Source organism: Devosia sp. (assembly GCF_017307495.1).
GTDB lineage: Bacteria > Pseudomonadota > Alphaproteobacteria > Rhizobiales > Devosiaceae > Devosia_A.
On record NZ_JAFKHE010000013.1, the window covers coordinates 110,440 to 223,537 of the forward strand.

Annotated in this window: 107 protein-coding genes, 1 tRNA gene and 1 other RNA gene (2 of these 109 running past the window's edge); 62 read left to right on the forward strand and 47 right to left on the reverse strand. The window is 67.5% G+C overall.

The window, feature by feature from the left end; translation table 11 throughout:
• Positions 1-136, forward strand: partial view of a precorrin-3B C(17)-methyltransferase gene (gene cobJ / locus J0I99_RS03885; protein WP_291395981.1) — the 3' portion only. 1,631 nt of this gene lie to the left of the window's left edge; the window shows 136 of its 1,767 coding nt (coding positions 1,632-1,767); its start codon lies beyond the left edge, outside the window; the stop codon is at positions 134-136.
• A 145-nt stretch (positions 137-281) separates the two neighbouring features.
• On the forward strand, positions 282-1,067 hold the full coding sequence (cobM, locus tag J0I99_RS03890) for a precorrin-4 C(11)-methyltransferase (RefSeq protein WP_291395983.1): 786 nt from the start codon (positions 282-284) through the stop codon (positions 1,065-1,067).
• A 146-nt stretch (positions 1,068-1,213) separates the two neighbouring features.
• On the opposite strand, the gene J0I99_RS03895 is transcribed toward cobM, so the two are convergent.
• On the reverse strand, positions 1,214-1,936 hold the full coding sequence (locus tag J0I99_RS03895) for a cobalt-precorrin-6A reductase (RefSeq protein ID WP_291390845.1): 723 nt from the start codon (positions 1,934-1,936) through the stop codon (positions 1,214-1,216).
• Between the two features lie 161 nt (positions 1,937-2,097).
• Between J0I99_RS03895 and J0I99_RS03900 the strand changes: the two genes are divergently transcribed.
• A complete protein-coding gene (locus J0I99_RS03900) occupies positions 2,098-3,402 on the forward strand; it encodes a cobyrinate a,c-diamide synthase (RefSeq protein WP_291395985.1) in 1,305 nt (434 codons plus the stop codon).
• Here J0I99_RS03900 and cobF read toward each other — a convergent pair.
• On the reverse strand, positions 3,399-4,160 hold the full coding sequence (gene cobF / locus J0I99_RS03905) for a precorrin-6A synthase (deacetylating) (RefSeq protein ID WP_291395988.1): 762 nt from the start codon (positions 4,158-4,160) through the stop codon (positions 3,399-3,401). The genes J0I99_RS03900 and cobF overlap by 4 nt on opposite strands.
• 46 nt (positions 4,161-4,206) lie before the next feature.
• Between cobF and J0I99_RS03910 the strand changes: the two genes are divergently transcribed.
• Positions 4,207-5,655, forward strand: coding sequence for a cobyric acid synthase (locus J0I99_RS03910; protein ID WP_291396225.1), 1,449 nt, complete (start codon positions 4,207-4,209; stop codon positions 5,653-5,655).
• Between the two features lie 112 nt (positions 5,656-5,767).
• Entirely contained in the window at positions 5,768-6,718 is a 951-nt protein-coding gene (gene cbiB / locus J0I99_RS03915; protein ID WP_367115347.1) for an adenosylcobinamide-phosphate synthase CbiB, read from the forward strand.
• A gap of 154 nt (positions 6,719-6,872) precedes the next feature.
• Here cbiB and cobU read toward each other — a convergent pair whose 3' ends face one another.
• A complete protein-coding gene (gene cobU, locus J0I99_RS03920; protein WP_291395990.1) occupies positions 6,873-7,427 on the reverse strand; it encodes a bifunctional adenosylcobinamide kinase/adenosylcobinamide-phosphate guanylyltransferase in 555 nt (184 codons plus the stop codon).
• A gap of 272 nt (positions 7,428-7,699) precedes the next feature.
• Between cobU and J0I99_RS03925 the strand changes: the two genes are divergently transcribed.
• The 5 genes from J0I99_RS03925 to J0I99_RS03945 all read left to right on the forward strand — a co-directional run bounded on the left by J0I99_RS03925 (position 7,700) and on the right by J0I99_RS03945 (position 13,580).
• The gene (locus J0I99_RS03925) at positions 7,700-8,626 is read left to right on the forward strand and encodes a BadF/BadG/BcrA/BcrD ATPase family protein (RefSeq protein ID WP_291395992.1); all 927 of its coding nucleotides are present in this window, start codon (positions 7,700-7,702) and stop codon (positions 8,624-8,626) included.
• Positions 8,627-8,666: 40 nt separating this feature from the next.
• Positions 8,667-10,148 carry a glucose-6-phosphate dehydrogenase gene (gene zwf / locus J0I99_RS03930; RefSeq protein WP_291395993.1) on the forward strand — a complete coding sequence of 494 codons (1,482 nt, stop codon included), beginning with the start codon at positions 8,667-8,669 and terminating at the stop codon, positions 10,146-10,148.
• A complete protein-coding gene (gene pgl, locus J0I99_RS03935) occupies positions 10,145-10,843 on the forward strand; it encodes a 6-phosphogluconolactonase (RefSeq protein WP_291395994.1) in 699 nt (232 codons plus the stop codon). The genes zwf and pgl overlap by 4 nt, the downstream gene beginning before the upstream one ends.
• A gap of 187 nt (positions 10,844-11,030) precedes the next feature.
• The gene (gene edd / locus J0I99_RS03940) at positions 11,031-12,845 is read left to right on the forward strand and encodes a phosphogluconate dehydratase (protein ID WP_291394002.1); all 1,815 of its coding nucleotides are present in this window, start codon (positions 11,031-11,033) and stop codon (positions 12,843-12,845) included.
• Between the two features lie 153 nt (positions 12,846-12,998).
• Positions 12,999-13,580, forward strand: a complete 582-nt coding sequence (locus J0I99_RS03945) for a hypothetical protein (RefSeq protein ID WP_291394000.1) — start codon at positions 12,999-13,001, stop codon at positions 13,578-13,580.
• 6 nt (positions 13,581-13,586) lie between these two features.
• Here J0I99_RS03945 and J0I99_RS03950 read toward each other — a convergent pair whose 3' ends face one another.
• The 4 genes from J0I99_RS03950 to J0I99_RS03965 all read right to left on the reverse strand — a co-directional run bounded on the left by J0I99_RS03950 (position 13,587) and on the right by J0I99_RS03965 (position 18,099).
• The gene (locus J0I99_RS03950; RefSeq protein ID WP_291393998.1) at positions 13,587-14,165 is read right to left on the reverse strand and encodes a hypothetical protein; all 579 of its coding nucleotides are present in this window, start codon (positions 14,163-14,165) and stop codon (positions 13,587-13,589) included.
• 212 nt (positions 14,166-14,377) lie between these two features.
• Positions 14,378-15,937 (reverse strand): hypothetical protein, encoded by a 1,560-nt coding sequence (locus J0I99_RS03955; protein WP_291395995.1) that lies wholly within the window; start codon positions 15,935-15,937, stop codon positions 14,378-14,380.
• Between the two features lie 4 nt (positions 15,938-15,941).
• Entirely contained in the window at positions 15,942-16,883 is a 942-nt protein-coding gene (locus J0I99_RS03960; protein ID WP_291395996.1) for a DUF6384 family protein, read from the reverse strand.
• Between the two features lie 31 nt (positions 16,884-16,914).
• Entirely contained in the window at positions 16,915-18,099 is a 1,185-nt protein-coding gene (locus J0I99_RS03965) for a cell surface protein (RefSeq protein ID WP_291395997.1), read from the reverse strand.
• A gap of 233 nt (positions 18,100-18,332) precedes the next feature.
• On the opposite strand from J0I99_RS03965, the gene J0I99_RS03970 reads away from it, so the two are divergent.
• From J0I99_RS03970 to upp, 13 genes are all read left to right on the forward strand, one after another.
• Entirely contained in the window at positions 18,333-18,791 is a 459-nt protein-coding gene (locus J0I99_RS03970; RefSeq protein ID WP_291394073.1) for an SRPBCC domain-containing protein, read from the forward strand.
• Between the two features lie 76 nt (positions 18,792-18,867).
• Positions 18,868-19,149 carry a type II toxin-antitoxin system RelE/ParE family toxin gene (locus J0I99_RS03975; RefSeq protein ID WP_291394072.1) on the forward strand — a complete coding sequence of 94 codons (282 nt, stop codon included), beginning with the start codon at positions 18,868-18,870 and terminating at the stop codon, positions 19,147-19,149.
• Between the two features lie 13 nt (positions 19,150-19,162).
• Positions 19,163-19,498, forward strand: coding sequence for a HigA family addiction module antitoxin (locus J0I99_RS03980; RefSeq protein ID WP_291394071.1), 336 nt, complete (start codon positions 19,163-19,165; stop codon positions 19,496-19,498).
• 149 nt (positions 19,499-19,647) lie between these two features.
• A complete protein-coding gene (locus J0I99_RS03985; protein ID WP_291394070.1) occupies positions 19,648-20,643 on the forward strand; it encodes a BMP family ABC transporter substrate-binding protein in 996 nt (331 codons plus the stop codon).
• Positions 20,644-20,669: 26 nt separating this feature from the next.
• A complete protein-coding gene (locus tag J0I99_RS03990; RefSeq protein ID WP_291396230.1) occupies positions 20,670-22,265 on the forward strand; it encodes an ABC transporter ATP-binding protein in 1,596 nt (531 codons plus the stop codon).
• Positions 22,262-23,398 (forward strand): ABC transporter permease, encoded by a 1,137-nt coding sequence (locus tag J0I99_RS03995; RefSeq protein WP_291394069.1) that lies wholly within the window; start codon positions 22,262-22,264, stop codon positions 23,396-23,398. The genes J0I99_RS03990 and J0I99_RS03995 overlap by 4 nt, the downstream gene beginning before the upstream one ends.
• Before the next feature lies 1 nt (position 23,399).
• Positions 23,400-24,365, forward strand: coding sequence for an ABC transporter permease (locus J0I99_RS04000; RefSeq protein WP_291395999.1), 966 nt, complete (start codon positions 23,400-23,402; stop codon positions 24,363-24,365).
• A gap of 138 nt (positions 24,366-24,503) precedes the next feature.
• Positions 24,504-24,911, forward strand: a complete 408-nt coding sequence (locus J0I99_RS04005; protein ID WP_291396001.1) for a cytidine deaminase — start codon at positions 24,504-24,506, stop codon at positions 24,909-24,911.
• Positions 24,912-24,968: 57 nt separating this feature from the next.
• Positions 24,969-25,988 (forward strand): deoxyribose-phosphate aldolase, encoded by a 1,020-nt coding sequence (deoC, locus tag J0I99_RS04010; RefSeq protein ID WP_291396003.1) that lies wholly within the window; start codon positions 24,969-24,971, stop codon positions 25,986-25,988.
• Positions 25,989-26,151: 163 nt separating this feature from the next.
• Positions 26,152-28,536, forward strand: a complete 2,385-nt coding sequence (locus J0I99_RS04015; protein ID WP_291396005.1) for an aldehyde dehydrogenase family protein — start codon at positions 26,152-26,154, stop codon at positions 28,534-28,536.
• Positions 28,537-28,540: 4 nt separating this feature from the next.
• The gene (gene deoA / locus J0I99_RS04020) at positions 28,541-29,854 is read left to right on the forward strand and encodes a thymidine phosphorylase (protein ID WP_291396006.1); all 1,314 of its coding nucleotides are present in this window, start codon (positions 28,541-28,543) and stop codon (positions 29,852-29,854) included.
• 1 nt (position 29,855) lies between these two features.
• On the forward strand, positions 29,856-31,034 hold the full coding sequence (locus tag J0I99_RS04025) for a phosphopentomutase (protein WP_291396008.1): 1,179 nt from the start codon (positions 29,856-29,858) through the stop codon (positions 31,032-31,034).
• Positions 31,035-31,048: 14 nt separating this feature from the next.
• Entirely contained in the window at positions 31,049-31,678 is a 630-nt protein-coding gene (gene upp / locus J0I99_RS04030; RefSeq protein WP_291390733.1) for a uracil phosphoribosyltransferase, read from the forward strand.
• 50 nt (positions 31,679-31,728) lie between these two features.
• Here upp and J0I99_RS04035 read toward each other — a convergent pair whose 3' ends face one another.
• The 4 genes from J0I99_RS04035 to J0I99_RS04050 all read right to left on the reverse strand — a co-directional run bounded on the left by J0I99_RS04035 (position 31,729) and on the right by J0I99_RS04050 (position 34,120).
• Positions 31,729-32,352 carry an HAD family phosphatase gene (locus tag J0I99_RS04035; protein ID WP_291390734.1) on the reverse strand — a complete coding sequence of 208 codons (624 nt, stop codon included), beginning with the start codon at positions 32,350-32,352 and terminating at the stop codon, positions 31,729-31,731.
• Between the two features lie 57 nt (positions 32,353-32,409).
• On the reverse strand, positions 32,410-32,988 hold the full coding sequence (locus J0I99_RS04040) for a TadE/TadG family type IV pilus assembly protein (protein WP_291396010.1): 579 nt from the start codon (positions 32,986-32,988) through the stop codon (positions 32,410-32,412).
• Positions 32,970-33,536, reverse strand: a complete 567-nt coding sequence (locus tag J0I99_RS04045) for a TadE/TadG family type IV pilus assembly protein (RefSeq protein WP_291390737.1) — start codon at positions 33,534-33,536, stop codon at positions 32,970-32,972. Before J0I99_RS04045 ends, J0I99_RS04040 begins: the two co-directional genes overlap by 19 nt.
• Before the next feature lie 137 nt (positions 33,537-33,673).
• Complete coding sequence (locus tag J0I99_RS04050) at positions 33,674-34,120, reverse strand: pilus assembly protein N-terminal domain-containing protein (RefSeq protein ID WP_291396012.1); 447 nt, start codon at positions 34,118-34,120, stop codon at positions 33,674-33,676.
• Between the two features lie 323 nt (positions 34,121-34,443).
• Between J0I99_RS04050 and J0I99_RS04055 the strand changes: the two genes are divergently transcribed.
• From J0I99_RS04055 to J0I99_RS04090, 8 genes are all read left to right on the forward strand, one after another.
• Positions 34,444-34,626, forward strand: a complete 183-nt coding sequence (locus J0I99_RS04055; RefSeq protein ID WP_291396013.1) for a Flp family type IVb pilin — start codon at positions 34,444-34,446, stop codon at positions 34,624-34,626.
• A 132-nt stretch (positions 34,627-34,758) separates the two neighbouring features.
• On the forward strand, positions 34,759-35,271 hold the full coding sequence (locus J0I99_RS04060; protein WP_291396015.1) for a prepilin peptidase: 513 nt from the start codon (positions 34,759-34,761) through the stop codon (positions 35,269-35,271).
• 131 nt (positions 35,272-35,402) lie between these two features.
• Entirely contained in the window at positions 35,403-36,380 is a 978-nt protein-coding gene (cpaB, locus tag J0I99_RS04065) for a Flp pilus assembly protein CpaB (protein ID WP_291396017.1), read from the forward strand.
• Between the two features lie 17 nt (positions 36,381-36,397).
• Positions 36,398-37,885 (forward strand): type II and III secretion system protein family protein, encoded by a 1,488-nt coding sequence (locus J0I99_RS04070; protein ID WP_291396019.1) that lies wholly within the window; start codon positions 36,398-36,400, stop codon positions 37,883-37,885.
• A 15-nt stretch (positions 37,886-37,900) separates the two neighbouring features.
• Positions 37,901-39,175, forward strand: a complete 1,275-nt coding sequence (locus J0I99_RS04075; protein WP_291396021.1) for an AAA family ATPase — start codon at positions 37,901-37,903, stop codon at positions 39,173-39,175.
• Between the two features lie 12 nt (positions 39,176-39,187).
• On the forward strand, positions 39,188-40,663 hold the full coding sequence (locus tag J0I99_RS04080; protein ID WP_291396022.1) for a CpaF family protein: 1,476 nt from the start codon (positions 39,188-39,190) through the stop codon (positions 40,661-40,663).
• A gap of 9 nt (positions 40,664-40,672) precedes the next feature.
• Positions 40,673-41,650 (forward strand): type II secretion system F family protein, encoded by a 978-nt coding sequence (locus J0I99_RS04085; protein ID WP_291391011.1) that lies wholly within the window; start codon positions 40,673-40,675, stop codon positions 41,648-41,650.
• 10 nt (positions 41,651-41,660) lie between these two features.
• On the forward strand, positions 41,661-42,671 hold the full coding sequence (locus J0I99_RS04090; protein ID WP_291391012.1) for a type II secretion system F family protein: 1,011 nt from the start codon (positions 41,661-41,663) through the stop codon (positions 42,669-42,671).
• Positions 42,672-42,856: 185 nt separating this feature from the next.
• On the opposite strand, the gene J0I99_RS04095 is transcribed toward J0I99_RS04090, so the two are convergent.
• Positions 42,857-43,354, reverse strand: coding sequence for a cupin domain-containing protein (locus J0I99_RS04095; RefSeq protein WP_291391013.1), 498 nt, complete (start codon positions 43,352-43,354; stop codon positions 42,857-42,859).
• Between the two features lie 106 nt (positions 43,355-43,460).
• Between J0I99_RS04095 and J0I99_RS04100 the strand changes: the two genes are divergently transcribed.
• Positions 43,461-44,366: a LysR family transcriptional regulator gene (locus J0I99_RS04100; RefSeq protein ID WP_291391014.1), complete on the forward strand. Its 906-nt coding sequence runs from the start codon at positions 43,461-43,463 to the stop codon at positions 44,364-44,366.
• Positions 44,367-44,568: 202 nt separating this feature from the next.
• On the opposite strand, the gene J0I99_RS04105 is transcribed toward J0I99_RS04100, so the two are convergent.
• Positions 44,569-46,092, reverse strand: coding sequence for a winged helix-turn-helix domain-containing protein (locus J0I99_RS04105; protein WP_291391015.1), 1,524 nt, complete (start codon positions 46,090-46,092; stop codon positions 44,569-44,571).
• Positions 46,093-46,211: 119 nt separating this feature from the next.
• On the opposite strand from J0I99_RS04105, the gene J0I99_RS04110 reads away from it, so the two are divergent.
• A complete protein-coding gene (locus J0I99_RS04110) occupies positions 46,212-46,397 on the forward strand; it encodes a hypothetical protein (RefSeq protein WP_291391016.1) in 186 nt (61 codons plus the stop codon).
• Positions 46,398-46,432: 35 nt separating this feature from the next.
• The gene (locus J0I99_RS04115) at positions 46,433-47,122 is read left to right on the forward strand and encodes a gamma-glutamylcyclotransferase (RefSeq protein WP_291396024.1); all 690 of its coding nucleotides are present in this window, start codon (positions 46,433-46,435) and stop codon (positions 47,120-47,122) included.
• Positions 47,123-47,174: 52 nt separating this feature from the next.
• Here the strand turns inward: J0I99_RS04115 and J0I99_RS04120 are convergent, their stop codons facing one another.
• Positions 47,175-47,960 (reverse strand): tetratricopeptide repeat protein, encoded by a 786-nt coding sequence (locus J0I99_RS04120; protein WP_291396026.1) that lies wholly within the window; start codon positions 47,958-47,960, stop codon positions 47,175-47,177.
• 153 nt (positions 47,961-48,113) lie between these two features.
• Here J0I99_RS04120 and J0I99_RS04125 point away from each other — a divergent pair, with 153 nt between their 5' ends.
• Both J0I99_RS04125 and J0I99_RS04130 read left to right on the forward strand, forming a co-directional pair.
• Positions 48,114-49,457 (forward strand): M17 family metallopeptidase, encoded by a 1,344-nt coding sequence (locus tag J0I99_RS04125; protein WP_291396028.1) that lies wholly within the window; start codon positions 48,114-48,116, stop codon positions 49,455-49,457.
• A complete protein-coding gene (locus tag J0I99_RS04130; protein WP_291396030.1) occupies positions 49,450-50,403 on the forward strand; it encodes a bifunctional helix-turn-helix transcriptional regulator/GNAT family N-acetyltransferase in 954 nt (317 codons plus the stop codon). Before J0I99_RS04125 ends, J0I99_RS04130 begins: the two co-directional genes overlap by 8 nt.
• Positions 50,404-50,684: 281 nt before the next feature.
• Here the strand turns inward: J0I99_RS04130 and J0I99_RS04135 are convergent, their stop codons facing one another.
• Both J0I99_RS04135 and J0I99_RS04140 read right to left on the reverse strand, forming a co-directional pair.
• The gene (locus J0I99_RS04135; RefSeq protein WP_291396031.1) at positions 50,685-51,632 is read right to left on the reverse strand and encodes a glyoxylate/hydroxypyruvate reductase A; all 948 of its coding nucleotides are present in this window, start codon (positions 51,630-51,632) and stop codon (positions 50,685-50,687) included.
• A gap of 72 nt (positions 51,633-51,704) precedes the next feature.
• Positions 51,705-52,358: a cytochrome c family protein gene (locus J0I99_RS04140; protein ID WP_291390788.1), complete on the reverse strand. Its 654-nt coding sequence runs from the start codon at positions 52,356-52,358 to the stop codon at positions 51,705-51,707.
• Positions 52,359-52,599: 241 nt separating this feature from the next.
• On the opposite strand from J0I99_RS04140, the gene J0I99_RS04145 reads away from it, so the two are divergent.
• Complete coding sequence (locus tag J0I99_RS04145) at positions 52,600-53,430, forward strand: prephenate dehydratase (protein WP_291396033.1); 831 nt, start codon at positions 52,600-52,602, stop codon at positions 53,428-53,430.
• Positions 53,431-53,613: 183 nt separating this feature from the next.
• On the opposite strand, the gene J0I99_RS04150 is transcribed toward J0I99_RS04145, so the two are convergent.
• Together J0I99_RS04150 and J0I99_RS04155 are read right to left on the reverse strand one after the other, a co-directional pair.
• On the reverse strand, positions 53,614-53,832 hold the full coding sequence (locus J0I99_RS04150) for a hypothetical protein (RefSeq protein WP_291396034.1): 219 nt from the start codon (positions 53,830-53,832) through the stop codon (positions 53,614-53,616).
• Between the two features lie 291 nt (positions 53,833-54,123).
• Complete coding sequence (locus J0I99_RS04155) at positions 54,124-54,570, reverse strand: hypothetical protein (RefSeq protein ID WP_291396036.1); 447 nt, start codon at positions 54,568-54,570, stop codon at positions 54,124-54,126.
• Between the two features lie 95 nt (positions 54,571-54,665).
• On the opposite strand from J0I99_RS04155, the gene ffs reads away from it, so the two are divergent.
• The 4 genes from ffs (at position 54,666) to recR (ending at position 57,697) form a co-directional block, all read left to right on the forward strand.
• An RNA gene (gene ffs, locus J0I99_RS04160) (signal recognition particle sRNA small type) lies at positions 54,666-54,761 on the forward strand.
• A gap of 82 nt (positions 54,762-54,843) precedes the next feature.
• Complete coding sequence (locus J0I99_RS04165) at positions 54,844-56,628, forward strand: DNA polymerase III subunit gamma/tau (protein WP_291396038.1); 1,785 nt, start codon at positions 54,844-54,846, stop codon at positions 56,626-56,628.
• Positions 56,625-56,945, forward strand: coding sequence for a YbaB/EbfC family nucleoid-associated protein (locus J0I99_RS04170; RefSeq protein ID WP_291396040.1), 321 nt, complete (start codon positions 56,625-56,627; stop codon positions 56,943-56,945). The genes J0I99_RS04165 and J0I99_RS04170 overlap by 4 nt, the downstream gene beginning before the upstream one ends.
• A gap of 158 nt (positions 56,946-57,103) precedes the next feature.
• Complete coding sequence (gene recR, locus J0I99_RS04175; RefSeq protein WP_291396043.1) at positions 57,104-57,697, forward strand: recombination mediator RecR; 594 nt, start codon at positions 57,104-57,106, stop codon at positions 57,695-57,697.
• A 27-nt stretch (positions 57,698-57,724) separates the two neighbouring features.
• On the opposite strand, the gene J0I99_RS04180 is transcribed toward recR, so the two are convergent.
• Together J0I99_RS04180 and J0I99_RS04185 are read right to left on the reverse strand one after the other, a co-directional pair.
• Complete coding sequence (locus J0I99_RS04180) at positions 57,725-58,192, reverse strand: hypothetical protein (RefSeq protein WP_291390799.1); 468 nt, start codon at positions 58,190-58,192, stop codon at positions 57,725-57,727.
• A gap of 81 nt (positions 58,193-58,273) precedes the next feature.
• A complete protein-coding gene (locus J0I99_RS04185) occupies positions 58,274-59,449 on the reverse strand; it encodes a DNA recombination protein RmuC (protein WP_291390801.1) in 1,176 nt (391 codons plus the stop codon).
• Between the two features lie 153 nt (positions 59,450-59,602).
• Here J0I99_RS04185 and def point away from each other — a divergent pair, with 153 nt between their 5' ends.
• The 3 genes from def (at position 59,603) to truA (ending at position 62,118) form a co-directional block, all read left to right on the forward strand.
• Entirely contained in the window at positions 59,603-60,124 is a 522-nt protein-coding gene (def, locus tag J0I99_RS04190) for a peptide deformylase (protein WP_291390803.1), read from the forward strand.
• A gap of 170 nt (positions 60,125-60,294) precedes the next feature.
• Positions 60,295-61,215: a methionyl-tRNA formyltransferase gene (gene fmt / locus J0I99_RS04195; RefSeq protein WP_291396046.1), complete on the forward strand. Its 921-nt coding sequence runs from the start codon at positions 60,295-60,297 to the stop codon at positions 61,213-61,215.
• 165 nt (positions 61,216-61,380) lie between these two features.
• Positions 61,381-62,118 carry a tRNA pseudouridine(38-40) synthase TruA gene (gene truA, locus J0I99_RS04200; protein WP_291396047.1) on the forward strand — a complete coding sequence of 246 codons (738 nt, stop codon included), beginning with the start codon at positions 61,381-61,383 and terminating at the stop codon, positions 62,116-62,118.
• 1 nt (position 62,119) lies between these two features.
• Here truA and J0I99_RS04205 read toward each other — a convergent pair whose 3' ends face one another.
• From J0I99_RS04205 to dapD, 4 genes are read right to left on the reverse strand one after another with little or no spacing between them, the layout of a single operon-like run.
• Positions 62,120-62,686 (reverse strand): hypothetical protein, encoded by a 567-nt coding sequence (locus J0I99_RS04205; protein ID WP_291396049.1) that lies wholly within the window; start codon positions 62,684-62,686, stop codon positions 62,120-62,122.
• 8 nt (positions 62,687-62,694) lie between these two features.
• Positions 62,695-63,237 (reverse strand): hypothetical protein, encoded by a 543-nt coding sequence (locus tag J0I99_RS04210; protein WP_291396051.1) that lies wholly within the window; start codon positions 63,235-63,237, stop codon positions 62,695-62,697.
• Positions 63,234-64,376, reverse strand: coding sequence for a succinyl-diaminopimelate desuccinylase (gene dapE, locus J0I99_RS04215; protein ID WP_291396053.1), 1,143 nt, complete (start codon positions 64,374-64,376; stop codon positions 63,234-63,236). The genes J0I99_RS04210 and dapE overlap by 4 nt, the downstream gene beginning before the upstream one ends.
• Positions 64,369-65,214 (reverse strand): 2,3,4,5-tetrahydropyridine-2,6-dicarboxylate N-succinyltransferase, encoded by an 846-nt coding sequence (dapD, locus tag J0I99_RS04220; RefSeq protein ID WP_291396055.1) that lies wholly within the window; start codon positions 65,212-65,214, stop codon positions 64,369-64,371. Before dapD ends, dapE begins: the two co-directional genes overlap by 8 nt.
• Before the next feature lie 116 nt (positions 65,215-65,330).
• Here dapD and J0I99_RS04225 point away from each other — a divergent pair, with 116 nt between their 5' ends.
• On the forward strand, positions 65,331-66,185 hold the full coding sequence (locus J0I99_RS04225) for an LOG family protein (RefSeq protein ID WP_291389617.1): 855 nt from the start codon (positions 65,331-65,333) through the stop codon (positions 66,183-66,185).
• Positions 66,186-66,202: 17 nt separating this feature from the next.
• On the opposite strand, the gene J0I99_RS04230 is transcribed toward J0I99_RS04225, so the two are convergent.
• Positions 66,203-66,904 (reverse strand): pyrimidine 5'-nucleotidase, encoded by a 702-nt coding sequence (locus J0I99_RS04230; protein WP_291396057.1) that lies wholly within the window; start codon positions 66,902-66,904, stop codon positions 66,203-66,205.
• 283 nt (positions 66,905-67,187) lie between these two features.
• On the opposite strand from J0I99_RS04230, the gene J0I99_RS04235 reads away from it, so the two are divergent.
• The gene (locus tag J0I99_RS04235; protein WP_291396059.1) at positions 67,188-68,696 is read left to right on the forward strand and encodes a DHA2 family efflux MFS transporter permease subunit; all 1,509 of its coding nucleotides are present in this window, start codon (positions 67,188-67,190) and stop codon (positions 68,694-68,696) included.
• Positions 68,697-68,764: 68 nt separating this feature from the next.
• On the opposite strand, the gene argB is transcribed toward J0I99_RS04235, so the two are convergent.
• Entirely contained in the window at positions 68,765-69,673 is a 909-nt protein-coding gene (gene argB / locus J0I99_RS04240; RefSeq protein ID WP_291396061.1) for an acetylglutamate kinase, read from the reverse strand.
• A gap of 142 nt (positions 69,674-69,815) precedes the next feature.
• Between argB and J0I99_RS04245 the strand changes: the two genes are divergently transcribed.
• From J0I99_RS04245 to J0I99_RS04270, 6 genes are all read left to right on the forward strand, one after another.
• Positions 69,816-70,364, forward strand: coding sequence for a sigma-70 family RNA polymerase sigma factor (locus J0I99_RS04245; protein ID WP_291392477.1), 549 nt, complete (start codon positions 69,816-69,818; stop codon positions 70,362-70,364).
• On the forward strand, positions 70,361-71,071 hold the full coding sequence (locus J0I99_RS04250) for an anti-sigma factor (protein ID WP_291396063.1): 711 nt from the start codon (positions 70,361-70,363) through the stop codon (positions 71,069-71,071). The genes J0I99_RS04245 and J0I99_RS04250 overlap by 4 nt, the downstream gene beginning before the upstream one ends.
• 286 nt (positions 71,072-71,357) lie before the next feature.
• Positions 71,358-71,921: a fasciclin domain-containing protein gene (locus tag J0I99_RS04255; protein ID WP_291394346.1), complete on the forward strand. Its 564-nt coding sequence runs from the start codon at positions 71,358-71,360 to the stop codon at positions 71,919-71,921.
• Between the two features lie 141 nt (positions 71,922-72,062).
• Positions 72,063-72,560, forward strand: coding sequence for a peptide-methionine (R)-S-oxide reductase MsrB (gene msrB / locus J0I99_RS04260; protein WP_291394348.1), 498 nt, complete (start codon positions 72,063-72,065; stop codon positions 72,558-72,560).
• A gap of 347 nt (positions 72,561-72,907) precedes the next feature.
• Positions 72,908-73,663 (forward strand): type 1 glutamine amidotransferase, encoded by a 756-nt coding sequence (locus tag J0I99_RS04265; RefSeq protein ID WP_291396065.1) that lies wholly within the window; start codon positions 72,908-72,910, stop codon positions 73,661-73,663.
• Positions 73,664-73,759: 96 nt separating this feature from the next.
• Positions 73,760-74,923 carry a hypothetical protein gene (locus tag J0I99_RS04270; RefSeq protein ID WP_291396067.1) on the forward strand — a complete coding sequence of 388 codons (1,164 nt, stop codon included), beginning with the start codon at positions 73,760-73,762 and terminating at the stop codon, positions 74,921-74,923.
• A 3-nt stretch (positions 74,924-74,926) separates the two neighbouring features.
• On the opposite strand, the gene yihA is transcribed toward J0I99_RS04270, so the two are convergent.
• From yihA to rpmH, 4 genes are all read right to left on the reverse strand, one after another.
• Positions 74,927-75,577 (reverse strand): ribosome biogenesis GTP-binding protein YihA/YsxC, encoded by a 651-nt coding sequence (gene yihA, locus J0I99_RS04275; RefSeq protein ID WP_291396068.1) that lies wholly within the window; start codon positions 75,575-75,577, stop codon positions 74,927-74,929.
• A gap of 228 nt (positions 75,578-75,805) precedes the next feature.
• Positions 75,806-77,689, reverse strand: a complete 1,884-nt coding sequence (gene yidC / locus J0I99_RS04280; protein ID WP_291396070.1) for a membrane protein insertase YidC — start codon at positions 77,687-77,689, stop codon at positions 75,806-75,808.
• Complete coding sequence (rnpA, locus tag J0I99_RS04285) at positions 77,689-78,048, reverse strand: ribonuclease P protein component (RefSeq protein ID WP_291396071.1); 360 nt, start codon at positions 78,046-78,048, stop codon at positions 77,689-77,691. The genes yidC and rnpA overlap by 1 nt, the downstream gene beginning before the upstream one ends.
• A gap of 10 nt (positions 78,049-78,058) precedes the next feature.
• Complete coding sequence (gene rpmH, locus J0I99_RS04290) at positions 78,059-78,196, reverse strand: 50S ribosomal protein L34 (protein ID WP_291396073.1); 138 nt, start codon at positions 78,194-78,196, stop codon at positions 78,059-78,061.
• A gap of 267 nt (positions 78,197-78,463) precedes the next feature.
• On the opposite strand from rpmH, the gene J0I99_RS04295 reads away from it, so the two are divergent.
• From J0I99_RS04295 to J0I99_RS04305, 3 genes are all read left to right on the forward strand, one after another.
• A complete protein-coding gene (locus J0I99_RS04295) occupies positions 78,464-79,894 on the forward strand; it encodes an NAD(P)/FAD-dependent oxidoreductase (protein WP_291396075.1) in 1,431 nt (476 codons plus the stop codon).
• A 52-nt stretch (positions 79,895-79,946) separates the two neighbouring features.
• Positions 79,947-81,377 carry a HAMP domain-containing sensor histidine kinase gene (locus J0I99_RS04300; RefSeq protein WP_291396077.1) on the forward strand — a complete coding sequence of 477 codons (1,431 nt, stop codon included), beginning with the start codon at positions 79,947-79,949 and terminating at the stop codon, positions 81,375-81,377.
• Positions 81,378-81,478: 101 nt separating this feature from the next.
• Positions 81,479-81,555 (forward strand) — tRNA-Arg (locus J0I99_RS04305).
• A gap of 127 nt (positions 81,556-81,682) precedes the next feature.
• Here the strand turns inward: J0I99_RS04305 and J0I99_RS04310 are convergent.
• The 5 genes from J0I99_RS04310 to J0I99_RS04330 form a co-directional block, all read right to left on the reverse strand.
• The gene (locus tag J0I99_RS04310) at positions 81,683-82,351 is read right to left on the reverse strand and encodes a trimeric intracellular cation channel family protein (RefSeq protein WP_291396079.1); all 669 of its coding nucleotides are present in this window, start codon (positions 82,349-82,351) and stop codon (positions 81,683-81,685) included.
• Between the two features lie 135 nt (positions 82,352-82,486).
• Complete coding sequence (locus J0I99_RS04315; RefSeq protein ID WP_291396081.1) at positions 82,487-83,677, reverse strand: M20 family metallopeptidase; 1,191 nt, start codon at positions 83,675-83,677, stop codon at positions 82,487-82,489.
• Positions 83,678-83,817: 140 nt separating this feature from the next.
• A complete protein-coding gene (locus J0I99_RS04320; protein ID WP_291396083.1) occupies positions 83,818-85,218 on the reverse strand; it encodes a cytochrome c in 1,401 nt (466 codons plus the stop codon).
• Positions 85,215-86,207, reverse strand: a complete 993-nt coding sequence (locus tag J0I99_RS04325; protein ID WP_291396085.1) for a GMC oxidoreductase — start codon at positions 86,205-86,207, stop codon at positions 85,215-85,217. Before J0I99_RS04325 ends, J0I99_RS04320 begins: the two co-directional genes overlap by 4 nt.
• Before the next feature lie 91 nt (positions 86,208-86,298).
• A complete protein-coding gene (locus J0I99_RS04330; protein ID WP_291396087.1) occupies positions 86,299-86,721 on the reverse strand; it encodes a DoxX family membrane protein in 423 nt (140 codons plus the stop codon).
• A gap of 30 nt (positions 86,722-86,751) precedes the next feature.
• Between J0I99_RS04330 and J0I99_RS04335 the strand changes: the two genes are divergently transcribed.
• Positions 86,752-88,371: an MFS transporter gene (locus tag J0I99_RS04335; protein WP_291396089.1), complete on the forward strand. Its 1,620-nt coding sequence runs from the start codon at positions 86,752-86,754 to the stop codon at positions 88,369-88,371.
• 43 nt (positions 88,372-88,414) lie between these two features.
• Here the strand turns inward: J0I99_RS04335 and J0I99_RS04340 are convergent, their stop codons facing one another.
• The 3 genes from J0I99_RS04340 to J0I99_RS04350 form a co-directional block, all read right to left on the reverse strand.
• On the reverse strand, positions 88,415-89,830 hold the full coding sequence (locus J0I99_RS04340; RefSeq protein WP_291396090.1) for a glucose/sorbosone family PQQ-dependent dehydrogenase: 1,416 nt from the start codon (positions 89,828-89,830) through the stop codon (positions 88,415-88,417).
• 591 nt (positions 89,831-90,421) lie between these two features.
• Positions 90,422-92,137: a methyl-accepting chemotaxis protein gene (locus tag J0I99_RS04345; RefSeq protein WP_291396092.1), complete on the reverse strand. Its 1,716-nt coding sequence runs from the start codon at positions 92,135-92,137 to the stop codon at positions 90,422-90,424.
• Positions 92,138-92,312: 175 nt separating this feature from the next.
• A complete protein-coding gene (locus J0I99_RS04350) occupies positions 92,313-94,547 on the reverse strand; it encodes an EAL domain-containing protein (protein WP_291396094.1) in 2,235 nt (744 codons plus the stop codon).
• Between the two features lie 161 nt (positions 94,548-94,708).
• On the opposite strand from J0I99_RS04350, the gene J0I99_RS04355 reads away from it, so the two are divergent.
• Positions 94,709-95,419, forward strand: coding sequence for a Crp/Fnr family transcriptional regulator (locus J0I99_RS04355; RefSeq protein ID WP_291396096.1), 711 nt, complete (start codon positions 94,709-94,711; stop codon positions 95,417-95,419).
• Between the two features lie 36 nt (positions 95,420-95,455).
• Here the strand turns inward: J0I99_RS04355 and J0I99_RS04360 are convergent, their stop codons facing one another.
• From J0I99_RS04360 to J0I99_RS04390, 7 genes are all read right to left on the reverse strand, one after another.
• Positions 95,456-96,325: a universal stress protein gene (locus J0I99_RS04360; RefSeq protein ID WP_291396098.1), complete on the reverse strand. Its 870-nt coding sequence runs from the start codon at positions 96,323-96,325 to the stop codon at positions 95,456-95,458.
• A gap of 79 nt (positions 96,326-96,404) precedes the next feature.
• A complete protein-coding gene (mnhG, locus tag J0I99_RS04365; RefSeq protein ID WP_291391358.1) occupies positions 96,405-96,776 on the reverse strand; it encodes a monovalent cation/H(+) antiporter subunit G in 372 nt (123 codons plus the stop codon).
• Positions 96,773-97,054, reverse strand: coding sequence for a K+/H+ antiporter subunit F (locus J0I99_RS04370; RefSeq protein WP_291396100.1), 282 nt, complete (start codon positions 97,052-97,054; stop codon positions 96,773-96,775). Before J0I99_RS04370 ends, mnhG begins: the two co-directional genes overlap by 4 nt.
• Entirely contained in the window at positions 97,051-97,530 is a 480-nt protein-coding gene (locus J0I99_RS04375) for a Na+/H+ antiporter subunit E (RefSeq protein ID WP_291391356.1), read from the reverse strand. Before J0I99_RS04375 ends, J0I99_RS04370 begins: the two co-directional genes overlap by 4 nt.
• Positions 97,527-99,122, reverse strand: coding sequence for a monovalent cation/H+ antiporter subunit D (locus J0I99_RS04380; protein WP_291396103.1), 1,596 nt, complete (start codon positions 99,120-99,122; stop codon positions 97,527-97,529). Before J0I99_RS04380 ends, J0I99_RS04375 begins: the two co-directional genes overlap by 4 nt.
• On the reverse strand, positions 99,122-99,454 hold the full coding sequence (locus J0I99_RS04385) for a Na+/H+ antiporter subunit C (protein WP_291396105.1): 333 nt from the start codon (positions 99,452-99,454) through the stop codon (positions 99,122-99,124). Before J0I99_RS04385 ends, J0I99_RS04380 begins: the two co-directional genes overlap by 1 nt.
• Positions 99,454-102,375 (reverse strand): monovalent cation/H+ antiporter subunit A, encoded by a 2,922-nt coding sequence (locus J0I99_RS04390; protein ID WP_291396107.1) that lies wholly within the window; start codon positions 102,373-102,375, stop codon positions 99,454-99,456. Before J0I99_RS04390 ends, J0I99_RS04385 begins: the two co-directional genes overlap by 1 nt.
• A gap of 228 nt (positions 102,376-102,603) precedes the next feature.
• Between J0I99_RS04390 and J0I99_RS04395 the strand changes: the two genes are divergently transcribed.
• From J0I99_RS04395 to J0I99_RS04415, 5 genes are all read left to right on the forward strand, one after another.
• Entirely contained in the window at positions 102,604-104,037 is a 1,434-nt protein-coding gene (locus J0I99_RS04395; protein ID WP_291396109.1) for a sigma 54-interacting transcriptional regulator, read from the forward strand.
• Between the two features lie 144 nt (positions 104,038-104,181).
• Positions 104,182-104,958: a 3-hydroxybutyrate dehydrogenase gene (locus J0I99_RS04400; protein ID WP_291391351.1), complete on the forward strand. Its 777-nt coding sequence runs from the start codon at positions 104,182-104,184 to the stop codon at positions 104,956-104,958.
• 117 nt (positions 104,959-105,075) lie between these two features.
• On the forward strand, positions 105,076-106,254 hold the full coding sequence (locus tag J0I99_RS04405; RefSeq protein ID WP_291391350.1) for an acetyl-CoA C-acetyltransferase: 1,179 nt from the start codon (positions 105,076-105,078) through the stop codon (positions 106,252-106,254).
• Entirely contained in the window at positions 106,247-108,184 is a 1,938-nt protein-coding gene (locus tag J0I99_RS04410) for an acetoacetate--CoA ligase (protein ID WP_291396111.1), read from the forward strand. Before J0I99_RS04405 ends, J0I99_RS04410 begins: the two co-directional genes overlap by 8 nt.
• 79 nt (positions 108,185-108,263) lie before the next feature.
• A complete protein-coding gene (locus J0I99_RS04415) occupies positions 108,264-109,286 on the forward strand; it encodes a hypothetical protein (protein WP_291396112.1) in 1,023 nt (340 codons plus the stop codon).
• Between the two features lie 119 nt (positions 109,287-109,405).
• Here J0I99_RS04415 and J0I99_RS04420 read toward each other — a convergent pair whose 3' ends face one another.
• The gene (locus J0I99_RS04420) at positions 109,406-112,033 is read right to left on the reverse strand and encodes a glycoside hydrolase family 38 C-terminal domain-containing protein (RefSeq protein WP_291396114.1); all 2,628 of its coding nucleotides are present in this window, start codon (positions 112,031-112,033) and stop codon (positions 109,406-109,408) included.
• A 22-nt stretch (positions 112,034-112,055) separates the two neighbouring features.
• On the reverse strand, positions 112,056-113,098 hold the 3' end of the coding sequence (locus J0I99_RS04425) for a hypothetical protein (protein WP_291396116.1). It continues 1,573 nt past the right edge of the window; the window shows 1,043 of its 2,616 coding nt (coding positions 1,574-2,616); its start codon lies beyond the right edge, outside the window — the gene reads right to left on this strand; the stop codon is at positions 112,056-112,058.

Below are 113,098 nucleotides of genomic sequence, written 5' to 3' on the forward strand. Positions count from 1 at the left end.
GGGGGCCTTCGACCCGACCGAGATCGACATGCTCACCATCGTCATCATCGGCGCCAGCACGTCCCGCACCTTCCAGCGCGGCAGCGGCGCCGTCGCCTACACCCCGCGCGGCTACGAGAAGAAGGGAGAGGTGTGATGCCAGAACCTCGCACGTTTGCTCCCCTCCCCCCTGAGGGGAGGGGCTGGGGGTGGGGGTCCGTCGGTGATCTGGGGAGGTACCCCCTCCCTCGTTCCCTCCCCTCAAGGGGGAGGGATGCAGGGGCAGGGCCATCGAGTCAGCCATGACCGTCTATTTCATCGGCGCCGGTCCTGGCGCGCCCGACCTCATCACCGTGCGTGGCCTGCGCCTCATCGAGAGCTGCGAAGTCTGCCTCTACGCCGGCTCGCTCGTCCCCGCCGAAATCGTCGCCTCCGCCCCTGAGGGTGCGCTTGTCCGCGACACCGCGCCGATGCATCTCGACGAGATCATTGACGAGATCAAGAAAGCCGATGTCGCCGGCAAGGATGTCGCGCGGGTCCACTCCGGCGACCCATCGATCTACGGCGCCACTGCCGAGCAGATGCGTCGCCTCGATGCACTCGGCATTGCCTACGAAGTCGTCCCCGGCGTGCCCGCCTTCGCCGGCGCCGCCGCCCGCCTTGCCGCCGAGCTGACGCTGCCCGAAATCAGCCAGACCATCATCCTCACCCGCACTTCCGGCAAGGCCTCGGCCATGCCGGAGTCCGAGAGCCTCGAGATCCTCGGGCAGTCGAAGGCGACGCTCTGCATCCACCTCTCGATCCGCAACCTCGGCTATGTCGAGACCGCGCTGACGCCGAACTACGGCGCCGATTGCCCGGTGGTCATCATCTACCGCGCCACCTGGCCCGACGAGGAAGTGATCTTCACCACTCTCGGCGAGATGAAGGCGCGCGTGCGCGAGGAAAAGATCACCCGCACCGCCCTGATCCTCGTCGGCCGCGTCTTGGGCGAAACCCGCTTCCGCGAATCTCGCCTCTACGACCAGGACTTCGCGCACGTCCTCCGCAACGCCGGAAAGAAGAAGGCGAGGGCTGGGCTGCCATGAAGGAGGCCCCCTCACCCGGCGCTGCGCGCCGACCTCTCCCCCAAGGGAGAGGTGGCGGGGGGGCGCGATTGTGCCGCACCACCTCTCCCTCTGGGGGAGAGGTCGGCCGAAGGCCGGGTGAGGGGGCCTTCTCGAGCTGTCTCGACCTACAGCTTCAGCGCCGCGATTGCCCGACCTACCGTCGGCACTTCGTAGGCTGGAGGCAGTTCCGGCCGGGCGATCATGAATACCGGCAGCCGCAGCCTGAGCGCGGCCTGCAGCTTTGCCTCGGTCTGCGCCCCGCCCGAATTCTTGCAGATCAGGTGGCTGATCCCCTGTTCCTGCAGCAGCGCCAGTTCGCCGTTGAAGAAGAAGGGCGGCCGCGCCAGGATCGACGTGGCGTTGACCGGCAGCTCCCGCTCCGGCGGCTCGATCGAACGGACGACGAAGCTGCAGTCGGTCCGCTTGAGGTAGGGCTCGAGCCGGGTGTGTCCCACGGTCAGGAAGGCCCGCGCGCCCTTGGGCAGCGCCGCCGCTGCGTCCTCAGCCGAGGCGAAGTGCTTCCAGAATGCATATTGCGGCTCGTTCCAGCCCGGTCGCATCAGCCGGACCAGCCTCAGGCCGGCCAGTTCCGCCGCTTTCACCGCGCTGCGCTTGATCTCCTCGGCATAGGGGTGGGTCGCATCGACGATCCGGTCGAACTGTTCGGTCAGGATGTAGTTACCCAGCCCGTCGCCACCGCCAAATCCGCCCACCCGCACGTTACCGGCCGGCAGCAGCGGCTCGCTCGTCTTGCCGGCGAGCGAGGTGGTCACGTCATGGCCAAGCTTGACCAGTTGCGCCGCCAGCAGGCGCGCTTCCTCGGTGCCTCCCAGGATCAGGATCTTCATCGTGCAGTCGCTTTCCCCTACGACCCTCGCGTCACGGCGATCTGCCAATCGCCGAAGACACAGAGCAGCCTTCGTCCATGCCGCTCACGTCCCACTATAGTGGCTAGCCCCAAGATTTTGCAGCACAATTCTAAGCAGTGTGCGAACCGGGACGGATCCCGATGAACGGCCTCGTCATCGCGGCCCCACGCTCCGCCTCCGGCAAGACCACCGTGACGCTGGGCCTTGTCGCCGCGCTGCGCCGCCGCGGCCTTGCCGTCGCCCCGGCCAAGTCCGGCCCGGACTATATCGATACCGCCATCCTCGCCCGCACCGCAGGGCGCGCGGCCCTCAACCTCGACGCCTGGGCCATGTCGCTCCCGCGCCTGCGCCGGCTGGCCTCGGCCCACGCCGCCGATGCCGACCTGCTCCTTGTCGAAGGCGCGATGGGCCTGTTCGATGGCGCTGCCGACAATCGCGGCTCCACCGCCGACCTTGCCGCGGCCCTTGGCCTGCCGGTCATCCTCGTCCTCGACGCCGAGCGCCAGAGCCAGTCGATCGCCGCGCTCGCCCACGGCTTTGCCACCTGGCGGCCGGATGTCACGGTCGCCGGCCTCATCATCAACCGCGCCGCCTCCACCCGCCACGAGGCCATGCTGCGCAGCGCCCTGAGCGCGCTGCCGATTCCTCTGCTCGGCGTGATCCCGAAACGGGAAGTGCTCGTCCTGCCCGAGCGTCAGCTGGGCCTCGTCCTTCCCGACGAAGTGGCCCGCTTTGACGGAGTGGTCGGTGCCGCCGCCGAGGCGATGGAGGACTATGTCGACCTGAACCGGCTCGTTGCGTTGAGCACAGACCTGGCCGCCTCGTCTCCCTCCCCCTCCTCCCCGCAGGGGGGAGGCGGGCTGCCGCCCCTCGGCCAGCACATCGCCATTGCCCGCGATGCCGCCTTCGCCTTCCTCTACCCCCACTGGCTCCGTGACTGGCACGCCGCCGGCGCCACCCTCTCCTTCTTCTCCCCGCTCGCCAACGAGGCCCCCGATCCCGCCGCCGATGCCGTCTTCCTGCCGGGCGGCTATCCCGAACTCCACGGTCAAGTGCTTGCCCGGGCAAGGAGTTTCCACGCGGGTCTCTATGCTGCCCGCGATCGTGGCGCGCTGGTGTACGGTGAGTGCGGAGGCTTCATGGTGCTGGGCCGCTCGATCACCGACAAGTCCGGCATCACCCATGCCATGACCGGCCTGCTGCCGCACGAAACACGCATCGACCGCCCCCGGCGCGTGCTCGGCTATCGCCGGCTGAGCCACGCGAGCCCGCTGCCCTTTCCAACTCGGCTCGCCGGGCACGAATTCCACTATTCCAGCGCCCGCCGCACCCATGGCACGCCCCTGTTCGCAGCCACCGATGCGCTCGGCGAAGCCCTGCCGCCGATGGGGTTGGTCGAAGGACGTGTCATGGGCTCCTACGCCCATGTCATTGATATCGCCTAGCTCTTTTCAGGCTTGCGGATCAGGTACGTGTCCATGATCCAGCCGTTGCGGGCCTGCGCTGCGGTGCGCACCGTGTCGATCTCGTCCATCACTTCGCTCACCTGGCCGGCGACGAGGATCTCGTCAGCCGTCCCCAGGTAGGCGCCCCAGAAGATCTCCGCCTCGTCTCCGGCGAACCGTCGGAACGCCTGATGGTTGTCCAGCATCACCACCGCGCTCGTGAGCCCGTCCGCCTCGCCGGCGCCGACCCGCCGCCCGGTAGTGATCGTCACCGCCTCGCCCACCCGGTTCAGCGTCACCTGGTGCTGCGCCGCCAGCGCCTGTGGCGCCGAAATGCCGGGGATCACCTCGATCGCAAACTCCCAGCCCGCCGCCTGCATGTCCTTGAGAATCCTGAGCGTTCCGTCATAGAGCGTGGGATCGCCCCAGACGAGGAACGCGCCGACCCCGTCCTCGCCCAGTTCGCCAAACATCCGCCGGTATGCCGCTTCCAGCTTGTCCCGCCATTCCTGGACGGCATCGCGATAGTCCGGCGTCCCGGCCTGTCGCCGTGACGGAATGGCGAACTCCACCAGCCGGTAGCGGGGCTCGGTCACGAAGCGTTCGAGCATCTGCTTGCGGATCGCGTTGAGCCCGGCCTTCTCCTCGCCCTTGTCGGGCATGAAGAACACCTGCGCCCGGTTCATGGCGTTGATCGCCTGCACCGTGAGGTAGTCCGGGTTGCCGGCCCCGATGCCGATCACGAGGAGGGTTCGCATGACGTCATCCCTACCGGATCGGCGCGCGACCCGCTATCAGTTCGGCATGACGGCCAGATCGATCATGTTCATGGGCACCGGCTCCGATGTGGGAAAATCCCTGCTCGTAGCGGGACTTGCGCGCGCCTATGCCAATCGCGGGCTGCGCGTCGCGCCGTTCAAGCCGCAGAACATGTCGAACAATGCCGCCGTTACGGCCGATGGCGGCGAAATCGGGCGCGCCCAGGCGCTGCAGGCGCGGGCGGCACGGCGGGAGCCGACCACCACGATGAACCCGGTCCTGCTGAAGCCGGAGGGCGATGTAGGGGCCCAGACTATCGTGCTCGGGCAGCGCAAAGGTTCATACAAGGCCCGGCAATATTGGGCCAAGAGGCATGAACTTTTGCCCCTGGTTTTGGCCGCCCATGCCGAATTGGCCGCCGATGCCGACCTCGTCCTGATCGAGGGCGCCGGCAGCGCGTCCGAGGTCAACCTCCGCGCGGGCGACATCGCCAACTTCGGCTTCGCGCGCGCTGCCGACAAGCCGGTGGTGGTCGTCGCCGACATCCAGCGCGGCGGCGTGATCGCTGCCCTGGTCGGAACCTTCGCCGTCATCGACCCCGCCGATGCCGCGCTGATCGTCGCCACGCTGGTCAACAAGTTCCAGGGCGACCCGCAATTGTTTGACGCAGGCAAGCAATTCATTGCCGAGCGCACCAATGTGCCATGCCTTGGACCCGTGCCGTTCTTTGCCGGCGCGTCCAGGTTGCCGGCCGAGGACATCCTCGCCCTCGACCAGTTGCCGCGCGGCGAGGGCGGCTTCCGCATCGTCGTACCGCGCCTGCCGCGCCTCTCCAATTTTGACGACCTCGACCCGCTTCGCCTCGAGCCTGGCGTATCCATCGAGATCGTCGAGCCCGGCCGTCCATTGCCGCGCGGCGACCTGATCGTCCTGCCCGGCTCGAAGGCCACGCGCGCCGACCTCGCCGCCCTGCGCGCGGAAGGGTGGGACATCGACATCCTCGCGCAGCACCGGCAGGGGACGCGCGTGCTCGGCATCTGCGGCGGCTACCAGATGCTGGGCAGGACGGTGTCCGATCCGGACGGCATCGAAGGCGAAGCCGGATTCTCGGCCGGGCTCGGACTGCTCGATGTGTCCACCACGCTCGGCCCCACCAAGGAACTGCGCGTCGAGGCCGCCACCCATGTCGGGTCGGGCACGCCGATCAGCGGCTACCACATGCATATGGGCGTCACCTCCGGTCCCGGGCTCGACCGGCCCTTCGCGCGTATCGGCAATGCCTCGGATGGCGCCGTGAGTGCGGACGGCCTGGTGATGGGCACCTATCTGCACGGCCTGTTTGCCGCGGATGGGTTCCGACGCAGCTTCCTTGGCGCCGCGGCCCAGGGCTCGACCCTTGCCTATGAGCAGATGGTCGACGAGACGCTCGACGCGCTGGCGGTTCATCTCGAGCGTCACCTCGACCTCGATGCGTTGCTGGAGTTGGCGCGGTGATCGGCTCGATCGCCTCCCTCCCCCTTGAGGGGAGGGACCGAGGGAGGGGGTGGCCCGGTGAGCGCCGTTGGCCCCCCACCCCCAATCCCTCCCGTCAAGGGGGAGGGGAGCCATGATGCACGCCCTCGTCGCTCCCCTCGCCCTGCTCATCGAGCGCCTTGTCGGCTATCCGGATTGGCTGGTGAAGCGCATCGGCCATCCCGTCATGTGGATGGGCGGGTTGATCGCCGTGCTCGACAGGCGGCTCAACGACCGCACGCGGGGCAGGGGGGTGCTGGCCCTGGTGATCCTGCTCGGGGTGACCGCGGCGATCACCGTTCCGCTCACGGCGCTGCTGCGCCCGCTGCCCTTCGGGTTTCTCATGGAAGCGCTGCTGGCCTCGACCCTGCTGGCGCAGAAATCGCTGAATGACGCCGTGGCCTTCGTGGCTGCAGCCCTGCGCCGCTCGCTTCCCGAAGGCCGTGCCGCCGTCAGCCACATCGTCGGCCGTGATCCCGAAGCCCTCGACGAGCCCGGCGTCGCCCGTGCCGCGATCGAAAGCCTCGCCGAGTCCACCTCCGACGCCGTCGTCGCCCCGCTGTTCTGGCTGCTGCTGTTCGGCCTGCCCGGCATCGCGCTCTACAAGGCCGTCAACACCGCCGACTCGATGATCGGCCACAAGACCGCGCGTCACCTGCAGTTCGGCTGGGCCAGCGCCCGCTTCGACGACCTGCTGAACCTCGTTCCGGCCCGACTGAGCGCCCTGCTCATCGCCGGGGCGGCGTTCTTCGTGCCGGAGGCCAATTCCGAAGCCGCCTGGTCGACGGCGCTGCGCGATGCAAAGAAGCACGAAAGCCCCAATGCCGGCTGGCCCGAAGCGGCCATGGCCGGCGCCCTCGGTTTCGCGCTCGGCGGCCCGCGCAGCTACGACGGCGCGCTGGTCGACCTGCCGCGCTTCGGCGAGGGCAGGGCGGACCTCGGGCCGGGGGATATCCAGCGCGCGCTGCAACTCTATCGGTCGGGCCTGAACGTGCTGCTGGTGGTCACGATGGTGCTTGCTGCCCTGGTGTGGCGGCTGGGCTGACCTTCCCCTCACCCGCCTTCGCTTCGCTCAGGCACCCTCTCCCTCAAGGGGAGAGGGAATAGCTGCGGCACCATCTTGCCCCCGGGATACCCCTCTCCCCTTGAGGGAGAGGGGTGGCGCGAAGCGCCGGGGTGAGGGGCAGGCCCTGCCATCTTCAGGCCTCGTGCACCCGCCGCGCCACCCCTGGCTCCGGCGCCACCCCCTTCAGCACCATCGGCAGCCCGGCCACCACGAAATAGGCATCGTCGCAGATTTCCGCGACGCGCTGGTGCGCCGCGCCGGCGAGATCGCGGAACATCCTGGCCATCGCATTGTCCGGCACGATGCCCAGCCCGACCTCGTTGGAGACGAGGATCACCCGGCTCGTCGTCGTCGCCACCAGGGTCGTCACCAGTTCGTCGACCGCGGCGGCGACGTTCTCCTCGGCCATGATCAGGTTGGTGATCCACAGCGTCAGGCAGTCGACGAGAATGGCGTCATGGTGCCTCGCCGCTTCGGCGATCGCCCGGCTGAGCCGCAGCGGCTCCTCGATCGTCTCGAACTGCGGGCCGCGCTGTTCGCGGTGGGCCCGCACGCGCTCGCGCATCTCCGCGTCGAGCGCCTGCGCCGTCGCGAGATAGGCCGGCCGCAGCCCGGCCCGCATCGCCAGCCGTTCGGCGAATCCAGTCTTGCCCGATCGCGCCCCCCCCAGCACCAGCATATGTCCCATCAGCCGCCTCCCGCCATCGCCGCATCGCGTCAAACGCGCGAGGGCCCGTTTCGCGCCCTGCGCCGACATTGTCCGCCTGCGTGCCATGCAGCAAGCGGACTTTCCCGACGCAACGGCGCGCTTATTCTACTTTCGTCTGAAGCCCTTTGGCATTATGGTCCGCGCCGGACTCGGCGGGGCCCGGGTTCGCAAGCCACGAGCGATATCGGCAGGGGGCGCGGACCTCTTCGGCCCGATTTCGCGACAACAAGACAAGCTGGAGAGCGCGCTCGGTGCCTAGGTATTATCTCGGGGTGGACGGTGGTGGCACCAACTGCCGCATTCGCCTTGCCGACGAGAATCTCGTGACCCTGGCCGACGCGGCCGGCGGACGGTCCAACCTGCAGATCGAGGCGGGCGAGCCGGCCTACCGCTCCATCATGGAGGGGACCAGGGAAGCATTCGCGAAAGCCGGCATCGATCATGCCGAAACCGCCAATACCTATGCCTGCTTCGGCATGGCCGGCGGCCGTTTGCCCTCGGCCCGCGAGGCTTTCGCCAACCGTCCCTGGCCGTTCGCCGGGGTGCAGGTCTATGACGACATCGACATCGCCCGCGCCGGCGCCCATGGTGGCGAGGATGGCGCGGTGATCATCGTCGGCACCGGCTCGGCCGCCCTCGCCATGGTCAATGGCCAGCGCCACCAGTGCGGCGGCTGGGGCTTCCAGATCGGCGACCAGATGTCCGGCGCCATCCTGGGTCGCGAACTCGTGCGCTACGCCGTCGAGGCCGCCGACGGACTCGTCGAGGGTTCCCCGCTCACCGAAGCGGTCATCGCCCGCCTCGGCGGCACCATCGATGCGGTGATGGACTGGTCGTTCCCGCAGGACCCGCGCGGCCCCATGCCGGCCGGCAACGGCGCCCCCTCGACCCTGCTCGGGCGCGCCCCGGCCGAGTTCGGCGCGCTCGTCCCGCTGTTCTTCGACTACTACGAGAAGGGCGATCCGGTCGCCCTCAGGCTCATGGCCATCGAGCTTGGCTACATCGACAACTACGTGCGCTGGTTCAAGGCGCGCGGCGTCACCCGCATGGCCGCCGTGGGCGGCTTCGGCACCCGCCTTTATCCGCTCATGATGGAGCGGTATGGCGATTTCATCGTCCGGCCCGTATCCGAGCCGCTGCACGGCGCGGTCATCCTCGCCAAACAGAATTTCGCCTGAGCACGAGCCCATGACGTACCACGACAGGAGCCTGAGTAGCGTGTCCAGCCGCATCATACCGGTCCAGCCCTTCGACTACGTGGTGTTCGGCGCAACCGGCGACCTGACCAAGCGCAAGCTCATCCCGGCCCTCTACCATCGCTTCAAGGACGGCCAGTTCGACGATGCGAGCCGCATCATCGGCGTGTCGCGCACCAAGCTCACCGATGCCGAGTTCCAGAAGCTGGCGCGCGAGTCGATCGAGGCCTTCGTCGAGAAGTCCTACCTCGACAAGAAGACCATCGACCGCTTCGTCTCGATCTTCTCCTACGTGCCCAACGACGTCAGCGACGAGGCGCACTGGGGCGACCTGGGCAAGAACCTGCGCGACGATCCCACGATCGTGCGGGCCTTCTACCTCGCCATCGCGCCCGACCTGTTCGGGCCGACCTGCGAGTACATCAAGAAGAAGGGCTACTATCGCCGCGACGCGCGGGTCGTGATCGAGAAGCCGCTGGGGCACGATCTCGCGTCCTCCATCGCCATCAACGACGAGGTGAGCCGGATCTTCAAGGAAGATCAGGTTTACCGCATCGATCACTACCTGGGTAAGGAGACGGTCCAGAACCTGCTGGCGCTGCGCTTCGCCAACATCCTGTTCGAGCCGATCTGGAACTCCGCCCATATCGACCATGTGCAGATCACCGTGGCCGAGTCGGTCGGCGCCGGCACGCGCGGCTATTACGACGAGTCCGGCGCGCTGCGCGACATGGTGCAGAACCACATCATCCAGCTGCTCTGCCTCGTGGCCATGGAGCCCCCGGCCTCCGACGACGCCAATGCGCTGCGCGACGAAAAGCTCAAGGTGCTGCGCTCGTTGAAGCCCGTCGCCAACGGCGATGTCAGCCGCCTCACCGTACGCGGCCAGTATCGTGCCGGCAGCGTCGAGGGCGTGCAGGTCGCCTCCTACCAGGACGAGCTGCCCGAGGACAAGAAGGGCTCACGGACCGAGACCTTCGTCGCCATCAAGGCCGAGATCGAGAACTGGCGCTGGGCCGGCGTGCCCTTCTACATCCGCACCGGCAAGCGCCTGGTATCGCGCGCCTCCGAGGTGGTGATCCAGTTCCGCAACATCCCGCACTCGATGTTCGACCACGCCGAGGGCGCGCCGCGCCCCAACCGGCTGGTCATCCGCATCCAGCCCGACGAGGGCGTCAAGCTGTTCCTGATGATCAAGGATCCCGGCCCGGGCGGCATGCGCCTGCGCGAGCAGCCGCTCAACCTGAGCTTTGCCGAGGCGTTCCAGGAGCGCACGCCCGAGGCCTACGAGCGCCTGCTGCTCGACGTGGTGCGCGGCTCCCAGACCCTGTTCATGCGCCGCGACGAGCTCGAGGCGGCCTGGCAGTGGATCGATCCCATCCGCAACTCCTGGGACGCCGCCACCGACTCGCCGCAGACCTATACCGCCGGCACCTGGGGGCCCACCGGCGCCATTGCGCTGATCGAGCGCGACGGCCGCACCTGGCACGAGGACGATCATTGAGCGCAACCCGGCGCAATTTCGGCACCAAGGAAGATCTCGCCCTAGCCCTGGCCGAGGCCATTGTCGGACACCTGAACGACGGCATCGAGGCGCGCGGGCAGGCGGTGCTTGCCGTCTCCGGCGGCTCGACCCCGGCGCGCTTCTTCCAGGTGCTCGGTCGCAGCCGCCAGCTCGACTGGTCGCGCGTCACCGTCACCCTCGTCGACGAGCGCTGGGTGCCCGAGACCTCGTCGCGGTCCAATGCCGGCCTCGTCAACGAGAAGCTGCTGCAGGGCCCGGCCGCGACCGCCCATTTCGTGCCGCTGTGGTCGGGCGGGGACGAACCGACCGAGGCCGCCATCGCGCGCACCAACATGGCCATCAACGCCCTGCCGACGCCGTTCGACGCGGTGATCCTGGGCATGGGCAATGACGGCCATACGGCGTCGTTCTTTCCGGGCGGTGATAGTCTTGCCGCGGCACTGACCGGCGAGGGGCCGGCCATTGCCATCCGGGCCCCGGGGGCAGGGGAGCCCCGGGTGACGCTGGTCCTCAGGCGTCTGCTCGACGCCGCGGGGCTCTATCTGCATATCGAGGGGGAGGAGAAGCTGGCGACGCTGGAGCGCGCTTCGGAAGACGGTCCCGTAGAGGACATGCCGATCCGCGCCGTGCTCAGGCAGACCCAGACACCGTTGAATATCTTCTGGAGCCCGTGAGCGACGTCCTGATGGTTGAAGCAGATCGGCACCGCGGCCAGTGAGTGTCATCCCTGCGATAGCGGGGACCCATCTCTCCGCTGGCGCCGGCCGTGCCTTGGATCCCTGCTTTCGCAGGGATGACAGCTGGAATCTGCACCCATCCGAACAGCCCCGCAGGCTCCGTCCAGACCCCAAGGAGCATGCAATGTCCGTCGTCAAGATCGTCCAGGAAGTCACCGACCGCATCGCGGCCCGGAGTGCCGGTTCGCGCCGCGAGTATCTCGACCGCATCGAGGGCGCCCGGGTCCAGGGCGTGCATCGCGCCGCGCTCGCCTGCGGCAACCTTGCGCACGGCTTCGCTGCCTGCTCCCCGGCCGACAAGGCCAAGCTCGCCGGCTCCAAAGCGCTGAATCTCGGCATCGTCACGTCCTACAACGACATGCTGAGCGCCCATCAGCCCTACGAGACCTATCCCGCGATCATCAAGGATGCGGCACGCGCGATCGGCGCCACGGCCCAGGTCGCGGGCGGCGTGCCCGCCATGTGCGATGGCGTGACCCAGGGCCAGCCGGGCATGGACCTGTCGCTGTTCAGCCGCGACGTCATCGCCATGGCGACGGCGATCGCGCTCAGCCACAACATGTTCGACGCCGCTGTCTATCTGGGCATCTGCGACAAGATCGTCCCCGGCCTGATGATCGGCGCCCTGACCTTCGGGCACCTGCCGGCCGTGTTCGTCCCCGCCGGCCCGATGCCCACCGGCATCTCCAATGACGAGAAGGCCAAGGTCCGCCAGCTCTATGCCGAGGGCAAGGTCGGTCGCGCCGAACTGCTCGAGAGCGAGGCCAAGTCCTACCACTCGCCCGGCACCTGCACCTTCTACGGCACCGCCAATTCCAACCAGATGCTCATGGAGATCATGGGCCTGCACCTGCCCGGCGCGAGCTTCGTCAACCCCAACACGCCGCTGCGCGACGCCCTGACCCGCGAGGCCACGAGGCGCGCCCTGTCGCTCACCGCCGAGGGCAACGACTACACCCCCATCGGCCACGTCGTCGACGAGAAGGCCATCGTCAACGGCATGGTCGGCCTGCTGGCGACCGGTGGGTCCACCAACCACACCATGCACCTCGTCGCCATTGCCGCCGCCGCCGGGCTCAAGGTCACCTGGGAGGACATGTCGGACCTGTCGGGCGCCGTGCCGCTGCTCGCCCGCGTCTATCCCAACGGCATCGCCGACGTGAACCACTTCCACGCCGCCGGCGGCATGGGCTTTTTGATCCGCGAGCTGCTCGCGGCGGGGTACCTGCACGAGGACGTCAGGACCGTCTGGGGCACGGGCCTGTCTGGCTATACCGTCGAGGCGAGGCTCATCGAGGACAAGCTCGGCTTCGAGCCCTCGCCGGCCGTCTCGGGCAATCCCAAGGTCCTCGCCCCGGTCAAGGATGCCTTCTCCGCCAACGGCGGCCTCAAGGTGCTGTCGGGCAACCTGGGCAAGTCGGTGATCAAGGTCTCGGCGGTGAAGCCCGAGAACCGCGTCGTCGAGGCCAGGGCCCGCGTCTTCCACACCCAGGATGGCCTGCAGGCTGCCTTCAAGGCCGGCGAGCTGAATGGCGACGTCATCGCCGTCGTCCGCTTCCAGGGCCCCAAGTCCGTCGGCATGCCCGAGTTGCACAAGCTCACCCCGCAGCTCGGCATCCTGCAGGATCGTGGCTTCAAGGTCGCGCTCGTCACCGACGGCCGCATGTCCGGCGCCTCCGGCAAGATCCCGGCCGCCATCCACATGACGCCCGAAGCCAGCGACGGCGGTGCCATCGCCAAGATCCGCGACGGCGACCTGATCCGGCTCGATGCCAACGAGGGCACGCTCACCTTCATCGGCGACGAGAAGGAGTTCTTCTCCCGCACCCCCGCCACCGAGGACCTGCGCCGCGAGCACTTCGGCATGGGCCGCGAGCTGTTCGCGGGATTCCGCGCGCTGGTCGGCACGGCAGACCGCGGCGCGAGCGTGTTCGGCTGATCGGCCGGGGTTGCGGGCCCCTGGTCCGCTCGCGCGCCGCCTGCTCGCCCATGCGGCAAGCCTCGCGCGATTCCGCCCCTCGCGAAAGCCGCTTTGCGCCTGCGCCAACTCGCGCTACCGCTTGATCGGCTGCGACTCGGGGAGGAACAAGCGATGCGCAACACTCGGGGGCTCGGCGCTGCGGCGCTTCTCGTCGTCCTCGCGGCCTGCTCGTCCATCCCCATGGGCACGGCCGGCAAGTTGCGCAGCCTCGACTACCTCAACGACGACGTTGCCAGCCTGCTCCTGGCCTTCGACCTGCCGCCCGCGCTCGAGCCCATCCCCGGCGCGTCGACCGTGAGCTTCGACCTGGTAACCCCCTCGAGCGGCGAACGGCACGTCAAGGCGACCCTGGTCGTCGCCGATGCCGATGAACTCGCCGGCACGCTGCCGCCCCCGTCGGGCGATCGCAACTACTACCTGTTCGGGTTCTCCGAGACCGACAAGGCCGCGATCCGCGCCGCCCAGGCCTGGGCCCGGACCCTGCCGCCGGGCGCCAATTCGATGTCGGTCTCGCTCAGTCCCAGCCTGTGCCGCACCGAGCCGATCGAGCCGGCCAAGACCACCGTCTCCGCCCTCATCGCACTCCCGGGCGCGCCCGGCCTGTCACCCCTGCTCAGCAACATGCCGCTGTCGACGGTCCTCGCAGCGGCGCCGAACAAGGACATCCCGCCCTGCGCCGGGCATTCGGGCTGAGCCGGCTCAGCCCAGCACGCCGGTGAAATCCAGCGCCAGCGTCGCCGCGCCGCCGAGCAGGACCAGCAGCCCCACCACCCTCGCCCGCGACTGGCTGGTCCCCGGCAGGCCGGCCGCGGCGCGCCAGTACAGCCAGGCGCCGACGACGACCAGCAGCGCCTCGATCGCCGCGGCGATCCACGGCCATTGCCACAGCCCCAGGCCCAGCCGGGGCAGGTTGCCCCAGTCGCCCGGCAGGATCGGCATGTCCATCCGGTGCACGATCAGGTCGAGCACCCAGTGCGAGAATACCACGAGCGCCAGCACCACGCCGGCGCGCCGGGTCCACAGCATCGCCCCGGCCCAGCCGAACAGCGCCGACAGCAGAACGGCGCCGACCAGCGAGTGGGTGTAATCGGCATGGATGACGAGGTGGCCGTAGCCGGGGGCCATACCCTCCGCCGGGGCGGCAGTTTCTATGCCGGAGAGGAACAGCGGCACGAACAGCACGTCGAGGAACACCGTGGCCAGCATCAGCGCCCACAGCGGCACCGCGCTCTCCCGCGCCTTCACCGAGGCGGCAAATCCGAAGTGCCCGGCGATCATTTCCGGCGCTCCCCGGACCAGCCGACCCGTCGGTCGAGCAGGCCGACCACCAGCACGAAGAACAGCGTTGCGAGGATAAAGACCATTGTTGCGCCCCACGACGCGGCCGCCGCGCACCGTCCGCCGCTTGCCCGTCGCCGCCAAGTTTCCGTATCGGCCGGTGAAACGCAAGCCCCGCCACGCCACCGGGCCGCTGCGAGATGTAGCTCCGCCTAGAACCCGCCGCCGGTCTTGAAGCCGCCGCCGGTGCGGTTGCCGCTCGAGCCGGTGCGCGGCCGCGAGAAGCCGCCGCCTCCGGATGAGCCGCCGCCGCCGAAGCCGCCGCCGCCGGTGGGCAGCCGTCCCCAGCCGCCGCCGAAGCCGCCACCGCTGCCGGTGCGCCTCCCGCCCCCCGACGTGCCGCCGCCGAAGCTCGAATCGGGCCAGCTGAAGCCGCCCGAATTGCCGCCCCACGGGCTGTTTTGCGGCTGCTGCGCCTTGGCGCCGCCGCCCTGCCAGTTCTGGCTGCGCCGCCACTGACCCCAGTAGTCGGCGGCCGAGATGCCGCCGCGCAGGAAGTCGTTGAGCAGGTCGCCCACCAGCTTGTCCTCGCCGAAGCTCGAGCGCGGGTTGTCGAAGCCCTGCTTCTTGAACTCGTACTGGATGTCCTCCAGTTCGCGCCGCCGCGCCGCCAGCGTCTTCAGCCGCGCCTTCTGGTCGCGGCTGTCGGCGTCCTCCTCGAGCGCGCGTTGCCGCGCCTCGTCGATCTGCTTGACGATGGTGTCGTCCTGCGCCGTCTGCGTGGCCCGCGCCTGCCCCAGCAGCGTCTGGATGTCCTCGCGCCCGAGCGCCTCGGCCAGCCCGTTCACCGCCGACGAGAAGGCCGGGTCGCTGCCCTGCGCCAGTTCGCGGTGCTCGCGTGCCCGCTCGTCGCGCTTGTCCTCGGCACCCACCATCTCTTCGTCGATTGCGGCGATGCGGGCCTGCGCCTTCTCCAGCGCCTCGCGCGTCGCCCGGCCGCCGGCCGCGTCGACCGCTGCCTTCTCGAGCCGCTCGACCGCCTCGGCCGCCGCCGCCGCGATCTGCTGCTGCCGGTCGGCATGCTCGCGCAGGCGCAGTGGAATCTCGTTGAGCATGGCGAAGTTCACCCGCGCCTCGGGAAAGCCCACCATGCCGGCAATCAGGCCGTCGAGATACTGGATGAGGTTGTTCTCGCGGTAGTTCCGCGTGCCGTAGCCGCGTTCCCACAGGTACATGAACAGCGGATCGTCGCGGTAGGGCTTGCCCTTTTCCTCGCGATCCTGCTCGGCCTGCCCGGTCTTGCGGATGCTCTCCTCGGCCACCTGCGCCAGCTGCTCGGCGGCGCGGCGTTTCTCGGCATATTCGGGGTCCTTGACCGCCTCGACCGCGACCTTGTCGGCCAGCGCCTTCAGCTCGGCCTGCGCATTGCCGGCGGCCTCCAGCTGCTCGGCCCGTTCCTTGGCCAGCGCCGCGATCTGCCGGTCGAGTTCCTTGAGCTCGCCCTCGGCCGAACCCAGCTCGGCCCCGTGCTTGCTCAGCATGTCGCGGGCCCGCGTCTCGGCCTGGCTCAGCCGTCCGCTCAGCTCGGCCTGCGTCGCCGGGTCGAGCCGGACCTCGGCGAGCTGCCGCAGCAGTTCGCTCTCGGTCTCCTTGAACTTGGTGACCAGTTCGGCCGAATGCGCCAGGCGCCTGGCGATCTCGTCCTCCTCGCGGCGGATGTCGCGCAGCGCTTCGTCCAGCGATCGCAGGGCCTCGGGACCGGACAGGCTCATGACGTCACCATCGCGTCACCGCCCCGCCCAGCACCGGCATCACGTAGTCGACGTCGAGGAAGCCGTATTCCTTGAGGCCGAGCACGTTGCGCTGCAGGATGCCGTCGTCCCTCTTGTCGGCTTCCACCGACCGATAGGTGCTCTCGGGCACGCGCACGCCCCAGATGGCGACGTTCTCCACCTTGCCGTTCTCTTCCTCGTTGGCGATGGGCAGGGTCAGCGGCTTGCCGTCGCTGCCGATCGCCTCCACCACCAGGTAGTAGTTGGTTGCCGCCGTGTTGACCTCGGGGAAGGTCCAGAAGCCGGTCTTCTGGTCGGCCCGGTTGACGATCCGCAACTGGTACTCCTGCCGCAGCGTGTCGCGCAGCGCCGTCAGCTGGGCGATCGCCTGCTCGGCGCCCGCCCGGTTGCCTTCCGCGGCGGCCGATTTGCCGCGCTCGCGCAGGGTCGCGGCCTCGCTCGCCGCCTGCTGCACCTTGGTCTCCTCGAAGATCGTCTGGTACAGCGCGTCCATCTGCGCCGGCAGCTTCTCGCTGAGTTCGATGCGCGCGCCTTCCGCCTGCGCCGCCTGGAACGGCTTGTAGGCGAGAAAGTAGCCGCCCAGCCCGATCACCAGCACCAGCGCGAGGGCGATGGCCGCCGGGCCCCATTTCCTGCGGCTGACATAGAGCCGCGCCAGGCTGACCCCGAGGCTCGGCTTGGGCGGCGTGTACACGAACCGGCTTTCGTCGAGCGCCTTCACGCCCGCCATCAGCACGTCATCGGTCACCTCGATGCCCTGCTGGTGGTAGATCTCGCGCAGCTTGTCGATCAGCTGCTTCTCGCGTGCCTCGCCGGCCAGTTCGCGCTCGACCAGGTCCTGCCGGTGACGGAGCGTGTCGACCACGTCCATCGCCAGCATTACCTCGTCGAGCGGGGCCTTCTCGGTCGCCGTCGTCGTGCTCATGTTCGAGTCAGTCTGCGCTCCGCCTCGGGGCTCAAGCCTTGTTCTCAAGCAGCAATGCGTTGCCCTCGGCGGCCAGTTGCGCCAGCCGGCGCTTGCCGTCTTCCACCGCGTCCCGGATCTCCGCCGAGTTCCGGGTCGCCTGCTCGCGCATGTCGTTGATGATCACGCGCGACTTCTCCTGGAATGTCACCACCGAGTCGACCAGCTTCTTGACCGCGTCGGCGCGGATCGTCGGCCCGTAGCCGGCCTTGATCGCCGCCTCGCCCACCCGGTCGCCGATCTCGCTCAGCGTCTCGAGGCTCTTGGACATGCCTTCCTTCATGGCGTTCAGCGTCTCGGTCGACTCGTGCAGGCCGAACAGGCCGGTGAACGAGGCCGAGAGCGCGGTGAACACCGTCTCGTTGGTGGAAAAGAAGCTGATCGCCTGCTGGTACACGCGCTCCTTGGCCTGCGTGGTCTGCATCAGCCGCGCCATCACCACTTCCGATGTGGAATAGCTGATCGTCAGGTTGTCGCTCAGGTCCTTGGCGATCTGGTAGCGGCGCTCCTCGTTCTGCAGCGCGCGCAGCTTCTCGTCGCGGTCCATCTCGAGCTTGGCGCGGTCGGCCGGCGTGCCGTCCTTGAACGCGGCGAGCGCGTCGGACGCTGCCGTCAGCGTCGCCTTCTTCTCGTCGAGCTTCCTGGTGGCGACATCGAGCAGTTCGAGCGCCATCACCTCGGCCTGCTTCAGCGCGCCGCGGAAATCGCGATAGGCCTCGAGGATGGTGTGCTCGCGGTCGACCTGGTTCTTGGTCTCCTTGCTGACGTCGAGATAGGTGTTGCGGATCTTGTCGAAGCGCGTGGCGATGTCGCCGCGGCTCACCTTCATCCACACGTTGGAGACGCGTTCCATCAGGTCGAGCTTGCCGTCGTCGAGCTGGTCCACCAGCCCCTTGGCGTCGTCGCGAATGGAATTGAAGGCGTTGGTGATGTCGTTGTAGCGCTCGCCGATGTTCATCGCCGCCACCTGGCTGCGCACCACCTCGTTGAAGGCGCTGGCCTGGGTCAGCGTGCGTCCGATCAGGATCACCTTGTTCTCGTCGAGGTCGGTGATCTCGTTGAGCAGTCCCGTGATCGGCTGCTCGCCGGCCTGCTCGGGCCAGATGCCGAGCTGCTTGATCGCCCCCATCGCCCGGTCGAGATACTGCAGGGGCTTATCCATCACTTCAGTGGCCATTGGACGCTGTTCCCTCTGTTGGTCACCTTGGAGTGGCATGATTCCCGTTACCGGGGTTCGACGCCACGCTTGCTTGCGCCCGGGGCGCCTATTTTGCGGCATATGGTGCTAAAAAGCCTCACGAAAAGGGCCCGGTTCGAACTTTGCCGGCACCGTTGCATCCGCGCCGCGGTTGCCCGCGCGTCGCCCGCGCACTAGCTATGCCCGGCATCGGGCAACGGAGAGGACACCTCATGCAGTTTGGTGGCAGCTATCTGGTCGCGGCGCCGCGCCCGCAGGTCTGGCAGGCGCTCAACGACACCCAGGTCCTCCGGGCCACCATCCCCGGCTGCCGCAGCATCGACTGGACCGGCGCGACCACGCTCGAATTGGAGATCCAGGTCAATCTCGGCCTCATGCAGCCGGTCTTCGCCGGCGAGCTCGAACTGCGCGACGTGGTTGCGGCCGAGCGCTACACCCTCGTGGGCCGGGGCCGGGGTGGCCTGCTCGGCAAGGCCGAGGCCGCCGCCGACATTGTCCTCTCCGACGCGGGCCACCAGACCCGCCTGGTCTTTACCGCCAATGGCGGCGCCGACGGCGGCATCATGAAGCTGGGCAAGTCGCTCATCGGCAACTCCGCCCAGAAGGTGATCGACGGCTTTTTCGAGCGCTTCGGCGAAGCCATGGGCGTCGAGGTCTCGCCGATCACCTGATTGTATCGTTTGACGATACATCTGCCTTGACACTCACCGTGTATCGTTCATAGATGCGATTGCGCCAGGGCGGCTCATGATCCGATCGTTCAGAGACAGGAAGGTCGAATCGATTGCCGCCGGAAAGACGCCCAAGGGCTTCCCCGCGGACCTTGCCGCAGCAGCCCGGCGCAAGCTGAAGTGGCTCGATGCTGCGGCGAGTTTGCAGGACCTGCGAAGCCCGCCGGGCAATCGCCTCGAGGCTCTGGTCGGGGATCGCGCGGGGCAGCACAGCATCCGCATCAACGATCAATGGCGCATCTGCTTCCGTTGGTCGGAAAGCGGGGCCGAGGACGTCGAAATTGTCGACTACCACTGAGACGGAGACACCGATGGTGAAGTTCGATCCACCAATTCACCCCGGCGAGATACTGCGCGAAGAGTTCCTCGTCCCGCTGGAGCTGTCGGCAGGCGCCCTGGCCCGGGCCATCGGAGTCCCCCGGACCCGGATTGAGCGCATCGTCAAGCAGCAGATGGGCATCAGCACGGACACGGCCCTGCGCCTTGCCAGGTATTTCGACACAACGCCGAACGTCTGGCTCAATCTGCAGATCGACTACGATCTTGCGATCGAAACGGAGATGCTGAAGGGGGCTTTGGCGGCGATTGCCGTCCGCGGCCATAGCAACGACAACGCTTCGTCGCCGCCTCGTCACGCCCGCGCGTAAACCTTACTCAGCACGATTTTTGCCCACTTGGTCAAAAATTGTATGCGTCCCTCTTGCCGAATGCGGTTTTGCGCGATTGTATTCCCGCCAACGCGCCGGACGTCAGGGCGGCATTTGCCGTTGCCGGTGCGGAACAGGGAGACCAATCCATGAACTTCTTTGCAAAGCACCTCGGTGCTCTCGCTGCCGGCGTCGCGGCCACCGTGCTTGTCGCCGGTGCTGCCCTCGCCGATCCCGCCATCATCTACGACCTCGGCGGCAAGTTCGATAAGTCCTTCAACGAGGCGGCCTACAACGGCGCCGAGGCCTGGAAGAAGGCCACCGGCGGCAACTACATCGACCTCGAGCTGCAGAACGACGCGCAGCGCGAGCAGGCGCTCCGCCGCTTCGCTTCGCAGGGCGCCAACCCGATCGTGATGGCCGGCTTCTCGTGGGGCACGGCGCTCACCACCGTCGCCGCCGAGTTCCCGGACACCCACTTCGTGGTCATCGACGCCGTCGTCGATGCGCCGAACGTGCAGTCGATCATCTTCGACGAGCACACCGGCTCGTACCTCGTCGGCGTGATCGCGGCGCTCAAGTCGGCTACCGGCACCGTCGGCTTCGTGGGCGGCATGGACGTGCCGATCATCCACAAGTTCTACTGCGGCTACGCCCAGGGCGCCAAGGCCGCCAACCCGAACGTCAAGATCATCGAGAACTACACCGGCACCACCCCGGCCGCCTGGAACGACCCGGTCACCGCCGGTGAGCTGACCAAGGCGCAGTTCGACGCTGGCGCCGACGTGGTCTTCGCCGCCGCCGGCGGCTCGGGCCTGGGCGTGCTGCAGGCCGCCGCCGACGCCGGCAAGTTCGGCATCGGCGTCGACTCCAACCAGAACTACCTGCACCCCGGTTCGGTGCTGACCTCGATGATGAAGCGCGTCGACGTCGCCGTTGAGAACTCGCTGACCGACTCCAACTTCAAGGCCGGCCTCACCGTGCTCGGCCTGAAGGAAAACGGCGTCGGCTATGCCCTCGACGACAACAACAAGGCGCTGATCACTGACGACATCAAGGCCAAGGTCGACGACTTCTCGGCCAAGATCCAGTCCGGCGAGATCAAGGTGCACGACTACACCACCGACAACACCTGCCCGGCCTGAGTCAGACAGTGACCACCGACACCCCCATGGGTGATCCCAATGCGCAGCGGCCCTCCGGGGCCGCTGCAACCGATTTGGCCATCGAACTGATCGGGATCAACAAGCGTTTCGGCGCGGTGCATGCCAACCGCGACATCGACCTCAAGATCCGGCGCGGCACGGTGCATGGCATCGTCGGCGAAAACGGCGCCGGCAAGTCGACGCTGATGTCGATCCTCTATGGCTTCTACACCGCCGACTCGGGCGAGATCCGTGTCAACGGCACGCCGCACGCCATCACCGATTCCCGCCATGCCCTCGCCCTCGGCATCGGCATGGTCCACCAGCACTTCATGCTGGTCGACAATTTCTCCATCCTCGAGAACGTCGTGCTCGGCGCCGAGGACAGCGCCATGCTCGGCCCCAGCCTCGCGCGGGCCCGCGGCGAACTCACCCGCCTCGCCAAGGAATACCGGCTCGACGTCGATCCCGATGCGATCATCGAGGATGTCTCGGTCGGCACCCAGCAGCGCGTGGAAATCCTCAAGGCCCTGTATCGCGGCGCCGACGTGCTCATCCTCGACGAGCCGACGGGCGTGCTGACTCCGGCCGAGGCCGATGACCTGTTCCGCGTGCTCGAGACGCTGCGCGAGCAGGGCAAGACCATCATCCTGATCACCCACAAGCTGCGCGAGATCATGGCCATCACCGACTATGTGTCGGTCATGCGCCAGGGCGCGATGGTGGATACGCTCAAGACCTCCGAGACCAATCCCGAAGAGCTCGCCGAACTCATGGTCGGCCGGCGCGTCCTGCTGCGCGTCGACAAGACCCCGGCCCGGCCGGGCGAGACCTTCCTTGCGGTGGAGAACCTCGTGGTCAAGGACGATCTCGGCGTCACCCGCGTCAAGGACGTGAGCTTCACGGTGCGGGCCGGCGAGATCGTCGGCATCGCCGGCGTTGCCGGCAACGGGCAGTCGGAACTGCTCGAATCCGTCTCCGGCATGCGCGACCAGCAGAGCGGTACCGTCCGCCTCAAGGGCACGCCGCTGTCGCTCGAGGGCGACGACGGCGCCCACCGTGCGCGCAAGGCCGGCCTCGCCCACGTGCCCGAGGATCGCCAGCGCATGGGCCTCGTGGTCGCCTTCGAGGAATGGGAAAACGCCATGCTCGGCTATGAGGACGACCGGGCCTACGGCAAGGGCGTCCTGCTCGACATCCCGGCTGCCCGGGCCAGGGCCCGCGAGCGCATCCAGCAGTTCGACATCCGGCCCGACAACGAGCGCCTGAAGACCGCCAACTTCTCCGGCGGCAACCAGCAGAAGATCGTGCTGGCGCGCGAGATGTCGTCCAATCCCGACGTGCTGATCGTCGGCCAGCCGACCCGCGGCGTCGATATCGGAGCCATCGAGTTCATCCACAACCAGATCATCAAGATGCGCGACGCCGGCAAGGCGATCCTGCTCGTTTCGGTCGAGCTCGACGAGATCCGCTCGCTCGCCGACCGCATCCTCGTGATGTTCGACGGCCACATCGTCGGCGAAGCCGATCCGGCCACGGCAACCGAGCGCGAACTGGGCCTGATGATGGCCGGCGTCAGCGGCAAGGCCGACGCTCCGGCAGCTGAAGGAACCGCTACATGAGCAGCGCCATCCTCAAGCCGCTCCCGACCTGGGCCGACGTGGTCCTGCTGCCGCTGGCCAACCTGGTGCTGGCCTTCGTCGTCTCCGGCCTCGTCGTGCTCGCCATCGGGCATGACCCGCTGGCCGCGCTCAACGCCATCGTCACCGGTGCCTTCGGCAACGGCTACAACATCGGCTACACGCTCTATTATTCCACCAACTTCATCTTCACCGGCCTCGCCGTGGCGCTCGCCGCGCATGCCGGTCTGTTCAACATCGGCGGCAACGGCCAGGCCTATATCGCCGGCCTCGGCGTCATCCTGGTGGTGCTGCCGCTGCAGTTCCTGCCCTGGTGGATCACCTTCCCGCTTGCCATCATCGCCGGCGGCGCCGTCGGCGGCTTCTGGGCCTTCGTCCCGGGCTGGCTGCAGGCCAAGCGCGGTTCGCACGTGGTCATCACCACCATCATGTTCAACTTCATCGCCTCGGCGATCATGGTCTACATGGTGGTCAACGTCCTGAAGCCGCCGGGCATCCTCGCGCCGGAATCGGCGATGATCGTCGCCGAGGGCCGCATGCCCAAGCTCGGCGCCTTCATCCCGTGGTTCAAGAACACCGACGTAAACTTCACCCTGCTCCTGGCGCTCGCCTGCCTCGTCGGCGTCTACATCCTGATCTGGCACACCCGCTTCGGCTTCCAGATGCGTGCCCTCGGCCACAACCCGAATGCCTCGACCTATGCCGGCATCTCCAACTCGCGCACCATCATGATCGTCATGACCCTGTCGGGCGCGCTCGCCGGCATGGTGGCGGTCAACCAGATCGTTGGCGTGCAGTACCGCCTCGTCCTCGACTACGTCTCCGACGCCGGCTTCGTCGGCATCGCCGTGGCGCTGATGGGACGCAACCATCCGATCGGCATACTGCTCGCGGCCCTGCTGTTCGGCGCCCTCTACCAGGGCGGCAACGAGCTGCAATACGTCATCCCGGGGCTGAGCAAGGAAATGGTCGTCGTCATCCAGGCCCTGGTGATCCTGTTCACCGGCGCCATGGAGGGCCTGTTCCGCCCGGGCCTGCAGCGCATCTTCACGACGCTGTCGCCCGGCCAGAAGGCGAACGCCATCGCGGCCAGCCAAGTGAAATCGGAGAGCTGAGATGGATCTCGCCCTCATCCTCTCCACCCTCGACGCGACGTTGCGCCTGTCGACCCCGCTCCTGCTCGCGTGCCTTGCCGGCATGTACTCGGAACGCTCCGGCGTGTTCGACATCGGGCTGGAAGGCAAGATGCTTATGGCGGCGTTCGCGGCCGCCGCTGCCGCCTCGGTGTTCCATTCGGTGTGGATCGGGCTCGCCGCCGGCCTGCTCGTTTCCATCGCCACTGCCGCCCTGCAGGGCGCCGCGGCGATCTCGCTCAAGGGCAACCAGCTGATCGCGGGCACGGCCATCAACATGCTGGCCGCCGGCCTGACCACCTTCCTCGGCATCCAGTGGTTCGCCCAGGGCGGCCGCACCCCGCAACTCCAGGCCGGCGAGCGCTTCACCGACATCACGCTGCCGTTCGCCGAAGAACTGCGCGGCATCCCGGTGCTCGGGCAAATCTACCACGACCTGATCTCGGGCCATAACCTGCTCGTCTACGTCGCCTTCCTCGCCGTGCCGATCACCTGGTTCGTGCTCTTCCGCACCCGCTTCGGCCTGCGCCTGCGCGCCGTCGGCGAAAACCCCAAGGCGGTCGATACCGCCGGCATCTCGGTGATCAAGCTGCGCTACCAGGCCGTGCTGATCACGGGCCTCCTCTGCGGCTTTGCCGGCGCCTTCTTCTCGATCGCGCAGGGCTCGGGCTTCGGCAACAACATGACCGCCGGCAAGGGCTTCATCGCCCTCGCGGCGCTGATCTTCGCCAAGTGGAAGCCGGTGCCCGCCATGTTCACCTGCCTGCTCTTCGGCTTCCTCGACGCCCTGCAGATCCGCCTGCAGAGCGCCAGGATCGGCGGCTTCGAAGTCCCCGTGCAGGCCATCCAGGCGCTGCCCTATGTGCTCACCGTCGTGCTGCTCGCCGGCTTCATCGGCAAGGCCGTCGGCCCCAAGGCCGGCGGCGTGCCGTACACCAAGGAGCGCTGATGGGCACGATGTTCGCGCCTCCCTCCCCCCTGTGGGGAGGGATCGAGGGAGGGGGTGGTCCGGTGATCACCGATGGACCCCCACCCCCCACCCCTCCCCTCATGGGGGAGGGGAGCAAACCGAGCGAGACCTAGCACCATGCCGCATCCCCGCGACCCCGAACTCCTTGCCGCCGCCGAAGCGGTGCGCGCCAGGGCCTATGCGCCCTATTCGAACTTCCACGTCGGCACCGCCATCCTTGCCGATGACGGCAAGATCTATGTCGGCTGCAACGTCGAGAACGCTGCCTATCCGGTCGGCAACTGCGCCGAGCCGTCGGCCATCGCCGCCATGCTGGCCGGTGGCGCGCGCCGCATCAGGCGCGTCTACACCACCGGCCCGGGTTCGACGCCGGTCACGCCCTGCGGCGGCTGCCGCCAGCGCATCCGCGAGTTCGCCGACCAGGACGTCGTCGTCGTCTCGCACGGCATCGACGGCACCCCGCTCGAGCAGACCATCGCGCAACTCCTGCCGCACTCTTTCGGCCCGGAATTTTTGGGTCGATAATACCCGTCAGGAAACGGCCGCACTAAGGGGTTAACCCGAGCGGTCTGGAGGCCATCCATGGAACTTCGCGTCGTCGACCCCGCTGCCGCAAAGCCCGCCAAAGCAAAGTCGGTCGAGGCCGCTGCCTCGCACCGGCGCAATCCCGGCTATCCGCTCGATCTCGACTGGGTCGAGCGCGTGCGCATGAACCGCTCGGCGCTCGAGCGTCGCGCCGCGACGCTCCCCGCCCGCCGCACCGTGAAGAAGGACTGGCAGGCCGCCTGGCTCCTGAAGGCCATCACGCTGATGGACCTGACGACGCTCAATTCCGACGACACGCCCGGCCGCGTCGAGCGCCTCTGCGCCAAGGCTCGCCACCCAGTCCGCCAGGATATCCTCGAAGGCCTCGGCGCCACCGGGCTCGACATCAAGCCGGCCGCCGTCTGCGTCTACCACAGCTTCGTCAAGACCGCGGTGGACGCCCTCAAGGGCACCGGCATCAACGTCGCGGCGGTCTCCACCGCCTTCCCGCACGGCCTCGCTCCGCTCTCGACCCGCCTCGCCGAGATCGAGGCCTCGGTCGCCGACGGCGCCAACGAGATCGATATCGTCATCGAGCGCGGCATGGTGCTGCGCGGCGACTGGCAGGCGCTCTACGACGAAGTGAAGGCCATGCGGAAGGCCTGCGGCGACGCCCACATCAAGACCATCCTCGGCACCGGCGAACTTGCCACCCAGACCAATGTCGCCAAGGCTTCGCTGGTCTGCATGCTGGCCGGCGCCGATTTCATCAAGACCTCGACCGGCAAGGAAAAGGTCAACGCCAACCTCCAGACCTCGCTGTCGATGGTGCGCATGATCCGCTGGTTCCACGAGGAAACCGGCATCGAGATCGGCTACAAGCCGGCCGGCGGCATTTCGACGGCCAAGGTGGCGCTCGACTACATGGCGCTGATGAAGGAAGAACTCGGCGTGCACTGGCTGCAGCCCCACCTGTTCAGGTTCGGCGCCTCGAGCCTGCTCACCGACATCGAACGCCAGCTCGAGCACACGCTCACCGGGCACTACGCGGCGGATTATCGGATGCCGATGGTCTAGCGGCTGCCACCCCTCATCCGGCGCTACGCGCCACCTTCTCCCCGACGGGGAGAAGAACAGAGCGCCGACTGCCGCAGTCGGGTATTCCTCTCCCCGTCGGGGGTGGACCGGCGAAGCCGGGACGGGTGAGGGGCTGAGCCCCGATCCATCGAAGGAGGAACCCATGAACAAAATCGCCGAAATCTTCACCTCCCTCGACTACGGCCCGGCACCCGAGAGCCCGGACCTCGCCCTCGCCTGGCTGGCCGCGCACGAGAACCGCTTCGGCCATTTCATCGACGGCAAGTGGACCAAGCCGGGCAAGACCTTCGCGTCCGAAAACCCCGCGACCGGCAAGAAGCTCGCCGACGTCACCGACGGCACGGCCGAGGATGTCGATGCCGCGGTGAAGGCCGCCCGCGCCGCCTTCCCGAAATGGTCGGCGCTCTCGGGCTACGAGCGCGGCAAGTACCTTTATGCCATCGCTCGCCTCATCCAGAAGCACTCCCGCCTGTTCGCCGTGCTCGAGACCATGGACAACGGCAAGCCGATCCGCGAGAGCCGCGACGTCGATATCCCGCTGGTGGCGCGCCATTTCTACCACCACGCCGGCTGGGCCCAGCACCTCGAGCGCGAGTTCCCCGACCACGTGCCCTATGGCGTCTGCGGCCAGATCATCCCGTGGAACTTCCCGCTGCTGATGCTGGCCTGGAAGATCGCGCCGGCGCTCGCAGCCGGCAACACCGTGGTACTGAAGCCGGCCGAATTCACCTCGCTGACCGCGCTGCTCTTCGCCGAGATCTGCGAAAAGGCGCACCTGCCCAAGGGCGTCGTCAACATCGTCACCGGCGAGGGCGACACCGGCGCCGCCATCACCGGCCACCCCGACATCGACAAGATCGCCTTCACCGGCTCGACCGAGGTCGGCAAGATCATCCGCAAGGCCACCGCCGGCACCGGCAAGGGCCTGTCGCTCGAGCTCGGCGGCAAGTCGCCCTACATCGTCTTCGACGATGCCGACATCGACAGCGCCATCGAGGGGCTGGTCGATGCCATCTGGTTCAACCAGGGCCAGGTCTGCTGCGCCGGCTCGCGCCTCCTCGTCCAGGAATCCATCGAGGACCGTTTCCTCGAAAAGCTGAAGAAGCGCATGTCGACCCTGCGCGTCGGCGATCCGCTCGACAAGGCCGTCGACATCGGTGCGCTGGTCGCGCCGGTGCAGGTGGCGCGCGTCACCGACCTCGTCAAGAAGGGCGTCGCCGAGGGTGGCCAGCTCTACGAGCCCGATATCGACATCCCCGGCGGCGGCTGCTTCCTCAAGCCCACGCTGATCAGCCACGTGTCGCCCGCCAACACCGTGGCGTCCGAGGAAATCTTCGGGCCGGTGCTGGTCGAAATGAGCTTCCGGACGCCCGAAGAGGCGGTGGCGCTCGCCAACAACACTCGCTACGGCCTCGCCGCCACCATCTGGACCGAGAACGTCAACCTCGCCCTCGACATCGCGCCCAAGCTCAAGGCCGGCGTGGTGTGGATCAACTCCACCAACAACTTCGATGCCGCTGTCGGCTTCGGCGGCTACAAGGAATCGGGCTTCGGCCGCGAAGGCGGCAAGGAAGGCATGGCGTCCTACTTGAAGCCGAAGTGGGAGAAGGAGCTGAAACCCTTCAAGGCCACTGCAGCCGCGACAGCATCCAGCAAGCCGCGCAACCCGCTTGAAGACAGCACCCCGCCGGGTGTCGACCAGACCGCCAAGATGTATATCGGCGGCAAGCAGGCCCGCCCGGATTCCGGCTACTCGCGCCCCGTCTACGCACCCAATGGCACCCTCGTCGGTGAAGTCGGCGACGGCAACCGCAAGGATATCCGCAACGCCGTCGAGGCCGCCCGCGCCGCCCTCGGCTGGGCCACGACCTCGGCCCATAACCGCGCCCAGATCCTCTACTTCCTCGCCGAAAACCTCGAATACCGCGCCGAAGAGTTCGCCGCCCGCATCAAGGCGCAGACCGGCGAGGACGGCGCGGCGGAAGTCGCGGCTTCGGTGGAGCGGCTGTTCGCCTTTGCCGGCTGGGCCGACAAGTACGATGGCGCCGTGCATAACCCGCCGCAGCGCATGGTCGCGACCGCCATGGTCGAAGCCCTCGGCGCCATGGCCATTCTCGCTCCGCCGAGCCGCCCGCTGCTCGGCTCCATCGCGCTCGTCGCCCCGGCCCTCGCCATGGGCAACACGGTGGTGCTGGTCCCCTCGGAAAAGTCGCCGCTCTCGATGACCGACTTCTACCAGGTGCTCGAAACCTCGGACGTCCCATCGGGCGTCCTCAACATCGTCACCGGCGAGAGCAGGGTGCTGGCCAAGACCCTCGCCGAGCACGACGGCATCGACGCCATCTGGTTCGCCGGCGACGCCGAGACCTCGAAGATGGTCGAGGCCGCCTCGGCCGGTAACGTCAAGCAGACCTGGACCAGCCGCGGCCTCTACTACGACCTTGCCGACAAGCTCAAGTTCGAGGGCGACTACTTCCTCCGCCGCGCCACCCAGGTGAAGAACGTCTGGATCCCCTATGGCGCGTGAGGCGATGTCCTTCCTCCCGCAGGAAACCATCATCCGGAAACGCGACGGGCGCGCCCTCGCCCCGGGTGAGATATCCGCCTTTATTGCCGGCCTCACCGACGGTTCGGTCTCGCACGCCCAGGCGGCCGCCTTCGCCATGGCGGTGTTCTTCCGCGACATGACCACGTCGGAGCGCGTCGCCCTCACCGTGGCGATGCGTGACTCGGGCACCGTGCTCGATTGGTCCGGGCTCGACGGCGCCGTCGTCGACAAGCACTCGACCGGCGGCGTGGGCGACAACGTCTCGCTCATGCTCGCGCCCATCCTCGCCGCCTGCGGCGTCTATGTGCCGATGATCTCCGGCCGTGGCCTCGGCCACACCGGCGGCACGCTCGACAAGTTCGACTCCATCCCGGGCTACACCACCAGCCCCGACAATGCCCTGTTCCGCAAGGTGGTCGAGGAGGCCGGTTGCGCCATCATCGGCCAGACCGCCGACCTCGCTCCCGCCGACAAGGTGCTCTACGCCATCCGCGATGTCACCGGCACCGTCGAGTCGATCCCGCTGATCACCGCCTCGATCCTGTCCAAGAAGCTCGCCGCCGGGCTCGGCGCCCTGATCCTCGACGTCAAGACCGGCTCGGGCGCCTTCATGCCGACGCTGGAAAAGTCCCGCGCCCTGGCCGAGAGCCTCGTTTCGGTCGCCAATGGCGCCGGCCTCAGGACCGCAGCGCTCATCACCGACATGAACGAGCCGCTGGCCAGCGCCGCCGGCAACGCGCTCGAAATCCGCAACGCCGTCGATTTCCTCACCGGCAGGCACCAGGATCCGCGCCTGCGCGAGGTCACCCTGTCCCTGTGCGCCGCCGCGCTCGAGCTCGCCGGGTTTGTCGGCGATGCCCGTGCCGCCGTGGAGCGCGCCCTCGACAGCGGCAGGGCGACCGAGCGCTTCTCGAAGATGGTCGCGCTGCTCGGCGGCCCCGCCGATTTCGTCGCGCGCATGGACGCCCACCTGTCCCCGGCGCCGATCGTGCGTGATATCCTCGCGCCCGCCGCCGGCGTCGTCACTGCCATCGACACGCGCGAGGTCGGCATGGCCGTCGTCACGCTGGGCGGCGGCCGGCGCTTGCCCACTGACAGCATCGATCACAGCGTCGGATTCGATCAACTGGCCGGTCTTGGCCAGAAGGTCGACGTTCATACTCCGTTGGGACGTATTCATGCGCGTGGCAATCCCGAGGCAGAACTGGGGATGGCGCGCCTTGTTTCCGCCTACACCATCTCCGACGGTCCCGTCCCCTCACATCCGCTGATCGCCGACCGCATCGGAGCCCCCTGAGATGCCCCGCGTCATCCTCTGCATCCTCGACAGCTTCGGCATCGGCGCGGCTCCCGATGCCGCCGACTACGGCGACGCGGGCTCCGATACGCTCGGCCACATCGCCGCCAACTATCAGATTTCATTGCCGAATCTGGATGCGCTCGGCCTCGGTGCGGCGGCCAGGCTGGCCACCGGCAACGTCCCTCGCGGTCTCACCGACCAGCCGAAGGGCGGCCGCTACGGTGTCGGCCGCGAGGTGAGCAAGGGCAAGGACACCCCGTCCGGCCACTGGGAGATCGCCGGCGTCCCGGTGCCGTTCGAGTGGGGCTATTTCCCCCTCACCGAGCCGACCTTTCCGCCCGATCTCATCGCGCAACTGATTGAAAGATCAGGCATTCCCGGCATCCTCGGCGACCGGCACGCCTCCGGCACCACCATCATCGCCGAGCTCGGCGAAGAGTCGATCCGCACCGGGAAGCCGATCTGCTACACCTCCGCCGACAGCGTCTTCCAGATCGCGGCGCACGAGACCCATTTCGGCCTCGACCGGCTCGACAAGCTGTGCGAGACCGCCTTCGAACTCACCGCGCCGCTGCGCATCGGCCGTGTCATCGCGCGCCCGTTCGTTGGCGAAAATGCCAATGATTTCAAGCGCACAGGCAATCGCCGCGACTTCGCCATCGCCCCACCCGAACCGACGCTGCTCGACCGCGCCAAGGCCGCCGGGCGGCAGGTCTATGCCCTCGGCAAGATCTCGGACATCTATGCCGGCCACGGCGTCACCCACAAGATCAAGGCCACCGGCAACATGGCCCTGTTCGACCGCACCCTCGAAGCCATGGAAATGGCCGCCGATGGTGCTTTCATCATGGTCAACTTCGTCGACTTCGACCAGGACTACGGCCATCGCCGGGACGTGCCGGGCTATGCCAAGGCATTGGAGGCCTTCGATACTCGCGTGCCAGAGCTGATTGCCGCGCTGCGGCCGGACGACCTCGTCGTGTTCACCTCGGACCATGGCAACGACCCGACCTGGCGCGGCACCGACCACACCCGGGAACAGACGCCGATCCTGGCCTTTTCCCCAGCCCTGAGCCCCGGAACCATTGGCATCCGGCCGACCTTTGCGGATATAGGGGAGAGTATCGCCCACTGGCTCGGCCTTCCGCCCGGCCCACACGGGAAATCCTTCCTCTAGCCCAAGGGGCCTGCATGCGCGGCGTCACCGTCATCGACCATCCGCTGATCCAGCACAAGCTGACGATCATGCGCGACAAGGACACTTCGATCGCCGGATTCCGCAGGCTGCTCAGGGAGATAGCTCATCTGATGTGCTACGAGGTGACGCGCGACCTCGAGCTCGAGATGATCCCCATCGAGACGCCGATGACCACCATGGACGCCCCGACCATCAAGGGCAAGAAGCTGGTCTTCGCCTCGATCCTGCGTGCCGGCAACGGCCTGCTCGACGGCATGCTGGACCTCGTGCCGGCCGCCCGCGTCGCCCATATCGGCATCTACCGCGACCACGAGACGCTGCAGCCGGTCGAGTACTACTTCAAGGCCCCGTCCGAGCTCGACAACCGGCTGATCATCGTCGTCGATCCGATGCTGGCGACGGCGAATTCCTCAATTGCGGCAGTGGATAAGCTCATCGAGCGCGGCGCCAACAATATCCGCTTCCTGTGCCTGCTCGCTGCGCCGGAGGGGATCGAGAAGTTCTCGGCCGCCCATCCGAACGTGCCGATCTTCACCGCCGCCATCGACAGCCATCTCAACGAAAAAGGCTATATAATTCCAGGCCTTGGCGACGCCGGCGACCGCATGTACGGCACGAAGTAGCGAATAGTCCTCTGCGACGAGCGAATAGGGCGAGAACTATTCGCCATTCGCTACTTTGCCTTGAGCGGCAGCCCCAGCCCGATCAGTTCCTTGCGCAGCGCCTTGGTGTCGCCCTGGAAATGGATCGAGTGCATGCCGAACTTGCGCGCCGCGATGACGTTGGGCTCGCTGTCGTCGATGAACACGCACATCTCGGGCGCCAGCGCATAGCGCTCGCAGAACACGCGGTAGAGCCGCGGATCGGGCTTCACCAGCCCCTCGAGGCCCGAGACCACGACGCCGTCGAACTTTTCGAGGAACGGCCACTCGCCGAGGCAGCTGACCCACTTCTCCCAGGAGAAATTGGTGATGGCGAAGGTCGGGACCTCGTTGGCGATGAGCTCGTCGTGGATGGCGATCGTGCCGGGAATGAACTCCCCGATGGTTTCCTTCCAGCGCAGGTCGAAGGCCTGGATCTCGCGCCAGTAGCGCGGGTAGCGGGTGATGAGCTTGGCAACGCCCTCGGCGAAGATGTCGCCGGCGTCGAACTCGAGGTTCCAATCCCTGGTGCAGATGTTGTCCCAGAACCACTGCGCCTCTTCCTCGTTCGGAAAGAGCTTGCGGAACAGGTACATCGGGTTCCAGTCGACGAACACGCCGCCGAGGTCGAAGACGGGGATAAGGGTATCGTGCATCGGTTCGCCTCGTGCTGGGATGTCGGCCTATGGCACGGCCTCGGCACGGGGGCAAGCTCAGTTGGCGGTGTCGAGCGTGATCTCGTGCTCGAAGCGCGGCAGGAAGTATTCGACATGCTTGAGGTCGACGGTGTCGGCGATGATGTAGCCGACGATCGGATGGTAGGGGTAGGTGACCTCCGCCGCGATCAGCCAGCCGCTGGAGCCCCTGGCCAGCTGGTTGATCTTGGTTGTCGCTGCGAGCGGGAAGGGACTGTCGACCTCGCGCGCCGTGCCATTGCCGCTCTTGGCGCTCCACTTGACCGTGGCCGTGCCGTCCGAGGCGATCTTGACCAGCGACACCACCTGGCTCAGCCCGGTCGTATTCAGCGGCTGCATGATGTTGGCGGCGGCGGTGAAGTAGTCGTTGAGCATCGACTGCGCGATCTTGTCCTTCTCGCGCGAGACCAGGTCCGCTACCGCGCTCGCCAGCGTCGCCACCTTGCGGTCCGCCGTGTACAGCCGCGCCGCCTCGACCGAGCCGAGATAGAGCGCCAGCATCAGCGGCAGGACGAGCGCGAACTCGACCGCCGCGACGGCGCGCGTATCCCTCAGGAAGGTCCTGAGCCGGCGCGGGATCAGGTACAGTCGCTGCATCCGAAAGGCTCGTTTCTGAACACGCGGGAAGAGCCGAGCAGGCGCGAGCCGTCGGGCAGGGACTGCAGGTTGAAGCCGGGCAGGTTGACCAGCGTGGGCCATTTGTAAAAGGCCTGCACCAGCACCACGTTGCCGCCGGCGCCCGGCACATAGTCGTCGGCCAGCGTCCAGTCGCACTCGTCGGCGGTGCAGTCTCCTCCGGTCTTCAGCGGATAGCCGGTGGTGGCCTCGGCGAAGTCCGAGATGACGGCGACGTTGATGCGCAGCTTGGCGCCCGCGCCCTTGCTGCAGTCGAAGATGCCGTAAAGGCCGGCGCAGACGGCGGCGCGGAAATCGTCGCTGTCATAGCCCGCCGTCTGCGCCTGGCCGGTGCGCACGAGGCGCGCCGAATCCTGCACCGCGCTGTCGAGGATCTGCCCGGCGAGGAACACCAGGGCGGTCTCCAGAATGGCGGCAATGATGGTGAAGAAGGGCAGGGCGAGGATGCCGAACTCGATGAGCGTCACCGCCCTCTCGTCGCGGCGGAACCGCACGAGCGTCGTTCTCAATCGCTTCAGCAAACCATCACGCCGGCGCATGGAAGCCCCAATACCACTGCGCAGCGGAGCCTAGTAGCAACGAGCTAGAGATTGGTTAGTAGGATCGCGCCATTTGCTTGCGATGGCGCGCCATGCTTAACGCCGCGTTACTGCGCCGCCGACTCGACCGACTTAGAGGCGCTGATCGTATCGCTGGTGAAGCTGCTGTCGTCGCCCAGCATGATGGTCGGCTGGCAGGTCGGCTCGCAGGCGAGGCTGGTACGCTTGTTGCCGAGATAGACGGTGACGACGCCGGCCATGTCCTGCACCACCTCGACCATGGTGTCGGCAATCGGGCTGCCCTTGCCGTCCAGCACGATCAGGTTGGTCTGACCATAGGCCTTGCCGGTCAGAACCAGGGTCTGCGGGTCCTGGATGGTGACGTCGGCGATCGCCGGGTTGCCGATGATGACGGTCGAGGCCGGGGCGCTGATCCTCAGGATCCGCGCCATGTTCACCTTGACGCTGACCGGCGCCGTCTCGGCGAGCGCCAGGGCTGGTGCCATGAGCATCGGCAGCGCAAGGAATGCGGCAAGGCTGGAACGGAAGGACATGGGTGACCCTGGAACGGTACTCGAACGCAAACAGAGTGTTGCGCGGAATGGTGAACAATTCGCAAACGCCCTGCCGTCCGTAACGCGCATCGCCCGCGTGCGGAAATACTTGCGTCACGAGCAGATCAATTTGAGCGACCGCTTTAACGCTCTGCTCAGCATGCGCAAAAGCCTTGTATTCCGGGGCTTTCAGGCCTCCAACATTAACTCGTTGTCAAGAGGTCGAGCGGTAGCGTTTGGCCATGTTCGATGTGTGACGTATCGAACGGTGCAGACGCATCAAATGATGCGATCACAAGAATGACGTGTGCAAGGAGCCAAGAATGAACACTGTTGCTCGTTTCGTGAATGACGAGTCCGGCGCGACCGCCATCGAATATGGCCTGATCGCCGCCCTCATCGCCGTCGGCATCATCGCCGCCGCCACCGCCCTCGGCGGCAGCCTCTCGGGCCTGTTCGAGACGATCTCGACCAAGCTCGATACCGCGACGACCAACGCCGGCTGATCCAGCCGATTGGGGCAAGAATTGCGAAAGGGACCCGCACGGGTCCCTTTCTCATTTCGGGTTTGTTAACCACGAACGGCGGACACTGGCGCGCCGCCGGACCCCCGGTCCGTCCCAACTGCCGACCAGGTCATGCCGAGCTTCATCACCATCCCGCTGCTGTTCGTGTTCCCCGCGCTGATGGCCTTTGCGGCTTTCTCCGACCTGTTCACCATGCGCATCACCAACAAGCTGGTGCTCGTCGTCGTCGTCGCGTTCCTGGCGATCGCGCTGCTCGCCGGGTTGCCGCTCGAGCAGATCGGCATGCACGTTCTCGTTGCCGTCGTGGTGCTGCTGGTGGCGTTCAGCTTCTTTGCCTTCGGCTGGATCGGCGGCGGCGACGCCAAGCTGATCGCCGCGACCACCCTGTGGTTCGGCCTGTCTAACATGCTGCCCTACCTGCTCTATGCGTCGCTGCTTGGCGGCAGCCTGACCCTCGCCTTGCTGGCCGTGCGTCGCTTTCCGCTGCCGCCCCAGCTCAAGACCGTGGTCTGGATCGACCGGCTCCACGATGCCAAGACCGGCGTCCCCTATGGCCTCGCGCTCGCCGCGGCGGCGGTGCTGGTCTATCCGACCAGCACGATCTTCCAGCGATTGCTCGGCTGAAAGTCATCGCGATACGGCGCGTTAACCGTAATTGACAAGCATCGATTAACCAAACTTTGACCCTTTGCATCGATAGTTGATTGCAAGTGTAACCGGGCCTTTGGGGGCTCAGTCGGCTTGGAGTCTGGGCCATGCGTGCCTCGCGTATCATCCTGCTGTTCGTGGCGTTGCTGGCGGGCGGATTGGCGGCATACCTCGCGATGCGCCAGGGGGCTCCACAGCAGGTGGCGGTGCCCGGCCCGACCCAGGTGGTCGAGGAAAAGAAGGCCAAGATCCTCGTCGCGAAAGCCCCGATCGGCGTCGGCCAGCGGCTGACCCAGGACGCCATCGAGTGGCAGGACTGGCCCGAACTGGCCGTCCGCGACGAATACATCACCCAGGCCGAGCTGCCGGACGCCCTGACCCAGATGAGCGGCACCGTCGCCCGCTTCGAGATCTTTACCGGCGAGCCGGTTTCCGACCAGAAGCTGGTGAGATCCGACCAGGGCTATCTCTCCGCCGTGCTGCCCAAGGGCATGCGCGGCGTATCGGTGCCGGTCAGCGCCGACGCCGCGGCCGGTGGCTTCGTGGTCCCCAACGACCGCGTCGATGTCGTCCTGACCCGCGCCGGCGTGAGCCAGACCATCCTCGCCAACGTCAAGGTGCTGGCCATAGGCACCCGCCTCGGCCAGGTCAACCAGGCCGCCAAGAAGGAGGGCGAGGACACCAGCGGCGCCACCGTCGACACCTTCCAGGGCGGCACCGTGGCGACGCTCGAGCTGACCCCGGCCCAGGGCGAACTGCTGATCAACGCGACGCGGCTGGGCAAGCTCGCCGTCGTGCTGCGCTCGATCGCGGACTTCGCCCAGACCCCCGACGACGCCATCCGGAACGAAACCAGCCGCGCCATCAAGATGATCCGCTTCGGGCGTGACCAGTCGATCATGCCCACCGACGCGGGCGCCGCCGACGCCGCGGTCAGCGACGCGGCCTACGCCGAGCCTGCTGCCAGCCCGGATGCTACGCCGCCCCCGGCCGCGCCCGCCGGCGAGTCCCAGGTGGTCGATGAATCGGCCATCGACCGTCAGCTGGCCACCCAACCCGCCGGCTCGGAAGAGCAGGTGCAATGATGCGTGAGGATTACCTGATGACATCGGCTCCCACCGCCCGCCCGGCGCGCGGCCTGCTTGCCGGCACGCTGCGCCTGATGCTCGCCGCCACCGCGATCGGCGTCACGCTCGGGCTCGCGCCGCTCGGCATGGCGGGCACCCTCGCCGCCGAGACCACCCATATCAGGCTGACGGCCCAGAGCTTCGGTTCGACCCAGGCTGTCAGCCTCGACGTCAACAAGTCCATGCTCATCGACCTGCCGGTCGACGTGCAGGAAGTCGTGGTGTCGCAGCCCGACGTCGCCACCGCCATCCTGCGCAACAAGCGGCGCGCCATCGTCCAGGCGGTCGGCGCCGGCGACACCAACATCTTCTTCATGGATGCCGCGGGTCGCACCATCGTCGTGCTCGACGTCAGCACCAAGGGCTACAACAACAACAGCGCGAGCGTCGCCGCCGTGCTGCGCGACACCTTCTCCAAGGTGATCCCCAACTCCAGCATCGACGTCGAGGCGGTGGCGATGACCACCGCCGACGGCACCATCATCAACCGCATCGTGCTGTCGGGCAGCGCCAACAGCGCCGACGACGCCCACAAGGCGCTGTCGATCGCAGCCCAGTTCGCCGGCGGGCAGGACAACGTGACGAGCGTGCTCAATGTCGGCGGCTCGCAGCAGGTCATGCTCAAGGTGACCGTGGCCGAGGTCAACCGCAGCCTCGCCAAGGAGTTCGGCATCAACCTGTCGGGCAGCTACGATGGCGGCGGGCTGACCACCAGCTTCGTGTCCAAGCAGCCCGTCGGGGGCGTGTCGAACCTGTTCACCAACAACGGCGTCGATCTCGGCGTCACTGCGGGTCCGTTCACCATCGATGCCCAGATCCGGGCCATGGAGCAGCGCGGCGCCGCGCGCACGCTTGCCGAACCGGTGCTGACCGCGCTCTCTGGCGAGACCGCCTCGTTCACGGCCGGCGGCCAGTTCCCCGTGCCCACCGGCGTGTCGGACAACACCGTGTCCTTTGCCTACCAGGACTTCGGCGTGACCCTGAACTTCACGCCCACCATCAAGTCGAACGGCCAGATCGGCCTCGTCGTCGATACGTCGAGTTCCGAGCTCAGCCCCGAAGGCAGCATCACCGTCGGCGGCGTGACCCTGCCCGGAATCAAGAAGCGCCAGGCCAAGACCACGGTCGAGATCGGCACCGGCATGACGCTGGCCATCGGCGGCCTGATCCAGGAGCAGACCCGGGCCCAGGTGCATCGCCTGCCGGGGCTGGGTGATATCCCGATCCTGGGCGCGCTGTTCCGCTCGCGCGACTTCATCCGCTCGCAGACCGAACTGGTGATCCTCGTCACGCCCTACCTGGCGCAGGGCACGGAGGAAACGCCAGAACTTCCGACCGATCGGATGGTTTTTGCTAACGATGCCGAGGCTATTTTCCTCGGGCGCATCGAGACGATGTACGGTGTCGGTCCGGCCGGCACGCGCGGCAGCTACGACGGAAGCGTCGGGTTCCTGCTCGATTGATGGAGTGAGTTTGTCATGAGTCTGCTCTCCGGCACTGGCGGCAAGGCCGCCGAGGAACCGGCCCTCGATGTCGCGTCCGGCGCCCGGCTCATCCCGCGCATCACCATCCAGGCCTTCTGCGAGCATTCGCAAACGGCGCAACTGGTCGAGTCCGCCGTGCACGACCGGCGCATGTCCAAGGTCGCGCTCACCACGCACAATGGCGGCCTCGAGGGCGCGGTCGAGACCTATCGCTCCAACCCGACCCCGAACCTGATCCTGGTCGAGACCTCGCTGCCGACCGACGAGATCCCCGGCGCGCTCGCGCGCCTCGCCGAGGTCTGCGACGCCGCGACCCGCCTGATCGTGCTCGGCCACGCCAACGACGTGCTGCTGTATCGCGAACTGATCCGCTCGGGCGTGTCCGAATACATCGTGCTGCCGGCCTCCGCCCACACGATCGTCTCGGCCATCACCGAGCTGTTCGCCGCCGAGGGCGCCGCCCCGATCGGCCGCACCATCGGCTTCATCGCCGCCAAGGGCGGCGCGGGCAGTTCCACCGTGGCCCACAACGTCGCCTGGGCCATCAGCCAGCACCTGCGCCAGGACACGCTGATCCTCGACCTCGATTTCCCCTTCGGCACCGCCGGCCTGAACTTCAACCAGGATCCGCCGCACGGCATCGCCGACGCCATCGGCAACAGCCAGAAGATGGACCAGACCATGCTGGACCGCCTGATGAGCAAGGCGGCCAACCACGTCAGCCTGTTGACCGCGCCGGCCATGCTCGATCGCAGCTTCGATTTCGAGGAGCGCGAGTTCGAGCAGATCGTCGAGCTGAGCCAGAAGTCCACCCCGGTGGTCATCCTCGACCTGCCGCACGAATGGACGGCCTGGGTGCGCTACACCATCGCCACCATCGACGAGATCGTCATCGTCGCCGAGCCGGACCTCGCCAACCTGCGCAACGCCAAGAATCTCTCCGACACCATCAAGGCGCTGCGTCCGACCGAGAGCGAGCCGCTGCTGGTGGTCAACAAGGTCGGCGTGCCGCGTCGCCCCGAAATCGCGCCCGGCGAGTTCGCCACCTCGGTCGAATGCCGGCTGCTCGGCCAGATCGGCTTCGATGCCGCTACCTTCGGCACGGCGGCCAATAACGGGCAGATGATCGCCGAGGTCGCCGCCAGCAACAAGGCCAACGAGGTCTTCCGCCTGATCGGCATGCACGTCACCGGGCGCACCGCGCCCGAGCGCGCCGCCGCCCGGGCGGCAGGCCTCAAGCTCCCCTTCCTCAAGAAGAAGCGCGCCTGAAAGGCTCCCTAGATGTTCGGCAAGCGTACCAGTTTCGGAGGCAATACGCCCGGCGCCGCGGCGGTCCCGCGCCCGGCCGTGGCACCGGTGGTTCCGGCCCCGACGCGGCCCGAGCCGTCGCGCGCCCTCGATGCGCAGAAGCGCCCCGACGAAATCGTCGACGTGCGCAGCCCCGAGGCGGCTACGCGCGACAAGGAGTACTTCCAGACCAAGTCGGCGATCTTCAACGCCCTGATCGACTCGATCGACCTCTCTCAGCTCGCCACCATGGAGCAGGAGACGGCGCGCGAGGAAATCCGCGATATCGTTGCGGAAATCATCGCGCTCAAGTCGATCATCATGTCGATCTCCGAGCAGGAAGACCTGCTCGAGGACATCTGCAACGACGTGCTCGGCTACGGCCCGCTCGAGCCGCTGCTGGCCCGCGACGACATCGCCGACATCATGGTGAACGGGTCGCAGAAGTGCTACATCGAGGTCGGCGGCAAGGTGAAGCTTACGAATGTCCGCTTCCGCGACGATGCGCACCTGATGAACGTCTGCCAGCGCATCGTGAGCCAGGTCGGCCGCCGCGTCGACGAGAGCTCGCCGATCTGCGACGCGCGCCTGCCCGACGGTTCCCGCGTCAACGTGATCGCCCCGCCGCTCGCTATCGATGGCGCCGCGCTCACCATCCGCAAGTTCAAGAAGGACAAGCTGACCCTCCAGCAGCTGGTCAAGTACGGCTCGATCTCGCCCGAGGGCGCCGAAGTGCTGCGCATTCTCGGCCGCGTGCGCGCCAACATCCTGATCTCCGGCGGTACCGGCTCGGGCAAGACGACGCTGCTCAACTGCTTGACCGGGTTCATCGAAAAGGATGAGCGAGTCATCACCTGCGAGGACTCGGCCGAACTGCAGCTGCAGCAGCCGCACGTGGTGCGCCTCGAAACCCGTCCGCCTAACCTCGAGGGCGAGGGCGAGATCACCATGCGCGACCTGGTCAAGAACTGCCTGCGCATGCGTCCCGAGCGCATCATCGTGGGCGAGGTGCGCGGACCGGAGGCGTTCGACCTCTTGCAGGCGATGAACACCGGCCACGACGGCTCGATGGGCACGCTCCACGCCAACAGCCCGCGCGAGGCGCTGTCGCGTCTCGAATCCATGATCACCATGGGCGGCTACGCGCTGCCCAGCCGCACCATCCGCGAGATGATCTGTTCCTCGATCGACGTGATCGTGCAGGCCGCGCGCCTGCGCGACGGTTCGCGCCGCATCACCCACATCTCCGAGGTGCTGGGCATGGAAGGCGACGTCATCGTTACCCAGGACGTCTTCCTCTACGACATCCTCGGCGAGGACGCGAACGGCAACCTGGTCGGCCGCCACCGCTCGACCGGCATCACCAAGCCGAACTTCACCGAGCGCGCCCGTTACTTCAACGAGGAGCCGAACCTCGTCGAGGCGCTCGAACGCTCCAACATCGAGCAGCACGAAATCCTTGGTGCATAGGGCCCGCGCATGAACCCGATCATTCTCGCCATTCTTGCTGCCGTCTGCGTCGGGGCCCTCGGCTTCGCCCTGGTGCCCTCGCTGCTGGGCAGTGGCCGGGCCGACAAGCGCATCAAGGCCATGCAGGGCGACGTGCGCACCAACCGGCTCGCCGCCGATGCCAGCCGCACCCGCGACACCCGCCGCAAGGAACTGCAGCAGACCCTCAAGGCCCAGACCCAGGCGCTGGAGCGCAAGAAGAAGCACGTTCCGCTGCGCGACCAGCTCTACCAGGCCGGCATGAAGATCAAGCCCGCCGGCTTCATCCGCAATTCGGTGATCACCGGCCTCGTCGTCGCCGTGATCTGCTTCGTGCTGCAGCTGGAGTGGTACTACTGGATCATCTTCGGGCTCACCAGCGCCTACCTGTTGCCGCGCATGTACATGAAGCACCGCCGCAAGCGCTACCAGAACGCCTTCCTCGACGAACTGCCCAACGCGGTGGAAGCCATCGTGCGCGGCGTGAAGTCCGGCCTGCCGCTCAACGACTCGATGCGGCTGGTCGCCAAGGAGGCCAAGGAACCGATCAAGTCGGACTTCCAGAAGGTCCTCGACCAGCAGTCGGTCGGCAAGACCATCCAGGAAGCGGTGACCACGCTCTACGACCGCGTGCCGCTGCCGGAGGTGAACTTCTTCATCGTCGTCATCACCGTGCAGGCGCAGGCCGGCGGCAACCTCTCCGAAGCGCTGGGCAACCTGGCTCGCGTGCTGCGCAACCGCAAGAAGATGAAGGCCAAGGTCAAGGCCATGTCGTCGGAAGCCAAGGCCTCGGCCGGCATCATCGGCTCGCTGCCCATCATCGTCGCCATCCTGGTGTCGCTGACCACGCCGAACTACCTGCTGCCGATGATCGAGACCCAGATCGGCAACATCATGCTCGGCGTTGCCGCCATCCTCATGTTCATGGGCGGGTTCATCATGAACCGCATGATCCAGTTCGACGTCTGAGGAGCCCGGCGTGCAACGGATCATCGACACCCTCACCAGCACCCAGTTCCTGATCGCCGTGCTCGCCGCGGTGGCCGCGGCGGCCGTGGTGTTCTCGATCGGGGCGACCTTCCTCTCCGGTGGCTCGAAGATGCGCCAGCGCATCAAGCGCGTGGCGCTCGAGCGCGAGAAGATGCGGGCCCAGGAAATGGCGCGCCTGCGCGGCTCGGCCGACCCGGACCAGCCGACCCGCACCATCCGGCAGGCGCAGGGCAAGGACTACATGAAGAACGTCGTCGAGCGCTTCTCGCTCGAAAAGGCGTTCGCCGACGAAAACACCGCCGAGAAGCTGGCCCGCGCCGGCTATCGCGGCCAGTCGGCCATGACCACCTGGCTGTTCATCCGCTTCGTCACCCCGTTCGCGCTGTTCATCCTCTCGTTCGGCTACCTGGCGCTCACGGTGTTCAAGGACAAGCCGCTATGGATGAACGCCATCTACGCCCTGCTCATCGGCCTCATCGGCGCCTACCTGCCGAACGTGCTGCTCAAGAACCAGACCATCAAGCGGCAGCAGTCCATCCGCCGCGCCTGGCCCGATGCGCTCGACCTGGTGCTGCTCTGCGTCGAAGCCGGCATGTCGGTGGAACATGCGCTGAAGCGCGTCGCCAAGGAAATGGGCGCCCAGAGCGTCGAACTGGCCGAGGAACTGACCCTCACCACGGCCGAACTGAGCTTCCTCGAGGACCGCACCCGCGCCTACGAGAACCTCGGCAAGCGCACCGGGCTGGACAACGTGAAGTCGGTGATGCAGGCCCTGATCCAGGCCGAGCGGCACGGCACCTCGGTCGGCTCGTCCTTGCGCGTGATGGCCGAGGAAGGCCGCGAGGCGCGCATGATGGAAGCCGAAAAGAAGGCCGCCGCCCTGCCGCCCAAGCTGACCGTGCCGCTGATCGTGTTCTTCCTGCCGGTGCTGTTCATCGTCATCATCTCCCCCGCCATCATCCGCGTGTTCTCGCAGAGCTACTTCAACGGCGGGGGCTGAGAGGAAGAGGGCAGGGCAGAGCAGACGCTATTGGAAGGCGCCCGATGGGCGCCTTTTTCGCTTTCCGCAACAGACAGCACTCCGTCCGCATTGCGCCACAAGCTGACTTCGTGCCGCACCACCGACTAGCGCCGGGCCGTGCCCACCCGCAACCTGACCATTCGGCAGGGCCGACGCAACCGTCGTCAGTCGCGGTCAAGCGGGGGCCCGAGCAGCGTCATGCCGTGGCGGGTGAAGACTGCTGCGATTGCCGCCCGGTCGGGCGTTGCGGCGCGCGCCACCGGTCCCAGTTCCTCGTAGAACTTGTGGCCGCCCCCCGGCACGTAGACGACAAGCACCTCGGCCGGCTGATCGGTGAGATTGAGGAAGGCGTGCGGCACGCCGGCAGGCAAATACACGAAGCCGCCCTCTTCGACGATTTCAGTCCGGTCGCCGCAGCGAACCTTGAAGCGTCCCGTCAGGACCTGCAGCGTTTCTTCCTGCCGGTGGTGGACGTGCAGCGGCGGACCGCCATGCGGCGCCACCTCAACGACGAAATAGTCGAACTTGCCGGCCGTGTCTTCGCCGGTCACCTTGAAGATGAGATCCCGTCCGGGACCCGACTGCAGCCGCAGCCCTGCCCCCGGCGTCAGGAACTTCGGCTTGAGCATCACGTCGATCGTTTCTTCAAATGCTACCTTCATTTGGACCTCCCGGCTTTGAAGGTGTTACCATGAGGACATTGGCGCCGGCGGCCGGCAACGTGCTACAGCAAAAACCGAGGGGCCGTTTTTCATTTCTGGGGCTGCTGTGGAGTGGGATGACCTTCGGCACTTCCTCGCCGTGGCGCGAACCGGTAGCCTCACGGACGCCGCACGAGCCCTGAAAAGCAGCGCCGCAACAGTTGGCCGCCACGTGGACGCGCTCGAGGACAAGCTCGGGGCGCAATTGTTCGAGCGGCGCTCGACGGGGTACGTGCTGACCGAGACGGGCACGGTTGTCCTCGCCAAGGCCGAAGAGGCCGAGGAAGCGGTGCTTTCGCTTGAGCGCGAGACGATTGGTGCTGACCTGAGGCTGGCCGGCCGGGTGCGGGTCGCGACCACCGAGGACCTCGCAACAATGGTGGTTGTGCCGGCTCTCCCTGGCTTCTGCAGCAGCAATCCGCTGATCTCGATAGAGCTGCTTGCCCGCGTCGATCTTTCGAACCTGACGCGCCGCGACGCTGACCTGGCGTTGAGGACGGTCCGTCCGGACAAGGGCGACCTGCTGATGCGGCGGGTCGGGGCGGTCGATCTCGCCGTCTATGCCTCCACCGGCTATGCAATGGCCCGGCAACTGGGGGACGGCTCGGTGGACTTTGGCAAGGTCGAGGTCGTCTCGTGGATCGATGAGATGGCCAACCTTCGCGGCGGCGCCTGGCTGGCGGAGCATGCTGCCGCATCGCGGATATCGCTTCGGGTAAATACGACGCGACTGCTGTTCGATGCCTGCCGTGCTGGTATGGGTCTCGCCATCCTCCCGTGCTTCGCAGCCGACGGCGATCAGGGCCTCGTTTGCGTGGTGCCACCGGAACAGGTGCTTTCGATCGATGCGTGGCTCGTCATGCATCGTGATCTCGCTCGCACAGCTCGGGTGCGCGCTGTCGCTGACTTCATCGTCTCGCTGGGGCCAAGGTTGTCTCGCCGTTCATCGCCGGGCGACGTGGACTGGCACTGACGGCGGCCAGAAGCGTGGGAGCAACTGGCGCGAGACTGACGCGTGACCGGAAGCGAAGACACGAGATCGCAAGCGAGCGTCCGCCAGGCGCGGTGGGCTCAAATCTGTCAAACCCCGGCGGAGAACTTCGCTGAGTGTGTTGCAGCGATGCGTTGAACCGACAGGCAAGGGCAGACGTCGCGACCTCGCCTGTGGGCCGTTCTCACACCGTTAGTCCGGCCTTCCGCGCCCCCGCAAGGACCATTTCGATCTGCCTCGGCTGGACGGCGGTGCGGTTGAGCCGCTCAGCCATGACGTAGCCTGGATTGATCGCCATCAGCTCGGACCAGACCTGTCGCGCTTCCTCGACCTTGCCGAGATGGCCAAGGGCGGCGGCCAGGTATCCACGCGACGCGTCGGTGTCGGGCATCAGGAGGATGCGCTCGCGGAACACCGCCACCGCCGTTTCGTAGCGGCCGCCGTAGAAATAGGCCCTGCCCAGAAATTGCAGATACAAGATCGTCGCGCTCAACGACGGGTCAAGCCGCATGCACCGCTCGAAGTGGGGAATGGCCTCGAGCGGCACCTCGTTGGCGAGACTGAGGTGCCCCTGCAGATCGCTGGCAATCCCGGCATCGGGGTTGAGAGCGACAGTGATCGCGGCCTCGCGACGGAATCGGTCGAAATCGCGGGCGACCATTGCGGTAAGGGCGACGACGAAGTGTCCGAACTGGTGGTTGGGCGCCAGCTCGACCATTCGATCCCCCAGGCGCTGCGCCTCCCTGAGCGAGCCGTCGGGATCCTCGGTCCACCGATTCAAGTAGTCTACGTGGTACGCGATCGCGAGCTCGCCGATGGCGTCCACGTAGGACGGATCGCGCTTGATGGCGCGCCCGATCAGGTCGATCGTGCGCCTATGCACCTCGAGGTTCTGGGTCGGTCCGTTCAGGATAGCGCGGCCGCGCATCAACAGATCCAGTGCCGCGATGTCGTTGGTCCCCCCGTCCGTCGCGCCTGCCGTCTGCGCTGGCGTCAGCTTCAGCTTGAGGGCGTCGACGATGCGCCGGGTCACTTCGTCCTGGATGGCGAAGACGTCCGCCAACTCGCGGTCGAAGGTCTCGGCCCAGAGGTGCGCGCCGCTGCCCGCGTCGGCGAGCTGCGCGCTCATGCGCACCCGGTTGCCGCCACGCCGCACGCTGCCGGAGAGCACGTAGCGCACGTCGAGATCGCTGCCGACCTTGCGCACGTCGACGTCGCTCCCCCGGTAGGCAAAGCTCGAGTTGCGCGCGATCACCAGCAATCCGGGCAGCCTGCCGAGGGCGACGATGATCTCCTCGGCGAGACCATCGGCGAAGAAAGCCTGCTCAGGATCGCTGCTGAGGTTGACGAACGGAAGTACCGCGACCGAGGACCGTTCGCTGTTGGCTGGCGAGGGAATCGCCGGTGACGCAAACCGGTAGCCGACGCGGGGCACGGTGACGATCCACTCGCCTCCCGTGGGCGAGGGGCCGAGCACCTTGCGCAAGGCCGCGACCTGCACCGAGAGGTTGCTTTCCTCGATCGCAGCGCTGCCCCAGGCTGCGTCCAGCAGTTCGGTCTTGGTAAGCACCTCACCCGGGCGCCCGAACAGGCTGGCCAACAGCGCAACGCCCCGGTGCCCGATTGGCAGGGGCTCGCCGTTCCGGGTCGCCAGCTTTGCGACCAGATCGACTGCAAACGGCCCGCAGGTGATCCGTTGGTCCGACATTTGCCTCGCTTCGGAATGGCCCTGGAACTTTTCGGCGAGATTTCGGCAACGTTTCAATACCCCAGGTAGCGCCTGGGCAACACTCCCGCTGTCGGTTCAAACGACAAGGGGAGAACGCAATGTACTTCTACCATGAGGGCTACATCGACGCCCAGTCGGCCGCCCTGGAAGACACGGGATCGCGGGAGCGAAGCGACGGCGAGGGCGTCTGCGAGGCAATACGGATGCCAGCGATCCTGACCTGGCTAGCCGCGGTGACGGTCGCTCTTTGTGGCATCGTCGCTGCCATCCAGCTCCTGAGCTGAAGGAGAACCGGAAAATGGCATATGGTCATCGGAAGATGCGGCTGACTGAGGCGCACCTGGCCCTCCTGCCCGCGAGGGTCGACAACCCGGGTGCCAACCAGCCTGACGGCGAGCAGGCGCCGCCCGACAGCTACTACTCGGCAACCACCGCTGCCCTGATCGACGCGGTGCCTTCGCAAGGCGAGATGTGGCTCTTCGCCTTTGGCTCGCTACTCTGGAACAAGCGCTTCACGTCCGACGATGAGCGGCCAGGTATGGTTCGCGGCTGGCATCGCGACTTCTGCCTCGGACCCGACACACGGTTTCGGGGCAATCCCGAGGCGCCCGGCTACACGCTTTCCCTCGATCGTGGGGGGCAGTGCAAGGGCATGGTGTATCGGCTGCCGCGCGAGGGTCTGGCCGCCAATATCGAGGGACTTCTGCGCAAGGAACCACCTTTTCCGCCCCGCTGGCTGACGGTCGCCACCCCGGCGGGCGTGGTGCGGGCCTTCGCGTTCACGCACCCGGGCAAGGGAAGCGCCTACGCAGGTCATCTGGCGGACGAGGTCGTTGCCGACGCGCTCTCCCGAGCGGTTGGGAGGATTGGCACCATGGCCGAGTACGTCTACCTGACGGTGCTGCACCTGGAGCGGCTCGGTCTTTGCGACGACCGGATGTGGCGGATGCAGGAGATGATTGCCGACCGGATCGAACGTGCCTTCCCGGGCAAGTTGCCGGCCGGATGAGTTGGGCAGACCCGAATGAATGACCACTGCGGCCATCCAGCCTTGGTGCGCCTCACCCCTGCTGCTTCACCAGGTCCCAGCGGTTCTGCTGAGTGAGCAGCGACTTGATGTAGGCCATGTTGGCCTCGACCTGGTCGGGCGGCAGTTCGGCGGCGAACAGGGCGCGGCTTTCGTCGAAGCGGCCCTGCAGCCCGACGACCAGCGCGAGGTTCTGGCGCACCTGCGTGGTCGCGCCGCGCATCTTCACCGCCAGCCGGAGCTCGGACTCGGCTTTGTCGAGCTCGTTGGTCATGGCGTAGGAGAGGCCGAGATTGGCGTGCACCGAGGCCTGCTCGGGGGCGATCTTCAGCGCCTGCCCGTAGAGCAGGCGGGCCTCGTCGTTGCGGCCGCTCTGGTCGAGGATCGCGCCCTTGACCAGCAACTCGTTCCAGCCCGGGGCGGCCGGGTCGATGGCCCGGTCGATGACGTTGAGCGCCCGCTCGAACTGGCCCGAGGCGGCGAGCGCCTTGGCGAAGGCGACCAGCATCTCCTTGTCGGTCTTGAACGTGGCGACGCCGTTCTCGAGCACCGCCACAGCCTGCGGGCTCTGGCCGTTCGCCCGGAGCGCGGCGGCATAGTAGAGGATGGTGGCGCGGTCGCCCGGGCTCTTCTTGTAGCGCTCGCCCAGCTGGGCGAGGGCCGCCGCCTGCTTGCCGGCCATGCCCGCCGCCGGCGCATCGCCGATGCTGCCCGTCGTCATCGGGCTGGTGGCGCAGGCCGACAGGGCAACGGCCGCGACGCCGGCCAGCAGCAGCAGGCGAAACGACTTCGGTACGGGGCGGAAAAGACGGGGTAACACGGCACATTCCTCGCAGGCGCCAGCGGCGCTCATGGCAGCAGCAATAAATGATTAACCCTAACAGCGGGTTAAGCTCCCGCCGCGCGCCGTTGTCACCGCCGGTCGACCGGCGTAGATGAAATGCTCCCGCCTCGTGATCGAACGGACACGCCGATGGCCAAGTCGAAGTCGCTCCCCCTCATCGCCGTCGCGGAGGGCAAGCTCCCCGACACCTTGCCGCCGACGGCGGTCAACTGGGCCAGGGCAAACGGTTTTTCCGGCCAGCGCGGGCGCCTGCTGGCGCTGCCGGGAGGGGACGGCGCGCTCGCCGGCTACCTATTCGGCCTCGGCGAGGCCGCCGGCCGGCCCGGGCTGCTCCTCGGCAGCGCTGCCGCGGCGCTCGAGCCGGGCCGCTACAGCCTCTCCGGCGATTTCGGTGATCCCACCCTCGCGGCCCTCGCCTTCCGCCTCGGCGCCTACCGTTTCGATCGCTATCGCAAGTCCCGCGCCCCGGCCGAACTCGACGATGTGGAAGGCGCCGACAAGGCCGAGGTCGAGCGCCTGTCCGACGCCGCCTATCTGGCCCGCGACCTCGTCAACACCCCGGCCAACGATCTCGGCCCCGACGCGCTCGAGAAGGCGATCCGCACCTTCGCCAAGCGCCACAAGCTCGAGGTCACGGTGATCGCCGGCGACGAGCTGCTGAAGCAGAATTTCCCGATGATCCATGCCGTGGGCCGTGCCGCCGCCGAAGCGCCGCGCCTCGTCGAGTTCAGCTGGGGCAAGGCCAGGGATCCCAGGGTCACGCTGGTCGGCAAGGGCGTCACCTTCGATACCGGCGGCCTCGACATCAAGCCGTCCGCCGGCATGCTGCTGATGAAGAAGGACATGGGCGGCGCCGCCAACATCCTGGGGCTGGCGCACGCCATCATCGACGCGAAGCTGCGCGTCCGCCTGCGCGTGCTGATCCCGATCGTCGAGAACGCCATCTCCGGCCCGGCCTTCCGCCCCGGCGACATCCTGCGCGCCCGCAACGGCACGACGGTCGAGATCGGCAATACCGACGCCGAAGGCCGGCTCATCCTCGGCGACGCGCTGGCGCTGGCCGACGAGGAGAGTCCCGAACTCATCGTCGACATGGCGACGCTCACCGGCGCGGCCCGCTCGGCGCTTGGTCCGGAGCTGCCGCCGCTCTACAGCACCGACGACGAGCTCGCGCGCGCCCTCCTGGCCGCCGGCGCCGCCTCCGACGACCCGCTCTGGCACATGCCGCTGTGGGCGCCATACGAATCGATGATCGCGAGCAAGATCGCCGATGTGAACAATGCCGGCGCCAGTGCCTTCGCCGGGTCGATCACCGCCGCCTTGTTCCTCAGGCGCTTCGTCCGGCAGGCGAGGGCCTGGGCGCATCTCGACATCTACGCCTGGGCCCCGGAGGCGCGGCCCGGCCGCCCCTTCGGTGGCACCGACCAGGGCATCCGCGCCGTCTATGGCTACCTAAAGCAACGGTATGGTTGACAAGGTCAATGATCGGCGCATCATCGCCGGCATGACCGAGGACCACCTCGCCGAGATCCGTCGCTTCAACCGCGCCTTCGCGCGCTGGCTGGGCCAGTACGACGAGCACTACTCGCGGACCGACTACAGTCCGGCCGAAGCGCGCCTGCTGTACGAGCTGTCCGCCGCCGGCCACGGCAACGCGGCGGCGCTGGCCCGCGCCATGGGCGTCGACCCGGCCTATCTGAGCCGCATGCTGCAGCGATTGGTCGCCTCAGGCCTCGTCGCCATCACCCCCAGCGCCGAGGACAAGCGGCGCAACGAACTGGCGCTGACGGCGGAGGGCGCCAGGGCGCTGGCCAGCATCGATGCCGCCGCCGACGGCACCATCGCCGAACTGATCGGCCCGCTCAGCGATGCCGGGAAGACCGAGCTGGTGGCGGCCATGCGGACCATCCTGCGCCTGCTCGATCATGGCGACGACCGGGCCGCGATCATCCTCCGCCCGCACCGGGTCGGCGACGTGGCCCATGTCGCGGCGCGCCAGGCCATGCTCTATGCCGAGGAGTTCGGCTGGGACGGGTCGTACGAAGGGCTGGCGGCCGAGATCGGCGGCAAATTCCTGCAGGAGTTCGATCCGCTCACCGACGCATGCTGGATCGCCGAGCGCGACGGCCGCATCGTCGGCTCGGTCTTTGTCGTCGATGCCGGCAACGGCACGGCCCAGCTGCGCCTGCTCTATGTCGAACCGGAGGCGCGCGGGCTCGGCGTCGGCCGGCTGCTCGTCGACCAGGTGGTGCGCTTCGCCCGCGACCGGCGCTACCGCAAGATTCGGCTATGGACCCAGTCCGAACTGGTCGCGGCGCGAAAGCTCTATGCCGCCGCCGGCTTCACCCTGGTCGAGAGCAAGCCGCACCACAGCTTCGGCAAGGACCTCGTCGGTGAGTACTGGGAGCTGCCGCTGTAGTCACCTCCCTCCCCGTTGAGGGGAGGGATCGAGGGAGGGGGTGGTGCAGTTGGTCGCCGAGGGACCCCCACCCCCAGCCCCTCCCCTCAAGGGGGAGGGGAGCTGGGGCGGCTCGGTGCCAAAGTTACCGCACGGACCTGGTCGGCGAGTACTGGGAACTGCCGCTGTAGTCACCTCCCTCCCCGTTGAGGGGAGGGAACGAGGGAGGGGGTGGTGCAGTGATCGCCGAGGGACCCCCACCCCCAGCCCCTCCCCTCAAGGGGGAGGGGAGCTTGGGCGGCTCAGTAGCCGCGCGCCCGATCCACGATATTGGGCAGCGGCTTGCCGGCCATGTGGTCGCGGATCACCTGGGAGAAGTAGACGACGCCGGTCTTCTCCGTCGACGCGCCGGCGATGTGCGGGGTGAACAGCACGTTGTCGAGGTTCCACAGCGGACTCTCCGCCGGCAACGGTTCGGACTCGTAGACGTCGAGGCTGGCCGAGCCGAGCGTGCCGTCGGTCAGCGCCCGCACCAGGTCGGCTTCGCGCTGGTGGCCGCCGCGGCCGCAGTTGACCACCGCCGGGCCGTAGCCGTCGAGCCCGCCCTTGCGCAGCTTGGCGAACGTCTCGTAGTTGAGGATGCCGTGTGTTTCGGGCGTCAGCGGCAACACGTTGACCAGGATGTCCGTCTCGGACAGGAAGGCGTCGAACCCCTCGGGCCCGGCAAAGGTCGGCACGCCCTCGATCTGCTTGGCGCTGCGGCTCCAGCCGCGCGTCCTGAAGCCGATGGCGCCGAGCATGCGGATCGCCGCGCTGCCGATGGCGCCCAGGCCCATCACCCCGACGGTGGTGCTCCACGCCGGCGCCGGATAGAGCTGTGACCAGCGCTTCGCGGCCTTATCACGGGCAAAGCGGGTGACGAGCCGATGGTGCGCCAGCGCGCTCGCGAGGATGTAGTCGCACATCTGCTGGGTCAGCGACTCGTCCATGAAGCGCACGATCGGTATGCCCGCCGGCAGGTTGGGGTGGCGCAGCACCGCGTCGACACCGGCGCCGAGCGACAGGATCGCCTTGAGGCTGACCAGCCCGTCGAAGGCATCGGCCTTGGGCTTCCAGATGAAGATGTAGTCGACCTCGGCCGGATCATAGGCGTCGGCGCGTGTCACCACCCGGTAGCCGGGCAGGGCGGCTGCGAAGCCGTCGGCCCAGCGCCGTTCGTTGAAATCGGCGAGGTGCAGCAGCAAGGTCATGTCGGTGTCCCCCAAAAACGAAAGAGCCGCACCATCGGCGCGGCTCGCATCTCGGATCGGCGATCAGCCCGCCTAGTGCGCGGCCGGCGCAGCTTCGGTGGTGGCCGGCGCCGTGGCGGCCGGGGCGGCCGTCGCATCAGCTGCCGGAGCGGCTGCGGCAGCGGGAGCCGCCTCGGGGGCCGGGAACGGTACCGGCGAGGCCGACAGCGTCGACAGGTAGGCCAGGATGTTGGCGCGCTCGACCGGGTCCTTGACGCCGGCAAAGCTCATCTTGGTGCCGGGCGTGAAGGTCTTGGGCGAGGTCAGGAACGCGTTGAGGTTCTCATACGACCACATGTCGCCCTTGGTCTTGTGCTCTTCCATGCCGGCCGAGTAGGCGAAGCCCTCGTGGCTGCCGATCAGGCGGCCGACAACGTCGTAGAGCAGCGGGCCGGTCTTGTTGGATTCGCCGGCGCCGAAGTTGTGGCAGCTGGCGCACTTCTTGACGGCGGCCTGGCCGGCAGCGACGTCGGCGCTGGCCAGCAGCGTGCCCAGTGGCACTTCCGGCGCGGCGGCCTCGGCGGTCGCGCCATGCGCTCCCGCGGCTTCCGCCTCGGGCAGCGTGTAGCCCGGGCCGCGGCCCTCGATCGGGTGGTAGATGGCTTCGGCCAGGAACCCCACGCCCATGACGAAAAGCAGGGTGCCGAGGATGGCGCCAATGATCTTGTTGAGTTCGAACGAATCCATCGCGGGTATCTTAGCCTTTGACGCCGGTTGCTGAACGGCGGAACAGTGCAAGGCCATACCTAGCCTGCACCGGCGCTTCAAGCCCCGTCCCGACGCGGGCGGAAGATAGTCCGCTGTTTTGTGGGGCGCAACGGGCTTCGCGCCGCCTGCGACAACGAGAAAAGCGGAGCGGTGTACTCAAGATTGACTTGGGCGCAGTGCGGTCGCATTAAAGCGCCGCTGTCATATCGGAGCTTGCATGATGTCGAGAAAGATCGCGTTCCAGGGCGAACCCGGCGCCTTCAGCCACGCCGCGGCGCACGCGCTCTTTCCGGCCGACGAAGCGCTGCCCTGCGTCACCTTCGAGGACACCATCGCCGCCGTGCAGCACGGCGATGCCGACTATGGCGTCGTGCCCGTGGAAAACTCGCTCTATGGCCGCATCACCGATATCTACCACCTGCTGCCCGAGAGCGGCCTCCACATCAACGGCGAGCACTTCCTCCGCATCGAGATGAACCTGCTCGGCCTGCCGGGCACGACGCTCGAGGACATCAGGTCCGTGCAGTCGCTGTCGGTGGCGCTCGGCCAGTGCCGCAAGTTCATCTCGCGGCACAAGCTCAAGACCATCAACGGCGTCGATACCGCCGGTTCGGCCCGCGAGGTGGCGCAGCGCGGCGACCGGACCGTGGGCGCCATTGCCTCGCGCTTCGCCGCCGAAGTCTACGGGCTCGACGTGGTCGCCGCCAATATCGAGGATGCGGCGCACAACACGACGCGCTTCCTCGTCATTTCCAAGCGCCCGGAAACGCCGGTCCGCGGCAGTGGCAAGGTGAAGACGACCTTCGTCTTCCGCGTCCGCAACGTGCCGGCGGCGCTCTACAAGGCCATGGGCGGCTTCGCCACCAACGGCGTCAACATGACCAAGCTCGAAAGCTACATGCTCGACGGCTCGTTCACCGCCACGCAGTTCTACGCCGATATCGAGGGCCACCCCGACGATCGCAACGTGCAGCTGGCCTTCGAGGAACTGAACTTCTTCACCGACCACTTCCACATCCTCGGCGTCTATCCGGCCGCCTCGCCAGACTGAGGGTGAAGTATGGCCTAGGTCATCATGGCGAAGTGTTGCAGCAATTCACGGAGTCATTCCCGCGAAAGCGGGAACCCCTGTTTTGGCGCAGCCCGTGCCATCGCAAACGGAGGTCCCCGCTTTCGCGGGGATGACCCCGGTGCGTTGAGGGTAGGTGGGTGGCTAGGCTCTGCCCAAACGGGCTCAGTAGAAGTCGTCGTCCTCGTCGGCGCCGATGGTCATGCCCCCGGCATCCACGCCCCGGTCGAGATCGTCGTCCTCGTCGGCCCGGTGGGCGCCGGCCTCGAGGATCTGGGCCTGGAAGGCGGGGAGGAACAGGGGCGCGCCGACTTCGCGGATGCTGGCCCGCTGCATCTGGCTGAGCGCCATCAGCTCACTGGGAACACGCACTGACTTCAACATGACAAGCCTCCTTGGGCTCGTGATGTTGATGAGAATGCGCCCCAGTTTGTTAACAAGCTGTGAGGGGACGGTTCACCCCCGGGTCATTCCGGCGCCGTGGGGAATCCGGGATGCCTACGCCTCTGTAGCGGGCCGAAGCATCTCAAGCTGGGCCCCGCCCTCCGCCGGGATGCACCATCCGGTCCAGCGCAGGGCTGGGACCCATCTCACCGCCAGCGGGGGCTGCGCGTTGGGTCCCTGCCTTCGCAGGATGACATCGTGCGTGGAGGGAATTTCAGTGGCTTGGCTGGTTCAGCGGGAAGTGGGGTCGAACAGCTCCGCCCGCTGTCCATGCCCGGCAGCGTCCAGACCCAGCCCGGCGTCCTTCCGCAAGGCCCCCACCAGGTACCTGAGCCCCGCCACGTTCTGGCCGGCTTGGATGCGCGGCACCATGGCCTCGGCCGAGATCGCGATGCTTTCGCTGAGGCTTTCGAGCGCCGCCGTGATCTGGAACAGGTCGCGCCGGAGGTCGTGGCCGGGTGGCAGGTTATCGATCAGGCGATCCGTCAGTTCGAGTGCCGAAATGATGTCGCGTCGCGTCCGGTCGGCTTCGCCCAGCAGTGCATCGGTTGCGAAGGCCCGACCGCGGGCAGCGGAACGAAACCCGTCCGCCATCACATTCCAGTGCGGGATCATGCCTTGCCACATGGCGATGTGGTGACGGGCCTCGGCCTCATCCTGGCTGCCTCTGGCGATCATGGTTCCACCCTTCGCGCATCCCTGCCGCATAAACGAAGCGAGGGCCCGGCCGGTTGCATCTTGCGCTCGGTGCGATGAGGCGCCATATAGCGAGCGGGAGGTTGGCGCGGACGTGTTCCTCGCCAACCGGGTCAGGACCGGAAGGTAGCAGCCCCAACGAGACCTTCACGGGTCGTTGCCAGCCTCCTACTTCCCCACATGTTTGTCGTCCGGTGCCGGCTTTGGCGGGCATGATCTTTTGCGAAGCGCGCCTGCGCTCGCTATATGCACTGCATGGCTGACGGAATGTTCCCCGACGACCCGCCCGCGCCCGCCGCCTCCGCGGCCGCGTCGCCCTACCTGGTGCTTGCCCGCAAGTACCGGCCGCTGAGCTTTGCCTCGCTGATCGGCCAGGACGCGATGGTGCAGACGCTGCGCAACGCGTTCAAGTCCGGCCGCATCCACCACGCCTTCATCCTGACCGGCGTGCGCGGCGTGGGCAAGACCACGACGGCCCGCATCCTGGCGCGCGCCTTCAACTACGAGGACGAGAACGGCCGCCGCCCGACGCTCGATTTCGACAAGGAAGGCATCCACGACCGCGCCATCATCGAGGGCCGGCATGTCGACGTGGTGGAAATGGACGCGGCCTCCAACACCGGCATCAACGACATCCGCGAGATCATCGACTCGGTGAAGTACGGGCCGGTTTCGGCACCCTACAAGGTCTACATCATCGACGAAGTGCACATGCTCTCGACGGCCGCCTTCAACGGGCTGCTGAAGACGCTCGAAGAGCCGCCGCCCTACGTCAAGTTCATCTTCGCCACCACCGAAATCCGCAAGGTTCCGGTGACGATCCTCTCCCGGTGCATGCGTTTCGACCTGCGCCGCGTGCCGCCCGACATCATGACCAGCCATCTCGTCGACCTGCTCGGTCGCGAGGGTATCGACTACGAGCCGGAGGCGCTGGCGATGATCGTGCGCGCCGGCGAAGGCAGCGTGCGCGACAACCAGTCCCTGCTCGACCAGGCCATCAGCCATGGCGACGGCCGGGTCACGGCCGCGACGGTCAAGGCCATGCTCGGCCTCGGCGACCGCGCCCGCACCATCGACCTCTTCGAGGCCCTGATGGCCGGGCGCATCGCCCATGCGCTCAGTAACCTGCGCGAGCTCTACGACGCCGGCGCCGACCCGCAGACCATCATCGCCGACCTCTGCGACTTCACCCACCTCGTCACCCGCATCAAGATCGTCCCCGCCGCCGCCGACGACGTGTCGCTGACCCCGGACGAACGCAGTCGTGGCGCGCAACTGGCCCAGAAGCTCGGCATGCGCGCCCTCAGCCGCACCTGGCAGATCCTGTTCAAGGGCTATGACGAGGTGCAGCAGGCGGGCAATGCGCTGCAGGCCGCCGAGATGGTGCTGGTGCGTCTCGCCTATGCGGCCGACCTGCCGACGCCGGACGAGTTGATCGCGCGGCTCGCGAACCAGCCGACGCCGGGGACGCCGCAGACCGCACCCGTGGCGCGCGGCCCGGGCGGCGGCGGGTCTTCGGCGGCACGGCAGCTGCAGCCGCAGGTGGCGCCTCAGTTCGAGGCGGCCCCGGCCCCGGCGCCCGCCGTCACCCAGGCGGCGCCCCAGGCGTTCGCCAGTCCTCGCACCTATGCCGAACTTGTGGCGCTGGCCGGCGAGAAGCGCGACGTGCTGGTGAAGCTCGCGCTCGAGCAGTCGCTGCGCCCGGTCTCGATCGCCGATGGCCGGCTCGAGGTGGCGCTGGTCGAGAATGCCGACCCCGGCATCATTCAGACGCTCTCGGCCCGGCTGAAGCTGTGGACCGGCAAGCAGTGGCTGATCACGCTCAAGACCGATGCACCGCATGTGCCCACCCTGCGCGAGCAGCGCGAGGAGCGGCACGAGGCCGTGCGCCGGGAAGCCCACCAGGACCCGCTCGTGCAGGCCATCCTCGATACCTTCCCCGGCGCGACGGTGCGCGTCACGATGAAGCAGGAACAGGTGCCGATCGAGGCCTACGCGGACATGATCAACCGCGATACCGACGAGGACGAAGACGAATGAAAGACCTGATGAACATGATGAAGGCCGCCCAGGAGATGAAGGGGCGGATGGAGGAGCTGCAGGCCAGGATTGCCGAGATGGTGATCGAGGGCCGCTCGGGCGGCGGGCTGGTGGTCGTCACGCTCAACGGCAAGGGCGAGATGAAGGGGCTGAAGATCGACAAGAGCCTCGTCTCCGACGATGTCTCGGTGCTCGAGGACCTGATCATCGCCGCGCACAACGACGCCAAGGGCAAGGTCGAATACGAGACGAACGCCAAGATGCAGGAAGTGACGGCGGGACTGCCGATTCCGCCCGGGCTGAAGTTTCCGTTCTGAAGGTCGGCGGCTTGCACTCGCCCCACCCACCCACGGGGTCATTCCCGCGAAAGCGGGAATCTCTGTTTGCCGGATGTCCGGCACGCTCAGCAAACGGAGGTTCCCGCTTTCGCGGGAATGACCCGGTGGTGATTGAAGCAATCAGGACAATCTGACCAATGGCCAACGGCGGACCTGAGATCGAGCAACTGATCCTGCTGCTGGCGCGGCTGCCGGGGCTTGGGCCGCGCTCGGCCCGCCGGGCCGTGCTGCAGCTGATCAAGAAGAAGGACCAGCTGATGATCCCGCTCTCGGCGGCGCTCGATCGCGCCGTGGCGGCGGTGACCGAATGCGAGGTGTGCGGCAATATCGACACCCGCTCGCCCTGCCACATCTGCGCCGATCCGCGCCGCGACAGCGGCATCCTGATTGTCGTCGAGGACGTCGCCGACCTCTGGGCGCTGGAGCGCGCCGGGGTGGGGGCGGTGAAATACCATGTGCTCGGCGGTGTGCTGTCGCCGCTCGACGGCGTCGGTCCGGACGAACTGTCGATCGATGCGCTGCTGAAGCGCGCGCCCGAGTTCTCCGAGATCGTGCTGGCGGTGAATGCTACGGTGGAGGGCCAGACCACGGCTCACTACATCACCGATCGGCTGGCGCCCAGCGGGGTGAAGATCACCCGGCTGGCTCACGGCGTGCCGGTGGGCGGCGAACTGGACTACCTCGACGAGGGTACGCTCAGCCAGGCGCTGAAGGCCCGCACCGCGCTCTAGGGGTTAAGGTGGGGGTCTCGAAGCAGGCTACCGCGCTTCCTCGTCGCGGTCCTCACCGTCGATCCACTGGCTCTTGTCGACTGAATCGTCGTCCGCCTCATCCTCGCTGTAGGAGGCTTCGTCGGCCTCGGCGATCTCCTCGAGCTCGTCCGAATCCGGCGCCAGCGTCTCGCGGTGGGCGGTGGCATCGTGGTCGACCGAGGTGGGATCCATGCCTTCGCCGCCCAGTTGCTCGAGCCGGGCAATGGCATCGTCGATGGCTCGGACCAGCACCTGCGGGTCATCGTCACCGAAGTCGGTTGGCTCGAGCTCCAGCATTTCGTCGCGCACCGCCTTGAGCCGGGCCAGCCGCTCCTCGATCGGCCAGTCGTCGCCGTACAGCAATTCCTCGATCTCGGTCTGGCTGACCGGCTGGGCAAACCCGGGCGTATCCCCGTCATTGCCGGCTGGCGTATCCTCGGCGAGCAGCCCGCGGAAGTGATTGTTGGCAGCCATTGGCCCAACCTCCCATCAGGTGATGATAGGACAATGCCCGACCCGCGTCACGGGTTCAGCGAGGCGGCCGTTGGTCGACCGTCATTCCCCGGCGAGGCGCTGATCGGGCCTGGCGTCGTCGAACTCCATCGCCTCGATGCGCTCGCCGCGGCGCAGCACCTTGCTGGATGATGTGAGGATGTCGCCGATATCGTTGCTGACGTGGGTGAAGTGGGTCTGGAGCTTGCGCACCCGCTCGTCGAGCCGGCCCACGTCACCAAGCAGCGCCCGCACCTCGGTCTGGATGCGATAGGCTTCCTCGCGCATGCGCACGTCGCGCAGCAGGGCCTGCACCACCTGGATCGACAGCATCAGGATGGAGGGCGAGACGATCACCACCCGCGCCTTGAGGGCACGCTGCACCACATCCTCGAAATGCTCGTGCAGGTCCGCGAAGATCGATTCCGACGGCACGAACAGGAACGCCGTGTCGGCCGTCTCGCCGGCGATCAGGTACTTCTCGGAGATCGCCTTGATGTGGACGCCCATGTCATTGCGGAAGCCCGACGCCGCAAAGCGCGGATCCTCGCCCTCGGCCGCCGTGGTGAAACGCTGCCAGCTTTCGAGCGGGAACTTCGCGTCGATCACCAGCGAGGGCGCGCCGTTGGGCATGTAGACCAGCGCATCGGGCCGGTTGCCGTTCGAGAGCGTCGCCTGGAAGGCATAGGCGTTGGGCGCGAGGCCATCGCCGATGATCGCCTCCATCCTGCCCTGGCCGAACGCGCCGCGCGTCTGCTTGTTGGCGAGGATCGACTGCAGCGAGACCACGTTCTGGCTCAACTGGGCGATGTTGGACTGCGCCCGGTCGATCACCGCCAGCCGCTCCTGCAGCTTCATGAGGCTCTCGTTGGTCTTGGCGTTCGTCTCCTGCATGGCCGCGCCGATGCGCTGGCCCTGGCTGTCGAGCCGCTCGTTGACCAGGCGCGCGAGGTCGGAGGTGCGCGAGCCGAAGATCTCGCTCATCGTCTGCATGCGGCCCGTCATCTCGGACTGGATGCGCATCATGTCGGCCAGGTACCGCTCGGTCTCGGCGGACTTGAGCCGCAGCACCTCCGCCTCTTCGGCCCGCTGCCGGGCCTCGTCAGACCGGGCCCGCGACTGGCGCACGACGACGACCAGGAGGGCCACCAGCAGCACGGCGAACAGTCCTGCCGCCGCGAAGGCCGCGATCTCGAGCGTGATGGCGAAGTCGGCGACGGTGAAGAGGATGCGGTCCATGGCGGCAGACTACACGATTCGCCGAACGCTGTTCCCTCATTGTTCACGCGCGTCGCCGGGATCGTTCAGGACGTGCCGACCGGCTGGGGCGTTGACCCCGGGCCGGGAAATACCATATTCAGCGGCATCTCCCGATGAAGGACCCGAACGTTCATGGCCAAGCGCCCCATCCTGATCCTGCCCGACGAGCGCCTGCGCGCCATTGCGGAGCCGATCGACAAGATCGACGATGAGGTGAAGCAGCTCGCCAAGGACATGCTGGAGACCATGTACGATGCACCCGGCATCGGCCTCGCCGCCCCGCAGATCGGCGAACTCCGCCGCATCGTGGTGATGGACCTCGCCAAGGAAGGCGAGACGCCCGAACCGATCGTGATGGTGAACCCGGAGATCCTCAAATACTCGGACGAGACCGTGGTGACCGAGGAGGGGTGCCTGTCGATCCCCGAGCTCTACTACGATGTCGAGCGTCCGGCCGAGATCACGGTGCGCTACACCGACCTCGACGGCAAGGTGACCGAGCGTGACGCCGGCGACCGGCTGGCCATCTGCATCCAGCACGAGATCGACCACCTCGATGGCGTGCTGTACATCGACTACCTGAGCCGGCTGAAGCGCGACCGGGTGCTGAAGAAATTCCAGAAGGCCGAGCGGCTGAGCAAGAAGGCGAGCTGACGTTCGTCTTCCTTCTCCCCTTGAGGGAGAAGGTGGCGCGAAGCGCCGGATGAGGGGTTGTCATCGCTCGCGATGACCGCTCCGAGCGTAGCGAGGGCGACTTCCCCTCACCCGCCCTTCGGGCACCCTCTCCCTCAAGGGGAGAGGGAAGGAAGAGGAGCCCAACTCCCGTGAAAATCGTCTTCATGGGCACGCCCGAATTCGCCGTGCCCACCCTCACCGAGATCGTCTCGACCGGGCACGAGGTCGTCGCCGTCTATACGCGCGCGCCAAAACCGGCCGGTCGCGGGCAGGCCGAGCGCAAGTCGCCGGTGCACGAGGCGGCCGAGGGTTTCGGCATTCCGGTGTTCACGCCGCGCTCGCTGAAGCAGGCGCCGGAACAGGAGGTCTTTGCTTCGCACGATGCCGACCTGGCCGTGGTCGTCGCCTATGGCCTGATCCTGCCCAGGCCAATCCTCGAAGCGCCGCGGCTTGGCTGCCTCAACCTCCACGGCTCGCTCCTGCCGCGCTGGCGCGGCGCCGCCCCGATCCAGCGCGCCGTGATGGCGGGCGATGCGCGCACCGGCGTCATGGTCATGCAGATGGACGAGGGGCTCGACACCGGCCCGGTCGGTCTCGTCGAGGAAATGCCGATCGGCCCGGACATGACGTCCGGCGAACTGCATGACAGGATGATGCTGGTCGGTGCCGACCTGATGGGCCGGGCCCTCGCCGCGCTCGAGCGCGGCAGCCTGCACTTCACGCCGCAGTCGGGGGCGGGCGTGACTTACGCGGCCAAGATCGACAAGGCTGAGGCGCGCATCGACTGGAGCAAGCCGGCCGCCGAAGTGCACAACCTGATCCGTGGCCTGTCGCCGTTCCCCGGCGCCTGGTTCGAACTCACGCTCAACGGCACGCCGACGCGCATCAAGGTGCTGCGCTCCACGCTCGTCAGCGGCAGCGGCGCGCCGGGCACGATCCTGCCCGATCTGACCATCGCCTGCGGCAGCGGCGCGGTGCGCCTCGTCGCCGTGCAGCGCGAGGGCAAGGGCGCGATGGATGCCGCGACGTTTCTGCGCGGGGCAGGGGCGCTGCCGGAGCGGGCCTCGTGATAGCCGAAGGCCCCCTCACCCGGAGCGCCGTGCGCTCCGACCTCTCCCCCCAGGGAGAGGTGGTGCTGCGGCGAGATCGAGCCGCATCGCACCTCTCCCTGGGGGGAGAGGTCGGCGCGCAGCGCCGGGTGAGGGGGCCTTTCTCCTGCACGGCAGGGAGCTGACATGCCCCGCTACCGTCTCACCGTCGAATATGACGGCCGGCCGTTCTGCGGCTGGCAGATGCAGGCGCATGACCTCTCGGTGCAGCAGGTGCTAGAGGACGCCATCGCGCGCTTTTCGGGCGAGGATGCCGTCACCCAGGCGGCGGGCCGCACCGATGCCGGCGTGCACGCGCTGGGGCAGGTCGTGCATTTCGACCTCGAGCGGGAATGGGATCCGTTCAAGATCCGCGAGGCGCTGAACTACCACACCAAGCCGCACCCGGTGGCGATCCTGACCTGCGAGCAGGTCGGCGAAGAGTTCGAGGCTCGTTTCTCCGCCATCGCCCGGCACTACGAGTACCGCATCCTCAATCGCCGCGCCCGGGCGGCGCTCGATGCCGGCCGGGTCTGGCACGTGCCGGTGGAGCTTGAGGCCGACGCCATGCACGAGGCCGCGCAATCGATCCTCGGCAGGCACGACTTCACGACGTTCCGGGCCTCCGAATGCCAGGCCAAGTCGCCGGAGCGCACGCTCGACATCTTCAACGTTCGCCGCGAGTCGGAGATGATCGTCGTCACCGCTAAGGCACGCAGTTTCCTCCACTCGCAGGTGCGCTCGATGGTGGGTTCACTGAAGCTGGTCGGCGAGGGCAAGTGGACGCCGCGCGACTTCCGCGCCGCGCTCGACGCGCGCGACCGCGCCCGCTGCGGCCCATTGGCGCCGCCCGACGGTCTCTACCTGACGAAGGTGGACTACTAGGCTAGCCCCGGGCCGCCGCTGCGATGGCCGCCAGGTCCTCGGCCGAGGGCGGGAACAGCATGACCAGCACCAGCAGCGCCGCGACGAGGCCGACCGCCTGGGCGATGATCAGCAGCACGATCTGCATCGGCCTAAGTGTCATCACTACACGGCCGATATTGATCGAGAGCACGATGCCGGCGATCAGGAAGACGAAGCTGAGCACGGTCAGGCCCAGCAGAATGGTTGCCAGCATCGCCAGCGACAGGATGGCGTTGGACCAGTTGAGCGTGACGACGAACGGCACCAGCGCGTCGTTCCTGCCGATCTGGCGCAGGTACAGCGCGGAAGCGCCCACAACCGCGCCATAGACGATCACCTGCTGCACCAGCGCGCCGAACATGCCCCCGCCGCCCAGCGCGGCAGTGGCCACAAGTTCGATGGCGGTGACCAAGAGGAGCGCGATGAAACTGCCGGCAAGCCCGGCTCGGCTGAACGAGAAATACCGCGAGGCGCCCCGATCGCCGACAAGCAGGGCAAGCAGGCCCCTTGCCGCCGCGCGCGCTTCGTCCACCAGACTGGTATTCAACTGAGGCACTAACCGATCCCTTGCCCGCCGCCCAGGAGCATGTAGAGGCCCAGAGGGATGGCGGCAAGCAGCACGATGCAAAGAATGGCAAACGCCAGGGAAACCCCGATGCCGAGCCGGCCGGCCTCCCGCGCTGCCCGGTAGAACATGAAGCCGCGCACCCCGAGGAGGGCGATGGCGGCGGCATCGCTGCGCACGAAGACGAGCGGCAGCGACAGCACCTCGACGATCCCGAGCGCATAGATGCTGGGAACGGCGATTGCCAGCACCCCGACACGCAGGAGCCGCGCCGTACCCCAGGTGGCGAGCAGGATCGCCAGCAGCAGCAGCAGGTTGAACAGCAGTCCGACCGCGACCTGCATCCAGCCCGGTACGATGCCGCCGGCAATGCCGGGCACCGCAATGGAACAAAGGGCGGCGACGACATAGAACCCCGTCGCGTTGACGAGGCCCACCCTGCTCAGGTTGAACTTGCCGGCCGCGCCGGGCTGCGCAGTCAGCAGGTCGAGCCAGCCGAGCAGGGCGCGCCACAGCTCGGTGAAGGCGTTCACCCGAGATAGTCCGCAATGAACTGCGCGTAGAGCGCCGTCAGGTCCTCGAGGTCGGACAGCCGGATGTTCTCGTCGATCTTGTGCATGGTCGGCCCGGGGAGGCCGAACTCGACCACCGGGCAGTATTCGACAATGAAGCGCGCGTCCGAGGTGCCTCCTCCCGTCGACAGCTCCGGCGGGATGCCGGTGCGACGGGAGATGGTCTCGATCAGCGTCTCGATGCCGCCGCCGAGATCGGAGAGGAACGAGCGCGAGGGCCGGCCAGCCACGGCGAACTCGACAGCGCAATTCCGCTTGTCCTGGTTGGCGATGACGTCCTCGATCGCCGCGACCAGCGTCTCGGGCGTCCAGCGGTCGTTGTAGCGCACGTTGAAGCGCAGCAACGCCGAGGCCGGGATGACATTGGTGGTGGCGTTGCCGACGTCCATCGAGGTGAACTCGAGGTTCGATGGCGGGAAGTGCTCGGTGCCGTCGTCGAGCTTGCCCGACAGCGCCAGCATCAGCGCTGCCGCGACCGGCAGCGGATTGTTGGCCTTGTCCGGATAGGCGACATGGCCTTGCGTGCCGGTGACCCGGATCTGCCCGTTGAGCGAACCGCGCCGCCCGACCTTGATCGAGTCGCCGACCCGCGCCGTGGCGCTCGGCTCGCCCACGATGGCGAAGTCGAAGCGATGGCCCTCTGCCGCCGCCCAGGCCATCAGCTTGTCGGTGCCGTTCACCGAGTCGGCTTCCTCGTCGTTGGTGATGGCGAGCGAGATGGTGCCGTCGGCCGGCGCGCGCGAAATGGCGGCGACGAAGGCCGCGATGCCCGACTTCATGTCCGCCGCGCCGCGCCCGTAGATCGTGCCGTCGACGATCTCGGCTGCAAACGGCGGATGCCTCCACGCCGCCTCGTCACCCGGCGGCACGACATCCGTATGGCCGGCGAACAGCAGGTGCCTGCCGCCCGTCCCGCGCGTCGCGAACAGGTTGTCGACCGGGTACGAACCGTCGCCCTCGAACCGCACGCGCTGGCAGGTGAAGCCGAGCGGGATCAAAGCCGCTTCGAGCACCTCGAAGACGCCGTGGAGCTCAGGGGTGACCGACGGCTCGCGGATGAGGGCGGCGAGGAGCTGGACGGGGTCGACCACGTCAGTCACGCAGCAGCTCGTTGATGCCGGTCTTCGACCGCGTCTGGGCGTCGACGGTCTTGACGATCACGGCGCAGTAAAGGTTCGGGCCGGGCTGGCCGTTGGGGAGCGGCTTGCCGGGCAGGCTGCCGGAGACGACGACGGAATAGGGCGGGACCCTGCCGATATGCACTTCGCCGGTGGCGCGGTCGACAATCTTGGTCGAGGCCCCGATGAACACGCCCATCGAGATGACCGATCCCTCGCCGACGACGACGCCCTCGACCACTTCGGAGCGGGCGCCGACGAAGCAGTTGTCCTCGATGATGGTCGGGCCGGCCTGCATCGGCTCGAGCACGCCGCCGATGCCGACGCCGCCCGAAAGGTGGACGTTCTTGCCGATCTGCGCGCAGGAGCCGACGGTGGCCCAGGTGTCGACCATGGTGCCTTCGTCGACATAGGCGCCCACGTTGACGAAGCTCGGCATCAGGATGACGTTCTTCGCCACGAAGGCTGACTTGCGCACCACGGCGCCCGGCACGGCGCGGAAGCCGGCCTCGCGGAAATTGTTCTCGCCCCAGCCTTCGAACTTGGTGGGCACCTTGTCCCACCACGAGGCGCCGCCGGCCGAGCCGGAGATGAGCCGGTTGTCGTTGAGGCGGAAGCTCAGCAGCACCGCCTTCTTCAACCACTGGTTCACCGTCCATTGCGTCGGGACCTGGCGCTCGGCGACGCGGGCCTTGCCGCTGTCGAGCAGGTTCAGCGCCTCGTCCACCGCCTCGCGTACCGCGCCGGTCGTGCCGGAGTTGATGTCGGCGCGCGCCTCCCAGGCGGCATCGATGGTGCGGGCGAGATCGGCAAAGGGCATGGGTCGACTTTCTGCGGGAGATGGAGGCGGCCGGACATTATCCGGCTTGCCCGACCTGTCAACGATCCTTAACCCGGCGCGATGCAAGCTTGAACCTGAGTTTTTGGAGACGTGAGATGGCCAGACGCGCCAACACCCCGCTGCGCACCTCGAGCGAGGACCTTGCCGCGGCCAAACGCGCGCCGTCGACGCCGCAGACCGAATCCGCCGCCTTCCGGCTCGCCTTTTCCGACGACGAGTTCATGACCAGCGAGGATACGCGCGGCATCCGCTTCCAGCTCGAATACCTCAAGGCCGAATTCCGCCTGCGCGAACACGGCATCCGCTCGACCGTGGTGCTGTTCGGCGGCGCCCGCATTCCCGAGCCGGGCAAGCCGGCCTGGGCCGCACGCAACGAGACGCAGAAGAAGAATCTCGAGGCTGCGTCGCACTACTACTCCGAGGCGCGCCGCTTCGCCCAGTACGCCTCGCTCACCGCCCGCGCGCTCGACTTCCACGACTATGTCGTGGTCACCGGCGGCGGCCCGGGGGTGATGGAGGCCGGGAACCGCGGTGCCGCCGATGTCGGAGCGCCCAGCATCGGGTTCAACATCGTGCTCCCGCACGAGCAGACGCCGAACGGCTACATCACGCCGGACCTGTGCTTCAACTTCCACTATTTCGCGACGCGCAAGATCCACCTGCTGCTGCGCGCCCGTGCCGTCGCCATCTTCCCGGGCGGCTTCGGCACGCTCGACGAGTTCTTCGAGACGCTGACCCTGATCCAGACCGGTCGCATGGAGCGGGTGCCCCTGCTGCTGTTCGGCAAGGAGTTCTGGAGCCGGGTAATCAACTTCGGGGCGCTGGCCGAAGCGGGCACCATCGCGCCGGACGATCCCCACCTGTTCACCCTGGTCGATAGCGCCGAGGAAGGCTGGAACGTCGTCCGCCAGCACTACAACCTGCCGGAGGTGACGCTGGCCGCCGAATAGCGAGGACGCTCCCCGCCCTACGGCAGCTTGCGCAGGAACCCGGCGAGGTCGGCGGTCATGTGGTGCACGTGCGCGCCGCCGGTCCGCTCCAGCTCCCACGACTCGACCTGCTCGTGCATGAACGAGTCCGATGCGATGACCTGCACCGTGGCCATGCCGGTGTCGTGCGGCACCTTGAGGTTCTTCTCGAGGTCGTCGAACATCGCCGCGCGGCGTGCATCGATGCCGTGCTTTTCGAAGAACACCGAATAGGCTTCCGCCAGCGGCTTGGGCCTGTAGCCCATCGCACGGATATCGAAGATATCCTCGAACAGGTCCTCCGCCCCGCCCAGTCGGCCGAGCACCGCCCGTGCGTGCCCCACATCGCCATTGGTGAGAATGAACTTGCGGCCGGGCAAGGCGCGGATCGCCCCGATCAGGTCGGGATGCGCCACCACCGGGGAGTAGTCGATCGCGTGCACGGTCGAAAGGAAGTGGTCGGGGTCGACCTCGTGACGCTGCATCAGCCCGTTCAGCGTCGTGCCGTAGTCGCGGTAGTAGGCCTTTTGCAGCGCCCGCGCTTCGTCATACGGCAGCTGGGTGACCCGCACCATGTAGTCCGAGATCAGCAGGTCGATCTGGGCGAACAGGTTGCATTCGCGCGGGTAGAGCGTGTTGTCGAGATCGAACACCCAATCGGTGACATGGGTGAGCGATCGGCGAGAGTCGAGGTCGATCATCCCTGCATCATGCCAGAAAGCCGGTCGCAGGGCACTGCCGAAAATCGTTGATCAATCGCTTGCTGGAGACACGGGAGGCGTGTATTCCGACGGGCCTCGCGGGAGGCGTGCCCCGGCTCTGCCGCTGCCAGCGCGATACGCCCGCCGTAGGTGTAGCCTGAGCCCTGCAGGCATTTCCGCCTGATGTCATCCAGCCCGGACAACACCCTCGAAGGACTCGAATGGCTCTGCGGCGCGCTGCGCCGGGCCTTCGTGCATGTGTTTGAGACCTGAGGGAAGCTTTATGTCTGCCCACCAATTCCACGTGCCGACTTCCAAGGCCGATGCCGACCCGCGCCGCTGGGTGGCGCTCGCCGTGCTGCTCATAGCCAGCTTCATGAACCTGATCGACGTCACCATCGTCAACGTGGCGCTGCCCAGTCTCGAGAAGAACCTGGGGGCCGGCCCGAACGAGATCGAGTGGGTCATTGCCGCCTACGTGCTGAGCTTCGCGCTCGGCCTGCTGCCGTTCGGGCGTCTCGGCGATATCGTCGGCCGCACGCACATGTTCCTCATCGGCGTGGCAGCCTTTACCGCTGCGTCCGCGCTGTGCGGCCTGGCACCGTCGATCGAATGGCTGATCATCGCGCGCGTCCTGCAGGGGCTGGCCGGCGCGGCGATGACGCCGCAGGTGCTGGCGATCGCGCAGGTGACCTTCCCGCCCGAGGAGAAGGGGCAGGCCTTCTCGCTGTTCGGACTCAGTTCCGGTCTTGCAGCGGTCACCGGTCCGATCCTGGGCGGCATACTGATCGGCGCCAACCTCGGCGGACTGGACTGGCGCCCGATCTTCCTCGTCAACGTGCCGGTCGGCATCGTCGCCGTGGTTGCGGGCTGGTACCTCATTCCCCGCACGCCGGGGCACCCGGGGCTGAAGAACGACTTCGTCGGCATCGCGCTGTTCGTCGCCGCCATGGTCGCGCTGGTCTATCCCCTCGTCGAGGGGCGCGCCTTCGGCTGGCCGGCCTGGGCCTGGGGCATGATCGCGGGCTCGTTCGCGCTGGCCGCGCTGTTCGTGCTCTGGCAGCGGCGCCGGGCCGCCGGCGACAAGCCGCAACTGCTCAACTTCAGCCTGATCAGCAATCCCAACTACCTGCTCGGCCTGCTGATCACCACGATCTTTGCCTCGGGCGTCCCGGCGATGTTCATGGTGCTGTCGCTGATGCTGCAATCCGGCTTCGGCTTCACGCCGCTCGAATCGGGGCTGACCAACACGCCGTTCTCGGTCGGTGTGCTCACCGTGTCCCTGTTCATCGGCCGGCTGGGCCAGCGCTGGTTGCGCACTCGCCTCGGACTGGGTGCCGCCATCCTCGTCGTCGGCATCGCGTGGCTGGACTTCACCATCCGCGGACTGGGCCAGAGCACCGACCACTGGGTGTTCCTGCCGCCCCTCTTCCTGGCAGGGCTCGGGCTCGGACTGGGCTTTTCGGGCCTGTTCCAGTCCGTGCTGGCCGGCGTGCCGTCACGCGATGCGGGCGCCGGCGCCGGCGCGCTCCAGGCCTTCCAGCAGATTGGCGGCGCCATCGGCGTGGCTTTGGTGGGCGAGATATTCTTCACCGGGCTCGCGAGTGGCTTTGCGGCCGGCGCGACCCCGGCCTCCGCCTTTGCCGAGGCCGCGGCTCCGGCGATCATCTATCAGATCGTCTCGTTCGGCCTGGTGGTGATCCTCGTGCCGTTCCTCAAGATCCGGCCGCCGCATCAGCCCGGGCAGGGGCACGCGCCAGCCGCGCCGCCGTCGGTCGTGGCCGAGGCCTGACGCAGAAAGCGCGACACCCTCCCCGCCGAGCGGGGAGGGTGTCGAAGTCGCCTCGATCGGGGTCGAGCCTACCTGACGATCAGCGTGCCGGCACCATGCTCGGTGAACAGTTCGACCAGCACCACGTGCGGCGTCTTGCCGTTGAGGATCACGACGCCCTCGACGCCATTGTCGAGTGCCTCGAGGCAGGTCTCGACCTTGGGAATCATGCCGCCCGAAATCGTGCCGTCGGCGATCAGCGCCTTGGCGTCGCGCATGTTGAGCTCGGGGATCAGCTTCTTGTTCTGGTCCAGGACGCCGTCGACGTCAGTGAGGAACAGCAGGCGCTTGGCGCCGAGCGAGCCGGCAATGGCGCCGGCGAAGGTGTCGGCGTTGATATTGTAGGTGTTGCCGTCTCGGCCGGGCGCCACCGGGGCGATCACCGGGATCATCTCGGAACGGGCGAGCGTATCGAGCAGCGTGCGGTCGACCTCCACCGGCTCGCCGACGAAGCCCAGGTCGAGTACGCGTTCGATATTCGAGCCCGGATCCTGAACGCGTTTCTCGGCCTTCCGGGCGAAGACCATGTTGCCGTCCTTGCCGCACAGCCCGATCGCCCACTCGCCCTCGGCGTTGATCAGTGCGACGATTTCCTTGTTGATCGAGCCGGCCAGCACCATCTCGACCACTTCCATGGTCCGCTTGTCGGTGACCCGCAGGCCGCCCTCGAACTTGGACTCGATGCCGAGGTTCTTCAGCATCGAGGCGATCTGCGGCCCGCCGCCATGCACCACGATCGGGTTGACGCGCGACTGCTTGAGCAGCGCGATGTCGCGGGCAAAGGCCTGGCCCAGGCTGGTGTCGCCCATGGCATGGCCGCCGTACTTCACGACGACGGTCTTGCCCTCGTAACGCTGCATGTAGGGCAGGGCTTGCGACAGGACCGCGGCGTCCCGGGAAAAGCTCTCGATGTCGGGCATGTTTCGCAGAGTATCCATTTGCCTCGTCCTATAGCGCATTCCGTTGGAGTCGAAAGCGCTTTTGCGCCCGCCGGGTTTCAAAACGAGGACAATGGCGAAGATTTGGTGACAGCTCGCGACGCCTATAGGCAGCGGCGAAGGCTTTGGCTAAGGTCCGGCCATGACGAGCGGGACCACCTCCGACATCGCCGACCTCATTGCCCGCACTGCGCTCAGGGATCGCGGGGCATTTCGTGATCTCTACAGCCGGACCAGCGCGAAACTATTCGGCGTGACGCTCCGTATCCTCAAGGACAGATCGGAAGCCGAGGAGGCGCTCCAGGAGGTGTATGTCAAGATCTGGCAACGTGCCGACCGCTACGTGGCGGGGGGCTACAGCCCGATCAGCTGGCTGGTGGCGGTTGCCCGCAACCATGCCCTTGACGTCCTGCGGGCACGCAAGCCGGTGAGCGACGATATCGATGCGGCGATCGACCTGGCGGACGGGGGACCCGACCCCGAACAGGCCACGATCCAGGGCTCGGAACGGACGCGCATCGACGGGTGTCTCGAAACGCTCGAGGCCGACAAGGCCGATTGCGTGCGGGGCGCCTACCTCGACGGCTTCAGCTACGAAGAACTGGCGACGCGCCACAGCGTGCCGCTGAACACCATGCGAACCTGGCTCCGCCGGAGCCTGATCAAACTGAGAGAGTGCCTCACGGCATGAGCACGGAAGGCCACAGCGGCGGTAGGGAAGACGACCAGGTCCTGGTCGCCGAGTACGCGCTCGGCCTGCTGGAGGGCGGCGAGCGCGCTGCCGTCGCACGCCGCATCGCCACCGAGGCGGCGCTCTCGGCCGACCTGCGCCTGTGGCGCAACCGTCTGTCCAGCCTCGACAGCGAGTTTGCCGAGGTCGCCCCGCCCGCCAACCTGCTGCAACGCATCGAGACCCGCCTGTTCGGGGCTCCGGCCCGGACCGGCTGGTGGAATTCGCTGGCCCTGTGGCGCAGCCTCACGGCCGCCGCTGCCGCAGTCGCCGTGCTCGCGGTGGGCGTCAACCTGACCCAGCCCAGGTTCGATCCCTCGACCCTTGCCACCCAGCTCGTCGCCGCCATCCAGTCGCAGGAAGGGTTCGGGGTCGAGTTCATCGCCGTCTACGACCAGGCCCTCGGCCAGGTCCGCATCACGTCGCTCAAGGGCGATGCGGTGCCCGACAAGGACTACGAGCTCTGGTACATCAAGGGCGACCAGCCCGCGGTGTCGATGGGCGTGCTGCCGGTCAACCAGAAGCGCGAGATCCCGCTCGACGCCGCCGCTAAGGCCAATATCGCGCCGGGCACGGTATTCGCCGTCACCCTCGAGCAGAAGGGCGGCTCGCCGACCGGCGTGGCCCAGGGCCCGATCGTCGCCGTGGGTACCGCGACGCCGATCTGATCGCGTTCTCCTTTGCCTCATGCACGGAGTCATTCCCGCGAAAGCGGGAACCTCTGTTTTCTGTGCGTGCGGCCAAACAGGGATTCCCGCTGTCGCGGGAGTGACCCGGTGATTGGGAGGGAAGCGCGCCCGCCCTACGAATCCCGCGGCAAGAGAGTTTCGCGCACGAGGCCAAATAAACCGCGACCTGCGAAAATGTGATCCGAAACTGCGCCGGACACCTCCCCGTATTTCCTCCCGTCACACCGCAACCAACGCGGGACCCAGTCAAAGGAAGGAAGATACGATGAAACTCTCCACTCTGCGTGTATTTGCCGCCGCGGCCATGCTCTCGGTCACCGCTCTGGGCTCCATTGCCTATGCCGAGAACCCGATGGTCGGCGGCGCGGCCATGTCCGAGACCAAGGACATCATCGACAACGCTGTGAACTCCGCCGATCACACCACGCTGGTCGCCGCCGTGAAGGCCGCCGGCCTTGTCGAGACGCTGAAGGGCCCCGGACCGTTCACCGTCCTCGCCCCCACCAATGAAGCCTTCGCCGCCCTGCCGGCCGGCACCGTCGACACCCTGCTGAAGCCCGAGAACAAGGACCAGCTGGTCAAGATCCTGACCTGCCACGTCATCGCGGCCAAGGCGCTCGCCGCGGACGTCTCCAAGATGGTCGCCGATGGCGGTGGCCAGGCCGTTGTCGATACGGTCGGCGGCTGCAAGCTGACGGCCAAGGCCGATGGCGGGAAGGTCACCTTCACCGACGAGAACGGCAATGCGGCAACGGTTACCATCGCCGACGTGATCCAGTCGAATGGCGTCATCCACGTCATCGACAAGGTCCTGCTGCCCAAGATGTAACTTTCGCTCCGCCTCGTGCGGACCCAATCTCGACATCGGACCTCGTGTCCCGTCCAATGGGCGGGACACATCCATTTGTACTGCCGCGCCTCGCGCGTGGCGCTAGACTGAACCGCTTTAAGAAGGGGTGCCTCCATGAGCATCAGCCGCCGCTCACTCCTGCTCGGTGCAACTGCCACAGCGGCGCTCGGCGCTGCCGGCCTGCTATTCCGCCCCATGTCGTCCTCGCGGGCCGCCGAGGGGACGTTCGAGTTCACGCTCACCGACGCCGAGTGGAAGAAGAAGCTCAACCCGCTGAGCTACCAGGTGCTCCGGCACGAATACACGGAGTATCCGGGGACCTCGGAACTGCTCTACGAGCACCGCGCCGGCATCTTCGCCTGCGCCGGTTGCGACCTGCCGCTGTTCGACTCCAAGACCAAGTACGAAAGCGGCACCGGCTGGCCCAGCTTCTACCAGCCGCTCGACAACGCCGTGGGCGAGTCCACCGACACCAAGCTCGGCTATCCGCGCACCGAAGTGCATTGCCGCCGCTGCGGCGGGCATCTGGGCCATGTCTTCGACGACGGCCCGCAGCCCACGGGACTGCGCTACTGCATGAACGGCGCCGCGCTGCAGTTCCACCCGGCGGCGGGATGACCGCGTTGCCGCATGGGACCGCGGGTCAAGCCCGCGGCTGACGGGTTCGGGCATTTGGCGGGGCGGGCCTGGTGTTTGACCTCGCTAACGCCGGCGCCGGTGCTCGTTGCCCTCACCCCCACCCAGCTTTGCCAGTTCGCTGCGCTCACAAGCGCCGCTGCCCTCCCCACAAGGGGGAGGGAGACCCGTGATCACCGCCCCATCCCCTCCCCTCCCTCCCCCTCGTGGGGAGGGCAGTGCAGCTTGGTTCTCGCGTTAGCGAGGACCTAGCGGAACTGGGTGGGGGAGCCCGAACCAGCCACCCGTCATGATCTCGCTTCGGTGCATCTCGGCCGCCAGCGGGTTCGATGCTCCGCGGCTCCTTGCACGGCGCCACGAAGCGCGCCATCTCTGGCGCCATGAAGCTCACCATCATCCAGACCGGCGACGTTCCGGCGCCGCTGCGCCCGCGGTTCGGCGCCTACCCGCCGATGTTCAAGCGCATGTTCGACGAGGCCGGGCAGCACTTCGACTACGAGACCGTGCCCGTTTTCGATGGTGCCGGCTTTCCGGACCCGACGAGGGTCGAGGTCATCCTGATCACCGGCTCGGCCGCCGGCGTCTACGAGGACCATGCCTGGCTCGAGCCGCTGCGTGCCTTCATCCGCTCGGCCTATGCCGCGAACACCCCCATGCTTGGCATCTGCTTCGGCCACCAGATCATGGCCGATGCGCTCGGTGGCGACGTGCGCAAGTCAGCACGGGGCTGGGGCCTCGGCCGCCACACCTACGCGGTGAAGTCGCGCCCCGATTTCCTCGCCACCGACCTGCCGGCGCTGTCGATCGCCTGCTCGCACCAGGACCAGGTGATCACCCCGCCCGGCGAGGCGGACGTGTTCCTGGGCTCCGACTTCACCCCCAATGCCGGGCTGGTCTACAAGAACGGCAAGGCCCTGAGCCTCCAGCCGCACCCCGAATTCAGCGACGACTACACGCTGGCGCTGGCCGAACTGCGCCGGGGCAAGGCGCCGGACGAGGTGGTCGAGAACGCCGTGGCCTCGGTGGCGACGCCGTCGCACAGCCGCGACATGGCAGGCTGGCTCGGCGGATTCCTTACGCGCTAGACCAAGGAAGTGTTTTCTTCGAGCGTCTGATTGAGGCAGGCTTGCTCCGCGCTGTGCAGAGCGCCTTTGGCTTGGGGGAACGATATGGACTTTGTCATGGCAAGGAGCCTTGCCTTTGCCGCCGCACTCGCCTGTGCCGCGCCGGCGCTGGGCGCCGACCGTGCCGACTATGTGACGCTGCGCACCGCGGAACTGCTCAACCTGAAATGCGCGGCGCTCAAGTATGTCGAGCACACCTATCTGCATGAAGCCGTGATCACGGCGCTCGACAGCACCGACGAGTCGATCAACCTGATCACCGGCGACATGAGCCGCGAGGATTACGACGCCTGGAAGCAGGGCGCCGATGACGAGGCCGCGCAGAAGGCGGCGGAAGCGGGGTGCACGAGCGCCGCCAACTCCTATCTGCTGACGGCGCGTGCCAAGGCCAGCGAGGACATCTTCCGGGCCATGCTGCTCGCCTTCCACTTCAATACGCTGCCCGGCGACGACCGCAACCACGTCGCGCTGCCGGCCGATCAGCAGGCGAGCGCAGAGCGCTACGACGGTTTCCTGCAGCAGGTCTATGGCGAGAGTTATCCGGCCTTCGCCGAAGCGCAGCGCCAGGCGGCGGCCGCGAGCCTTCCCGCCTCGGCCATGCCCTCGGCCGAGCCCGAGGAAGGCGCGCTGCCGACCTTCGGCGCCATTGCCACCATCGACGACCAGGATCGCATCCTCCTGGCCCAGTCGGCGGCCGCCAAAGTGCTGCAGCGGATCGAGTTCGAAGTCACGGCGGAGAGCAACGGCTGGCTGGTGAAGCCGCTCCAGACGCAGACGGGAGCGGTCGTTCCGGCGCTCGAGCGCGCCGATGGCAGTGCCCCCGGCATCCTCTATCCCGTATGGGCCGGCCCCGTCGCCTACGCTTCCGGGGGCGCCGAATTCCGCCTGGCACTGGCGCGCGCGCCTGAGAGCGTGATCCGGGTGATGACCTACGGCGCCGGCGCCGCCTCGCTGGCCGATGCGAGTGGTGTGCGCTTCTACGTGGCAGGGACCGCGCCCTATGGCGATCCCGGCTTCCGCGCTGGCGCCAGCGTGTTCGAGGCCACCCCCTCGAGCGGCCCGTGCCTGGGCGGCCCGTGCTTCGACCTGCCGCACGATGCAACCGTCGCCCTGCTCGACGGTGAGGGCGCCATCGCCGAACTCGTCATGGGCAGCGGCGACGAGCCGGCCGGTCAGGTCGCGCTGCGCGCGTCCGAGCTCTCCCGCGTACCGGTCCAGTAGCGCCTACTGCTCGAGCAACTGCCTGATTTCGGCCCGCAGCTGCTCCATGCCGAACCTGGTCTCGCTCGAGGTCAGGATGATCTCGGGATGGGCGGCCGGGCGCTTGGCGATGCTGTCGCGGGTCTTCTTGATGGCGGCGTCGAGTTCGGCCTTGTTGGGCTTGTCGGCCTTGGTGATCACCACCTGGTAGCTCACCGCGGCCTTGTCGAGCTCGTTCATCACGCTCTTGTCGTTGGCGTTCGGTCCGTGCCGGCCGTCGATCAGGACGTAGACGCGGCGTAGGTTGGGGCGACCGGTGAGGTACTGGTGGATCAGCCTGGTCCACTGTTTCACCTTGTCCTCCGGCGCCTTGGCGAAGCCGTAGCCGGGCATGTCGACGATCCTGAGCTCGGCCGACTGGCTGTCGAAGATGTTGAGCTCCTGCGTGCGCCCCGGCGTATTCGAGGTGCGGGCGAGGCCGGTGGTGCCGGTCAGGGCATTGATCAGGGAGGACTTGCCGACATTCGAGCGCCCGGCAAAGGCGATCTCCAGCTTGTCTGCCGGCGGCAGGTCGGCGATGCGGACGCAGCCTTTCACGAAGGTGAATGGCCGCGCGAACAACAGGCGCCCGGCCTCGATCTGGTCATCGCTGAATTTCTGCGCCGTGTCGCTCATGGCCGTTCAATAGGGGAGGGGCGGTGAAAATGAAAGCCGGTGCGTGGGCCACCCCCACCCAGCTTCGCTACGGGCCAAGGCCCTAGCTGCACTACCCTCCCCACAAGGGGGAGGGTAGTGAAGCCGGCAGCTTGCTGCCTGGCGAAACTGGGTGGGGTGAGCCCCACGCGCGAAACGAAAGGCCGCGCACCTTTCGATGCGCGGCCCCGAATTCGAGCACGGCCAGCCTCAGTTGGCCTTGCCGGCGGCCTTTTCCTCGACCTTGGGCTTGCGCCTGAAGCTCGCGGCGATGTTGCCGAGCAGGTCGACCTCGGCGCCGTGGCGCTTCATGATGAACCACTGCTGGGTCACCGAGAGCAGGTTGTTCCAGGCCCAGTAGATCACCAGGCCGGCCGGGAACGAGCCGAGCATGAAGGTGAAGATCACCGGCATCCAGTTGAAGATCATCGCCTGGGTCGGATCCGGCGGCGGCGGGTTGAGCTTCATCTGCACCCACATGGTGACGCCCATCAGCAGCGGCCACACGCCCAGGTGCAGCAGCCCGCCGACGAACGGCAGCGTGGTCGGGTTCCACGGAATGAGCCCGAACAGGGTGAAGATGTTGGTCGGGTCCGGCGCCGCGAGGTCGACGATCCAGCCGAAGAACGGCGCATGGCGCATCTCGAGCGAGATGAAGAGCACCGTGTAGAGCGAGAAGAACACCGGGATCTGGATGAGGATCGGCCAGCAACCCGCCAGCGGGTTGATCTTCTCTTTCTTGTAGAGCTCCATCATCGCCTGCTGCTGCTGCACGCGATCGTCCTTGAAGCGCTCCTGGATGGACTTCATTTCCGGCTGCACGCGCCGCATGGCCGCCATCGAGGCGTAGGAGCGGTTGGCGAGCGGGAAGAACAGCGCCTTGACGAACACGGTCACCGCCAGGATGGCGACGCCGAAATTGCCCAGGATCCCGTACAGGAACTGCAGCAGCTCGAACATCGGGCGGGTGATGAAGTGCAGCCAGCCCCAGTCGATCAGCAGCTCGAGCCGGTCGAACTTGTAGGTGCTGTCATAGGCGTCGATGACGCGGGTCTGCTTGGCGCCGGCGAAGGCATAGGTCTTGTTCTCGGCCTTGCCGCCGGCCGGGACCAGCACCGGCGTGCTCTCGACGAAGCTCGTCTGGTAGATGTCGAGCGCGCCCGCAAGGCTGTGCGAGAAGCGGGCATTGAGCGGCGAGCCGGGTTCGGAAAGGATGGCCGTGGCCCAGTACTTGTCGCCGATGCCGACCCAGCCGCCGGTCGTCGAGGTCCAGTCGTTCTGGCCGTCATGGGCGACGTCGCTGTACTTCTTGGACACGAGGTTGTTCGAGCCGAGCACGCCCAGCGGCCCTTCGTGCTGGACGAAGAAGTTCGAGACGTGCGGCGTGCCCTGGCGCACGACGCGCGAATAGGGATAGAGCGCCACGTCGCCCGCCGTGGTGTTTTCCACCGACTGCACGATGGTGAACAGGTAGTGCTCGTCGACGCTGATGGTGCGGCGGAAGACGAGGCCGGCGCCATTGTCCCAGCGCAGCGTCACCGGGGTGGCCACGGTGAGGCTGGTGGCGCCGCCGTCGAGGCTCCACACGCTGTTGCCGTCGGGCAGCGCGGTGGTCGAGCCCGAGGCCGGGGCCCAGCCGCTCTCGATATAGTAGCCGCCCGGCGCGCCGGCGGGGCTGAGCAGGGTGATGATCGGCGACTGGGGGTCGACCGTCTCGGTGTAGTCCTTGAGCTTCAGGTCATCGAGACGCGCACCGGTCAGGCTGATCGAGCCCGCCAGGGCCGGCGTGTCGATGGCGACGCGCGCCGCGGCCGCAAGGGCGGCGTCGCGGGTCGCGAAGGTGCCGGCCTGCGTCGTGTCGGTCGCGGCGGCGGGAGCGGCAGCGCTGCCGCCGGCCGCGGGCGTGGCGAGCCCCTGGTCCGGCGCGGCCGTGGTCGCGGCGGCCGTCGCCTGCTGCTGCGCCAGTTGCTGGGCCTCGGCGCGCTTCTGCGCCTGCTCCAGCTGTGGCCCGGCCACGAAGAACTGCCATCCGAACAGCACCACGATGCTGAGCACGATCGCAATGATCATGTTGCGGTTGTTGTCGGACTGCATCAGCTCTTCTTCTTCACGTGGATCTTGGAAATCGAGGCGGAAAGCTCGCTGACGAGTTCCGCGAAGGGGGTGCTCAGCGCGGCGCGGCGACCAACCAGCACGTAGTCATGTCGGGGCTGAAAGCCCGACTCGCAAGCCTTGGCGGCGGCCCTGAGGCGCCGGCGGATGCGGTTGCGCTCCGGCGAGTTGCCCTGCTGCTTGGTGACGGTGAAGCCGATTCCCGGCTCGTCGACGGCGCGGGCATTGGTCTGCAACGAAAATGCAGAGCGCCCGACGCGCATGCCTCGGGCGGCTCCAACAAACTCGGATCGGTTCTTGAGGCGCCGCAAAGCGCGCTCCCCGGATATGGCCGTGGACACGGCCAAAGCCTTAGGCCGACAGCTTCTTGCGGCCGACGGCGCGGCGGCGGGCCAGCACGGCGCGGCCGTTCTTGGTCGCCATGCGGGCGCGGAAACCGTGCCGACGGGTGCGGACGAGCGTGCTCGGCTGGAAAGTGCGTTTCGACATACGATCAGACCACGCCGGCGCGCGGTTCCCTAATTCTGCTTGACTAGAGCTATTGGCATGCCGGCCGGACCCGGATGAGGATCCACGGCAGATTTCGGCGCTGTATATGGAATTGGTCCCGCGAAGTCAACGCGACCCGGATGCGGCAGAAAGGCTTTTCGCGCGTCGATTTCCACACGGGGTTTGTCCCGGCCCTATTGTGCCCGGGCAGGCCGGTGCTATTGAGGCCTCAGGGGTTTGGGGCCCCGGGCAGCTTCGGGGACGCGATTGGCCGATATCCTTACTCCCGACCTGTGTGTCATCGGGGCCGGATCGAGCGGCATTGCGGTGGCCGAGCGGGCCCGCGCCTATGGCGCGTCGGTCGTCCTCGTCGAGCAGGGCAGGATCGGCGGCAACGCGCTCAACACCGGGGCGGTGCCGGCCAAGGCGCTGGCGGCCGCCGGAGCCCATGCCCGCGCCCTGCGCGACGGCCCGCCGTTCGGCATCGCCGCCGAGGACCCCAAGGTCAATTTCCGCCGCGTGCACGATCACATCGACCAGGTCATCGCCGCGCTCGCCCCGCAGAGCTCCGCCGCGCACCTGATGGCGCTCGGCATCGACGTCATCGAAGGGGCGGCCCGCTTCATCAGCCGCAAGGCCGTGGCTGTCGGCGACACCGAGATCCGCGCCCGCCACTTCGTCGTCGCCACCGGCGCCCGCTGGGTGGCGCCGACCATCCCCGGCCTCGACGCCGTGCCCTATTTCACCCCCGACACCATCCTCGACAACACCCGCAAGCTGACCCACCTGGTGGTGATCGGCTCCGGCGTCACCGCCATCGAGCTGGCCCAGGCCTACAACCGCCTGGGCACCGAGGTCACGGTGGTCGCCGGCGGCGAACTTCTCCCCGGCTTCGACCCCGAACTGGCGGCGGTTGCCCTGGCGACGCTGGCGGAGGAGGGTGTCCATCTCGAGCCGCACGCGGCAGTGAGCGCCGTCCAGGCCCGCTCGATGGGCATCGGTGTCGCCATCCGCACCGGCGAGTCCGATCGCCTGCTGGACGCATCCCACATCCTCGTCGCCGGCGGCCGCGCCCCCAATGTCGCGGCGCTGGACCTCGACAAGGCCGGCATCAGGCTCGATGCGGGACGCGCCGGCGCCCTGCAGCTCAACGGCGCGCTGCGCACGACCAATGCCCGGGTCTACGCGGTAGGCGACGTCACCGGCGGCGAGTCGGTGCCATCGGCGGCGCGCGCGGCCGAGGCCGTGGTGCGCAGCGCCCTGCTCGGGGCCATGGCGAGGCCCGACCGGACCGTGCCGCGCCTCGTTTCCACCGACCCGGCGATCGCCGAGATCGGGCTCAACGAGGTCACGGCCCGCACGCGGCACGGCGTCGGCTTCCGCGTCACCCGCTGGGCCTTCGCCGACAACGACCAGGCCCGCGCCAGCCGCCAGACCCACGGGTTGGCCAAGCTTCTCACCGATCGGCGGGGCAGCATCATCGGCGCCGGGGTGGTCGGACCCGGCGCCAGCGAACTGGTCGCGCTGTTCGCGCTGGCCATGTCGGGCGGCCTCAAGGGCGCCGATCTGGCGGCCATGTCGGTGCCCTATCCCTCGTTCGCCGAGATCGCCGTGCGGCTCGGCGCCGAGCTGCGCCGGGGCGACGCGCCGGGGCCGCTGCTCAGGGCGTGGATGGCGGTCAACCGGCTGCTCGGCTGAGCCGCACTCTTGTCACTGGAAATAGTGGGTTTTTCCGGCTAAGCATCGCGCGATGGCCATACAGACCCGCGCGATGCCGGGCCCGTTCTCGGGCCTCTCCGTCAAGATCATCGCCACGCTCATCGTGGTGATACTGGCGGTCGAGGTCGTGATTTACCTGCCGTCGGCCGCGAACTTCCGCCAGAGCTGGCTGACCGACCGCTTGCGAGTCGGCACCGTCGCGGCCCGCGTGCTCGACGCCGTGCCCGACGCGATGGACCTGCCGCGCACGCTGACCGACCGGTTGCTAACTTCGGCCGGCGCCATCGCCATCGTCTACCGGCGCGAGGGCCAGAGCCAGTTGATCGAGCTAGAGAATGCCCAGACGCCGCGCGAGGCCGTGACCGTCGACATGCGCCTCGACGATCCGGCCTCGCCGATACTGGGTGCGCTCGACACGCTGTTCTTCGGCTCGAACCGCACGCTGCGCATCGTCGGCGAGGAGGATGGCCAGCCCGACCGCACCATCGAGGTGCTGATGCCCGAGGCGCCGCTGCGCGCCGAACTGCTGGTCTATTCGCGCAACCTGTTCGTCCTCTCGCTGATCCTCGCCATCATCACGTCGGCCGTGCTCTACGTGCTGGTTGCGCGCATCCTGATCGCCCCGATCCGGCGCCTGACCGGCAACCTCGTGGAATTCTCGGGACAGCCCGAGAACGCCGCGCTGATCGTCACCCCGACGGCGCGCCGCGACGAGATCGGCATCATGGAGCGCGAGCTCGCCGCCATGGAGTCCGACATCTATTCGATGCTGCGCCAGCGCCGGCACCTCGCCGATCTCGGCCTCGCCGTCGCCAAGATCAACCACGACCTGCGCAATACGTTGACCTCGGCGCAGCTGCTTTCCGACCAGGTGGCCAATCTCGACGATCCCAAGGTGCAGCGCCTCGCGCCGCGCCTCGTGCAGTCGATCGACAAGGCCATCGGCTTTGCCCAGTCGGTGCTCGACTACGGTCGCCAGAGCGCCACGCCGCCGCGGCCCATGCCGGTCGACCTGCACCTGCTGCTCGACGAGGCGGCCTTCGATGCCGGGCTCGTCGGCCACCCCGGCATCCGCTGGAGCAACGGCGTGCCCGATTCGGTGACCATTTCGGCCGATCCCGACCAGTTCGCCCGTATTTTCGACAACCTGCTCAAGAACGCCCGCGAGGCGCTCGAGGCGGCGGGTGCCAGGATCGAGGCGCCCTATGTCGAGGTGACCTTCACCGAGACGCCCGAATGGCTGACGCTGAGCGTGTCGGACAACGGCCCGGGACTGCCGCCGCGCGCCCGGGAGAACCTGTTCGTCGCCTTCGAGGGCTCGGCCAAGGCGGGCGGTACCGGGCTCGGCCTCGCCATCGCGCGCGAACTCACCGAGGCGCATGGCGGCAAGCTCGCTTTCGTCGACCAGCCGGCCGGCACCCGCTTCGACGTGACGTTGCCGCATTCGATCCGCATCGCCTGAGCCGTCATGCGGCCGTCAAAATCGTCGCCCCTCGGCGCTTGCAATGGCACCGGAGCCAATGTATGGGTCACGCCGTTCCGCCGACACCGCTCGGCAGGCAGGCGCCCGTAGCTCAGCTGGATAGAGCACCAGACTACGAATCTGGGGGTCAGGAGTTCGAATCTCTTCGGGCGCGCCATTTCCCCCTCACGAAAGCAATCCACTGGCTAGCGGCTAGCCTCCGGCAGGCAGCACGGCACTGTTGTGCGATGATCGCGGTCCGGGGCGGTTCGATCCCGCGCGCGCCGGTTCCCAGTCGAGGGCGTTCAGTCCGGTTCTTCGTCGTCCGGGCGAAGCGACTTTGCGCGCTGCTGTGCAGATAGATGCGCCACGGGCAGACTCCATCCGTGCCGGATGGCCATGAAACGCAGCCCGAAGCACAGCGCTCCCCCGGCCAGGGCCGAGAAGCCATAGGGGATGCCGGTAACATCGCCGATGACGACCATCGACGCCCCAGCCAGCGCCACAATGGCATAGAGGTCAGAGCGCAAGACGTGCGGGACGTCGCCGGCGAGGACATCCCGGGTCATGCCGCCGCCGATGCCGGTCAGCATGCCCAGCAGCGCCGCCATGATCGGGCTCAGTCCGAACTCGATGGCTTTTTGCGCGCCCGCGACCGCAAAGAAAGACAGGCCTGCCGCGTCGAGCAGCAGTACGGGGCTGCGCAGGCGGTCGACCCCGGAATACCAGAAGAATGTGATGGTCCCAGCGAGGACGGACGCCAACAGGTACAAGCCGTCCCGCAGGGCCGCCGGCGGTACGTCACCGATCAGCAGATCGCGGGCGATGCCGCCGAAGTTCCCGGTCACGAACGACAGGACGAGCACGCCGAAGAAATCGAGGCGGCGGTTGACGCCGACCACCGCTCCGCTGAGGGCGAAGACGAACGTGCCACCAAGGTCAAGAACGCGTGTGAAGAGTTCAATCGGCATCATCTGGCACCCCGCCGCCGCAATCGCATCGACAACAGAAAGCACAAAACGACGTTTGTTGCTCGCCAACAAGCTGGCAGGGCGGAAGCGCCGATGCCGCCGCGCGAACGCTCGGACCTGCGAGACTGCCCCTGGGCGTCATGCCGGCGACGGACCGAGCCAGGCCAGAGCTCCGACCACCAATGCCTCGACGCCGGTCTCCAGGGTCGGGTGCAGCACCGGTGCGAATTTCGGGCTGTGGTTGACCGGTAACTCGTTGACCTTCCCTTCCTTCTTGGCCGTGGCGTAAAGCTTGGGATCGGTACCGCCCACGAACCAGAACACCGACGGCACCTTCCAGGCGGTGGCGAAGCAGCCGAAATCCTCGCTAGCCGGGGCCGGACCGGTGTGGATGACCCGCCGCGGCGAGAAGTGATCGCGAAACGCACCGGCAATCCGCGCGCTCGCGGCCTCGTCGTTGACGTTCAGCGGATAGCGGTCCAGCGGCGTGATCTCGGGCTTGCGCGGCGCGCCCGAGGCTGCCGCCTCGGCATTGACGATGCGCTCGATCGCGGCGAGCACGTGCTTGCGCACCCCGGCATCGAATGTCCTGACGTTGAGCTTGAGGATGGCCTCGTCCGGCATGACGTTCTCCTTGGTGCCGGCCTGCAGCACGCCGATCGTCACCACCGCGGCCTCGGTTGCCGCCACCTCGCGCGAGACGATGGTCTGCAGCCTGAGCACGATCGCGGCCGCCATGACCACCGGGTCGATGCTCGCCTGCGGCATCGAGCCATGCGCGCCCCGGCCGAAGACGCGGACCTGCAGACTGTCCGCCGCCGAGGTGATCGGTCCGGCACTCCCGGCGACAGTGCCGGACGGCCCGACCATGACGTGCTGGCCGAGCACGACGGCGGGCCGCGGAAAGCGTTGGAGGAGGCCGTCATCGACCATCGCCCTGGCTCCCTCGGCGGTTTCCTCGCCCAGCTGGAACACGACCATCAGGGTGCCCTTCCAGGCCTCGCGGGCCGTGGACGGCAGCTTCGCCGCACCGACCAGCCACGCCACGTGCATGTCGTGACCGCACATGTGGCCCACGGGCACGACATTGCCCTGCTGGTCCGTGACCGTCACTGTGCTGGCATAGGCGAGGCCGGTGCTTTCGGCGATCGGTAGCGCGTCCATGTCGGCTCGCAGCATGACCGTTGGCCCCTCGCCATTATGGAGCAGCCCCACCACCCCGGTCTTGCCGACGCCAGTTGTCACCTCGTAGCCAGCACCGCGCAGCCTGTCGGCGGCAAGGCCCGCCGTTCGCGTCTCGTGCATCGACAGTTCGGGATGGGCGTGCACGTCCTTGTAGAGCGCCTCGAGTTCAGGAACGAGCCTGCGAGTCCCGCAAGGACGGTTTTGGCGACGTCGGCGGGAATCCGCTCGGGTGAACCATGCTTGGGCATAGTGGTGTCTCCTGAGGCGCCATCGCGGTTGGCGCATTATGTTTGCTGCGGCCGCTGGCGCATGCGGCGCCAACGGGCGAGCAGAACGGCGAGGATGGCGAGCGCGGCCGCCGCGCCGACGACCAGAGCCACCTGCACCACCAGGACAAGCGGGGACGTGGCGGGGCCGGCGCGCAGCGCCTTTACCTGGGCCACCGTGACCGTCCCCGCCGGGTTGCCGAAATGGGCCATCAGATACTGGCCGAGCGTCGCCACCTGGGTGTCATTCATTTCGGCGGCGAAGCCCGGCATCAGCACATCCTTGCGGTGCAGCCCCTGCAGCATCAACATCACGAGGTTGTTCGTATTGGCACGACCGAGTGCGGCATTGTGCACCAGCGATGGCAGGGTGCCGTCGAAGCTGCCCTGTCCCTGCGCCTGGTGGCAGGTCGAGCACCAGGCATCGTAGAGTTGCGCCCCGGTCATGCTGTCGGGGTCCGCCGGCAAAGCCACGCCCCTGATGCTCGGCAACTCGTCGGACGGGCTGCCCCGGGAAAAGACCGGCTGGCTGTCACCCGCGTCGCGCACCGGTGGCACGGTCTTGAGATAGACGGCGATGGCGTGCAGATCTTCGGCGGACAGCAAGTGGAGGCTGTTGCCGATGGCCTCGGCCATCGGCCCGGCAGCCTGGCCCTTGCCCGGGGCATTGCCGTCGCGCAGGTAGGCCACCAGTTCCTCGTCGGTCCACCCCCCGACTCCGCTGTTGGCGTCCGAGGTGATGTTCGGGGCGAACCAGTCGCCCAGATCGCTGCCAGCCAGCGCCCGGCTACCGTCCTCGGCCATCAGCAGATTGCGTGGCGTGTGGCAAGTGACGCAGTGCGCCGGGCCATTCACCAGGAAGGCTCCCCGGTTCCATTCCGCGCTTTGCGCCGGATTGGGAACATGGGGGTGGCCCTGCAGGAAGAGGAGGTTCCACGCCGCCATCGACAGACGGATACCGAACGGAAACGGCAGGCTGGTCGGCGGCGGGCTGGTTTCGACGGGTGCGACCTGCGTGGTGAAGTAGGCGTAGAGCGCTGCAACGTCCTCGTCGCTGAGCAGGGCATAGGCCGGATACGGCATGGCCGGATAGAGGTGCTGCCCATCCGCCCGGATGCCCTGCCGCAGCGCAGCGCTGAACTGGGCCAGCGTATAGTCGCCGATGCCATGCGCCCTCGAGGGGGTGATGTTGGTGGACATGATGGCCCCGATCGGCGTCGCTATGGCGACCCCGCCGGCCATGAAGGCGCCCCCAGGCACGGTATGGCAGGCGATACAGTCGGACGCCGTCGCGAGGTACCGCCCGCGCTCGACCTGCGCCGCGTCGGCGGCCAGCGCCGATGGCAGTGCGGCCGCAGTGGCGAGCACCGCGAAGATGGCGGCGCCGAACTTCGGCCGCCGCGCCGATGGGACCCTCATTGCGCCCCCTGGGTGCTTGCAGGTGGGGCGCCTGAACCCTGCTCGGCGAGCAGGTGATCCATGCTGCGGAGCGCCACGGCAAGGCCGTTCTCGGTCGAGTTGCAGGTCGCGCAGGTCGGCAGGACCCCGGTCCCCGCGAGGAAGAGGTTGTCGTGATCGTGTGTCCGACCCCACTGGTCGCACACCGAGACCTGCGAGTCGGTGCCCATGCTCAGCGTGCCGCAGATGTGTTGGTTGTTGGCGAAGTCGCCATCCTTGCTGAAGCGCAGGTTGGTGCCGCCCATGAGGTCGGCGATGCGGCGGAAATCCTGCTGCGAGCGTTCATGGCCCCGGCGGGTGTAGTCGTCGATCGAGTAGTGCATCTGGGGCTTGGGGATGCCCATGGCGTCCTTCTGGTCGCTGAGCGTGACCCGACGCTCGGGGTCGGGCAGCACCTCGAGCACGTTCTTGACGTTGAGCTGGTGCGCCGCGCTGTATCGCAGCCGCGTCTGGAACTCGCTGCCATAGACGCCGGCAGCAATCAGGCTGGTGGTGGCACCGTCGACGCGCGAGATGTTGGTGAAATCGAGGCGGTAGGCGGCGTGCTCGCTCCGGAACGGACCGTCGCGCATCACATTGATCGAGCTGGGGCTCTGCGGCCCGCGGCCCAGCCAGAGTTCTTCGTCGCTGTCGAAGGTCAACGAGGTCGAGGGGTGGTCCATCAGATGGCGCCCGACCATGTCGGTGCTGTTGGCGAGGCCATGGGGGAATTGGTCGCTTGCCGACACGAGTAGCAGGCGGGGGCTCTCAATGCCGTTGGCCGCGACGACGAAGGCCTTGGCCGTGACCCGGTGCGACCCCTTGTCAGGATCGTAGTAGAGGGCGGCGAAGCGACTTTGCGCGCTGCTGTGCAGATAGATGCGCCACGGGCAGACTCCATCCGTGCCGAATGGCCATGAAACGCAGTCCGAAGCCCAGCCCTCCCCCGGCCAGGGCCGAGAAGCCCGCAAGGACGGTTTTGGCGACGTGGGCGGGAATCCGCTCGGGTGAACCATGCTTTGGCATACTGGTGTCTCCTGAGGCGCCATCGCGGTTGGCGCATTATGTTTGCTGCGGCCGCTTGCGCATGCGCCGCCAACGGGCGAGCAGAACGGCGAGGATGGCGAGCGCGGCCGCCGCGCCGACGACCAGAGCCACCTGCATCACCATGACAAGCGGGGACGTCGCGGTGCCCTGCAGCTTGAACATCAGCAGTTTCTGCAGTGCGTGCGCCATGAACATGACGCCCAGGCACAGGCGGAGCAGCAGTATCGCGTAGGGCCCGGTGATCAGATCGATCGCCCTTAGTACTCCTTGCGTGTGGTCTCCGGCGCCGAACGGGGAACCCATGACGTAGCTACTGAGCGCCGGAATCGGAGCTGCGTAAAGTGACTGTCGGTTGAAGCCGCCGGGCGCTCGGCGGCGTACCAGTTGTTGCGCTACGGGCAGATCGTGGGCACAAAACGGCGCGGACACCGCTATCATGGGTGCGCACCACACCTGGAGAGGACCGTCATGAGCGTGCCCGCGAGCGCTGGATCAGGCGGCGGGCCGGCGGCTGCGCCGCCGCTCGGGCCATTCCGGCATCCAGCCTATGCGGTGATCTGGGTCGCCACGGTGGTCGCCAATATCGGATCCTGGATGTACGCCGCCGCCGCCGGGTGGCTGATGACCGGTCTTGATCCGAGCCCTCTATCCGTGTCCCTGGTGCAGGTCGCCGACACCCTGCCCATGCTGTTGGCTGCCATACCGGCGGGTGCTCTTGCCGATATCGTCGACAAGCGACGCCTGCTGATCGGCGTTGAGATCGCCATTGCCGTGGTCTCGTCGACATTCGCGGTGCTGGTGTGGTTCCACCTGGTTACGGCGTCCATCTTGCTGGCCTTCATGTTCCTGATCGGAGCCGGCGCGGCGCTGACGGCGCCGGCGTGGCAGTCCATCGTGCCGCTGTTGGTCCCCAGGCCCGTACTGCCGGCGGCTGTCGCCGCCAATAGCGTCGGCGTGAACATCAGCCGCGCCATCGGGCCGGCTCTCGGGGGCGGGCTGATCGCGTTGTTTGGCATCGCGGCTCCGTTCGGCATCAACGGTGTCAGCAATGTTGGCACCATCGGCGCATTGCTCTGGTGGCGACCACCCCAGCGTTCGGCCTCTATACTGCCGGCCGAGAGCTTTTCCGGCGCCATGCGCACCGGCATCCGCCACGCCCGCGCCAACCCGGCGCTGCGTGCGACCCTGGTGCGCGCATTGGCGTTTTTTCCGTTCGGCAGCGCTTACTGGGCGCTGCTGCCCCTGGTGTCGCGAACCCAGATCGCTGGCGGGCCGGAGCTCTATGGCATTCTTCTGGGCGCCATCGGCGTCGGTGCGGTGGCCGGCGCCGGCTTCATGCATCGCCTTCAGGTCAAGCTGGGCGCGGACGGGCTGGTGGCTCTGGGGACGGTGGGGACGGCCGCCGCGCTGGTTCTGTATGCTGTTGCCCGCCAGCCGCTAACGGCGGTTGCAGCCAGCCTGCTGGCGGGAATGTCGTGGATCGCAGTGCTCGCAAGCCTCAACGTTTCGGCGCAGGTCGCCCTCCCGAACTGGGTGCGCGGCCGTGGGCTCGCGATCTACGTCACGTTCATGTTCGGTGGCCTGGCCGCGGGGAGCGCCACGTGGGGAGAGGCGGCGGCTTGGCTTGGGCTGCCGGCCGCCCATCTCCTTGCGGCAGCGGGGTGCCTTGCCTTCATCGTGCTGACCTGGCGCTGGAAGCTGCAGACCGGCGCAAAGCTCGACTTCATGCCGTCGATGCACTGGCCCGACCCGATCGTTGCACTTGACGTCGAGTCTGACCGCGGGCCGGTGCTGGTGACCGTCGAGTATCGCGTCGGCGAAGTCGCCCGCCAGAAGTTCCTTACAACTATCGAGCGTATCGGGCGCGAGCGCCAGCGCGACGGCGCCTACCGCTGGGGCGTGTTCGAGGACGTGGCGCTACCAGGACGGTTCGTCGAGATGTTCATGCTGGAGTCGTGGCTGGAGCACCTGCGTCAGCACCAACGCGTCACCAAGGCGGATCGCATGATCGAGGAAGATGTTGGAAACCTGCTCACAGCTCCCCCCATCGTAACCCATCTGGTCGCGCCCACCGAGCGAGTGGAATGAGGGCCAGGGCGTTGTCGCCCCAGCCCTCGTGGCACTCAGGTCCTTACTTGGCAGTATAGACCAGGATGGCGCCCGGATTTTCGAGTTCCGAGACACCTTCGCCTGCCGCGTTCAGGACGCCGCCGGCGGAGTCGGTGACGAGGAAGATCGTCTTGCCGCCGTCGACGATCTCGAGGTCGCGCAAGCGGTTCTGGCCAAGATAGTACTTGGTGAACTTGGCCTCGTCGCCGCTTGCCGCCGGGTCGATCGCGTAGATGGCGCCGTGCTTCATGGCGGTAGAGAGCAGCTTGCCGCTGAGCTCAGGAACAGCGTCGTCCGCATAGTACTGGATCGAGGACGGGCCGACCGTCGGGCGCTCGAAGTAACCGAAGTTGATCTCGTCGTTCGCACCCACGGTGAACAGGGTGGCGAGCGGCTGCTTCATGTCGGCGGCACCGGCCCATTCGCTTTCCTTCACGACGGGGACCGCAGCGGGGAAACCTTCCTCCGGCTGGTTGAAGGTCAGGGTCGAGGGATCGACGCTGGCGGCAGACCAGTTGCCGTAGGCATAATGACTGTCATCGACCAGGCCGGCGACGTTGGGCCAGCCATAGTTGCCACCCGAGACCAGGACGTTGATCTCGTCGTCGCTGCTGGGGCCGTGCTCGTTGGCATAGAGGGTGCCATCCGGACCGACCGTGATCCCCTGGGCGTTACGGTGGCCAAGGGTGAAGATGTGGCTCTGCACGCCACCCAGGACCGGGTTGTCGCCGGGGACGGACCCGTCTTCATTGAAGCGCAGGACCTTGCCCTGGTAGGCGAAGTGGTTGCCCGCCGCCAGTTCCTCGGCCGTCGGCAGGCGCTGGGCTTCGATCGGGCGGGTGTAGTTGACCAGCTGGTTGTGGCCCTGGTCACCCACGGTCAGGTACAGCTTGCCATCCTGGCCGAACACGATCCGACCGGAGTTGTGGTCGTTGTTGGCCGGTATGCCGGTGAGCACGTCGCTCGAGCCCGTCACGGTTTCGGTCGTGGCATCCCAGTCGAGGGCGACCACCTTCTGGAACAGGCGGTGGTAGGGATCGGAGGCGTCGGGGCGGGTGGGGTCCGTACGCTCGCTGTCTTCATAGGTGTGGACGACGAAGATCCTGTCGGTGCCCTTGCCGAAGTCGGGATGGAAGGCAAAGCCCATCACGCCGGTCTGAGCTCCCTCGAGTACGTCGGGAATGGCAAATTCGAAGGCAGGCTTGATGTCGCCGGTTTCCGGGTTGACCCGGATCAGGCGCTTGCCGATCCGCTCGGTGACCCAGAGCTTGCCGTCCACGCCGAGGCGGATTTCGTGCGGAGCCCGCAGGCCCTCAACCAGCACCGCCTTGTCGAACGGGAACGTGGCTTCAACGACGTCGGCAGGCGACTGCTCGGCAAGGGCGCCAGGGGCGGCCAGCAGCATGCCGGCCATGAGGGCGGCCAGACTGGTGTTCAATAGTGAGTTGCGAGGCAATTTCTCGACTCCGTATGCAGCGACAGGACGCGGCGCACCTGCAGGCTGCAGTGGTGCGTCGGGTCGGGCGCAATTTTCAGGTTTGCCCGCATCAGCACCTTGGCAGGCGGGCGACGAACCCCGTGTCGGGGTGGCCAAGATGTAGGTCGGATTTCGGCGCCGACAGCCCCTCTGGCCGATACGCATCGTTCGCGATAATCGAACAAAAATCCATTGGCACCCCCATTCGCGCCGGTGTTTACGGCGGCGCGGACGAGTTTGCGCGCGTCATCGTTCAGGGAACACGAACGATACCCCGGCCCATGAATGTTACCGCAAGGGCCCTGGCCGGTGCGTCGGACGCTTGTGGTCGGGGTGTGGCCAAAGCCTCGATCGCCATGAAAGGGGAGGAGACGGACAGCGCGCAGGACTGGCGGGCAGCTGTCGGGCGGGTAAGCAGCGCTTTGGCAGCTACGCCCCGGGGCCAGGTAATGCGGCAAGTCTTGGTGCGGGACATTGCGGTCCCGCCCTCCCTCCCGGCTCGGGCCGGGAGGGCATGGGGCGTTGTCGCGCCCCAACGCGGCCGCGGCTGGCTTACGCCGCGCCCTGCCGGTGGAAGTCGGCGTCGAGCGCGTCCGGCCCGTCGCCGAGATCGAGACTGAACCCTCCCCCGCTCCGGGGCCTGGCCTGGCCGATCGAGGGCGCCGCGGCGGCAACGCGGCGGCGCAGTTCGCCGACCGGGTCATGCATCTGGTCGGCGGCCGCGGTCCGTCGGGGGGCTGCCGCAGATTCGGCCGCTTCGAGGTCGGCGCCGGCCGGATCGACCTGGAAGTAGCTGATCGCGGCCTGCAGCTGTTCGGCCTGCGCAGCCAGTTCCTCGGAGGTCGAGGACATCTCCTCGGCGGCGGACGTGTTCTGCTGGGTGACCTTGTCCAGCTGCTGGATGGCGGCGTTGATCTGCGTTGCCCCGGCGTTCTGCTCGTTGGAGGCAGCGGAGATCTCGGCGACCAGCGTGGCCGTCCGCTGGATGTCCGGGACGAGGCGGGCCAGCATTTCGCCGGCCGACTGCGCGGCCTTCACAGTGTTGCCGGACAGTGCCGAGATTTCCTGGGCCGCTGCCTGGCTGCGCTCGGCCAGCTTTCTCACCTCCGACGAGACGACCGCGAAGCCGCGGCCATGCTCGCCTGCCCGGGCCGCCTCGACGGCCGCGTTCAAGGCGAGCAGGTCCGTCTGGCGCGCAATCTCCCGCACGATCAGGATCTTCTCGGCGATCGTTTCCATCGCCGCGACAGCGTCGTTGACCGCCTTGCCGGATTGGGCGGCATCGAGGGCGGCCTTGCGCGCGATCGCTTCCGTCTGCCCGGCATTGTCGGCGTTCTGCCGGGTATTGGCCGTCATCTGCTCGACCGACGCCGACGCCTCCTCGGTGGACGACGACTGCTCGACCGCGCCCTGGCTGAGCTGCTCGGCGGCGGCGGACATCTCCTGGCTGCCAGCGGCCACGTTGCGGGTTGCCGCCGTGACCTCGCCGAGCACCTCCCTGAGCTTGCGCACCATCAGGTTCAGTGCGTCGATGAGATCCTTGATCTCGTCGTTGGACTTCACGCTGGCGGAGACATTGAGGTCGCCCGCGGCCACGGCGCTTGCGAGGCCGAGCGCGCTGGAGACCGCGCGGGTGATGCTCAGGACGATCCAGAAGGCCACTGCGACCGCCGCCGCCGTGGCAATGGCGAGCAGTACCAGCATGGTCGTCACGCCGGCCTGGTACACCTCGTCGGCGTGTCGCCCGCTCTCCTCGACCAGGTCGCTCTGGAAGGTGACGAAGGCGTCGATGGCGGCGATGAAGCCGGTCAGGGCAGGGATGAGCGTCGCGGAAGCGGCGTGCATGGCCTGCTCCTGGTCGCCGGCGGTGACATAGCGCTCGATCTCGGCGAAGGCGGCGACATAGGGCTTGCGCGCCTGCTGCATGGCCTCAAACCGCAGCTTTCCCTCGGGATGCTGGACCAGGGGGGCCAGTTCCTCGAACGCAGCGGTTATCGCCACCACGTTGGCGGCGATGCGGGTGCGCAGGGCCTCGCGCCGCGTATCGCTGTCGGCGAACACCAGCTCGAGGTTGGCCCGGGAATTGTCGTTGGCCATGTCCATGATGTGGTTGGCCAGGCGCGCCTTGACCCAGTCCTGGTGGACGATCTTGTCGACGTTGGCCGCCAGCCCGCCCAGGTTCAGGATGCCAGCGATCATGCCGCCGGCCGCGAGCAGCACCACGGTCGCGAATGCTGCCCCAAGCTTGACCTTCAGTGTCAGTCTCATGCTTTCGGTCCTTCTTCTTGATTGCCGGGCGTATCGCGCGCCCCCGCTGTCCTTGTGTTCGACGTCCGCTACCGCATCCTCCTGCGAGGCGGGGCTGCCGCTCCTCAACCCGCTGCCGGTCGCCACGTGCTGCGCCGCGGCCTCGTCGACAACCCGGCTTCGGGTCGCCCCCCGCTCATGCCGCCGCCGCAGCGGGCGGTTGCGCCGGGCCTGCCGGCTTCGCCGCGACGATGGCGCCGTCGCCGCGCCCGACGAGGTAGGCCCTTGCCTCCGGCAGGAACATGGGCATGCTGATCAGATAGCCCTGGGCGAAGTCGCAGCCGTGGCTGGCCACGAAGCGATACTGCTCGTCGGTCTCGACGCCCTCGGCGACAACCTCCATCCCCAGGCTGTGGGCGAGCGAGGCGATGGCGCGCGCAATGATCGCGTCGTCGCAGTCGGTGGCCACGTTCCGGATGAAGCTGCGGTCGATCTTCAGCCGATGCACGGGGAAGCGCTTGAGGTGCGACAGCGAGGCATAGCCCGTGCCGAAGTCGTCAAGGGCAATGCTGACCCCCGCGGCGTCGAGCTCGCGCAGGGTGGTGGCGATCGCCTCGCCGGAGCGGTCGAGCACTACGTTCTCAGTTACCTCGATCTCGAGCCAGCCCGGGCGCAGCCGCCTGCGCTTGGCCATGGCCAGCAGGCGCCGCGCGAAGCCGGGTTCCCTGAGCTGCGCCGCGGCCACGTTCAAGGCCAGCCGTCCTGCCTCCAGGCCTTCGTCCAGCAGGTCCCGATGCGCGGCGAGCGCCTTGTCGATGAGGTGGTAGCCGAGCTGCACGATGAGCCCGGCCTCTTCGGCGGCAGCGATCATTTCGGACGGCGGCACGCGGGTCGCGCCGCGTTCCCAGCGGGCCAGCGCTTCGAAGCCGACGTGCCGGCCCGAGCGCAGGTCGACCTGCGGCTGCAGCGCCACGTCGATGCGATCCCTTGCGATGGCGACACGCAGCGCCTGCGTTACGCCCGCGAGGCGCTCGACGCTGCTGCGCATCTCCGGCCGGTAGAGTGCGAACGTGCGCCGTCCCTGTGCCTTGGCCTGATACAGGGCCAGATCTGCATGTTTCATCAGCTCGGTCGGCGTCGTGCCGTCGCGCGGATACAGCGCGATCCCGATGCTGCCCGACGGCACGACGTTCCTGCCGCCGATGCGAACCGGGACAGCCAGTGCCCGCAGCAGCTTCTCGGCCATGCGCCGGGCGTCCGCCTCGACCTCGATGTTCCTCAGGATGAGGGCGAACTCGTCGCCGCCCAGGCGGGCGATCACGTCTGTCCGGCGGACTGTGCCGCGCAGGCGCGCGCCGACCTTGATCAGCAGGTCGTCCCCGGCATCGTGCCCGAGCGTGTCATTGACGAGCTTGAAGCTGTCCAGGTCGAGCAGCAGGAGCGCGAAACCGTGGTCCGCCTTGAGCGCCCGCGCCAGGCGGTCGCCGATGACGCGACGGTTGTAGAGCCCGGTCAGCGGATCGATCTCCGACTGTTCCTTGATCCGCCTCTCCGCCCGCTTGAGCTCGGTGATGTCCGTGCCTACGCCGACGACGTGCCCGGAAGCCGACCGCCGCTCCTGGACCTGGACCCAACGGTCGCCGCTCAGGTGCTGGATGATTGGCCGCGAGGGCCCGAGGTGCTCCTTCAGCCGGGCCGCAAGCCACGCCTCGCGAACCGACGGGTCGGCGGCAACATCGGCGAACTGTCCCTGCTCGAGGGCATGTCTGAGGATGCTGCGCAGGCTGGCGCCCTCCGCGATGACTGCGGCTGCCCGGGGGTAGAGTTCGCGATAGGCCGAGTTGAACAGGATCAGGCGATCGTTCGCATCGAACGCGGCAACGCCGTTGGGCAGCGCCTCGATCACGTCGCGCAGGAGGTTCTCGGCGGATTGGCGCTTCCTGTTTTCTTCGAGCAACGCCGACTCGACCTGCTTGCGCTGGGTGATGTCGTAGCGGATCGAGACGTAGCCAGTGATCTTCCCGGCCGGGTCGTGCCTCGGCACGATCGTCGTATCGACCCAATAGAGCGAGCCGTCCTTGGCGCGGTTGCAGATGTCGCCATGCCAGGTTTCGCCGGATGATATGGTTCGCCACAGCGTCCAGAAGAACTGGCGCTCGTGCATCCCGGAGTTGAGGATGCTGTGCTTGCGGCCGATCAGTTCGACCCGCGAATACTGGCTGATCTCGCAGAACAGGTCGTTGACTTCGGTGATCGTGCCGGCGCGATCGGTGATGCCGACGATCGCGTGTCGGTTGAGGGCGGCGCGATAGGAGTCGAGTTCGTTGCGGGCCTCGGACCCGGTATCCCCCGAAAACGCGGGCAGCTCGAGTGAACCGAGGCCCTGGTCTGATGCAGCGCGAAATTGCGCTGACGCTGCGTGACGTCGCATGCAGGCTCGCCTTCTGGCTTGTGCAGAACACCACGGCGATCTTCGATCGCCTGTTTTCGGGGGACCCTTTGGTGTATAATATCGTACGTTAATGTGTTCGGTGTCGCGCTTTTCAATGTACGAGACCGTACATTCAAGAAGTTACCCGGAAGTAAACTAGATTGAACCACGAACCGATATTCTGGGGTGAGACGGAAATCCGGAATCGTCTGCTGTTGTCGCTCCGACCAGCTGCGCAGGATTTCATGGCCAGCCGTATCGTCACGCGCCCGTTTGGCGCCGGCGAAGTCATCTACAAGGACGGCGGCGCCTTCACGCACGCCGTCTTTCCGCATGCCGGCGTCCTTTCTCTCATGGCCTACATGGGAGACGGCAAGAGTGTTGAAAAAGCCTCCATCGGGCTCGAGGGTTTCCTTGGCTTTGTCATGATCATGGGTGGCGGCGACCGGGCCATCAGCACCTCTGTTGGGCAGGTACCGGGATATGCCTCGTGGTTGTCTGTGGCTGATCTCGACGAAGCGCTGAGCGAGTTCATCTGCGTGCGCGAGACGATGCTCAGGTATGGCCGCCTGCTCATCTCGCAGACCATGGAGTCGGTCGCCTGCAACAGCCTGCATTCGGCCGAGCAGCGGATTGTTCGCTGGCTCCTGCACGCTCATGACCGCGTGGAGAGCGAGCGCTTCGCGATCACCCAGCAGGCAATTGCCGAAGTCCTCGGACTGCGCCGCGCCACCGTCAGCGTGACCTGTTCCAGGCTGCAGGAAGAGGGGGCCCTCGACTACTCGAGGGGCATCCTCACCATCGCGAACCGGGCGCTGCTCGAGGCTCGGGCCTGCGAATGCTACCAGCGCATCCGCAGGTTCGCAGTGTAATGGAACGTCGGTCCGGCGCGGCGGCCGGGCCGGCGGTCAGACCTTGCGGCGAGCCACCAGCACGTCGCAGCTGACCAGGGACATGATGTCCATCGCGGTGCTGCCCAGCAGCACATCCATGATGCCCGAGTGCCCGTAGGTGCCCGTCACGACCAGGTCGATATCCCGGTCGGTGACCAGTTTCGCCAGGATGGGCGCGGGCGCTCCCAGCTCGGCGATGATCTCCACCTGCGCGGCGGCAGCCGCACCCGCAGCCGCCACCAGCATCGCCCTGCACTCCTCGATGACCCCGGGGCGCATCGTGCGCTCCAGTTCTGCCCGATCGCCGGCAAGACCGCGATAGGGGATGTCGAAGGCATTGAACAGCGTCAGCCGGCCCGGCCCGAACAGGCCCAGCGCCAGATCCAGCGCGGCATGCGAGGTATCCGTCAGGTCGGTCGCCACGACGACCCGGCGCGGCGGCCCGACCGGGCGCTTCTTGACGACCAGGAGCGGTGCAGGCGCCTTCTGGGCCAGCACCGGGACCAGGGCTCCCAGGTCATCACGGCCATAGAAATCCTCGCGGGCGATGCCGGTGATGATCAGGTCCGTCCGCTCGCGGGCCGCCGCTGCCAGGATCACCTCCTGCGGGGTGCCGACCTTGACTTCGATGGCCGTGTCGACGCCTTCCCAGCCGGGATAGTCGAACTGCAGCTTCATGCGCGCCGCCTGCACCGGATCGGCGCCCCGGCGCCAGGACGGGTGATCCGTGACGCGTTCCCGCTCTTCGACGGCATGCACGATCAGCAGGCGAGCGTTCCATTGCCGTGCGAGGCTGACGGCGCGATCGAAGGCGCGATCCGTCCTGGCGGTCAGGTCGGTGGCAAGCGTGATGTGGCCAAGCGTGATGCGCGGCGCCTCGGACATGTTCAGGCCCTCCCGGTAGGTCGTCTCCAATACATAGGCCCTGCAACTGAACGCCAACCGCGCGCCGCGCGCAACCGGCTCACGGCTTCGGCGCGTCCTCGGTGGACCGCGGCAGGGCCGGAACGTCCGGATTGCCTTCGGCCACGTCGCGGTAGAGCGCCGCACGGGCGAGCAGCACCAGCGTCACCGGGGTGGTGACGAGGACCATGATGAGGATCAGGACCTCGTGCACCACGGGCCGTCCGAGCACGAGCGACGAGTGCAGCGACGAGGCGAGCAGGATCAGGGCCGTCCCCATGCTCGTGCCCAGGGTCGGGGCGTGGATTCGCTGGTAGAACGTTGCGAGCCGCACCAGGCCGACAGTGCCGATGAACGTCACTACGGCGCCAGCCAGCACGACCAGTGCAATGACCGCCTGCAGCCACTCGGGCGGCGAGAATGTGCCGGTCATTCGATCACCTCGCCGCGCATGAGGAATTTGGCGAGGGCCAGCGTCGACACGAAACTGAGCGCGCCGAGGACGAGCGCGATCTCGAAGTAGAGCAGCCCTCCCGAGCGCATCCCGAAAATGACGAGCAGGAGCATGGCGCTGAGGTAGATGCTGTCGAGCGCGAGGACCCGGTCCTGGGCGCGGGGGCCACGCAGGAGCCGCCAGCAGCCGGCCGCCATCGCCAGGGCGAGGATGACCTGGGCGGCGACATACATCCCCTCGATCACCGCAGCCATCATTGCAGAATCTCCACCAGCCGTCGTTCGTAGGTTCGCTTGAAGTCGTCCGCCCAGGCAAGCTTGTCAGCCGTGTCGAGCACGTGGATCGTGACCACGTTGCGCTTCGAGTCATGCCGGATCCATGCGCTGCCAGGCGTCGCCGTCACGATGCAGGCGAGCACCGCAAGGCCGTTTTCGTCGGTCAGCTCGAGCGGGATGTTGACGAAGGCGGAACGCGCCGGCCTGCCGCTCAGGATCAGCCGCAGGACGTCGATGTTGGATCGCACGACATCCCTGACCAGGAGCCCGGCCAGCGTTGCGACGATGGCGAGGTGGCGGATCCTCGACGTCGGCGGTGCCACCGGCGTCACCGCCCAGCAGGCGAGGGTGGCGACGATGACGCCGAGCAGCAGCTGCGCCGGGGCGACACTGCCGTTGAGCAGCAGCCACATGGCCAGCAAAGCCAACCAGAGCAGCGGGAAGCGCACTAGGTTCATGGCCGTGCCCCGTTGTGCAGGTCGCCCAGCACCTGCTGCGTGTACTGGCCGGGCGCATGAAGGGAGGTCGCCGCCGCCTGCATGAAGTCCATCACCGGCTGGGCGTACACCGTCAGGGTCACGCCGAGGCCGAGCAGCAGCACCACGGGGGTGATCTCGACCCAGCGAATGGCCGGAAGGGAGCCTCCCAGCGAGACCCAGAACGTGTTGATGCCCGTGCGCATGAGCGCGACGGTTGCCGCCAGCCCGGACACGATCAGCGCGCCGGCCAGCACCCAGACCCCGGTCGCAATTCCGGCGCCGCCATCGATGCCGAACAGCGCGTGGATGATCGCGAACTTGCCGAGGAAGCCGGAGAGCGGGGGCATGCCGGCGATCAGGATGGCACAGCAGGCAAAGGCGACGCCGAGCGCCGCGAATGATCCGGGCGTGGCCACGCCCACCTCCTGTTCGTGCTCAGGATCCTCGTCGTCGCCATAGGCTTCGAGCGTGACCGCGAGGACATCGTCGCCCGGCGAGCGGCCGCGCTCCATCAGTTCCACCAGCAGGAACAGGCAGGACAGCCCCAAGGTCGAGCTGACGAGGTAATACAGCGCACCGGCCGTCACGCCGGCATTCTCGTAGCCGATGACGGCGAGCAGCGTGCCGGACGAGACGATCACGCTGAAGCAGGCGATGCGCGCGACGCCCTGCGAGGCCAGGACACCGACTGTGCCGAAGGCGACGGTGGCGAGGCCCCCATATTGCAGCACCAGGTCGCCGAAATGCGCCGACGCCCCGGAACCCTCGCCGAACAGCAGCGAGGTGAGCCGCATGACGACATAGACGCCGACCTTGCTCATGATGGCAAACATGGCGGCGACGGGCGGGGCCGCAGCCGCATAGGTGGTCGGGAGCCACATGCCCAGGGGCCACATTCCGGCCTTGACCAGAAAGGCGATGCCCAGGATCGCGGCGCCCGTCTGCAGCAGCGCCAGGTCCGACCCCGACAGCAGCGGGATGCGAACGGCGAGGTCCGCCATGTTCAGCGTCCCCGCAACGCCGTAGATCGCGGTGGCGCCGATCAGGAACAGCGAGGAGGTCGCGAGGTTCATCGCGATATAGTGCAGGCTGGCCTTGACCCGCGACCGGCCCGAACCGTGCAGGGCCAGTCCATAGGAGGCCGCCAGCATCACCTCGAAGAAGACGAACAGGTTGAACAGGTCGCCGGTGAGGAAGGCACCGTTCAGCCCCATCAGCAGGAGCTGGAACAGGCTGTGGAAGTGCTGGCCCGCCCGGTGCCACCGGGCAGCCGAGAAGATGATCGCACCGAGCGCCAGCACCGAGGTCAGCGCGACCATGAGCGCCGATAGCCGGTCGACCACGAGCACGATGCCGTAGGGGGCCGGCCAGTCGCCGATCTGGTAGGCGATGATGCGGGCCGGATCGCTGGTCGAGCCCGCCAGCAGCACCAGGCCGGTCGCGACCAGCAGCAGGGTTGCGACGATGTTGATCACCAGCTTGACGGTGTGATGCCGGTCCTCGATCAGGACCAGCGCCGCACCCGCAAGTAGCGGCAGGACAATGGGCAGGACAGCCAGATGTTGCTCCATCAGCGTTCCTGCCCGTCGACATGGTCGGTGCCGGTCAGCCCGCGCGAGGCGAGGAGCACGACAAGGAAAAGCGCGGTCATGGCAAAGCCGATGACGATGGCCGTGAGGACGAGCGACTGCGGCACGGGATCGGCATAGGCGGTCACCGCCGAAACCCCGTCCAGGATCGGCGCAGCGTTGCTGCGCAACCTGCCCATGCCGAAGATGAACAGGTTCACTGCATAGGACAGCAGCGACAATCCGATGATCACCTGGAAGGTGCGCGGCCGCAGGATGAGCCAGACGCCGGACCCCGCGAGCACTCCGATGCCGATGGCGATGACGGCTTCCATCAGCGGACCTCCCCGGATGCGCCGGCTGCTGGTCGCGCGGTCGGCCTGGCGTTGCGGATGGACTGGTGCGCCAGGGCGACAAGGATCAGCACCGTTGCCCCGACCACCAGCACGAACACGCCGAAGTCGAACGCGAGAGCGCTGGCCAGGGGCACGCGGCCGAACATCGGCAGGTCGAGATACTGGAAGCTCGAGGTCAGGAACGGATGGTCGAACAGCAGCGCGGCTGCGCCGGTCAGCAACGCCACCAGCAGGCCGCTTCCGATCCACAGCGTCGGCCTGATACGGAGCCGGTCTTCGACCCACCGCGTGCCGCCCGCCAGGTACTGCAGGATGAAGCCCGTCGACAGCGTGATGCCGGCGATGAAGCCGCCGCCCGGCAGGTCGTGCCCGCGCAGGAACAGGTAGATCGACAGCACGATGATGACGGGGAACATCCAGCGCATGATCACGGCGGGAACCCGCAGGAAGTCGGACACGATCGAGCCTTCCTCGTCGGTGCGCGCCGCCTCGTACTGGCTCTGGATCCGCTGCTGCTCGGGCCGGTCGATGCTGTCGGCGGCGGGGCGGAAGCGGCGCAGCAGGGCGAAGGTGGTGAGGGCCACGATCCCCAGCACGGTGATCTCGCCCAGGGTATCGAAGCCGCGGAAGTCGACGAGGATGACATTGACGACGTTGTGCCCGCCGCCCAGTACGTAGGCGTTCTTGAGGAAGAACCTCGAGATGCTCTGGGGCGCATCGCTCGTCATCATGGCATAGGCGAAGAAGGCCATCCCCGCCCCGGCCACGCCCGCCATGACGAAGTCGCGCGCCCGGCGCAGCCGTGCCCCGCGGGAGGTCGCCACGTCGATGGGGACATTCTCCAGCCGGTTGGGGAGCCAGCGCAGGCCGAGCAGGATGAGGATGGTGGTCACGACTTCGACGAGGATCTGCGTCAGGGCCAGGTCCGGCGCCGAATACCAGGCGAAGGTGACGACGGTGGCCAGGCCCGCGCCACCCATGAGGATCAGCGCCATCAGCCTGTGGTACTTGGCCTGAATGGCGGCTCCGACGGCGCAGACGCTGCCGAGCAGCCACACCAGGGCGAGAACCGGATCGAGGCCGTCGAGCGACAGCCCCGGCGCAATCGGCCCGGCGAGCAGCGGGATCGCCCCCGCCACGATCGCGAGACCGACCAGCAGGGCGAGCTGCGGTTGCAGTCGCCGTGTCCCCAGCAGGCGCTCGAGCGCTGGGGCCAGTCGCGCCGACAGCAGCAGCAGGAGCCGCTCGAAGATGCGCGGTCCGACCAGGTGGCCGATGAAGGGTGGACTATCCACGCCCCGCGCCAGGTAGCCATGCAGCAGGCGGTAGAGGATGATGCCACCGACCAGCGCGATGGCGCTCATCATCAGCGGAACATCGAACCCGTGCCACACGGCCAGGCTGTAGGAGGGCGTATCGGCGCCGAGGACGGACCGCACGGCGGTCTCGAGATAGGGCCCGATCGTCAGCCCGGGGACCACGCCGACCAGCAGGCAGAGCAGCACGAGGATCTCGATCGGTCGGCGCATCAGGGCCGGCGGCTCGTGCGGGACGCGGTCGAGCAGGGTCGGCGGCGGGCCCATGAACACGTCGTGGATGAAGCGCACCGAATAGGTCACGGCGAACAGGCTGGCCAGCACCGCGACGAACGGCAGCGACACGTCGACGAACGGATTGGCGTTCTTGAGGGCGGTCTCGGCGAAGAACATCTCCTTGGAGAGGAAGCCGTTGAGCAGGGGAACGCCGGCCATGGCCGCGGCGGCGACGGTGGCGAGCGTTCCGGTGAAGGGCATGTAGCGGAACAGTCCGCTGAGCTTGCGGAAGTCACGCGTGCCGGTCTCGTGGTCGATGATCCCGGCGGCCATGAACAGCGAGGCCTTGAACGTGGCATGGTTGGCAATGTGGAAGACCGCCGCCACCAGGGCGAGCGGCGAGCTCATTCCGATGAGTGTCGTGATCAGGCCGAGATGGCTGATGGTCGAGTAGGCGAGCAACCCCTTGAGGTCGCGCTGGAAGACAGCCGAGTAGGCGCCGATGAGCAGGGTGACAAGCCCGGTATAGGTGACGATCCACACCCACGGTCCGGTGCCCGACATCACCGGCGACAGCAGCACGAGCAGGTAGACGCCCGCCTTCACCATGGTGGCGGAATGCAGGTAGGCCGAGACCGGTGTCGGCGCGGCCATGGCTCGCGGCAGCCAGAACTGGAAAGGGAACTGCGCGCTCTTGGTGAATGCGCCGACCAGCACCAGCAGCAGGGTGGGCAGGTACAGCTGATGGTTCCGAATCGCCTCGCCGGACGCCAGCACCGTGTCGATGTCGTAGCTGCCGACGATGTGTCCGATCAGCAGCATTGCGAGAAAGAGCGCGAGGCCTCCGGTGCCAGTGACGATCAGCGCCATGCGTGCCCCGTCCCGGGCACTCGCGTAGGTGTGCCAGTAGCCGATCAGCAGGAAGGAAAAGATGCTGGTGAGCTCCCAGAAGATGACCAGCTGGATGAGGTTGCCCGAAAGCACGATGCCCAGCATCGCCCCCATGAACCCGAGAAACAGCGAGAAGAACCGCGCCACCGGCTCGTCGGGCTGCAGGTAGTAGCGCGCGTAGAGGACCACGAGAAAGCCGATGCCCGTGATCATCGCGGCGAACATCCAGGACAACCCGTTGAGGCGCAGCACGATGGTCAGGCCCAGGTCGGGCAGCCAGGCCAGTTCGTGCCGCAGCGTCCCGCCCGCGGCAATCGCCGGATACAGCCAGAGCACAATCGCAAAGCCGATGAGCGCAACGCTGCCGGCGAGCGCGGCAGCGGTGTTGCGCGCCCAGGCTGTGGGAATGAACAGCGTGACCAATGCGACCACGAAGGGCAGGGCCAGCAGGAGTGTGGGGAGCGCAGCGGCGGGCATCAGTCATCTCGGTAGTCGCGGTCGGCTATCACTAACATCATGATTGCGGTGTTGGGATAGGACAAACTGGGACGCCTGACCGGGCGTGGCCCGCCGGCCGGGCTTGCGCACCTTGCAGCCCGGTGGCAAGGCGCGCCCGGCGCGGGGCGCGTCGGGGTGAGCATGGCGCCAGGTTGCCGGGGCCGCCAGCGCCCGCTACCCTGTCCTCTCCGCATCCGGTGAGCCTGCATGTCCGCACCGTCGTCCTCGCCTCCGCGCCTTGTCCCCGGCCACGGCCCTGCCGGGGTCGAGCAGGCCGTGAACGCCTTCGGGCTGCTGCGCGACTATTTCGAGGGCGCCATCATCGTCGATGCCCGCTCCCGCATCACCTGGATCGACCAGCGCTACCGCGAGTTGCTGAAGCTGGCGCCCGACCTCGATCCCGTCGGCCTGCCGGTCGAAGCGATCATCCCGCATTCGCTGATGCGCCGCGTGGTCGAGACCGGCAAGCCGACCCTGCTCGACATCATGCGCTTCGACGACCGCCAGTTCGTCGTCTGCCGCATTCCGCTCAAGGACGAGGCCGGTACGGTCGAGGGCGCCATCGGCTTCGTCTTCTACGACACGGTCGACTACCTCGAGCCCATCCTCGAGAAGTTCGAGACCCTGCACAGGCAACTGACCCGCGCCCAGGCGGCGCTGACCCGCGAGCGGCAGGCCAAGTATTCGCTCTCCAGCTTCGTGGGGGCCAGCGATGCGGTCAAGGAACTGAAAGCGCAGGTTCGCCGCTATGCCCTGCGCGAGGGCACGGTGCTCATCCTGGGCGAGACCGGGACCGGCAAGGAGCTTCTCGCCCACGCCATCCACCAGCAGTCGGACCGCGCCGACGGGCCGTTTGTCGCCATCAATGTCGCCGCAGTACCGGAGCAACTGCTGGAGGCCGAGTTCTTCGGCGTTGCGCCCGGCGCCTATACCGGGGCCGACCGCAAGCCGCGCCCGGGTAAGTTCGAGCTGGCGCATGGCGGCACGCTGTTTCTCGACGAGATCGGCGACATGCCCCCGGCCATCCAGGCCAAGTTCCTGCGCGTGCTGCAGGAGGGGGAGGTTGAGGCGCTGGGCTCCAACAGGGTGCGCAAGGTCGACGTGCGCATCATCGCCGCGACGGCACAGCGGCTCGAGGCGAAGGTGGCCGAGAGGAGCTTCCGCGCCGACCTCTACTATCGCATCGCCGTGCTGACGGTGCTGATCCCGCCGCTGCGCCAGCGTCGCGACGATATCGCGATCCTGTGCGAGACGTTGCTCGAGCAGGTCATGCGCCCGCCCGGCCAGCGCGGCTGGATGCTGCTGCCCGAGGCGATTCGCCTGCTCGAATGCCACGACTGGCCGGGCAACGTGCGCGAACTGCGCAACGTGCTCGAGCGGGCCGCCGCGCTGGCTCCCTCCGAGGTGCTCGATGCGGCCGCCATTCGCCGCGCCATGCCGCAATCGGCGCCGCCGCCGGCCCCACCGCCCGCTGCGGCGGGTACCGGCGACCTCGCGACCCGCCTCGCCGCGGCGGAGCGGGAGGCAATCCTCGCAGCGCTCGCCGCCAGCGCCGGCGAAAAGCTCGCGGCGGCGCGCCGCCTCGGCGTCTCGCGCTCGCAGTTCTACGAGAAGCTGCGCCGGCACAACATCGTGTCCTGAATCCAGGATTTGTGTCCGCTTATCCGGACGCCCTGCCGACTCGTCCTCATGCGCGGCCCCGGGGATCGGAGCGTTTTCGCGCCTGGCACGAAACTTGAGACGCGCATTCGGCGGCGCAGGCCGAAAAGCGAGGGGAGAGAGCACGTGCAGGACAGCAGGCGGGTCGCGCTGGTCACCGGGTCGACGAGCGGCATCGGGCTCGCCATCGCGCAGAAGTTCGCGCGCATGGGCTATGCCGTGGCGCTCAACAGCTTCGAACCCGAAACCGAGGTCGCCGATGCGCTGGTGTCGGTCGGCAGCGGCGAGACGCGTTATTTCGAGGCCGACCTCGCCGACCCCGAGGCGGCCTTCGGCCTGGTCGGCGCGGTGATCGCGGCCTTCGGCCGCCTCGATGTGCTGGTCAACAACGCCGGCATCCAGAAGGTCGCCGCGATCGAGGACTTCCCGCCGGCCGACTGGGACCGCATCCGCGCCATAAGTCTCGATTCCGCCTTCCATACCATTCGCGCCGCGCTACCCGGCATGGCCGAGCGCGGCTGGGGCCGCATCATCAATATCGCCTCGGCCCACGGCCTGCGGGCCTCCCCGTTCAAGTCCGCCTACGTGGCGACCAAGCACGGCGTCGTCGGGCTCACCAAGACCGTGGCCCTCGAGGCGGCCGAGAAGGGCGTTACCGTCAACGCCATCTGCCCCGGCTATGTATGGACGCCCCTGGTCGCCAGGCAGGTGGCCGACCAGGCGCGCGTGCACGGGATGAGCGAGGAGGAGGTGATCCGCAAGGTCATGCTCGCCCCGCAGCCGACACGCCGCTTCGTGCAACCCGAGGAGATCGCCGAGCTCGCCGCGTACCTGTGCGGCGACATGGCCCGCTCGATCACCGGCTCGGCCATTTCGATCGACGGCGGCTGGACCGCCAGATGAGAGTGCACGACAACAGCCGCGGGTTGCGGCGCTCCGGGCCGCCACCGGCCATCCAGCCCTTCCGTCACGGCGCCATTGGCGCTATCGCTTGGCTGACCAGGAATTCGCTCTGAGCCCATGACCGCCGCAACCGTCATCGTCGCAGCACGGCGCACTCCCATCGGCTCGCTCAACGGCGCGCTCAGCCCGCTCGCCGGCCACGAACTCGGCGCCATCGCCATCCGGGCCGCCCTCGCCGATGCGGGCATCGGCGCCGACCTGGTCGAGGAAACCATTCTTGGCCAGGTGCTGACCGGTGGGCAGGGCATGAACCCGGCCCGGCAGGCGGCTCGGCGCGCCGGCCTGCCCGACTCCGCCCCCGCCGCCCTGGTCAACCAGGTCTGCGGCTCGGGGCTTCGCGCGGTGGTGCTTGCCCACCAGCAGGTCGCGACCGGCAGCGCCGGCATCGTTGTCGCCGGCGGGCAGGAATCGATGAGCAATGCGCCCCATGTCGCGCCCCTGCGCCAGGGCCGGAAGCTCGGCGACATCACCTTGCGCGACACCGTGGCGAGCGACGGCCTCAACGACGCCTTCTACGGTTACCCGATGGGCGTGACGGCCGAGAACGTTGCCCGCGCCCACCAGATCGGCCGCGCGGCGCAGGACGCGTTTGCCCTCGCCAGCCAGCACAAGGCCTCGGCCGCCAGCCGGGCAGGGCGCTTCGCCGCCGAGATCGCCCCCGTCACCATCGAGGCGCGCAAGGGCCCGGTGACGGTCGACGCCGACGAGCATATCCGCCACGATGCGACGCTCGAGGCCATGGCCCGGCTCAAGCCCGCCTTCCTCGATGGCGGCACCGTCACGGCCGCCAATGCCTCGGGCATCAACGACGGCGCTGCAGCGCTGGTGCTGATGGCCGGGGACGAAGCCGAACGCCGCAACCTGAAGCCTCTCGGCCGCATCGCCGCCTGGGCCCATGCCGGCGTCGATCCGCAGCTGATGGGCCTCGGCCCCATTCCAGCCAGCCGCAAGGCGCTCGAGCGGGCCGGGTGGTCTGCCGCCGATGTCGAGCTGTGGGAGATCAACGAAGCTTTCGCGGCCCAGAGCCTCGCCGTGGTCTCGGAGCTCGGGCTCGACCCCGACCGCGTCAACGTCAATGGCGGCGCCATCGCGCTCGGCCACCCGATCGGCGCCTCGGGCGCCCGCATCCTGGTGACGCTGCTGCACGAGATGGCGAGGCGGGATGCGCGGCGTGGCGTCGCCACGCTCTGCATCGGCGGCGGCATGGGCATTGCCCTGGCGGTGCAGCGTGACTGACACAACCGACATCCTCTGGCAGCCCTCGTCCGAACGGGTGGCCGCGACCGCGCTCGCCCGCTTCGCCACCCGGGCCGGCTTTGCCCCGACCGACTATGCCGGCCTTCACCGCTGGTCGGTCACCGAGCCCGAAGCGTTCTACTCGCTGCTGTGGGACTTTCTCGGCGTTGTCGGCGCCAAGGGCGGCCGCGCCTGGGCTCCCGGCCCCGACCAGATCTCGAGCCGCTTCTTCCCCGAAGCCTCGCTCAACTATGCCGAGAACCTTCTCGCCCGCCCCGGCCCGGGCCCCGCCATCATCGCCCACCGCGACGACGGCACCCGCCGCGAGCTGGGTCGGAGCGAGCTCGAGGCGCTCGTTTCGCGCATGGCGCAGGCGATGACCGCTTCGGGAGTAGGCCCCGGCGACCGCATCGCCGCCATCGTCACCAACGATATCGAGGCCATCGCTGCATATCTCGCCTCGGCGGCGATCGGTGCGGTCTGGGCCTCATGCTCGCCCGATTTCGGCCCGTCCGGCGCCGCCGACCGCCTCGGCCAGGTCGGCCCGACATTGCTCCTCGCGGTCCCCGGCTACGGCTATGCCGGCAAGCGCTTCGACATCGCTGCCAGCATCAATGCCGTCGCCGAGGCCGCCGACATCCGGCAGATCGTGCTGCTCGGCGAGCGCCCCTCCCGCGCAACCTATGTACGTCCGGCCATCACGCTCGGCGACTGGATCGCCCCCTTTGCCCCTGCCCCCATCGCCTATCATCGACAGGGGTTCGACGCCCCGCTGGCGATCCTGTTCTCGTCGGGGACCACCGGCAAGCCCAAGTGCATCGTCCACCGCGCCGGCGGCCTGCTGCTCCAGCACATGAAGGAGCAGGTGCTGCATTGCGACGTCCGGACCGGCGACCGGCTGTTCTACTACACCACCTGCGGCTGGATGATGTGGAACTGGCTGGTATCGGGCCTGGCCGCCGGCGCCACGCTCGTCACCTTCGACGGCAACCCGACCTATCCCGGGCCCGCAAGGCTGCCCGACCTGATCGACGCCGAGCGGATCGACATCTTTGGAACCTCCGCGAAGTATATCGACGGCTGCCGCAAGGCCGGGCTTCGCCCGCGCGACACGCACCGGCTGACCGCCCTGCGCGTCATCCTCTCCACCGGTTCGCCACTCCTGCCCGACAGCTTCGACCACGTCTACCAGGACTGGAAGACCGACCTCCATCTTGCCTCGATTTCGGGCGGCACCGACATTTGCGGTTGTTTCCTCGGCGGGGTGCCGACCCTTCCCGTCCGTCGCGGCGAGTTGCAGGGCCCGATGCTCGGCATGGATGTGGCGACCTACGACGGCGCCGGCCACCCGCTCGCCGGCGAGCCGGGCGAACTCGTCTGCCGCGCCGCCCATCCCTCGATGCCGCTCGGCTTCTGGGGCGACACCGACAACCAGCGCTATCGCGCCGCCTATTTCGAGCGCTTCCCCGGCGTCTGGGCGCACGGCGATTTCGCCGAGCAGCGCCCCTCCGGCGGCTTCGTCATCCAGGGCCGCTCCGATACGACCCTCAATCCGGGCGGCGTGCGCATCGGCACCGCCGAGATCTATCGCCAGGTCGAAACCATCCCCGAGGTGCTCGAGGCCATCGCCGTCGGGCAGGAGTGGGAAGGCGACCAGCGCATCGTGCTTTTCGTCCGCCTGCGCGACGGGACGCGCCTCACCGATGACCTCGCCCAACTGATCCGCCAGCGCATCCGCACCGGCGCGACGCCCCGCCACGTCCCCGCCCGCATCATCGCCGTCGCCGAAATCCCGCGCACCCGCTCGGGCAAGATCTCGGAGGTCGCGGTGCGGGACACCATCCACGGCCGGCCCATCGCCAACGACACGGCGCTCGCCAATCCCGAATGCCTCGCGCTTTATCGCGACCTGCCCGCACTCGCGGGCTGACCGACAAGGGCGCAGCTCGGGCCATTGCCCGGACGACGCTGATCGGCCAAGCTTGCTCCCGCCAAGGGGAGGGCGGACGATGACGAGGTTGGGAGAGGCGCGCGCGCTGGTCTGGCAGCACGGCGTGGTGAGCATCGAGGCCCTGGGCGGCATGGTCGGGCCGACGCTCTTCGTCTTGCCCGACGGACGGCAGGTTGCGCCGTTCCAGGTGGCGCCGTGGGCGAGCGAGCCCGGTGGTGACGCATTGCCCGGCATTCTGAGGCGCCTGCGCGGCGAATGGCCCTGCGTGCCCTTCGGCTCGGATGCCGATCGCGCGCCTTTCGGTGGCTGGCCGGGTTCGAGCGCTGCGGCGACCGTCGATGCGTTTCCGCATGGCTACGGCTCGAACCACGAGTGGCGCTTCGAGGCCGGCGATTCGGGCCGCATCACGCTTGCCATCGACTACCCGGAGGACCATCCCGTCCGCGCGCTGAGGCGCACCGTGACGCCCGATCCCGGCGTTGCCGCCCTCGACTTCGAGCTCGAGATCGACATGCGCCGCGACTGCACGCTGCCGATCGGGCTCCACCCTTCGTTCCGCCTGCCCGCGAAGCTGGGTGCCATGCAGATCGAGGTCGGCTCCGACGTGTCCGGCATGACCTTCCCCGGGCCGGTGGACGCCTCATCGATCTTCGATCAGGGCGCGCTGCTTGAACCGTGGCACGACGTGCCGCTCCGGCAGGGCGGCCGCCTCGACCTGCGCCGGGTGCCGTTGCCGCAGGCCACCGAGGAACTGGTGCAGTTGCTGGACCTGCCCGGTCGGGCCGCGATGTGGAACACGGCCGAAGGCTATCGCGTCAGGCTGGCGTGGAACCCCGACCACTATCCGAGCGCACTGCTCTGGCTCTCCAACCGCGGGCGGACGTTCGCGCCGTGGAACGGGCGACACCTGGCGCTGGGCTTCGAGCCGATCTGCTCCGCCTTCGATCTCGGCCAGCAGGTCTCGGCGGCGGACAACCCGATCTCGCGGCGCGGCGTTGCGACAGCGCGCAGGTTCGCGGCCGGCGACCGGTTCATAACGCGTTATCGGATCGAGGTGGAGGCGGCTGAGATCCTGGATTGATCGTCTCCTCACCCCGACCCTCTCCCCTGCGGGGAGAGGGGGCGATTTGGCACTGACCGCCCAAATGGCGTCCCCTCTCCCCGCTGGGGAGAGGGTCAGGGTGAGGGGCAGTCTCCGCTCTAGTGGGCGAACCGCACCAGTACGGTGCGTATCTCGAGCGGCGCCAGCGCCACGCTGAGCGTCTTGCCTTCGAGCTTCAGTGCTGTGCCTGGATGCTCGATCGGGTCGGCGGACCGAGCGGCGGCGGGATCGCCGGTGAAGGCCACCGTCTGCGTCTGCTTTTCATGCGTCAGATTCTGCAGCCGCAGCGCCACCCAGCGCGTGTCCTCGCCCGGCTTGGTGGTGACCAGCACCGGCGCGTTGCCGGTCGAGAAGTAGCTGTCGGAGCGCTTGCCCGTCGGGGCGATGTCGCGCATCGCCACGGGGGGCACCGTCACTTCGGCCGCAAAGCGCGCGGCGGTCGCGGCATCGGTCGGGCCGGTCCCGGTGGTCAGCCGGTAGCGCAGCGGAATGCGCCCGCTCTGCGCAGACTTGAAGTTCACCAGCCAGTGGTTATTGAGGGCCCAGCTCATGATCGTCGGGCCCTCCGGCTGGAGCGTCCGGTTCCACTTGCCGGTGGTGATGCCGCCCAGGTGCAGCAGCGGCGCATCGAGCGGGACGACGGTGACGTTGCGTTCTCCGTCCGAAACCGAGGCCCAGCGCCCGACGGGGTACCAGTCCTTGGCGGCGCCATCGAGCTGGTCCGTGTTTGGCACGGCGGGGATGCCGTTGAGGTCGATCAGGAAGTCGGCGCGTTGGAGGTTGAACGGGAAGGCGATGAAAACCGCCTCCGCCTCGGGGTGCTCGAGCTTGTCGATCGACCAGTCGACGATGACGGATTTGGTATCGGCATCAAGGGCATAGACGACGGTCGCCGCCGAGACGCCGGGGGCTTCGATGCGCACCGTGATCGAGGCGCGGCCCTCGTAGATTACCGCGTCCTCGAGCATCACCTTGCTCGCCGTCTCGCGCTTCCACGGCGTGTCCTTGTGGCCGGTGAAGAACTCGGGCTTGTCGAAGCTGATGTCGGCGATGGCAAGTCGGTCGTCGGGTGAGGCTACCGTCTCGTAGATGTATTCGCCCGGCCCCCAGCCCTGGTATTTGCCTGCGAAATCATGGTTCTGCGCCTTGTCGAACAGCTCGGCGATGGCGCCGGTCCTGCGGTCGATGCGCACGCGGTAATGGGCGTTCTCGATGGTGTCGCCAGCGGCCTTGAGGTCGGAGGCAGGCACCCCGTCATTGAGGTTGAGGAAGGCGTAGCCCATCGGCGGGATGGTGCCGGCGACGCGGCGGATTTCGGGGTAGGGGCGCGGTCCGCCCCAGGTGCTGCGGCGGTTGAAGAAGGTGTCGAGCATGCCGATGGGAGCGGCGCCGCCGCGCGGCTCCGGCTCCTCGACGATGACCTTGCGCTCCCAGGGAAGCGTATTGAAAACAAGCACTTCCCTGATGCCGGAAGCCTTGAAGGCTTCCTTGGGATCGAGGTTGCCGAGGTTGAAGATGCCTTCCGGACCCTTGGTGCCGAGCGGGGCGGCGAGCGCATTGGCGGCCTTGGCCACGGCGTTGTGGCCCTCCATCGCGGCCGTGTAGGCGAAGCCGGCCTTGCGGTTCCACTGCGCCTGGCTGAACAGCGAGTGCGGGGCCTCGACAGAGGAGTAGGCGCCCCACGTATGCTCGTCGAAAAGCGTCATGGATTCATAGGTTTGGTCGGCGAGGCGGGCGTTCCAGTCGGTGGCGCCCTGGCTCCGGCGCCAGCTTTCGAGCGCTTCGCCGATGCCGACGATCTCGTGCGCGGCGCGGTTCACCCCGACCTCGAAGGCCGACGAGCCGACGCCGTCGGCCCAGTGGTCGGTCCAGTCGCCGCGCTGCGTGCCGATCACATGGTCATACCTGCTGTCCAACAAACGCCCGAAGTCTGTCACGGTGATGAACGCCATCTGAACGTTGCTGCGGGTCTCGTTCCAGCGTTTCACGAAGTCGGGCATGCGCGCGTCGGGCGGTCCGTTGTCGACGCGCACCGGGTGGGTCGACTCGCAGTAGAGGAAATCGAACGGGTAGGTCGGATCGTTCTCGAGTTCCTCGATCCAGCGCGGCAACAACCTGTCGACGAGGTCCCAGTTGCCCAGGCCCGCCTGGCTGCGGCCGAACAGGTAGTGGTAGCCGTTCCAGGCGAGGACCTTCTTGCTCGACGGCCCTTCCCAGCGGAAGGCGCCCGGGAAGGGTTTCGGGCGGGCGCCGCGGATCGGGTTGATGGCGGCGGTGTAGAACGTGATGCCGAGGTCGTGGAGCAGGTCGGCGAACAGCCAGCTGACGCCGTTGACGTCGTCCTGCATGGCGGCTTCGACCTTGAAGCCGAACTCGTCGCGGATGGCGCGCAAGGGGTAGAGCGATCGGTGCATCTGCTCGATATTGAGCAGCGGCGTCAGGTTGTACTGCATGCCGGCGATATCGATGCGGCCCTGCTCGTGCCAGTGCCGGAAGCGCTCGATCTCGCCCTTGCCCGCCTGCCGCAGGTACTTGAGGAACGGCCCCGTGGTCTCGACCGTCCAGCGATACTGCGCCTCGACCGGGTAGCCATCGGTCTTCTCGATCAGGTCGAGGGCCTGCCCGACGAACTCCCCGTGCTGGCGCAGGGCGAGCTCCTGGTAGTCGGTGAAGCCGATATCGGTATGGGCGTGGTTGCAGATGTAGATCGTCTTGATCTTGCTCATTATTTTCCTCCTCCCAACAGGCTTAGCTCAGTGCAATGCGTGTCCAGGCCCGTGGGCCGACGGTGAAACCGATGCGGCCGCCGTTGACGGCGAGCGCCTCCCCGCCCCCTCCGGACAGCGATGTGCGGCTCGCCTTGGTGGGCTTGAAGCCGCCGGCGCCGACCTTGGCCTCCACCGGACTGTCGCCGGGATTGAGCACGGTAAGGGCCAAGCCATTGCCGTCGGTTTCGAGCCGGGTCAGCAGCGCCGTGCCGAGCTCGAGCTTCAGTAGCGACGCCGCCGTGCTCTTCACCGGGCCGCGCTCGGCGTAGACATGGGTCGCGAGTGGCTGGGCGTATGCCAGCGCCGCCTGCGCCGCGGCCCCGAGGTCACGGCGCGGCGAGGGGACGAGGGTGAAGCGGTACTTGCTCTGCCCGCCCTGATCGGCCTGGAAGTTGGTGCTCCAGTAGTTGTTGGTGAGCCAGGCGACGAGGGTCGGACGCTCGCGGGTGACGCGGCCGTCCGGGTCGCCGAAGCGCCCGAAAGTGTAGCCGCCAACCTGCCAGAGGGGCGCGTCGGGGCAGGCCACCGTGACTTCCGACTTGGCATCGCCGATGCGGATGAAGCGCTGCGCGGTGACGTAGTGCCGGCTGGCATAGGGCAGCTGCTCGTCATCGAGCTTCACCACGGCCCCGCCGGTCTCGTAGTGCGCGTCCCAGCCGTTGCCGAGCGCGATGGGCATAGGCAGGTAGAGCGCATGCGGCTCGACGATTGGCTGCTTGGTGACCGTCGCCTCGACATGCAGCACCGGCTCCTCGCCGACGAGGCGATACAGCACCGCCACCTTGTCGCCGTTCGGCAGCTCGAAGCTCTGGACGATGCGCGCATTGCCGCGCTCGACCGCTTCGGTTGTCTCGGTGAGGGTGCCGTCGAAGCGCTCGGCCTGCCAGTCGCGGTGCCAGGCGAGGTGCCAGTCCGGCGACTCGAGGTCGACCTGGTCGAACATGTCGGTGCGGATACCCGAGGCAACGCGCTCGAGCACCGGTACGCCGAACTTCAGGTGCTCGGACGCTGCGCCGGCATATT

Excerpts from the sequence above, each read along its gene's own strand:
- yihA (WP_291396068.1), bottom strand. The coding sequence starts at position 75,577 with ATGAGCGACACGGCGCAGAAATTCAGCGATGACCAGATCGAGGCCGGG.
- J0I99_RS04405 (WP_291391350.1), top strand. The coding sequence starts at position 105,076 with ATGACCGCCGCAACCGTCATCGTCGCAGCACGGCGCACTCCCATCGGC.
- J0I99_RS04265 (WP_291396065.1), top strand. The coding sequence starts at position 72,908 with ATGCTCCGCGGCTCCTTGCACGGCGCCACGAAGCGCGCCATCTCTGGC.
- J0I99_RS03960 (WP_291395996.1), bottom strand. The coding sequence starts at position 16,883 with ATGAGCACGACGACGGCGACCGAGAAGGCCCCGCTCGACGAGGTAATG.
- J0I99_RS04080 (WP_291396022.1), top strand. The coding sequence starts at position 39,188 with ATGTTCGGCAAGCGTACCAGTTTCGGAGGCAATACGCCCGGCGCCGCG.
- recR (WP_291396043.1), top strand. The coding sequence starts at position 57,104 with ATGGCCAACGGCGGACCTGAGATCGAGCAACTGATCCTGCTGCTGGCG.
- J0I99_RS04140 (WP_291390788.1), bottom strand. The coding sequence starts at position 52,358 with ATGGATTCGTTCGAACTCAACAAGATCATTGGCGCCATCCTCGGCACC.
- J0I99_RS04310 (WP_291396079.1), bottom strand. The coding sequence starts at position 82,351 with ATGATGCCGATTGAACTCTTCACACGCGTTCTTGACCTTGGTGGCACG.
- J0I99_RS04105 (WP_291391015.1), bottom strand. The coding sequence starts at position 46,092 with ATGTCGGACCAACGGATCACCTGCGGGCCGTTTGCAGTCGATCTGGTC.
- J0I99_RS04015 (WP_291396005.1), top strand. The coding sequence starts at position 26,152 with ATGAACAAAATCGCCGAAATCTTCACCTCCCTCGACTACGGCCCGGCA.
- J0I99_RS03945 (WP_291394000.1), top strand. The coding sequence starts at position 12,999 with ATGCGCAACACTCGGGGGCTCGGCGCTGCGGCGCTTCTCGTCGTCCTC.
- deoA (WP_291396006.1), top strand. The coding sequence starts at position 28,541 with ATGTCCTTCCTCCCGCAGGAAACCATCATCCGGAAACGCGACGGGCGC.
- J0I99_RS04335 (WP_291396089.1), top strand. The coding sequence starts at position 86,752 with ATGAGCGTGCCCGCGAGCGCTGGATCAGGCGGCGGGCCGGCGGCTGCG.
- J0I99_RS04395 (WP_291396109.1), top strand. The coding sequence starts at position 102,604 with ATGTCCGCACCGTCGTCCTCGCCTCCGCGCCTTGTCCCCGGCCACGGC.
- J0I99_RS04165 (WP_291396038.1), top strand. The coding sequence starts at position 54,844 with ATGGCTGACGGAATGTTCCCCGACGACCCGCCCGCGCCCGCCGCCTCC.
- J0I99_RS04075 (WP_291396021.1), top strand. The coding sequence starts at position 37,901 with ATGAGTCTGCTCTCCGGCACTGGCGGCAAGGCCGCCGAGGAACCGGCC.
- J0I99_RS04060 (WP_291396015.1), top strand. The coding sequence starts at position 34,759 with ATGCCGAGCTTCATCACCATCCCGCTGCTGTTCGTGTTCCCCGCGCTG.
- J0I99_RS04000 (WP_291395999.1), top strand. The coding sequence starts at position 23,400 with ATGGATCTCGCCCTCATCCTCTCCACCCTCGACGCGACGTTGCGCCTG.
- J0I99_RS04385 (WP_291396105.1), bottom strand. The coding sequence starts at position 99,454 with ATGGAAGCCGTCATCGCCATCGGCATCGGAGTGCTCGCGGGGTCCGGC.
- rpmH (WP_291396073.1), bottom strand. The coding sequence starts at position 78,196 with ATGTCGAAACGCACTTTCCAGCCGAGCACGCTCGTCCGCACCCGTCGG.
- J0I99_RS04230 (WP_291396057.1), bottom strand. The coding sequence starts at position 66,904 with ATGATCGACCTCGACTCTCGCCGATCGCTCACCCATGTCACCGATTGG.
- J0I99_RS04115 (WP_291396024.1), top strand. The coding sequence starts at position 46,433 with ATGCGGCTGACTGAGGCGCACCTGGCCCTCCTGCCCGCGAGGGTCGAC.
- J0I99_RS04170 (WP_291396040.1), top strand. The coding sequence starts at position 56,625 with ATGAAAGACCTGATGAACATGATGAAGGCCGCCCAGGAGATGAAGGGG.
- def (WP_291390803.1), top strand. The coding sequence starts at position 59,603 with ATGGCCAAGCGCCCCATCCTGATCCTGCCCGACGAGCGCCTGCGCGCC.
- J0I99_RS04235 (WP_291396059.1), top strand. The coding sequence starts at position 67,188 with ATGTCTGCCCACCAATTCCACGTGCCGACTTCCAAGGCCGATGCCGAC.
- cobF (WP_291395988.1), bottom strand. The coding sequence starts at position 4,160 with ATGCGAACCCTCCTCGTGATCGGCATCGGGGCCGGCAACCCGGACTAC.
- J0I99_RS03980 (WP_291394071.1), top strand. The coding sequence starts at position 19,163 with ATGGTGAAGTTCGATCCACCAATTCACCCCGGCGAGATACTGCGCGAA.
- J0I99_RS04180 (WP_291390799.1), bottom strand. The coding sequence starts at position 58,192 with ATGGCTGCCAACAATCACTTCCGCGGGCTGCTCGCCGAGGATACGCCA.
- J0I99_RS04145 (WP_291396033.1), top strand. The coding sequence starts at position 52,600 with ATGTCGAGAAAGATCGCGTTCCAGGGCGAACCCGGCGCCTTCAGCCAC.
- J0I99_RS03950 (WP_291393998.1), bottom strand. The coding sequence starts at position 14,165 with ATGATCGCCGGGCACTTCGGATTTGCCGCCTCGGTGAAGGCGCGGGAG.
- J0I99_RS03900 (WP_291395985.1), top strand. The coding sequence starts at position 2,098 with ATGAACGGCCTCGTCATCGCGGCCCCACGCTCCGCCTCCGGCAAGACC.
- J0I99_RS04155 (WP_291396036.1), bottom strand. The coding sequence starts at position 54,570 with ATGATCGCCAGAGGCAGCCAGGATGAGGCCGAGGCCCGTCACCACATC.
- J0I99_RS03985 (WP_291394070.1), top strand. The coding sequence starts at position 19,648 with ATGAACTTCTTTGCAAAGCACCTCGGTGCTCTCGCTGCCGGCGTCGCG.
- J0I99_RS04035 (WP_291390734.1), bottom strand. The coding sequence starts at position 32,352 with ATGCACGATACCCTTATCCCCGTCTTCGACCTCGGCGGCGTGTTCGTC.
- J0I99_RS04095 (WP_291391013.1), bottom strand. The coding sequence starts at position 43,354 with ATGAAGGTAGCATTTGAAGAAACGATCGACGTGATGCTCAAGCCGAAG.
- J0I99_RS04050 (WP_291396012.1), bottom strand. The coding sequence starts at position 34,120 with ATGTCCTTCCGTTCCAGCCTTGCCGCATTCCTTGCGCTGCCGATGCTC.
- J0I99_RS04150 (WP_291396034.1), bottom strand. The coding sequence starts at position 53,832 with ATGTTGAAGTCAGTGCGTGTTCCCAGTGAGCTGATGGCGCTCAGCCAG.
- J0I99_RS04350 (WP_291396094.1), bottom strand. The coding sequence starts at position 94,547 with ATGCGACGTCACGCAGCGTCAGCGCAATTTCGCGCTGCATCAGACCAG.
- J0I99_RS04135 (WP_291396031.1), bottom strand. The coding sequence starts at position 51,632 with ATGACCTTGCTGCTGCACCTCGCCGATTTCAACGAACGGCGCTGGGCC.
- dapD (WP_291396055.1), bottom strand. The coding sequence starts at position 65,214 with ATGCCCTTTGCCGATCTCGCCCGCACCATCGATGCCGCCTGGGAGGCG.
- J0I99_RS03995 (WP_291394069.1), top strand. The coding sequence starts at position 22,262 with ATGAGCAGCGCCATCCTCAAGCCGCTCCCGACCTGGGCCGACGTGGTC.
- J0I99_RS03990 (WP_291396230.1), top strand. The coding sequence starts at position 20,670 with ATGGGTGATCCCAATGCGCAGCGGCCCTCCGGGGCCGCTGCAACCGAT.
- yidC (WP_291396070.1), bottom strand. The coding sequence starts at position 77,689 with ATGCAGTCCGACAACAACCGCAACATGATCATTGCGATCGTGCTCAGC.
- J0I99_RS04375 (WP_291391356.1), bottom strand. The coding sequence starts at position 97,530 with ATGAACCTAGTGCGCTTCCCGCTGCTCTGGTTGGCTTTGCTGGCCATG.
- argB (WP_291396061.1), bottom strand. The coding sequence starts at position 69,673 with ATGGATACTCTGCGAAACATGCCCGACATCGAGAGCTTTTCCCGGGAC.
- J0I99_RS04345 (WP_291396092.1), bottom strand. The coding sequence starts at position 92,137 with ATGAGACTGACACTGAAGGTCAAGCTTGGGGCAGCATTCGCGACCGTG.
- J0I99_RS04245 (WP_291392477.1), top strand. The coding sequence starts at position 69,816 with ATGACGAGCGGGACCACCTCCGACATCGCCGACCTCATTGCCCGCACT.
- J0I99_RS03975 (WP_291394072.1), top strand. The coding sequence starts at position 18,868 with ATGATCCGATCGTTCAGAGACAGGAAGGTCGAATCGATTGCCGCCGGA.
- J0I99_RS03970 (WP_291394073.1), top strand. The coding sequence starts at position 18,333 with ATGCAGTTTGGTGGCAGCTATCTGGTCGCGGCGCCGCGCCCGCAGGTC.
- J0I99_RS04225 (WP_291389617.1), top strand. The coding sequence starts at position 65,331 with ATGGCCAGACGCGCCAACACCCCGCTGCGCACCTCGAGCGAGGACCTT.
- J0I99_RS04330 (WP_291396087.1), bottom strand. The coding sequence starts at position 86,721 with ATGATAGCGGTGTCCGCGCCGTTTTGTGCCCACGATCTGCCCGTAGCG.
- J0I99_RS04005 (WP_291396001.1), top strand. The coding sequence starts at position 24,504 with ATGCCGCATCCCCGCGACCCCGAACTCCTTGCCGCCGCCGAAGCGGTG.
- edd (WP_291394002.1), top strand. The coding sequence starts at position 11,031 with ATGTCCGTCGTCAAGATCGTCCAGGAAGTCACCGACCGCATCGCGGCC.
- J0I99_RS04255 (WP_291394346.1), top strand. The coding sequence starts at position 71,358 with ATGAAACTCTCCACTCTGCGTGTATTTGCCGCCGCGGCCATGCTCTCG.
- mnhG (WP_291391358.1), bottom strand. The coding sequence starts at position 96,776 with ATGACCGGCACATTCTCGCCGCCCGAGTGGCTGCAGGCGGTCATTGCA.
- J0I99_RS04070 (WP_291396019.1), top strand. The coding sequence starts at position 36,398 with ATGACATCGGCTCCCACCGCCCGCCCGGCGCGCGGCCTGCTTGCCGGC.
- J0I99_RS04185 (WP_291390801.1), bottom strand. The coding sequence starts at position 59,449 with ATGGACCGCATCCTCTTCACCGTCGCCGACTTCGCCATCACGCTCGAG.
- J0I99_RS04125 (WP_291396028.1), top strand. The coding sequence starts at position 48,114 with ATGGCCAAGTCGAAGTCGCTCCCCCTCATCGCCGTCGCGGAGGGCAAG.
- J0I99_RS04360 (WP_291396098.1), bottom strand. The coding sequence starts at position 96,325 with ATGTCCGAGGCGCCGCGCATCACGCTTGGCCACATCACGCTTGCCACC.
- J0I99_RS04130 (WP_291396030.1), top strand. The coding sequence starts at position 49,450 with ATGGTTGACAAGGTCAATGATCGGCGCATCATCGCCGGCATGACCGAG.
- cbiB (WP_367115347.1), top strand. The coding sequence starts at position 5,768 with ATGATGCACGCCCTCGTCGCTCCCCTCGCCCTGCTCATCGAGCGCCTT.
- J0I99_RS04390 (WP_291396107.1), bottom strand. The coding sequence starts at position 102,375 with ATGCCCGCCGCTGCGCTCCCCACACTCCTGCTGGCCCTGCCCTTCGTG.
- J0I99_RS04380 (WP_291396103.1), bottom strand. The coding sequence starts at position 99,122 with ATGGAGCAACATCTGGCTGTCCTGCCCATTGTCCTGCCGCTACTTGCG.
- truA (WP_291396047.1), top strand. The coding sequence starts at position 61,381 with ATGCCCCGCTACCGTCTCACCGTCGAATATGACGGCCGGCCGTTCTGC.
- J0I99_RS04055 (WP_291396013.1), top strand. The coding sequence starts at position 34,444 with ATGAACACTGTTGCTCGTTTCGTGAATGACGAGTCCGGCGCGACCGCC.
- J0I99_RS04110 (WP_291391016.1), top strand. The coding sequence starts at position 46,212 with ATGTACTTCTACCATGAGGGCTACATCGACGCCCAGTCGGCCGCCCTG.
- J0I99_RS04415 (WP_291396112.1), top strand. The coding sequence starts at position 108,264 with ATGACGAGGTTGGGAGAGGCGCGCGCGCTGGTCTGGCAGCACGGCGTG.
- J0I99_RS03955 (WP_291395995.1), bottom strand. The coding sequence starts at position 15,937 with ATGAGCCTGTCCGGTCCCGAGGCCCTGCGATCGCTGGACGAAGCGCTG.
- deoC (WP_291396003.1), top strand. The coding sequence starts at position 24,969 with ATGGAACTTCGCGTCGTCGACCCCGCTGCCGCAAAGCCCGCCAAAGCA.
- J0I99_RS04370 (WP_291396100.1), bottom strand. The coding sequence starts at position 97,054 with ATGATGGCTGCGGTGATCGAGGGGATGTATGTCGCCGCCCAGGTCATC.
- cobM (WP_291395983.1), top strand. The coding sequence starts at position 282 with ATGACCGTCTATTTCATCGGCGCCGGTCCTGGCGCGCCCGACCTCATC.
- cobU (WP_291395990.1), bottom strand. The coding sequence starts at position 7,427 with ATGGGACATATGCTGGTGCTGGGGGGGGCGCGATCGGGCAAGACTGGA.
- J0I99_RS03895 (WP_291390845.1), bottom strand. The coding sequence starts at position 1,936 with ATGAAGATCCTGATCCTGGGAGGCACCGAGGAAGCGCGCCTGCTGGCG.
- J0I99_RS03910 (WP_291396225.1), top strand. The coding sequence starts at position 4,207 with ATGACGGCCAGATCGATCATGTTCATGGGCACCGGCTCCGATGTGGGA.
- J0I99_RS04040 (WP_291396010.1), bottom strand. The coding sequence starts at position 32,988 with ATGCAGCGACTGTACCTGATCCCGCGCCGGCTCAGGACCTTCCTGAGG.
- J0I99_RS04250 (WP_291396063.1), top strand. The coding sequence starts at position 70,361 with ATGAGCACGGAAGGCCACAGCGGCGGTAGGGAAGACGACCAGGTCCTG.
- upp (WP_291390733.1), top strand. The coding sequence starts at position 31,049 with ATGCGCGGCGTCACCGTCATCGACCATCCGCTGATCCAGCACAAGCTG.
- J0I99_RS04025 (WP_291396008.1), top strand. The coding sequence starts at position 29,856 with ATGCCCCGCGTCATCCTCTGCATCCTCGACAGCTTCGGCATCGGCGCG.
- J0I99_RS04320 (WP_291396083.1), bottom strand. The coding sequence starts at position 85,218 with ATGAGGGTCCCATCGGCGCGGCGGCCGAAGTTCGGCGCCGCCATCTTC.
- J0I99_RS04300 (WP_291396077.1), top strand. The coding sequence starts at position 79,947 with ATGGCCATACAGACCCGCGCGATGCCGGGCCCGTTCTCGGGCCTCTCC.
- J0I99_RS04085 (WP_291391011.1), top strand. The coding sequence starts at position 40,673 with ATGAACCCGATCATTCTCGCCATTCTTGCTGCCGTCTGCGTCGGGGCC.
- J0I99_RS03965 (WP_291395997.1), bottom strand. The coding sequence starts at position 18,099 with ATGGCCACTGAAGTGATGGATAAGCCCCTGCAGTATCTCGACCGGGCG.
- cpaB (WP_291396017.1), top strand. The coding sequence starts at position 35,403 with ATGCGTGCCTCGCGTATCATCCTGCTGTTCGTGGCGTTGCTGGCGGGC.
- J0I99_RS04270 (WP_291396067.1), top strand. The coding sequence starts at position 73,760 with ATGGCAAGGAGCCTTGCCTTTGCCGCCGCACTCGCCTGTGCCGCGCCG.
- J0I99_RS04420 (WP_291396114.1), bottom strand. The coding sequence starts at position 112,033 with ATGAGCAAGATCAAGACGATCTACATCTGCAACCACGCCCATACCGAT.